Origin of the sequence: Rossellomorea vietnamensis (genome assembly GCF_001305855.1) — a bacterium.
Taxonomy (GTDB): domain Bacteria; phylum Bacillota; class Bacilli; order Bacillales; family Bacillaceae_B; genus Rossellomorea; species Rossellomorea vietnamensis_A.
Window position 1 is genome coordinate 1 of sequence record NZ_LIXZ01000006.1, and the last position, 115,343, is coordinate 115,343.

Sequence of the window (115,343 nt, forward strand, 5' to 3'; positions counted from 1 at the left end):
CCGCACATTCTGGACATTTGTGTGAGATAAGAGGAAGCTCTATATGTAAACAAAGTCGCTCATCCACTTCCTCCATTTTCATGATGTTTACTTCTTCAAAACCAGGCAACATTATGGTAGAATTCATTATGCACGTATCTCCAATCTTTACTTGTTTCTCGACAATTCAAGTATAAAAGACTGGGCGATTACGTGCATTTTTTATGTCTTCTAATTGTGTAAGAACCCCAACAAATATTATAGAACCATATATTTCACCATTATTATAACGTACACATGTAAAAGGTCCATAGGGTACTTTCCGGTGCCTATAGCGGAAGTAGGGAAATTAAAAAGCCTTCCAAAACAAATTGGAAGGCTTTTTAATGTGAAACAATTTTTAATTAATGGCCACCTGGGTATCCAGAGTGAAGGACAGTCATAATTGTAAACCATCCAAAGACACCTAATGTCGCCAGTGAGAAAAGGATTCCCATTGCATTCTTGTTTTTGAACGTGCTTACTACTGCAAATAAAGCTAATAGTGTAATCAGTGAAGTAATAATTACAAGACCCATTTATATGACCCCTTTCATTAAAATGCGTTTTACTGAATCCATTGTAACATTATGTACATAAATGCACTCATTAACATTTTATAGGTTTTTCTCCAGTTTGTCGAGGTCAAAAAGTTTGACACTTCTATGTCGACCGATTTTTATGATAATGGAAGTTCTGATACAATAATAGTATCACAAATGGAGGTGGAAACCTTGCAATGGAAACAAATGCCCTTAGGCCCTCTGCAAACCAACTGTTATATCCTATGGAACACCAACAATGATTGTCTGGTCATTGATCCCGGTGGAGAAGGGGAGAAACTGATTCAATGGTTGGAAAATAAATCATTGACTCCGTTAGCGATTCTGCTTACCCATGCTCATTTTGATCATATTGGAGCGGTTGATCAAATGAGGGCACACTTCAGCATCCCTGTATATGTACATGAAAAAGAGGCTCAGTGGTTATTAGATCCTTCATTGAATGGATCACAGTTATTCATGATGGGCGAGCCCGTCAGACTGAAGCCGGCTGATTACATACTCACAAATGAAAAGAACTTGAAAATTCGTGACTTTCAACTGCAATTATTTGAAACACCTGGTCATTCACCTGGTAGTATTTCTTATTATGTACAAGAATGTGGAATCGTATTAGCAGGAGATACTTTATTCATGGGCAGTATCGGAAGATCTGATTTGCCGGGTGGAAATCAAAAAGAATTATTAGCAAGTATTCATGATAAGCTATTGACCCTGCCTGAAGAAACCACGGTTCTATCAGGTCACGGTCCTGAAACGTCGATTGAAGCAGAAATGGATTCGAATCCATTTTTAAACGGCTTCTAAATAAAAAAATCCCTTCAGCTAACTGCTGAAGGGATTTTTTTTAGTGTCCTCCTGCACCAGGAGTCATCATAAAGGTCGTCCAATAAGTAAAACCTGCAAAGAACACTGTTAAGTAAGCACCGAATACATAAATATACATGCGTTCGGACAGTTTTAAATAGCTAAGCATAATGAAGAATCCGGTTTGGCCTAAAAAGATTAATGATGTCGTGGTCATATCACCAAGATAGAACATAACGGCAAAAATACCAGTCCAAAACCCAAGAACTCTAAACATACGATCCATATGTAACCCTCCTTTGCACCCTAAGTCCATCACTCAATATTATAAATGAATACTACCATAAAAGTAAATAAGTGTTTGAAGTTAGTTTGTGACGAATGTTTGTTAACTAAACATGAAACTTTCATTTACTTTATTTCTTTCATGTTATTTTTTTCCTCAATCAGAGAGGGTCTAAACGTTTACTCTCTTTTCCGTAAAAAAATGTTCACAAATTTCCAAGTGATATTACTGTACAAAAGTTATACAATTAATATACAATATGTTTAACGAATAAGAAACAAGCAAGTTCAATTTGAAGGAGGTCAATAAAGTGAACAACCTGACATTTTTTACTTATCCAAGCTGTACCTCTTGCCGAAAAGCTAAAAAGTGGTTAACCGCACATTCCGTGAATTTTGATGAGAGACACCTATTTAGAGAGACTCCTACACATAAAGAACTGATGGATCTACTATCCTTAACGACAGATGGCCTTGATGAGATCCTTGCCACGAGAAGCCAAACGTTCAAAGACTTGGGGAAAGACGTGAACGATCTGCCATTATCTGAAGTGATCAAACTAATCATCGATGAACCCAAACTTCTTCGCAGGCCCCTTTTGACAGACGGGAAAAAGCTGGTCGTCGGCTACAATCCAGAAGGTCTTCAGAGTTTGGCGAACAAAAACAGATCATTGAAGAAAAGCAGCTAGATGGTTGAATTGAAAAAGGCAGGCACTTGAAATTCAAGTGCCTGCCTTTTTCAATGGTTTATTAAGTGGTGGGGGCTGGGCAAGCCGTCTCCGCTTTTTGAGATGTCCAGCTGCAGGGGCTTGTCGCCCCAGGGCGAGCCCCTTCCGCATTTCTGCGATGTCCAGCTCCGGCGGCTAGTCCCTCGAGGTCACAACTAAAAAATCCCATAAGGCAAAGAACGCCTTTTGGGATTTTCCAGTTGTGCTTGTCGGGGCTGAGCAAGCCGCCTCCGCTTTTCGGCTATCCAGCTACAGGGCTTAGAGGCTCGAGGTCATAAGCTAAGGCACCCAAAAAGTCAAAGAATGCCTTTCCAGGTGCCTCATCTTATGCTTGTCGCCTCTGGGCAAAGCCCTTCCGCTTTTCGAGATGTCTAGCTCCGGCGGCTAGGCCCTCGAGGTCATAAGCTAAATGGACCAAAAAGGCGAAGAACGCCTTTCCGGTCCATTCATCTTATGCTTGTCGGGCCTGACCAAGCCGCCTCCGCTTTTCGTACTGGGCTAGCTGGATTCGAACCAACGCATGTCGCAGTCAAAGTGCGATGCCTTACCGCTTGGCTATAGCCCATTGAATCGTCTTTACAAAATATAGTATGGATGTATTTTGATGATCTATTCATGTGTTGTTAAAAAGTTTTTAAAATGTTTTCGGGATGCATTGCCTGTAGTGGTAAGGGTTTGGCTGGTACTGATAATAGTACGGGGGATAACTGAACTGTGTTTCGCGTGGCGGTGAGTATCTCTCCGGTTCCAGGCAACTGGGACCGATGTACGTGCCCGACTTTACTTTCTCTGTCGTTTTAATCCATGCGTTTTCATTCATGCAATAATTTTTGGACATGACGCTTGAGGGAGTGAGTTTTAAAATATCTGAGCCGAGGACAACTTCAGGAACGGGAGAATTAAATATAGCCAATAGGTGGGTATTATCCTTCGTGGCTTCTTCATAATGCCACCATCCTTGAGGTACATTCGCCACTTGTCCCGGCGAAATCCGGTAATTTAGTATTTCTTTCGTAAATGGATTAAGTATGGAGACGATGGCTGCACCGGAAATGCAATAGACCAGTTCCGCAGCATTTTGGTGGTAATGAGGTTCTACAAAGTGATGTTTACTTAAATAGATATCAAGGAGAGAAGTATTGTCCAGAGTATTAAGCTGATTTACTCCTAATATATTGATCAGGTTTTGATGATCTTTTTTGAATAGGGGACTTTTATTCACATCATAGGAGAACTGTGCTTCCGGAGAAGAATAATCCATATATTTCGTCATGGAATCGTCACCACTTTCGTCTGGCTGATGTTTTTATTTAATATATGGGCGGGCGGTGGATGTGTGCATCGAAGGGAAGGGACTTATAACGAAAAAAACTTCAAAAAAAAGAAGGATTTTGCCAATTAATGTCGTATATTTACTTTAAGAAAACAGAAAGGTGGTGCCAATCCATATTTCACTCAGTCGAATCATTATCGGAAGTGATGATCGGAGAAGCGTACAGCAATGATGCAACAGATGTTCATTTGATTCCCAGAACGAAAGATTACTTGATTCAATTCAGAAAGCTCGGGGTACTGGTTCCTTTCCAGACCATAGACCCGGATCAGGCAGACCGCTTGATTGCCCATCTGAAGTTCATGGCCTCCATGGATATCGGAGAAAAGCGTAAACCCCAAAGCGGCTCCTTCAGCCTTACCGTAAGAAACACACCCCTATCTCTCAGAATTTCCACATTGCCAACCACCCATTTAAAAGAAAGTCTCGTCATTCGGATACTCCCTCAAAAATACCAGATTCCCATTGAAAAAATGTCACTATACCCCTCATCCGCTAAAAAACTCCTTGCACTTCTTATGCATTCCCACGGACTCATCCTGTTTACAGGGCCGACAGGAAGTGGTAAAACGACCACTTTGTATTCCCTTGTGCACCATTGTTCCGTCGCCTTGAACCGGAATGTGATCACCCTTGAGGATCCCGTGGAGAAGCAGCATGATGAAATGGTGCAGATCCAGGTGAATGAAAAAGCTGGGATTACGTATTCAACGGGATTAAAAGCTATTTTGCGGCATGATCCCGACATCATCATGGTGGGGGAAATCAGGGACCGGGAGACGGCGGAGATTGCGATACGGGCGTCCTTAACAGGTCATTTGGTCATCTCCACCTTGCATACAAGGGACGCAAAAGGGGCGGTATATCGTTTGTTGGAACTGGGGATCGAATGGCATGATATTGAGCAGACACTGCTCGCTGTATCTGCCCAGAGGTTATTAAAGCTCCTCTGTCCGATCTGCAAAGCGGAATGTGGCGGTCAATGTCTTAGAGGGAAAAACCGTAACAGGGCATCTGTCTATGAAATCATTACGGGAAGTGCTTTGAAGGAAGTATTAAAGGAGGCGAAGGGTGAGAGGGTAGAGCATCAGTACCGCACATTGCAGGCTTTGATTTGTAAGGGGGTGGCACTCGGATTTGTTTCAGAACATGAATATAGGAAATGGGTTCATGAAGAAATGCGATGATCAAGGTAAATTTCTGAAAAGGCTTGGGGACCTCCTTCAAAAAGGATACTCCTTTACAGAAGCCATCGACTTTCTCTTGCTTCCCAAAGAAAAGAAAACCATCAAATTAAAGAAGAGATTAATCGGTTCCCTCCAAAAAGGAGAGTCCATCTCCTCTGTGATGAATAAACAACTCAACATCCCCGCTCATGTCAGCGCACAGATTTTTTTCGCCGAGCATCATGGACAAATGGGACACACCCTGTCTGAGGCAGGAAGCTATCTCATAAAAAGAAGAAAAAATCAGGAGCAATTGCAAAAGGTCTTTCAATACCCGGTCATGTTAATTTTCATGTCCATCATCATGATGGTCTTACTTCGAAAGGTATTATTTCCAAGATTTCAGTCCCTGTATTCCTCGATGGGCTATGAACCTTCAGCCAAACTTACGTATCTTTTACGCTTCATTGAGAACTTCCCCTTGATTTTCTGTGCAGGTTTATTGTTTCTCCTGCTGCTTACAATCACCTTTTTCGTTTTTAAAAAGAGAATTTCCCCTGTGAGAATCTCGGTTGTCTTATGTCGTATACCATTTATCTCCATTTACTTGAAGCTTGGTCATTCCCACTTTTTTTCAAGGGAATTAAGCTTCCTGCTTTCAAGTGGAGTATCCATCACTGAATCCCTCCTCATCATCGAAAGACAATCATTCCGTCCGACCTTACAATACATTTCCAGCCATTGCATCAAACAACTCAAAGCCGGTCGTCCTTTTCATGAGTGTTTTTCAACTATGCCATTTTTTCAAGAAGAGCTGTCATTCGTTGTCCAGCATGGACAGACGAACGGAAGATTGGAAGAGGAACTTCGTATTTACAGTGATATCTGCTTTCAGGAATTAGAGGAGAAAACCCATGCATGGCTCAAATATATCCAGCCTGCAATCTTTACTACTGTCGGTCTATTCATTATGGCGATCTATTTCTCCATCATGATGCCTCTCTTTCAGATGATGCAGGGAATCTAAAAGAAATCCATACCCAGGAGGAAAAATATGCTCAAAAATGAAAAAGGATTCACATTAATCGAAATGATGATCGTTTTGCTCGTCATTTCCGTTTTGCTTTTTATCACGATCCCGAATGTCACAAACCAGAGTAACTCCATCAATTCAAAGGGCTGTGAAGCGTTCGTTCATATGGTGGAAGGGCAGATTGAAGCATATAAAATGGATGGAAATACAGATCCAGTGACCATTGATACCCTGGTTGCCGATGGTTATCTGAACAAGGACTATAAAGCCTGTCCTGACGGAAGGTCTATCTCCATCGATACTGAGGGGAAGGTGGTGACAGCCGATTAATGGCGGCATAAAAGCTGAAGGGGGGTATACCCTCGTTGAAATGCTCATCGTCTTATTGATCTTTACCATATTATTATCGTGGATTGGTTTTTCCATCGTTCCTTTGAAAGACCATACTGAAAAGGAACTGTTCATTTCTCAGCTCGAATCTGACCTCTACCAGATCCAAAGTTACAGTATCAATCATCAAAGACCACTTTTCCTCACTTTTTACCCTTTTACAAATAAATATGTTGCTAAAACGGACGCAAGACAAACGATTGTTTCGAGAGAGCTTCCTGAGGGCATACAGATCAATTCCTCGAACAGCCTGGAAGAAATCACCTTTTATCCTGATGGAAATACAAATCGATTTGGCAGGGTGAATTTTAAAATGGGAGATGCCACCATGTATCTGATGTTCCAAATTGGTCAAGGGAGATTTTATGTACAGGAATACTAAAGGATTCTCACTGCCGGAAACACTGGTAGCGTTTAGTTGTGTCCTTATGATTTGCGGTTTATTCTTCCCCTTCCTCATTCATTATGCGTCACGGCTTCAACAGCTCCAGCGTGAAGTAGAAGCGTTGAAATTTCTCCGGGAAGGTGTGGAAGAGGCAATCGTTACCCATGAGTTTGTCGACCATTCACGGACCTATAAGGGGGTCAGGTATGAGCTCGTTTGGAAGAGTGAAGGGAGTGGAGAAGCATGTGTGGAATATGACAAAAACACAGGGGACTTCAAAGAAGTTTGTGTCAAGGCAGATGGATGAGAAGGGATTCACGTTGATTGAAGCTCTGTTAAACTTTAGTATAATTTGTATCATTTCCTTCAGTATTCCCTTGATGATGAAAGGTTTTTCGACGATTAAGCATGATTTGGTCCCTCCCCGTTATTATGAGTGGAATTTATTTCATGAAAGTGTCAGAAATGAATTAAGGAAGGCAAATGATGTAAAAGTATTGCCGAATCAGATCTCCTTCGTCGTCGATGGGGAAACGATATTGTATCAAAAATATAATCAGTCCATAAGAAGGAGGGTGAATAATAGGGGGCATGAAGTCGTCCTTCAGTCGGTGGACCAGTTTACGTTTAACGTCATCCATCAGGGGGTGCATTTGAATCTGGAATTCGAAAGTGGGGAAAAAGTGGAGGGGAACTTGTTTTACTTTGCAGCGGTTGAGGGGGGATCCTCTCCTTGACAATAGCGGATTTATTCTCCCGTATACGCTGCTCTTATTAATGGTTGTCCTGGTTTTAGCACTTGCATCAAAAGATTTGTTTATAAGTAAGTATCAATACCTTTCTAATATGAAGAGTATCCAAGAACGAAATGTAAGTGTCTCCCATGCCGTCTTATTGGAAATCGAGAATGGGCCCAACCCTTCAGGGCATGTGAAAACCAAATTTGGTGAGGTGTTGACCACCAGTCAATTGCTAAACCCTCAAGAAGTACAATTGGAAGTGATATTTACTCGGGATGATAAGGTTTTTCTTCCTGCGACGGTTGTGTATAATAGGGAAACAAAACAAATCATACGTTGGGAGTAGAATATGAAACCGATTTTCTTTATAGGCTTTATGGGGGTAGGAAAGACGACGATCGGAAAACGTATAGGAGACGTACTGAATCTTCCGGTTATCGACATGGATCATTACATTGAAAATAAAGAAAGAAAGACGATTAAAGACATCTTTCATCAGCATGGTGAATCGTATTTCAGAGATCTCGAAACCAGGGTGCTCTTGGAATTAGAAAGTGAAGAAGCCATTATCACAACTGGTGGGGGAGTGGTGGAAAGAAAGCGGAACCGGGATATCTTGGGTCAGAACGGCTCTGTGTTTCATTTAACATGCTCTTTTGATGCACTGTGGGAAAGGCTTGAAGGGGATGAGGACCGTCCTTTGGTACAAAAAAATTCCAAGGACAAATTATCGGCACTTTTCGAGCGTCGTTTTCCCCTGTATGAAGAAGGGAGCTCTGTAACCATTCAAACAGATGAAAAATCAGTCGATGAAGTGGTTCAAGCGATATTGCCTTACATTAAGAGTTAGACGGTATAAATTCTGATCTATTGGGGATACTGATAAAAGCGGAAGGTGGTGCTTTTATGTCAGTAAATGATTATGTTAAGTTCATAACACAAACATTTGTCCAGCATTATGAAAAATCACCCCATGAACGTAAAACCTTAAAAAAGCAGAGAAAGAATGAGCGGGAACCATTTCTCTTCAGGTGGTTCGGCATCATTCCATATGCTTTCATGATCCTGTTTAAGAAGAATAAATAGTCAAAGGCTACCCTGGTGGTAGTCTTTTTTTTGATTCCTGATGGGAGGGGGGAAGATGTTTGCCACCTCCCGGAATCCTCACTTTGACTGCTGCAGATAAAAAATCCCGCCGTTTATGACCTCGATGGTGATTTTCGGTTCATACTGTTCTTTTAACGCCTGCTGTTCAAGAAAATAAGATTCAGGCTTTTCTTCCTGATCTCCATAAAAATGATCCAGAAGTTGAAGGTCCTCCTCCCAGGTTTTCCTTGCTTGTTCCGCCCATTCGACGGGCTCCCTTTTGATTTCTTCATAAAGATACGCCTGAATCCGGTTCACTCCGCTTTTCGGTTTGATGATCGGTGTCAAAGTGAATGAAAAGTCAGGAATCTTCGGCGTCAGATTTTTGGATAATAATGACGAGTGAAAGTCCTCTTCAATGACGCCGTTGATCAGATTCAATCCGATACTCTTGATGCTGTCTTTCTTTCGATTGGATTGATAGGATATTTTAATATTCAGTCCCAGCCAGGGGTGCAGAGGGGTCTGTTGTCCGCTTGCCGTGTACCGGTTTTCATACAGTCGTATATAGCCTGCCAAACTACGTGTCGAATGAAAGATCTGATGCAGTCGCGGAGAACCAAAGTGTATCGATTCGCCTTTCATATCTTCCGGTGCCTGGTCAGGATTCGTAATGAGAGATAACGTCATAGGATTTGGTGTACCACCTGTCTTTTCAAGATAATGCCAGTAGAACGGGCGGTTCATAAGCTCTTTATCCAAGTCGATGGAAAGCTGTACAGTCATATATCCATTCCCGTTCGCCACCATGTCACATCCGTTGGCAACGAAGTATCTCTCAAGAAATCGATGAATTTCGTGCTGCTGCATTTGATTTCTCCTCCTTTAATTGTTCTGCGAATTGAATCATACTTGTCAAATTTTCCATTTTGATCTTCATTTCCCCTTCTGTACGGGATGAGGAGAGGATGTCTGTCACATGCTCTTCAAAATCCCTGAAATCCAGACGGGTCAGGATTTCGTCCAATTGACCGATTACCCGCTCAAAAAGATTGATCTTTTCATACAAAAGCTTCAGAATATGTTCTTCAACGGTGTTCTTAGTTGCAAAGTTATAGATATGAACATCTTCTGTCTGGCCGAGTCGGTGCACGCGGCCTATCCGTTGCTCAAGTCTCATTGGATTCCAGGGAAGGTCAAAGTTGATCACGTGATGGCAGAATTGAAGGTTGATTCCTTCTCCGCCGGCTTCGGTGGCGATCAGTACTTGTGCATGCTTCTGGAATAGTTCACGCATCCAGTCTTTTTTCCCACGTTTGAATCCACCCCTGAATGGGACTGAGCTGATTCCATGCTGTTTCAAAAACCATTGAAGATAGAGCTGTGTCGCCCGGTACTCGGTGAAAATGATTACTTTATCATTAATGGATTGTACGATTTCCAATGCTTTCTGAGCCTTTGAGTTCATTGTGACATTTTCTACCTTTTTCATCAGTGCCCCAATTACCTGTTCGAAGGCTGGTGTAGGAGATTCCTTCTTTTCAAGCATATTCTTCAGGGTGTAAAAAACAGCTTCACGAGAGCTGCATGCTTCTCTTTGTAAAGTCAAAAGGGAGAAGGAGCTTGAGTTGGCCCAGTCATCATATCTCCCCCTGAGCATGTCGATACTGTTATACAAATCCCTTTCGGCTTCATTGAAATCGATCAATACCGTCTTCACATGCCGCTTCGTCCATTCGATCCCTGTATCACCACGTCTGTTTCGGATCATCACCTTGTTAATGAGGTTTTTTAAATGTTCATCCTCCTGAAGCGAACGATCCCCTTTTTTATATCTGTCTGTGAATCCCGATTCATTTCCAAGATGCCCCGGTTTCAATAAGGAAACCAGATGAAAGATTTCCTCTACACGATTTTGGATGGGGGTTGCAGTCAGAAGCAGGCAGAACTTTTTCTTTAGATTCTGCACAAATTCATAGTTTTTTGTTTTATGATTTTTCAGTTTGTGAGCTTCATCAATGATCACCAAGTCATAATCCTGCTCATACACTTTTTCCCGGTGAGGACTTCTTTTCGCTGTGTCCATGGATGAAACCACGATGTCACACTGATCCCATACATAACTCTTTCGCTGGGGGACAGCGGGAATGAAGAACTTGCTGTTCAATTCATACGCCCACTGAGAAACAAGGGAAGCAGGTACAAGTATCAATACTTTTTTTACTAATCCCCTAATCATGTACTCTTTTAATATCAACCCTGCCTCGATCGTCTTTCCGAGCCCGACTTCATCTGCAAGGATGGCTTTCCCATTCATCTTTTCCACAACCTGTTTCGCTGCTTCCAGCTGATGAGGGAGCGGAGTGACATTTGCCAAATGTTTTGGAGCCTGCAGGCCTTCAAAGTTCGGAATTGCGAGATGGTGCTCGAATTCGATGGCGAGCTTATAAAGTTCCCAGTTCCCCCATGGTCCATCGTTTTCGATTAAATTTTCGAGACCTTCTCCCCACTCTTCATCAAATATAACTTCAACATTCATCTAAAAAACATCTCCTTAATTCTTATAAAAATGATTGCTCAAAACTCGTATTTAATGGTAGGATGAAAATAGATTTTCAATTGTTTGAAAAACTCGAAAATCCGAACATTCACATTTACAACATTTCTTCTGTATATTTCTAGTATGACCAATTGTTTCAAGGAATATTGGCGAATGATGACAAGGGGAGAGACTGTGCATACAGCGCCGAAGGAGCAAGCACGTTTCCGTGTGAATCTCTCAGGCAAAAAGACTCTTGTTGGACGCAACTCTGGAGAGTGTTTCCGTTACCCGGAAACCACCAAAGGGGAAAGCCGTTCTTCGGTAAACTTTCAGGTGCAAGGACAGAGAAAACTTCTTTATGAAAAGGGGTTTTTCTGTCCTTTTTTCATGGGATAAAACACGGTTAAGGATTATGCATGTAAGGAAGATAAAGGGGGAAAAGTCATGTCAGAGTTAAAACAAACACCTTTATACGAAGTGTACAAAGAGTATGGAGGGAAGACCATCGATTTCGGTGGCTGGGCTTTACCAGTGCAATTCTCAAGTATCAAGGAAGAACATGAAGCGGTACGATCCCGGGCAGGACTATTCGACGTTTCTCATATGGGAGAAATTGAAGTGAAGGGTGAAGGGGCTCTTGACTACTTACAAAAAATGATGACAAATGATGTCTCCAAAGTAAAAGACGGAGGAGCTCAGTATACGGCTATGTGCTACGAAAACGGTGGGACGGTCGATGATTTACTTGTTTATAAGATAAAAGACAATGATTATTTGCTCGTTGTAAATGCAGCAAACATAGATAAAGATTTCAATTGGCTGAAAGAACATCAGACTGAAGAAGTTGAGATTAACAATATCTCTGAACATATGGCGCAATTGGCACTTCAAGGTCCGATCGCAGAAGAGGTTTTACAAACAATCACCAATGAACATGCATTGAGTGACATCGGATTTTTTAAATTTCAGACTGAAGTAAATATAGACGGGAAGCACGCACTCGTTTCCCGAACGGGTTACACAGGGGAAGATGGATTTGAGATTTACTGTGATGCAGGAGATGCGGCTGCGATCTGGAAGGCGATCCTCGCTGCCGGTAAGGAGAAAGGCGTCCTTCCATGCGGACTTGGTGCACGTGACACGTTGCGTTTTGAAGCGAACCTTGCCCTTTACGGACAAGAATTATCTCAATCGATCACACCGATCGAGGCGGGAATCGGATTTGCTGTAAAAGTGAATAAAGAGATTCCGTTCATCGGTCAGGAAGTACTGAAACGACAAAAAGAAGACGGTGCGCCCCGCAAGATTGTCGGTATTGAAATGATCGACCGCGGAATTCCCCGTCATGGTTATAAAGTATTTTCAGGTGAAGAAGAAATAGGGGAAGTCACAACAGGGACACAATCACCTACATTAAAGAAAAATGTAGGATTGGCATTGCTTGATAAAGAATTCACTTCACTGGATACAGAAGTACTGGTTGAAATCAGAGGGAAAAAGCTTAAAGCGAAAGTGGCATCAACACCTTTTTATAAAAGACCAAAGAAATAGGGGAGGAATGACGGGCATGAAGCATCGTTATTTACCGATGACAGAGCAGGATCAAAGGGAAATGTTAGACAGTATAGGAGTAGACAGCGTTAACGATCTATTTGAAGATATTCCCGAACAGGTTCGTTTCAAAGGGGATTACAGAATCAAAGAAGCGAAGTCGGAAACGGAATTGGTAAAAGAACTGACCAAAATGGCGGCGAAAAATGCTGACCTGAAAAGTCATACATCATTTCTCGGGGCAGGGGTCTATGATCACTACATGCCGATCATCGTCGATCACGTATTGTCACGTTCAGAGTTTTATACAGCGTATACGCCGTATCAGCCTGAGATATCCCAGGGAGAGCTTCAAGCCATTTTTGAATTTCAGACGATGATTTGTGAACTGACAGGCATGGATGTAGCGAACTCCTCTATGTATGACGGGGGAACGGCCCTTGCAGAAGCAGCGATGCTGAGTGCAGGCCAGACCCGCCGCAAAAAGGTCCTTGTTTCAAGCACAGTCCATCCCGAATCACGTGATGTCCTGCGCTCATATGCAAAAGGTCAATATATCGAAGTGGTAGAAATCCCGCACAATAACGGTGTTACGGATGTGGAAGAACTTAAGAAATTAATGAGTAATGAGATTGCAGCGGTAGTCGTTCAATATCCTAACTTCTTCGGCCGGGTAGAAGAACTGAAAGCCATCGAAGAAGTGGCACATGCGGAAAAAGCGATGTTCGTGGTTTCTTCAAACCCGCTTGCACTAGGGGCGCTCACTCCTCCTGGACAATTAGGGGCCGATATCGTCATTGGTGATGCACAGCCATTCGGTATTCCGAGCGCATTCGGTGGACCGCACTGTGGATACTTTGCCGTTAACAAAAAGCTTATGCGTAAAGTTCCAGGCCGTCTTGTTGGTCAAACAGTTGATGAAGATGGAATCAGAGGATTTGTTCTGACTCTTCAAGCACGTGAACAGCATATCCGTCGAGATAAAGCCACTTCGAATATTTGTTCAAACCAGGCATTAAATGCACTTGCTGCATCCGTTGCCATGACGGCACTTGGAAAACAAGGTGTTAAAGAGATGGCGCTTCAAAATATCCAAAAAGCACATTATGCAAAAGAAGCCCTTAAAGCAAAAGGATTCTCCATTGCATTTGAAGGACCGTCATTCAATGAGTTTGTCGTAAAGGTGAATATGCCGGTTAAAGAAATCAATCAAAAGCTTTTAGGAAAAGAAATGATTGGTGGATACGATTTAGGACTAGTGGATGACAGCTTATCACAGCACATGCTGGTGGCTGTTACTGAACTTCGCAGCAAAGAAGAAATAGACGCATTCGCAGCAGAATTGGGGGATTGTCATGAATAAGCAAGATCAACCTCTTATTTTTGAATTATCAAAAGAAGGAAGAATTGGTTACAGCTTACCTGAAATGGATGTACCTCAGGTAGATCTATCCGAGCTCATCCCGTCCGATTATATCCGCACAGAAGCACCCGAGCTCCCGGAGGTCTCTGAACTGGATATCATGCGCCATTATACGGCATTATCAAAACGTAATCATGGTGTGGATTCCGGTTTCTATCCATTAGGGTCTTGTACGATGAAGTACAATCCGAAGGTGAATGAAAACGTCGCACGCTTAAATGGATTCGCCCATATCAATCCGCTACAGGAAGCAGAAAGCGTTCAAGGTGCACTTGAGTTGATGTATGACCTGCAGGAGCATCTGAAAGAAATCACCGGCATGGATGAAGTCACGCTTCAACCCGCTGCAGGTGCTCATGGAGAGTGGACTGGTCTTATGATGATCCGTGCTTACCATGAGGCAAATGGCGACACTCACCGTACGAAGGTCATCGTACCGGATTCTGCTCATGGAACAAACCCTGCCAGTGCGACAGTAGCAGGTTTTGAAACGGTAACGGTAAAATCAAACGAGAATGGATTAGTTGATTTGGAAGATCTTAAGCGGGTGGTGGGAGATGATACAGCCGCCCTGATGCTGACAAATCCGAACACCCTGGGACTATTCGAAGAGAATATCATGGAAATGGCTTCCATCATCCATGAAGCTGGCGGAAAGCTGTATTATGACGGTGCCAACCTGAATGCAGTCCTGTCAAAAGCTAGACCGGGGGATATGGGATTTGACGTCGTACATTTAAATCTTCATAAGACATTCACAGGCCCTCACGGAGGCGGTGGTCCTGGAAGCGGTCCTGTCGGCGTGAAGGAAGACTTGATTAAATATCTTCCTAAACCGGTACTTGTGAAAAATGGTGACATCTTCGAATTCGATTACAACAGACCTGATTCCATCGGCCGGGTAAAACCTTACTACGGAAACTTTGGAATCAACGTCCGTGCGTATACGTACATCAGGACGATGGGGCCGGACGGTCTTAGAGCCGTGACGGAAAACGCGGTCCTGAATGCCAATTACATGATGCGCCGACTGGCTCCACACTTTGACCTTCCTTACGATCGTCATTGTAAGCATGAGTTCGTCATCAGCGGGAAACGTCAGAAGAAGCTGGGCGTACGTACATTGGATATAGCGAAGAGACTACTGGACTTCGGATATCATCCACCAACCATCTACTTCCCATTAAACGTGGAAGAGTGCATGATGATCGAACCGACGGAAACAGAGTCCAAAGAAACCCTTGATTCCTTCATTGATGCCATGATCCAAATTGCGAAAGAAGCAGAAGAAACACCGGAAATCGTCCAGGAAGCCCCTCACACAACCATCGTGAAGCGTATGGATGAAACACTGGCAGCAAGAAAACCGGTACTGCGTTATACAAAAGAGAGCTAAACATATTTTTCAAATTAAAAGCCCTGCAGGAAAATCTCTGCAGGGCTTTTAATTGAGGGACGGACCTCTTCTGCATAACCTGGACCCGATCTTCGGAACCGATTCATCCCAGAACGTTCGAGTCCAGACCATCAAAAAAAGATCGCCACTTGGCGATCTTTTTGCATTATTTTTTATGCTTAACTTTCCCTGTCCACTTTTTGAATCCACCCTGTAGCTGGTGAAGATTGCGGTAACCTTTTTTGTGCAGCATTTGGGCTGCTCTTCCGCTGCGGAGTCCGCTTTGGCAATAAAGGTATACAGGTTGATCCGAGCGAATTTCCTTTTGTCTCATTTTGATCTGGGACAATGGAATATTCCGTGCACCGAGGACGTGACCGTTTTCAAATTCATTCGCTTCACGAACATCTATCAGTTGAGCTTTACGATATCCTGCTCGGAATTCTTCCTCATTCAATGTATTCACGATTCTCTTTTGATAGAAGAACGTAAAAAGTGAATAGATGATGATTCCACCAAGTACGACTAAAAGAATATATAATCCTTCCATCATTCATGCTCCTTTCTACAAATGCGCTACCTTCTATTATATTCATGAAGTGCGTAAGAATCAAAACAAATTTATTATTTTAGAGCAAACACTTTCCAATCTGTTTTTCTTTGTTTTTTGGATGGGATTTGATAGACTAGTAACGGACTTGAATGAAGATGAATTTTTACATAACACTATCAAACAGAAGACGTAAATGAGGTATGCTGCATGAAAAAGGAAACGTGGAGATTCATTGACTCGGGGAATTGTTCTCCCTCTTATAATATGGCTCTTGATGAGGCATTGCTTGATTGGCACAGTGAAGGGAAGATCCCTCCTACGATCCGTTTTTACGGGTGGGATCCAGCGACACTTTCCGTCGGTTATTTTCAAAAAGTAGAAAAGGAAATCGATCTGGACGCCGTCAAAGGACACGGACTTGGTTTTGTGAGACGTCCGACGGGAGGCAGAGGGGTTCTTCATGAACATGAATTGACGTACAGCGTCATCGTTTCGGAAGAACATCCGGAAATGCCGAGAACTGTCACAGAAGCGTACCGTGTCATTTCCGAAGGGATCCTTAAGGGATTTCAAGGTCTTGGTCTCGAAGCCTACTTTGCTGTACCAAGAACAGCGGAAGAGCGGGAAGGATTAAAAAATCCGCGTTCAGCGGTTTGCTTTGATGCACCGAGCTGGTATGAGCTTGTCGTTGAAGGAAGAAAAGTGGCAGGCAGTGCACAGACCAGACAAAAAGGTGTCATCCTTCAGCACGGCTCGATTCTATTGGATCTTGACGAGGATAAACTGTTCAGCTTGTTCAAATATCCATCTGACAGGGTGAAAGAGCGTATGCAGCGGGCATTTAAAAGCAAGGCTGTTGCGATGAATGAAATCAGTTCAGTACCGGTCACGATGGATATGGCGAAGGAAGCATTCAAAAAAGGTTTTGAGGAAGGATTGAATATCCATCTCGAGCCTTATGAGCTGTCTGAAGAGGAAACACAATATGTTGTGGATCTTGCCGAATCCCGATACGAATCGGATGAGTGGAATTTTAAACGTTAAAAAATTTTTTGTTGAAAAAAAGCGATGCTTGTCGCTTTTTTCCTATTTTACCAACGATAACGATGCTTTGTTTTATATCAAGTTCTAAATTAATAGAAATGGACGGAGTATTATATGATTTTCTGATTTTTTCTCCCGTTTTCTATTTTTATTGGCATATTAACCGTTTGACAAACAAATGACCTATTGACCTGAAACACAATATATGGTGTGTCGAATAATTTTTCGTACACAATATGTTGTGTTTATTTATTGCTTTTCCAGAATGGCTATGATATCTTAATACTTGATATAAGACATCAGCGAAGAAACATAAATTGAAACATTTGAGATAGAAGGAGTTGTCTTTATGACTGTTGCGTCGAAAAACACGATGAAATTAAACACCGAGAGATTAAATAAGGATATTGGATTGTTTCCTCAGGTACATCCCATAACCCCGGATATGAATACCACACACAAAGGGGTATCCCGTCTTGTCATGATCGATCGTTATTCGTTCAAAGACACGGAGAAGATCACTCTTTCCGAAGGAGATTTCGTTGTCCTCACCATCAAGGAAGATCCGAAGTTCCCTGCAAGGGGATTGGGTTACATCTCAAGCATCGATTGGGAAACGAAAAAAGCATCTGTCTGGATCGAAGAAGAGTACAGGAGTGCCATCGATAAACCGGAGGAAATGGAGACAGGGATTGTCTCGAGGACATTGGATGTCATTGAAAAACCACTTGAAGTCTACTATGAACAAATTGCGAAGCGTAACGCAACAGGCTTGGCAGAAGTGGAAGAAACTCCTGAAAAGAGACAGGTATGGTTCGAAAAATTTTATCATGAGTTAGTGAACCTGCATTTCGTTCCTGCAGGACGAGTGCTCTACGGAGCGGGGGCAGGCACGGACGTAACGTACTTTAACTGTTATGTGATGCCGTTCGTACAGGATTCCCGCGAAGGCATTTCAGAACACCGCAAGCAGGTGATGGAGATCATGAGCCGCGGCGGTGGAGTCGGAACGAACGGATCGACGCTTCGTCCACGTAATACTCTGGCAAAAGGTGTCAACGGTAAATCATCAGGTTCCGTTTCATGGCTGGATGATATTGCGAAATTGACTCACTTGGTTGAGCAGGGCGGATCAAGACGTGGTAAAGCAGCATAAGTGCCTCGTCTATAAACAAACCTCGTGAATTGCTGGAAACTCTTTAAGGTAGTGTGTTGTTTAGCCTCCTGATCAGTATAATGAAGATATACCTATCGTGAGGTGAATAGCATGATACCATATGATGCAAAAAAATCTCAGACGTGTAAGATTTGTGGATTCGAAATATCTCATAACAAACAAGGACGATTTACATCGCATTTAAAAAATAAACATGGACTTTCATTGAAAGATTACTTGGTTAGCTACTATTACACTAGGGATGACCTGGAGTGCTGTAACGAGACGTGCAAAAGTATTGTACAGCTGAGAAGAGGCAAACCCAATAAATACTGTAGTAAGGGATGTGGACGGCGCCAAAGCCGTTTAAGAAAGTGTAAGGTTTGCTTAAAAGATTTTGAAAAAGAAGATCTTAGGGTGAACACCTGCAGTGAGTCTTGCCATAAGCAACTTAAAAAGAGCCTGGCAAAATCTTGGCATGAGTCATTGAAGGAAGAAGAGAAGCTTAAACACTTTCAAAAAATCATATCCAAGACTGCGAAAACTCGAAAAGCAAACAAAACCCCTTCTTGGAATAGTGGCAAGACTGGTATTTACAGTGAAGAAACCATAGAGAAGATTCGACAAGCAACAATAAAACAATTTGAAGACCAGGTATTTCGTAAAACAAATATAGAATTCCTTATGGAGAAATACCTACAAGAATTGAATGTGAAGTATAAGTACTCATTCATGCTTCAAAAAAGGCAATATGACTTTTTGCTTGTTGAATATAAAATTATTATTGAATGCGATGGAGATTATTGGCATGCTAATCCCAAGTTCTATCCAGAACCAAAAGATTGGCAAAAAGAAAGAATAAAAATCGACTTGGAAAAAAATGAGATTGCTCAATGCAATGGATATCACATAACACGTTTTTGGGAAGATGACATACTCAATAATTTTGATTATGTTAAAAACATCATACATGACTTACTGGCTACAACGCAGCCGGAAACGGCAAACGTGAATGCTCAAAAACAGTAAGTGGATAAAGACAATCAGCAGCCAAGCTCCTCTGAAATGGAGAAGGTTCAACGACCATCGAAAGCACGCTGCATCTGGCGGAAGCGAGTAGAGTAGGAGTCGAGTGACTCCGAAGTGCGAGGACACTCAAATGAGTGTAAGATATGGTCTGAACTCTAAGGCGACTTAGAGAGTTGATGTAACGAATCAACGTAACATATTGGCACAAATGATCATGCTTTCAGATTGGCATCCCGATATTATCGAATTCATTATTTCCAAAATGCAGAACCCGCGTATCCTGCGTTATCTTCTTGAAAACACGGAAGATGAAACCATTAAAAAGGCAGCTCAGGAAAAGCTGAAGTTCACCCCTCTTACAGATCAAGAGGAAGCGATGTATCAAGGCATCCTGAACTACAGACAGATCCCCGGCTACGGTGGGTTTGATGCGAAGATCCTTAAAAATGCAGAAGAAAAACTGCACACAGGCGGGACGTACAGCGTCCATAATTCAGAATTCCTGACAGGGGCGAACATCTCCGTCTGCCTGACAAGCGACTTTATGGAAGCCGTTGAAAACGACCGTGAATATGAGCTTCGCTTCCCTGATGTGGAAAGCTATAATGAAGAGCAAATGAAATACTATAATGAAGAATGGCACAACGTAGGGGATGTGCGCGAGTGGGAAAAGCTCGGCTACAAAGTGCGCACCTACCGTAAGATCAAGGCGAAAGAGCTTTGGAACCTCATCAATGTGTGTGCAACGTACTCTGCTGAGCCTGGGATCTTCTTCATCGATAACGCGAATGATATGACGAATGCAAAAGCATATGGGCAGAAGGTAGTCGCTACGAATCCATGTGGTGAACAGCCCCTTGCACCGTATTCGGTGTGTAACCTGGCAGCTGTCAATCTTGCCCGATTTGCGGACAAAGAGACGAAAACCGTTGATTTTGAAAAATTGAAGCAGACGGTTGAAGTTGGCGTGCGAATGCAGGACAACGTCATCGACGCGACACCATACTTCCTGGATGAAAATAAAAAGCAGGCTCTCGGAGAGCGACGCGTAGGCCTTGGTGTCATGGGTCTTGCCGACTTATTGATTTACTGTGAAAAAGAATACGGTTCTGAAGAAGGCAATAAGCTTGTGGATGAAGTATTTGAAGTCATCGCGACCACCGCTTATCGTGCTTCTGTTGAATTATCGAAGGAAAAAGGAAGCTTCCCATTCCTTACTGGAAGCACCGATGAAGAAACGAAGGCACTGCGTAAGGCATTCGTAGAAACTGGCTTTATGAAGAAAATGCCTGAAGACGTACGTCATGACATCGAAGAGTACGGAATCCGGAATTCCCATCTGCTAACGGTGGCCCCAACAGGTTCAACGGGTACGATGGTCGGGGTCTCGACGGGTCTTGAGCCTTATTTCTCCTTCACATATTACAGAAGCGGACGCCTCGGTAAATTCATTGAAGTAAAGGCGGATATTGTAGAAGATTACTTGAAGAGGAATCCCGAAGCCGATGCAGACAATCTTCCGGAATGGTTTGTTTCTTCCATGAGCCTGGCTCCACAAGCACATGCCGACGTTCAATGCGTCATCCAGAACTGGATCGACAGCTCCATTTCGAAAACCGTTAATGCCCCTCGCGGTTATACGGTAGAACAAGTAGAAAAAGTATATGAGCGACTTTATAAAGGTGGAGCAAAAGGCGGTACCGTGTATGTGGACGGAAGCCGTGATTCTCAGGTGCTCACCCTTAAAGCGGAAGAAAACAGCTTTGATGATGAGAATGAACAGGAACAACATGATATTCCGACAGCTAAAAAGCCGATTGTATTATTGGATACGATCCAGGACGTGCGTTCAACGGACGTGACCATCGGTTCTGAAGTGGGGAATACGTGCCCCGTCTGCCGTAAAGGTACGGTGAAAGATATGGGTGGCTGCAATACTTGTACAAACTGCGGCGCTCAGCTGAAGTGTGGACTATAATCATTGAAATCGTCAGGAGGGGACTGGTTCCCTCCTGTTTTTTTTAGTCTAAATTCCTTCCAGGTGAATTAAAGATGTAGTAATACACTTAAGAAGGAGTGGAGCACTTGGACATCGATGGCGTATTTTCCGGTGGAGGTATAAAGGGCCTCGCCATGATTGGGGCATACCAGGCGATTGAAGAGAAAGGATATACATTCAAGAGGCTTGCAGGAACCAGCGCAGGGGCTGTGATCGCTGCATTTATTGCTGCAGGATACTCAAGCCGTGAATTACTCAAAATCATGGACGATGTCGATCTGAAAAATCTGTTGGATTCAAACGCGGTCATTTCCCTGCCGATCCTCAAGTGGTTTCGGATTTACTATCGTTTGGGATTATATAAAGGAGTGGCGCTTGAAAGCTGGGTTGAAGAAAAGCTGAAAGCGAGGGGGATTTATACGTTTGCCGATCTGCCCCCCAGGTCCCTCCGTGTCATAGCATCGGATATATCAAACGGAAGGCTGCTTGTCCTCCCCGATGACCTCGAGAAGTATGGAATAGCGAAAGAAACCTTTCCTGTCGCCCGGGCGATACGGATGAGTGCGAGCCTTCCTTATTTTTTTGAACCCGTGAAGTTACGTTCGCTGGAAGGAATTAGTTTTATGGTGGACGGTGGGGTGCTCAGTAATTTCCCCATGTGGCTCTTTGACAGGGAAAACGTGAAGAAGGTAAGGCCGGTACTCGGAGTGAAGCTTAGTCACGATTTGATAAGCAAGCCGAAAAAACCGATCAAAAATGCCATTGATTTATATACAGCCCTTTTTACAACCATGAAAGACGCTCATGATTCAAGATATATTTCCAGAAAACTTGAAAAGAACATTATCTTTATTCCTACAGAAGGGGTACTCACAACCGAATTCGAACTGACTCAGGAAAGGAAGATTGAACTCGTTCAATACGGGAAATCAAAGGCTGCAGCTTTTTTGCAAACATGGCCCCATTAAAAAAACAATCGAGCTCCTAAAACGAAGCTCGATTGTTTTTTTTATTCTTTTTTCCTTCAATTACGGTTAAATTGGCATTGGATTTTTTTCGTATCGAACGTTTTTTCGAAACATTCGATACTTGAGGCTTACTTGTAGACTTCTTCTTATGCCGCTTCTTTGATTGCTTGGCTGCTTTAACAAACGCTCTCTGTTCATTGCTATTTCCAGTCCGTCTTCCACTGAACCATCTTTTGTAAACGAAATAGATGATCCCGATAACGGCTGCTGTAATCAGCAATTGCCTTGCAAGACCTAAAGGATTTCCGAACAGGGAAGTTCCGAGCCCGATCATAGCCAACAATATAAGTGTGAAAACAAAGATATTACGAGCGTTCAACAAAGCCACCTCCTTACATCACTATCCATCTTAGATATTATCTATACTATTATTCTAGACCATTTCGGTCTTCTTTAACCGTATAAATTGTTTTTTTATAAGGGAATGAATGTGACAGACCCGCTTCTTTTTTCTGAAACTTTAAAAGATATTATCTATTTTACTAAATATTGAAGAAAAGCACTAGAGGTAGCGTTTCCAGAATGTTATTTCTCTAAGATCCTTGTACGTGATCAATGAAATGAAAAAGTAACAATTCCATGCAAATGTTTCATTCTATGGGACATACTACGAATGGAGGTGTTACAGATGGCAGAACAGAAAGGGCAACATGAGAAGATCCAGGACGGGACGGAAGAGAGTAAGGAAAATCCAAGGTTGGAACAGAATCAAAGTGAAAAACCACTTTCCTTCATGGCAATGGTCGTCGTGACGGGCTTTACTGCCGGGATGTTATGGAGCGCGATTGCATACATTTGCTACTTCTTTTCCTTTACGAAAATTGAACCCAATATCATATTCGAACCTTGGGCAGTCGGAAACTGGGTGGACAAATGGATCGGAATCGTTCTATCGATCGTTGCTTATGGTGTCATATCGATCGGAGTGGCTCTCATTTATTATGGTCTGTTACGAAAATTCAAATCCATGTGGGTTGGAGCAGCGTATGGGATCCTTCTGTACCTGGCATTTTTCCTGGTGCTGAATCCACTTTTCCCAAGCATAAAATCCTTTACGGCCATTGACTATCACACATTGATCACGACATTATGTTTGTATATTCTTTACGGTGTATTTATAGGTTACTCGATTTCATATGAAGAAAATGAATTAAGGCATCAGGATGAAAAGGAAAAATCCGGGGAAGTTACTCATTAAATAAGAAATGCTATTTATCAGACAATTAAGTAGGTATAGGTAAAAGGTTTATGTTAGAATGTTCATGATGAACATTCTATTTTTTTAGGAGTTTACATATGGGGAAAATCTTACTGTTAAATGGGCCCAATTTAAACAGATTAGGGAAAAGGGAGCCTGCTATCTACGGTCATGTCACATTGGCTCAACTGGAAGCATCCTTGAAAAGTAAAGCAGAAGAGGACGGTTTTGAACTGCTTGCCGCTCAATCGAATCATGAAGGCGAATTGATTGACATCATCCACAGGTCCGAAGATGAAAGATATGGGGGGATCATCCTGAACCCCGGTGCGTTCACGCATTACAGCTATGCGTTAAGAGATGCGGTGGCGTCTGTATCTGTTCCGGTTGTGGAAGTGCATATATCGAATATTCATGCGCGGGAAGAGTTCAGGCATCAGTCTGTCGTGGCGGCTGAAACGCTTGGGCAGATCGTCGGATTCGGCCTGTTTGGTTACGAGTTGGCCCTCAAAGCCATTATAAAGAACATTAAGGGAGTGGAACATGATGAAACTTGAACGATTACGTGAAACCTTTTCAGAGAATGAACTTGACGGTATTTTATTGACGAGTACGTATAATCGCCGCTATATGACGAACTTTACGGGTTCTTCGGGAGTGGTGTTGATTTCAAGGGAGAAGGCATTATTCATTACTGATTTCAGATACATAGAACAAGCGACGGAACAGGCGGCAGATTATGAAATCGTGCAGCATACCGGTCCGATTCATGAAGAAGTGGCGAAACAGGTAAAGAACCTTGGAATCACGAAACTTGGTTTTGAAAAGAACGACATGACGTACAGTGCATTCGAAAGCTACCGCGATGGGGTGGAAGCGGAAATGGTGCCCGTATCCGGTTTAGTGGAAAAGTTACGCTTGATTAAGACACCTGAAGAGCTTAATATAATTAAGGATGCGGCGGATATTGCCGATGCAGCATTTAAGCATATATTAGATTTCATCAAACCGGGTGTGACAGAGCTGGAGGTTTCAAATGAATTAGAGTTCTTCATGAGAAAAGCAGGAGCCACTTCATCCTCTTTTGATACCATCGTTGCCTCAGGTTATCGTTCTGCACTGCCTCACGGGGTGGCCAGTGATAAAGCCATTGAAAAAGGTGATTTTGTAACCTTGGATTATGGTGCATACTATAAAGGATACTGCTCCGATATGACACGTACTTTATCGGTAGGAGAACCAAGCGGAAAATTGAAAGAGATCTATGATGTGGTCCTTCAATCACAGCTTCTTGCCATGGACCAAATCAAGCCGGGCATGACTGGAAAAGAAGCGGATGCAATCGCTCGTGATTACATAACAGAAAAAGGTTATGGTGAGTATTTCGGACATTCGCTGGGGCACGGGATCGGTCTTGAAGTACATGAAGGACCAGGATTGTCCTCACGTTCCGACGTGGTGCTTGAGCCCGGGATGATCGTAACGGTTGAACCAGGTGTCTATGTACCGGGAGTCGGCGGCGTACGTATCGAAGATGATACACTCATTACGGAAGATTCCAATGAAACACTGACACACTCAACAAAAGATCTAATCATTCTACCATTTTAGTCCTGAAAAAGGCCTACTAGATTATAGGAGGAATAAACATGATTTCAGTAAATGATTTTCGCACAGGTTTAACCGTTGAAGTCGATAACGGAATTTGGCGGGTAATCGATTTCCAACACGTTAAACCGGGTAAGGGAGCCGCGTTCGTCCGCTCTAAACTTCGTAACCTTCGCACAGGAGCCATCCAGGAAAAAACGTTCCGTGCCGGTGAAAAAGTAGGGAAAGCACAGATTGACAACCGTAAAATGCAGTACCTGTATGCAAATGGTGACATGCATGTATTCATGGATAACGAAAGCTACGATCAAATCGAGCTTCCTGCTTCTTCCATCGAATATGAATTGAAATATTTAAAAGAAAACATGGAAGTATCCATCATGATGTACGGAGCCGAAACGCTTGGAGTCGAGCTTCCAAACTCTGTTGAATTAAAAGTGACGGAAACAGAACCGGGAATCAAAGGCGACACGGCTTCCGGTGGATCCAAGCCTGCTACTGTTGAAACAGGTTTAGTGGTGAACGTTCCATTCTTCGTGAACGAAGGGGACACACTCATCATTAATACAACAGATGGATCTTACGTATCACGTGGATAATGAATAAATATGGAAAGCCTGAACGGGATGTATCCCGTTCAGGCTTTTTTTTGGTCTCTCCCCGTTTTCTGCGGCTTCCATTCACAGCTCAGAACGCGCCCCCTCAAATCTTCCAACTCTACTGTCATAATCTCCAATCGCTAGAATACATTGTATTATCGGGAAACATGTACGAAAGGTTCATGTCTTTCAACCCGAAGTGGAACAAGATTAGGAGGTTTCCATATGCAAGAAGTTCTAGCCTTTCTACCCAGCACTATAACTGACAAAGTCCTGTCCCTTCCACAAGATCTGATTGACCGGATAGAAGAAATCAGGGTTCGTACCAGCCGTGTATTAGAGGTGACGGCGCGGGGGAAGCCATACTTTCTTCCCTATACTGTGACAGAAGAAGATAGTGAACAGCTCATTAACAAATTATCCCATCATTCATTTTATACATTGGAAGAAGAGTTGAAGCGAGGCTATATCACGATTGAAGGCGGACATCGGGTGGGGCTTGCCGGGAAGGTGATTCTTGAAGGCGGAGTTGTGAAGGGAATTCGCAATCTCGCTTCCTTTAACATCCGGATTGCAAGGGAAAAGCTTGGCATAGCTCAGTCCATCTTTCCATACGTGTATCATGATGGCTGGAAGCATACGATGCTGATCGGTTCCCCCCAGACCGGCAAAACGACTCTACTGCGGGATCTCGCCAGGATGATTTCGACGGGAATCCCTGAAAGAAATATTCCTCCATTCAAAGTGGGGATCGTCGATGAACGATCCGAGATTGCCGGATGCGTGAACGGCATCCCTCAGCTGATGTTCGGTCCGAGGGTGGACGTGCTGGATGCCTGTCCAAAGGCTGAGGGCATGATGATGCTCATCCGTTCCATGAGTCCGGATGTTCTGGTCGTCGATGAGATCGGACGGGTGGAGGACGGACAAGCGATTCAGGAAGCCGTGAATGCCGGTATCACCCTTATCATGACGACGCATGGGTCTTCTTTAAGCGAAGTAAGGAAGAGACCTGTGATCAAGGATATTGTGAATCTGCAGACGATTGAACGATTCGTGGAACTGAGGAGGGGGGATGAACCGGGTAAGGTCCATGAGGTGTGGGACGAACACGGACAATCTCTTCTGAAAAAAGTGAGTGTGACATAAATGATAAAACTCGTTGGCGCTGTATTTATTCTCCTTTCCACTTCCTGGGCAGGGTTCGAAGCTTCGAAATATTTGACGGAAAGACCAAGGCAGCTTCGGCTTTTGAAGGTGGCACTTCAGTCATTGGAAGCTGAAATCACCTACAGTCATACCCCTTTGCATGAAGCGACCAGGAAGATTTCCAAACAGCTGCAAAAGCCTGTCTCCTGGTTTTTTGAAACCTTCTCGAAGAAATTGACTGAGCAGGAGATCTCAGTGAAGAAAGCATGGGAAGAAAGCCTGAATGATGTCTGGAAATTAACCGCTTTTAAAGCAGGTGAGTATGAAATTCTGAAGCAATTCGGAGAAAACCTTGGCAGACATGACATGCTGACTCAGCAAAAACATATCCAGCTTGCTCTCAAACATCTGGATAGGGAAGAAACAGAAGCGGTTGAAAAGCAGAAGAAATATGAAAAGATGACGAAAAGTTTAGGATTTCTATCAGGACTTTTGTTGATCATCCTATTACTCTGACTTGCAGCCTGATAACGGATGAGGCTTAGAAACCAGGAGGGAAACAAATATGGGAATTGACGTGGATATTATTTTCAAGATTGCCGGAGTAGGGATTGTCGTCGCCTTTTTGCATACGATTTTAGATCAGGTAGGGAAGAAGGAATATGCCCAGTGGGTGACATTATTCGGATTCATCTACATCTTGTTCATGGTGGCTTCGATTGTCGATGATTTGTTCCAGAAGATAAAATCGGTCTTCTTGTATCAAGGATAAGGGGGCGTCCGCGATTGAAATCATCCAAATTGTAGGTATTGCACTGGTTGCGACTTTCCTTGCTTTGATCGTAAAGGAGCAAAAACCTAATTTTGCTTTCCTGCTCATTGTGTTTACAGGGTGTACGATTTTTTTATTTCTTATTGATCAAATTTATTCCATCATTCATATGATTGAGAAATTGGCTGCAAACGCAAACGTGAACATGGTGTATGTGGAAACCATCCTTAAGATCATCGGCATCGCTTACATAGCGGAATTCGCTTCACACATTACGAAAGATGCCGGTCAGGGGGCACTGGCAGCGAAAGTGGAGCTTGCCGGAAAGATATTAATATTGGCAATGGCTGTCCCCATTCTGACAGTCATCATTGAAACGATCATCAATATGATTCCAACTGGATAAGTGAAACGTTAAGAGGTGGAATGAATGTTGCAATTATATCGGATACTCGTCACAGCACTCGTTATCTTTTTCCTCGCAGCCTCAAGTGGACAAGCAGAAGAAGGAGAGGGACAGAGTCCTCCAGACACAACGATTCAGCAGGAAATGATCGATGCGCAGCTGGACCGGTTAGGCGTTGAAGAATTGACGGGATACTGGAATAGTATCGTGGATCAATACGGGGGCTATCTTCCCGAAAGTCAAAAAGGCAGTTTGATCGATTTCATGAAAGGTGAGAAAGAGTTCTCATTTAAGGCATGGTTCAGCGGAATCTTCAAATTTGCCTTTCAGGAGCTTGTGATGAATGGAAAATTATTGGGGACCCTGATCATGCTCACGATCTTCAGCATGTTTCTCCAGTCGCTGCAGAATGCTTTCGAAGGAGGAAGCGTCAGCAAGGTGGCATACAGCATCATTTTCATGGTGCTGATCATCATCGCCCTGAATAGTTTTCATGTAGCAATCGACTACACCCGGGATGCCATCTCAACCATGGTTCATTTCATCATCGCCCTTATCCCACTTCTTCTTGCCCTCATTGCCGCTTCAGGAGGCGTGGTTTCGGCAGCTTTCTTTCATCCCGTCATCATTTTCCTGATGAATACAAGCGGCTTACTCATTCAAAATGTCGTGCTGCCTCTTTTATTCTTATCTGCCCTTCTGAGCATTGTAAGCACCCTTTCCAGTCATTATAAAGTGACTCAGTTGGCTCAGCTATTGAGAACCTGGAGCATCGGTCTGTTAGGGGCGTTCATGACGGTCTTTCTAGGGGTGATATCCGTACAGGGTGCAACAGCCGCCGTGACGGACGGAATCACGATCCGCACGGCGAAATTCGTGACAGGCAACTTTGTTCCGGTCATCGGGAGGATGTTCACGGACGCTACTGATACCGTAATAAGCGCATCGGTCTTACTAAAAAATACAGTGGGAATAGCAGGTGTTGCCATCGTATTGATCATTGCAGCCTTTCCGGCCATCAAGATTTTGATGATTGCATTTATATATAAACTGGCTGCCGCTCTCCTTCAACCTCTCGGGGGAGGACCGGTGATTGAATGCCTGGATACGATCGCAAAGAGTGTGATTTATGTCTTTGCGGCCCTGGCCATCGTGTCCTTTATGTTTTTCTTAAGTCTTACCGTCATCATTGCAGCCGGAAATATTACGATGATGATGCGATAAGGAGGACCCGTCATGTCATTTCTAACCGATTGGATAACAAATATCATTATTTTTGTTCTCTTAGCCACCGTCATTGACATGCTGCTCCCAAGCTCCAACATGCAGAAATATGCCAAAATCGTGACGGGATTATTATTGATCACCATCATCCTCACACCCCTCTTTAAATTGATGTCCACGGATTTTGATGAGGTGATGAATTCAATCGATTTAAATGGTCCTTCTCAGAATAAATCGATGGAAAATGAAATAGAAATGAAGAAAAAAGAAATACAAGCCTCACAACGTGCATATATTTTAGAACAGATGGCTGTCCAAATGAAACAACAAGCAGAAAAGGAGATGATGGATGAACACGGCAAAGTCATTGAGAAGGTGACCATACAAGCTGATGACGTAGAGAATCTTCCAGACAGTATTACAGAAGTGTCAGTGATCGTGAAAGAAAAGGAAAGTGAACAAGACAGCACGATTGAAACAGTCCGAAACGTGGAGATCGATACGGGTTCTGAAGCGAGAAAGAAAACATCCGACGAAGATACGTCCCAACTGGCCTCCTCACTAGCCGAACAATGGAATCTATCACAAGACAAAATAATCATTACAGTTGAAGGGGGGACTGGGGAAGCGAATGAACTTTAATAAAGGTCCGCTGAACATGTTGAAGGAATGGTTATCAAAGGAAGACGCAAACTCTCCGCCCAGTGGAAAAAAAGGCAAAAGGCTGCATTATTTTCTCATAGTGCTCCTCGTAGGAGTGGCATTCATGCTGATCAGCGATCTGTGGGGCGGGGATAAAGGGCTTGAGGTTGCAAAGCAGGTGGATGGAGGAACCCCTGAAGAGGTGGCTGCATTCGGATCCGGTGAAAAGGAGTCGGATGGTTCCATGAGGGGGTATGAAGATCGATACGAGAATCAGTTGAAAGAAGCCCTTGATCAAATCGTAGGGGTCAGCGACGTATATGTCGTGGTCAATGTGGAGGCAACGGAATCAAAAGTATATGAGAAGAATGAATCGACAAAAATACAATCCACTGACGAAGAAGATAAAGAAGGTGGGAAGAGGTCGATAGAAGATAAATCCCGGGAAGAAGAAATCGTCATCGTGAACAACGGTGAGAAAGAAGTTCCCATTGTGAAAGAAATAAAAAAACCTAAAGTCACCGGTGTCCTTGTAGTAGCAAAGGGAGCCGATAACATACAAATCAAAAAATGGATTATAGAGGCTGTCACCCGTGCCCTTGACGTTCCAAGTCACCGGGTATCGGTCCTGCCCAAACAATAAGGGGGAAATGATAGATGTTACTTAAAAAACAAACGGTTTGGTTATTAACGATGTTGAGTCTTGTGATCGTCCTTTCGGTTTACTACATTACGTCACCAACACAACAAGCGACAGATATGGCTTATCAGGAAAAGGATGGGAAAGAGCAGGCAAAAGGTGGAGATAAAGAGACAATGTCAGGCAATGACATGGAAGTCGTGACCGATGCCGCCGGAAACGAAATGTTCGAAGCATTGCGTATCGAAGTGACAGACCAACGTGATCAGCTTCGTGAAGAGCTGGAAGCGAAGGTAGCAAATGCCGATGTTTCAGCAGAAGAAAAGAGCGCAGCCTATGAGCAAATGGAAAACCTTCGTGAGTTAGCCATGACGGAATCCGTCCTGGAAACGATGATTAAAACGATGGGCTATGAGGATGCACTTGTCAGAGCGAACGGAGAGAACATCCGGATCACAGTGAAATCAGACAAAGAGCACTCTAAAGCGGATGCCAATGAAATCATCCGACTGGTGATGAGTGAAGTGGGACAAATGAAGCCGGTTGCAGTGGAATTCCAGCCGGCAAACTAAACGGATCCAGAACCTGGTGCCGCCTAAAGCAGACCCTTTAGGCGGCTTATTTATGTGTCTACCAGGAAATGTCCCTTACAATCCCTTTTCAACATAAAAATGAAAAATCCTTTTCTATTATTTTATTTTTTATCGAAAAAGGTCTAGAATAGAGGTAGAGTTGTATGCGCTTAACAGGATGGTAGGAATCGCATATTGAATTTATATGAGGTATTATCGTATGATGTTAGTAGCTAGTCATAATTTTTTAAACTATAAGAGGGGTGTCAACAGTGTTGAAAATTCAAGAAATTCGCGAAATAATCAAACTCGTAGATCAATCCAGTGTTGAAGAGTTTACATACGAGCATGATGGTTCGAAGATTAACCTAAAGAAAAATAATGGTGTAACGGTTTCTGCCCAACCCGCGGTACAAGCAGTGGAAGAAGTGAAACCTGCAGCCCAGGCGGTACAGCAGGCACCAGTGCAGGATGCTGCCCCTTCTGCAAAAGCAGAGGAAAAGGAAGCTCCTCAAGCACAAGTAGAGGATGCAAACCTACATAAAATCACGTCTCCGATGGTCGGGACGTTCTATGAATCTTCTTCACCTGAATCAGGTCCATATGTAAAAGTCGGAGATAAAGTCGATGAAAGCTCAGTCGTGTGCATCGTAGAAGCGATGAAACTATTTAATGAGATCGAAGCCGAAGCAAAAGGTGAAATCGTAGAAATACTAGTAAAAGACGGTCAATTAGTGGAATATGGTCAGCCGTTATTCTTGGTTAAACCTGAATAAGGAGCGAAAATAGATATGATAAAAAAGGTACTAATCGCCAATCGAGGAGAAATTGCTGTACGTATCATTCGTGCATGCCGAGATTTAGGAATTGAAAGTGTAGCCGTTTATTCTGAAGCAGACAAAGAGGCACTTCATGTTCAATTAGCGGATGAAGCTTATTGCATCGGACCTACTGCATCAAAAGACAGCTACCTGAATTTCACAAACATCATTAGCGTGGCAAAACTGACAGATTGTGATGCCATCCACCCGGGTTACGGATTTCTAGCCGAGAACTCTGATTTTGCAGAGCTGTGCCGTGATTGCAACATCATCTTCATCGGACCTTCACCTGAAGCCATCTCCAAGATGGGGACGAAAGACGTGGCTCGTGAAACAATGAGGGAAGCAGGCGTTCCGATTGTACCTGGTTCAAAAGGCATTGTGAAGGATGCAGATGATGCGGTTCAGCTTGCAGAATCCATGGGTTACCCCGTCATCATCAAAGCCACTGCCGGTGGTGGAGGAAAAGGGATCCGGGTCGCGAAAAGTCAGGAAGAGCTTATCAAAGGGGTGACGATCACCCAGCAGGAAGCCATGACCGCATTCGGAAACCCTGGTGTATATATCGAGAAGTTCATCGAGGACTTCAGGCACGTGGAAATTCAGGTTCTAGCTGATAACTTCGGAAACGTGATCCACCTTGGTGAGCGGGACTGTACGATTCAACGCCGCCTTCAAAAACTGATTGAAGAAACACCGTCACCTGCTTTAACAGAAGAGAATCGTGTTAAGATGGGGGAAGCGGCAGTAAAAGCAGCCAAAGCGGTTGATTATACAGGTGCCGGCACGGTAGAATTTATATATGACTACGTTAATCAATCATTCTATTTTATGGAAATGAATACGCGTATCCAGGTGGAACATCCTGTAACCGAACAAGTAACAGGTGTCGATTTGATTAAGGAACAGATTCTCGTGGCATCAGGAGAAAAGCTTTCTCTTACACAAGAAGAAGTAACATTCACAGGCTGGGCCATCGAATGCCGTATCAATGCAGAGAATCCAGAGAAGAATTTCATGCCTTCAGCGGGCCGGATCGAAATGTATCTTCCACCGGGCGGTATTGGCGTAAGAGTCGACTCAGCCGCATATCCTGGTTATATGATCCCTCCATATTACGATAGCATGATTGCCAAAGTGATAACCTATGGAGCGACACGTGAAGAAGCTATTTCAAGGATGAAACGGGCTCTAAGTGAATTTGTGGTAGAAGGTATACACACGACCATTCCGTTCCATCTGAGATTATTAGATCATGAAATCTTTGTAGGCGGGGAATTCAATACGAAATTCTTAGAAAAATATGAAGTGATGAAATCCTAGTGTGAATTCAGGAGGTGCCTTACATGGCGGAAAATCAAAACCTTTTACAAATGTCTCACGGTAAAGACGGTCTTGGGAAAATTGAAATCGCACCTGAAGTGATTGAAGTAATCGCAAGTATCGCCGCGTCAGAAGTCGAAGGCGTATCCCAAATGCGCGGAAACTTCGCAACAGGTGTCGTCGAACGTCTCGGAAAGAAAAACCACGGTAAGGGTGTCAAAGTGGAACTGGCCGAAGAAGGAATCATCGTGGATGTATACTGCATCATGAAATTCGGTGTAGCCATCCCGACGGTCGCTCAAAAGATCCAGGACAACATCCGTCAAGCATTGCTTAACATGACTGCTCTCGAAGCAGACGAAGTGAATGTTCATATCGTTGGCGTTCAATTTGAAAACCAGAAGTTTGAAGCTGAAATTGAAGACGAAATGTAATGGAGAAGGACGGTCCTTTAGGGGGCCGTTCTTTTTTGTGTCCTCCGTTTTCTTTTCTGAATATTGATTTTTTTAGATACGCGTGCGTAATGCCCTTGGTTTGTGCTATTATCAAAGGTATGAAAATTGATGGAGTTAAAGGAGTAAATATAAGATGAAGAGAAGAGTTGCCCGTGAAAAGGCTTTACAGGCGTTATTTCAAATAGATATGAGTGGGATTGAGCCGGAGGTTGCGCTAAGGAACGTGCTGGAGGAAGAGGAGAAGATGGATGCGTATCTTGAGCAGATTGTTCTCGGCTTCATAGAGAATCAGGAACGGATTGATGGACATATTCGTGAGAACCTGGAGAAATGGTCTTTTGACCGTCTGGCAAAAGTCGATCGCAATATTCTGCGTTTAGGGGTTTACGAGCTTCTGTTTGTAGAAGACGTTCCGAATAAAGTGGTCATTAATGAAGCGGTTGAAATAGCAAAGATCTTTGGTGATGATCAATCAAGTAAATTTATCAATGGTGTCCTTTCAAAGGTAAGTCAATCTTAACAATGTAAGGGGGCGAGAGAATGTCAGCTTCTATAATTGATGGCAAGCTCATTGCAGATCATTATCGGCAGCAATTAAAGAGTCAGATTGAACAGCTGAAGGATCAGGAAGTCATACCGGGCCTCGCTGTCATCCTGGTTGGTGATAACCATGCCTCTCATTCTTATGTAAAAATGAAGAGGAAAGCATGCAGTAATCTTGGGATCCATTCAGAGCTTTATTTATATGAATCCACTCTTACACAGGAAGAGTTGCTTGGGAAAATCAGAGAATTGAATGAACAGGACCACATTCATGGAATTCTCGTTCAACTTCCCCTGCCGGAACATATCAACCCGATTACCGTGATTGAAACGATATCTCCATCGAAGGATGTGGACGGCTTTCATCCAGTTTCCATTGGGAAAATGGTGACGAATCAAGATACTTTCTATTCCTGTACACCACTAGGAATTATGAAGATGCTTGAATATGAAAACATTTCGGTGGAAGGAAAACATGTCGTCATCTTAGGGCGAAGTAACATTGTCGGTAAACCGGCAGGTCACTTATTCCTGAATCGGAATGCAACAGTGACGTTTTGTCACTCGAAAACGGCCAATATGTCTTCCTTCACAAAGCAGGCGGATATTATCGTTTCTGCCGTAGGCAAAGCGAATCTGATTGGTGCTGAAGACATCAAACCCGGAGCTGTGGTTATAGATGTAGGCATGAATCGCAACGAAGATGGAAAGCTGTGCGGTGACGTGAATTTTGCGGAAGTAAAGGAAAAAGCAGGGAAAATCACACCTGTTCCCGGTGGAGTCGGCCCGATGACCATCACCATGCTTCTCTATAATACAGTGAAGTCTGCAGAATGGGCTCTCCGGAATCGCCAAAACGGTTAAAAAATAGTACAATATACGTAACAAAAAAGGAAAGGGACAGCTCATCGCTGGTCCCTTTCCGTATTCCTGCATAGAAAATCCATTCGATGCAAGGGACAAAGGAGTCAGTGAGCATGGAACTTGATCAATCACGTTATTTAACGGTACAAGCTCTGACAAAATACATAAAACGTAAATTCGACAGGGACCCGCATTTGTCCAACTTGTTTGTACGAGGCGAAATTTCCAACTTCAAAAGGCACTCAAGCGGACATATGTACTTTACTCTGAAAGATGAAAGGGCCCGCATATTGTCTGTGATGTTTTCAAGTCATAATCAATCAATGAAATTCAGGCCGGAAAATGGGATGAATGTATTGATCCGCGGAGATATATCCGTGTATGAGTCAGGCGGCCAATATCAGATCTATGTGAAAGAAATGCAGCCCGATGGAATCGGTGAGCTTTATTTAGCGTATGAACAGCTGAAGGAGAAGCTAGAGAAAGCTGGTTTCTTTGAGCAGGACCGCAAACGGATGATACCTAAGTTTCCAAAGCGGATCGCGGTTGTCACCTCGCCGACGGGTGCTGCGATTCGAGACATCATCACAACCATCAAGCGCCGGTATCCCATCGGAGAAATTCTAGTATATCCAGCTCTGGTACAGGGCGATCAAGCAGCAGGATCGATTGCATGCGCGATGAGGAAAGTGAATGATCACGGTGATATTGACGTGTTGATCATCGGCCGGGGCGGCGGTTCGATTGAAGAGTTGTGGGCTTTCAATGAAGAAATCGTGGCAAATGCCATCGTCGAGTCAAAGGTTCCCGTCATTTCTGCCGTGGGACATGAGACGGACTTTACGATCGCAGATTTTGTGGCGGATCTCAGGGCACCCACGCCGACGGCAGCCGGGGAATTAGCTGTTCCCCATATTGAAGATTTATTGGAAAGAATCATGAACCGTAAATTAAGGCTGATTAAATCGTTTAAAACAAAGCTCCAAAGTGAACGAAGCCGCTTAAATGGATTAACCAAATCGTATGCTTTGAGAAATCCCAGAAACCTCTATCAGCAGAAGATCGAAACTGTCGACCGGCTGACGGATCAGCTGCAAAGAAATATAGGTATGCATGTAAAACAAAACCGCGATCGATTATCCGGCCTCCATTCAAGGCTCGAGCGTGTTCACCCATCCCAAATCATCAAGGTGCAGCATGAACGGGTAATATTTATGCAAACAGTGCTTGAAAAGCAGTTTAAACAAGTGTTGAAAGAAAAGAATCATCGTTTCACATCAGCACTCTCCACCTTACATGCCCTCAGTCCCTTAAAAATCATGGACAGGGGATACAGTCTCGTTTACCGGGATGAAGGCAAATTGATAAAATCATCTCAGCAAGTAAAAGCAGGCGACCGCTTAGAGATTAATGTCAGAGATGGAAAAATACATTGTGAAGTTGAATCTGTTGAGGAGCGTGAGCGAAATGGCAAAGTCTAAAGAAGAACTATCATTTGAAACAGCTATGGATCAGTTGGAAGAGATCGTTGAGAAATTGGAAGAAGGGGAAGTTCCCCTCGAGAAGGCACTGGAATTTTATCAAAAGGGGATGGATCTTTCGAAATACTGTCATGATACGTTGCAAAAAGCAGAAAATCAATTAACCAAAATGATGACGGATGAAGGGGAAAAATCCTTTGATCTCGATGAGGAGGAATAATACATGTATCCTCCCATTACACTGAAAAAGTTTCAACAGCAACATGGGGAATCAATCACCAATCACATGGTTGAGACCGTCGAACGCCTTGATATCCCCCTTGTATTAAAGGAGGCGATGATTTATTCCCTCAAGGCAGGCGGGAAAAGGATACGTCCCATCCTCCTGCTGGCTGCAATAAGAACGTTCAAACAAGATCCGATGCTCGGGCTTAATACGGCGTCTGCCCTTGAAATGATTCATACATATTCCTTGATCCATGACGACCTTCCTTCCATGGATGATGACGATTTAAGGAGAGGCAAGCCGACCAATCATAAGATGTTTGGGGAGGCAGCGGCGATTCTGGCCGGCGATGGTCTGCTGACATATAGTTTTCAACTCATTGCAGAAGATAGTGCCTTAACAAATGATCAAAAGGTGAAGTTGATTGCCCTTCTCGCACGGTGTGCCGGTCCGGAGGGCATGGTCGGCGGTCAGGTTGCCGATATCGAAGGGGAGAATAAGCGGTTAACCGTGCAGGAGCTTGAAAACATTCATGTTCATAAGACTGGGAAGCTACTCATATTCAGCGTATTGGCCGGGGGAATCATTTCAGGGGTGTCAGAGAATGAACTCGAGCTGCTTGAACGCTTTTCCTACCATATTGGTCTCGCGTTCCAAATTCAGGATGATATCCTCGATATTGAAGGATCTGAAGAAATGATTGGTAAACCCGTGGGGAGCGACGAATCGAAGCATAAGAGTACATATCCAAGTATTCTGACGATGGAAGGTGCGAAGGAGAAGCTTCAATTTCATCTGGATGAAGCGCTGACGGCCCTTACTAACCTTTCTTTTGATTCCAGCCTGCTGGAAGAAATTGCCCGATTGATCGTTTCCCGGAATCATTGAAACATTCTATATTTGAGCTAGTGTTTTAACATATGTTATAATACGATTAGAATTAATTTTGGGGTGGTGCAGTATTCTAGTCAGTCCACCAATCCTGAAGGTGGGCCTAAAAATCCACTAAAGGGCACATCGATGAAGTTCCTGGAATTGGCTTGAGGCGCCCAGCTTTGGGTCATATCTGGGAGTAAGGCTTGAGGGCGATCCACAATGGCATGTGGGCGTTGACCCGCGAGCCGCGGAGGCTTTGTTTCTTATGCTGGCATTAAGCATATGCAATAAGAACAAAGTATGAACCTGCGATGTGATGATTCACTAGCAGCGTAGCCTGCCTTGAGTGAAGGGTGAGGGGATTATGGTTACAGGGTACACATCAGTTGGCCATTGATATGTGCTTTTTCGCCCATATGAAATCCTCTTTGCAAAAGAGGCTAAGGATTGCGTTAAGGACTGTTGAGGAAAACTCCTAGACTGTTCATATTCGGACATATAAAGAGGATTATAGTGCGGACTAAGTGGTAATCCAGTCTAGCTTGTGGTGACGCGGCTAAGTCGGGTTTAATGGGAAACCGCCGGTATGGCAACATCCGGTACCTGATTGGGAAAACCTACTGGACCTAAGCTGCAATTTTTACTCTTTATATGACCCCCCAATTACATATAACCAAACTATTTACACAGTAGAAACGGTGTGTTTAAACGATAATGAATGAAACAATGAAAAACTCAATAAAGTGGAGTGTCAGCATTGCCGTTATCACATTTGTGTTAGCGGCTATTTTTTCAGTTACATCCAATATGGTTTTAAATGGAGTCGCATGGTTTACGGGGCTCATTGTCGTGTTGATCATCGTCTTCATCGGGATCTTTTTTGATATGCTGGGAATTGCTGCAACGGCGGCTGATGAAACCCCTTTTCATGCCATGGCAGCCAAAAAGGTATACGGAGCTAAATATTCAATTAAAATTGTACGTAACGCAGATCGGTTCGCGAGCTTCTGTAACGACGTGATCGGTGATATTTCAGGGATCATAAGCGGTACGGCATCGGCCATTGTATTGATCCAACTGGCGGTTTCCTTTCACCTTGAAGGCGGGTCCTTGAAGGAGTATATCGTAAGTGTAACCCTGACAAGCATCATCGCTTCCTTGACAGTCGGAGGCAAAGCGCTTGGAAAAACGTTTGCTATCACCTATTCTAAGGATATAATATTTAGAGTTGGTAAAGTTCTACAATTCCTCGAAGATCGATTTCATATCGTTTTGATCAAAGATAAAAAAGACAAAAAAGATAAAAACAAGAAAAAAAGTTTTAAGCGAGAGAAACAAAATATTTAGTGATGAAAGTGAGTGGACCCCATGGATCTATTATCAATAAAGGAGCCTTCTTTTCTAAAGAGCATGTCGAATGAACAATTGGAAGAGCTCAGCCAAGAGATTCGCCAATTCTTGATCAAGAATCTGTCCAAAACCGGCGGTCATATTGGTCCTAACTTAGGGGTGGTTGAATTAACCGTTGCCCTTCATAAGCATTTTTCCAGTCCAAAAGATAAAATCCTTTGGGATGTAGGTCACCAATCGTATGTTCATAAGATTTTAACCGGCAGGGCCTGTCAGTTTGATACCCTCCGTCAGTATAAGGGATTATGCGGTTTTCCAAAACGGAATGAAAGTGAGCATGATGTTTGGGAAACCGGTCACAGTTCTACTTCATTATCGGCAGCCATGGGTATGGCGATTGCGAGAGACGTTAAAAAGGAAGATTCATTCATTATCCCGGTGATCGGCGATGGTGCCTTGACGGGCGGAATGGCACTTGAAGCACTGAATCACATCGGTCATGAAAAGAAAGACATGATCGTTGTACTGAATGACAATGAAATGTCCATCGCTCCAAATGTAGGGGCCCTTCACAATGTACTTGGCCGATTGCGTACAGCCGGGAAATACAACTGGGTGAAGGACGAAATGGAATATATCCTCAAGCGCATCCCCGCTGTCGGCGGCAAATTAGCCAGTACAGCGGAACGCGTAAAGGACAGCTTAAAGTATTTATTCGTTTCAGGAATGTTCTTTGAGGAGCTGGGGTTTACATATCTTGGACCGATTGATGGACATGATTATAATGATCTCGCAGATAATATTCAATATGCCAAGAAAACCAAAGGCCCCGTCCTTTTACACGTGATCACGAAAAAAGGAAAAGGGTTTCATCCCGCAGAGTCAGATAAAAAAGGAACCTGGCATGGCACCGGACCTTACAAGATCGATACCGGGGATCTGATCAAACCTGTGAATGCACCTCCTTCATGGAGTGGACTTGTCAGTGAGACGGTTCGAAGGGTTGCGCGTGAGGATGAACGGATTGTGGCGATTACCCCGGCAATGCCGGTAGGCTCCAAGCTTCTCGGCTTTGCAGAAGAATTCCCTGATCGGATGTTCGACGTGGGGATTGCCGAGCAGCATGCCACCACGGTCGCTGCCGGTCTTGCCACTCAGGATATGAAGCCTTTCTTAGCCATTTACTCTACCTTCCTCCAACGGGCGTACGATCAGGTGGTTCACGATATTTGCCGCCAAAACTTAAACGTCTTCATCGGAATCGACCGGGCAGGATTGGTAGGGGCCGATGGCGAAACCCATCAAGGTGTATTCGATATCGCCTTTTTGAGACATTTACCGAATATGGTCATCATGATGCCGAAAGATGAGAATGAAGGACAGCACCTTGTCAATACGGCACTACAGTATAATGATGGTCCCATCGCTCTCCGTTATCCACGAGGAAACGGGTATGGAGTACCGATGGACGGGGAACTTTCAACGATCCCGATTGGAACATGGGAAGTATTGAAACAGGGAACCGATGCAGCAATCCTGACTTTCGGAACGACTATCCCGATGGCCATGGAAGCGGCAGCAGACCTTGAAAAGCAGGGACTCTCGGTTCGGGTTGTAAACGCTCGTTTCATCAAACCGATGGATGAGAACATGCTGAAAAGGATCCTGGAAGAAGAGATGCCTGTGCTGACGATCGAAGAAGCCGTTCTACAAGGCGGTTTCGGAAGCGGTGTTCTTGAATTTGCACAGGAACAAGGTTTCCATGATGCCGTGATCGACCGCATCGGTATTCCGGATTATTTCATCGAGCATGGAAGCGTGAATGAATTATTGAACGAAATCGGAATGACCAAAGAAAACATAGTGGATCGCATCTTAACGATCACACCAAAAAAACAAAAAAGGGCTTAATGATGAAAGTAAAAAAACAACGTGTAGACGTACTTCTGGTAGAACGAGGATTAATTGAAACAAGAGAAAAGGCGAAACGGGCTGTCATGGCGGGCCTTGTCTATTCCAATGAAATGAGACTGGACAAGCCCGGGGAAAAAGTGAATGAAGATATTCCCCTTACGATGAAGGGGAAAGTGATTCCCTATGTAAGCCGTGGCGGTTTGAAGCTTGAGAAAGCTCTCCAGGTCTTCGATGTGGATGTGGACGGGAAAGTAATGATCGATATCGGTGCTTCCACTGGCGGATTTACGGATTGTGCCCTTCAAAATGGGGCCAATATGTCCTATGCCCTGGATGTAGGATACAACCAATTAGCCTGGAAGCTAAGACAGGATGAGCGTGTCGTGGTCATGGAACGGACCAACTTCCGGTACGTGACCCCGGCGGATCTCGAAGGGGAAATGCCAAGCTTTGCCTCCATCGATGTATCTTTCATTTCCCTTTCATTGATCTTGCCTGTCCTGAAAACCTTATTGGTTCCTGGGGGGGATTGTGTTGCTTTAATCAAGCCGCAATTCGAAGCGGGTAAGGACCAGGTCGGGAAAAAAGGAATCGTAAGAGATCCTGCCGTGCACAAAATGGTCATCGAAAAAATCATGACATTAGCGATTAAAGAAGGCTATCATATAGCAGGATTATCTTATTCCCCCATTACAGGAGGGGATGGCAATATAGAATTCCTCATTCATCTGAAATGGTCGGGTGAAGAGGGTGAAGGTGAGTCGCTTCTTACGAACACACCGGACGACGTGATCGAGGAAGCGCATAGTCAATTTAAGGCGAAAACACAGCAGTAAAGATAGGGCCACTCTTCTTCGGAGAGTGGCTTTTTTTATGGGAAAGACCGAAGAATGTGTTGGAAGGAATCTCGATAATCTCCTCCAAACATAGTAGTCTTATGCTTGTCGCCTCTGCCCAAGCCGCCTCCGCTTTTCATTGTCCAGCTCCAGGGGCTTGGGGCTCGAGGTCATAACCCAAGTCACCCAAAAAGGCAAAAGAGCGCCTTTTAGGGTGACTCGTCTTATGCTTGTCGCCCCAGAACGAGCCCCTTCCGCTTTTCTTTTGTCCAGCTCCGGCGGCTAGTCCCTCGAGGTCATAAGCTAAATCGACCAAAAAGGCCAAGAACGCCTTTCCGGTCGATTCATCTTATGCTTGTCGGGCCTGCCCAAGCCGCCTCCGCTTTTCTTTTTTATTGTACTTCCCAACGAAATAGGCTAACATAAGCGTAGAGGTATATTTATACAGGATTTAATCCAATGTAAGAGGTGTATGTTCTATGATGAACAAAGGGCAAAGACATATTAAAATCAGGGAAATCATTACGAATAGAGATGTGGAAACGCAGGATGAGCTGGTGGAAAGCCTGAAGAATGCAGGGTTTAATGTGACGCAGGCAACCGTATCCAGGGATATCAAGGAGCTTCATCTTGTAAAGGTTCCGCTGATGGATGGCAGATACAAATACAGCTTGCCGGCTGATCAGCGCTTTAATCCACTTCAGAAATTGAAGCGTACACTGACGGATGCGTTCGTGAAGGTGGATCAGGCTGGGCATATGCTGGTGATGAAAACGTTACCCGGTAATGCAAACGCCATTGGGGCTTTAATCGATAATTTGGACTGGGAAGAGATTCTTGGAACCATTTGCGGGGATGACACGTGTTTGATCATTTGCCGGACGGAAGAAGAAACGAAAGTCGTTTCAGAACGATTTTTAGATATGCTGTAAACGATTGACTACTATCATCGGGCTTTTTATTGCCCTTCATACAAAATCCAATAGGAAGCTTTTCTTTTTCATAATTTTGAGGGGAAAGTTCCTTTTTATTTGAGGTGAATGTTTTGCTACAAGAACTATCAATCAAAAATTTCGCCATTATCGATTCCCTTTCCCTTTCGTTTGAAGAAGGATTGACCGTATTATCAGGTGAGACGGGTGCAGGTAAGTCGATCATCATCGACGCCATCCATTTGCTCGTTGGCGGCAGAGGATCCTCTGAGTATGTGCGGCATGGGGAGAAGAAGGCTGAAATTGAAGGGTTATTTATTCTTGATAATGAAACGCATCCCTGCTTTCAGAAAGCGGCAGACTTCGGGATCGACATCGAGGAAGGTATGATCGTCCTTAGAAGGGATATCTCGAGCACGGGGAAAAGTGTTTGCAGAATTAATGGCAAGCTGGTGACGATCGCCATCATGAGGGAAGTCGGGGCATCCCTTATTGATATCCACGGACAGCACGAACATCAGGAACTCATGAATGAAAGCCTTCATCTTTCTTTATTGGATCAATTCGGAGGGAAGGATATCGCATCCGGCTTATCCAGTTATGGACAAGTCTATAAAGAGTATCTATCCATTTATAAGCAGCTGAAAAGATTGAATGAAAATGAACAGGAGATGGCTCATCGTCTGGATCTCATTCAATTTCAGCTGAAAGAAATCCAGGATGCGAATCTGCAGCTTAATGAAGATGAAGAGCTGCTGGATGAGAAACGGAAACTGATGAACTTTGAAAGGCTATTTGAAGCGCTTCAGACCTCGTATGACAGCATACAAGGGGAAAGAAAAGGGATGGACTGGGCAGGACTCGCCATGAGCCATCTTGAAACCGCTGCCGAAGTCGATTCACAGTATGAAAAGACGCTTGAATCCGTATCGAATGCGTATTATATTCTTGAAGATGCCGCCCATCAAGTCAGGGGAGGACTGGATCAGCTTGAATTCGAGCCGAATCGTCTGGACCTGATTGAGGCGAGATTGAATGAAATCAATGGTCTTAAGAGAAAATATGGATCATCGGTGGAAGAGATTCTGACCTATAGCTCCAAGATCGAAGAAGAAATTGAAACAATCATGAATAAAGATTCCCATGTTGAACAATTACAAAGTAAATTGCAGTCACTTGAAAAAGATTTATCCCTCGAGGCGAAAAATCTTTCCGATACGAGAAAACTTTGGGCGAAGAAATTGACCGCAAGCATCCATGAACAATTAAAGCAACTGTACATGGATAAGACGAAATTCGAAGTCCGGTTTGTCAAAAGCGGAGAAAATGAATCCTTCTCTTTTCAACATTTTAAGAAAGACGGTTGGGATACGGTTGAGTTTTATATCTCCACCAATCCTGGAGAGCCGTTGAAGCCACTGTCGAAGGTGGCTTCAGGCGGTGAACTGTCACGGATCATGCTTGCCCTTAAAACCATTTTTTCAAAGCACCAGGGGATTACATCGATCATTTTTGATGAGGTTGATACAGGAGTAAGCGGCAGGGTCGCCCAGGCCATCGCTGAAAAGATCTATCAGGTTGCCGTCCATTCGCAAGTGATGTGCATCTCTCACTTGCCTCAGGTGGCAGCCATGGCCGATTGCCACTTGTTCATTTCGAAAAAAATGTCAGGTGGCAGGACGAGCACAATAGTGAAACGCCTTCAGGAAAAAGATAAGATCAGGGAAATTTCCCGTATGATTTCAGGTGTGGAAATAACCGATCTGACTTTGGAACATGCAAAGGAATTACTTCAATTGGCAGGTTCCATTAAAGAGACATGAAAAGCTATCCAATTCGGGTAGCTTTTTTTTCATGATTACCAGTTATAAATGTAGTCTTTAAAGGCAAAATTAAAACTGTAGCCAATAGTAAGTGTTTGTGGATTAGAAGCGAGGAGAGTGAATATATTGAGTTTAGATTGGTTAAGGAAATGTATAGGTGGAATTCTCCTTGTTTCGCTTTGTCTTATTGGTTTTTACAAACCGGTTCAACAATTTATCAATACTCCGAACTCTGTAAGGATGATGGCAGGGGATCAAGTTGCTCTCCCTAAGGCTGCATCCGTCACGACCATGGGTTCGTCGCATAATGAGCATGTTCAAGTGAAAGAAGGGAAAGGTCAGCTCTCCATCCAGGGGAATTCTGTAGGTAAGGACGAAGTGGTCTTCGAGCTTGCCGGCCTGCCCATTAAAAAGGTCGATGTAGAAGTACTGAAAGATTTCAAAGTGATTCCAGGTGGACAATCCATTGGAGTCAAATTAAATACTGTTGGGGTGTTAGTCGTTGGTCATCATCTAGTGGAAACGGATGGCGGGAAATTGTCACCCGGAGAAAAAGCCGGCATTCAGGTAGGGGACATGATTACTGAAATTAATGGAACGAAAATTGAAGAACTTTCCGATGTTGCTCCTTTTGTTCAGAAGGCAGGAGAAGAAGCAAAATCTCTTGACGTCGTGATCAAGCGCGATCAAAAGACCGTAAAGACACACTTGCTTCCATTGAAAGAAAAAGGGGAGAAAAACTATAAACTGGGCCTGTATATTCGTGATTCAGCAGCAGGTATCGGTACGATGACATTTTATGATCCGAAGTCCAAGAAATACGGAGCCCTCGGTCATGTGATTTCAGATATGGATACAAAAAAACCGATTGTCGTCGAAAACGGGGAAATCGTGAATTCGGAAGTTACTTCGATTCAAAAAGGGACGGATGGTAAACCAGGAGAGAAACTGGCCCGCTTTTCATCCGACCGAAACGTCATCGGTAACATTAAGCGGAACAGTCCTTTTGGAATTTTTGGTGAATTAAATCAGTCCATTGAAAATGAACTGATGGATAAGCCGATGCCCATCGCTCTGTCTCACCAAGTGAAAGAAGGACCGGCACAAATTTTAACGGTTGTGGATGGGAAAGAAGTTGAAATGTACGATATTGAAATCGTCAGTACCATCCCACAGAAATACCCTGCTACAAAAGGGATGGTCTTGAAAGTGACGGATCCCGAGCTGCTCAAGAAAACAGGTGGAATCGTACAGGGGATGAGCGGGAGTCCGATTATCCAAAATGGGAAGGTCATCGGAGCTGTCACCCATGTGTTTGTCAATGACCCGACTAGCGGATACGGGGTACACATTGAATGGATGCTGAGTGAAGCAGGAATCGATATATATAAAAAAGATCATAACCGGGCAAGCTGAAAGTGGAAAACCCTTACGAAAGTACCGAAACCGGGTACTTATAAGGGTTCTTTTTTTTGAAGTACTATGGGATATCTCAGAATTCTCACTCACATCGGTTTGCCAAAGAGAGCTGATCCTTGATAAAATAAAGATTATTCGACAAAATGAATTATGAATATCGAATGGGGTCGAAATATAAAGAAATCGTTAGAAAATCAAAGAAAATATAATAATTTTCAAGTTTTTTTCAAAAATAAAAGGAATTTAGGTTGCATTGTCGAAAAAGTAATTTAGAATAAAATTACAGAGATGAATTAATTAGGATTGAGGAGGAAACCTGTAGTGAAATCGATTAAAGTATGTGTTGTGGATGATAACCGTGAGCTGACGTCTTTATTAGAGGACTACATTGCTTCGCAAAATGATATGGAAGTAGTAGGGATTGCCCATAATGGTCAAGATTGTTTAGATTTATTGGAAGAAGTCGATCCGGATGTCCTGGTCCTCGATATCATCATGCCTCATTTGGACGGGCTGGCAGTACTTGAGCGACTTCGTGAAAAGAAGGGAATTCCCAATGTCATCATGCTTACGGCCTTCGGTCAGGAAGATGTGACGAAGAAAGCTGTCGACCTTGGAGCTTCTTATTTTATTTTAAAACCATTCGATATGGAAAATCTAGTGAGCCATATTAGACAAGTCAGCGGTAAATCAAACTCAATCATCAAAAAATCTTCCTCATCCAGAATGCATACAGAGCAAAAACCTAGAAACCTGGATGCAAGTATCACGAGCATCATCCACGAAATCGGAGTGCCGGCACATATCAAAGGATACTTGTATTTACGTGAAGCGATCTCCATGGTGTATAACGACATCGAATTACTCGGGTCCATCACAAAGGTCCTTTACCCGGATATTGCCAAGAAATACAATACGACTGCATCACGTGTGGAACGGGCGATCCGTCATGCCATTGAAGTGGCCTGGAGCAGAGGGAATATTGATTCCATTTCTTCTTTATTCGGATACACCGTCAGCATGTCAAAGGCAAAGCCGACCAACTCGGAGTTCATTGCCATGGTAGCGGACAAACTTCGCCTGGAGCATATGGCCTCTTGAAAGCGTAAGGAATAGTCCGGGACACACCCAACCTTCAAACTGAATGCATGATCGATCGACCCTGTGAGCCGGATGTTCACGGGGTTTTATTATGCCCACGTCACTACTCCAAGCACGAATCCCCCGGTAACAAACGCCTTTTTTCGAAAAAAATGGTGGTTTGCCCTTACAGCCTGTCCCTTTACACATAAGATAAAGTGTAATGCAAAAACAACAAAGGGGGAGGTGATACCATGGGATATTATCGTAATAACGATAATGTAGGTGGAGCTTCTGACCGTTGCAGAAACAATGATGTAGCAGGTGCTTCCGATAACAACAACGATTTCAGAGTTCCTGTCAGAGCTTATATCAGAGGAGAAGATTTCTGCAGAGCCGTTCGCCGTTGCAGAGAGAACGACGTCCGCGGTGAAATGGACAACCGTCGCAGATGCGGATGCCGCTGGTTCTAATCAAGAGCCAACTTTATGTAAAAAACCCTGAGATCCTCAGGGTTTTTTAAATGATAGGCGTAAAAAGGTTCATTCTTTGAGGAGAGAGTAAATAAGTATATAATGGAGTCAGTCAATGAATTCTATAAGGGAAAGAATATACATATATAGAAAAAATGAAGGAAGTGAACGTATGACGCTGATTTTTGCTCACCGTGGATCTGCAGGTACCCATCCGGAAAACACAATGGAATCTTTTTATGAAGCGGAAAGAGTGAAGGCTGACGGAATCGAATTGGATGTTCAGCTGACAAAAGACGGGGAAGTAGTCGTCATACATGATGAGACCGTCGACCGGACGACAAATGGAAAAGGGTTCGTCAAAGATTATACATTAAAGGAAATTCAAAAACTTCAAGCTAACTTTAAATTCAAGAGTAAACTATTCAAGAAAAACCGTGTCCCTACATTAAGGGAAGTCTTTCTGTGGTTGAAAGGAAATCAACTCATTTGTAACATCGAGTTGAAAAACAGTATCATGGATTATCAAGGCCTGGAAGAAAAGGTGATCGGTCTGATCAGGGAGTTCGGATACGAGGACCGGATCATCATCTCCTCGTTTAATCATTATTCGATTGTGGCATGTTACCGTTTGGAGCCTGCTGTTGAAATCGCGCCGCTCTACTCATCCCGCTTATTCATGCCCTGGATCTATGCCCAATCAATAAGGGCGAAAGCGATACACCCCAACCTGAAAGCGGTCAGGGATGAGATGATCATTGAAGCGATGAACAACGGAATTGGTGTCAGACCTTACACGGTAAATAAGGTGGACCAAATGGAGAGATTATTGAATTTGGGCTGCACTGGATTTGTAACGGATTATCCTGAAAAGGCATGGAAGCTGAGGGAAAGTAAAAAAGGCTAGCGCATATGTAGCGCTAGCCTTTCTTGTTGAATCGGGACTGGACTTTATTGCGTTTTCGATCACGATGCAGTACGAAACCTGCAATGAATCCCAAACCGCAAACAAAGAAAACTAACCCGATAATGAACTGAAGCCAAAGATAAGGGATCGGAGGCTGCAGGATTCCAAACAGCATATCTCTCATCAACTTAATCCCAAGAGCTGCAAATGCACCGGGGATCAACATGATAATCAGGGCAATAAGACGGACCATGAGATGCATAACTCCTTTTCGTTTCCATACTAAAATTCTAACTCCAAGCAGAGAATTGTCAAGTAACGAAAAGTAGTGTAACATTATGGGTGTGAAAAAAATTGCAGGTCTCGGGGTGAAGAAAGTTGCAAGAGGTTCTAATTGTCGGCGGTGGTAAGGGTGGAACAGCTATCCTCCAAATCCTCCACGAAGTTTCCGTCATGAAAGTGATTGCCGTAGTAGATTTAAATGAAAACGCTTCAGGTATTAAGCTCTCAAAAGAACTTGGCATCCCTGTTGGTACAGATTGGAGACCGTTCCTCAGTGACTCTGTAGATATCGTCATTGAGGTGACCGGTGAACAGGAAGTGTTTGAACAGATAAGGGACCATCGTGGAAAAAATACAGTTTTAATCCCTGGCAGTGTGGCTTTCCTTATTTCGAAGCTCCTCGAAGAAAAAGAGGATCTTATCCATCAATTGACGAGCGAGTCCTTTAAAAGGGATCTTATCTTTAATTCAACTGATGATGGCATGGTCGGGATCGATGATCAAGGCATCGTCATGCTATTTAATAAAAGTGCAGAGCGAATGATCGGAAAGAGTCAGGAAGACGTGATGGGCCTTCATATTTCTGAGGTGATCCCTGAGAGTAAGCTGACAAGAACGATCGAAACAAGACGGACAGAAATCAATCAGGAAGTCATCCTTGGGAACGGATTGAAGATCATCTCCAATCGGATTCCGATGATTACAGAGCAGGATGAAATCATTGGTGCCTTTTCTGTGTTTAAAGATATTACCGAAGTGGTGAATCTGGCAGAAGAGATAACCAACCTCAAAGAAATTCAGACGATGCTCGAAGCCATCATCCATTCCAGCGATGATGCGATTTCTGTCGTCGATGAAGAGGGTAAGGGAATCATGATCAACCCGGCTTACACGAGAATCACGGGACTTCCCCGGGAGGAAGTGATCGGGAAGCCTGCGACGGCGGATATTTCGGAAGGCGAGAGTATCCATTTGAAAGTGCTGCAGACACGGAGAGCGATCCGGGGGACGAGAATGCGGGTAGGACCGAACCGTAAAGAAGTCATCGTGAATGTGGCCCCCATCATCGTAAACAACAAGCTTAAGGGGAGCGTCGGTGTCATTCATGACATGTCGGAAATACAATCCCTTACCCAGGAATTGGACCGGGCGAGGAGAATCATCCGAACCCTCGAAGCGAAGTATATGTTCGAGGATATCATTGGTGACTCAGAGGAAATGATGATTGCCATCGAGCAAGCCAAACTGGGTGCCAAAACCCCTGCTACCGTTCTTCTTCGCGGAGAATCAGGGACTGGGAAGGAATTATTTGCCCACGCCATACATAATGCGAGTGACCGTAAATTCAATAAATTCCTCAGGGTCAACTGTGCGGCATTATCGGAGAGCCTTTTGGAAAGCGAATTATTCGGGTATGAAGAAGGTGCCTTCTCCGGTGCAAAGCGCGGTGGAAAGCGCGGCTTGTTCGAAGAGGCGAATAATGGGAGTATCTTCCTTGACGAGATAGGGGAGTTGAGTGTCAATACTCAAGCGAAATTATTGAGGGTCCTGCAGGAAAATGAAATCGTGAGGGTCGGAGGGACGAAATCGATCCAAATCAATGTCCGTGTCATTGCTGCGACCAATGTCAACCTCGAAAAGGGAATGGCCGATGAATCATTCAGGGAAGATCTGTATTATCGCCTCAATCGGATGCCGATTCAAATACCTCCGTTAAGGCAGCGTAAATCCGATATCCCGCTCATTTCCGATGCCCTGATCACAAAGATCAATCAGGACTACGGAAGAAACGTCGAGGGAGTGACGGCTGCAGCCATGAACAAGCTGATGAATTATCATTGGCCGGGGAATGTGCGGGAGCTTGAGAACGTGCTGGGAAGAGCGATCATCTTCATGAACTACAATGAAGTCCAAATCGATGGAAAGCATTTACCACAATTAGAAAATACAGCAAAACCCCTCGTCAACGTAGCTGAACTTCCGTTTCAAGGAGCAGAAGATCTTGCAACCCAAGTTGAAAAGTATGAAAAAAATATAATTCAAAACGTTTTAGAGCAGAATAATGGTAATAAAACGGCAACCGCTAAAGCATTGAATGTGTCAGTGAGAAACTTATATTATAAAATTGAAAAATATAACATTGAAATAAATAGCATGAAATAATTTGCAGAGTGCGAAATAATTTGCAGGGTCTAATATGAATTTATAAAGCGTTTTCAGGATTTTAAAGTTGGCACGCTTCTTGCATGTAGTTAAATGGGAACATAATAACAGAAAAAAGGGGTTGAAACGACATACATGAATCTACAATCTTTAGTGGAAAAAGCAACCCAAATTGAAAACTCCACTGTAGCAGTCGCTGCTGCAGAAGATAAAGAAGTCCTTCTGGCTGTTTCCATGGCAGTTGAAAAAAAGATGGCTGACTTTTTACTGTTCGGGGATAAAGAAGAAATCATCTCCATATTGGAGGAGGTTGCCCCACAGCTGATCTCTCACAGCAGTATAAAAATCAAGAATGCCTTCTCTCCTCAAAAAGCAGCGGAGCTTGCCGTGAAAGCAGTAAAGGAAAATGAAGCAGGTACTCTTATGAAGGGGAACATCCCTACTGCTGTCATCTTGAAAGCCGTCTTGAATAAAGAATGGGGCCTTCGTACAGGGAATGTTCTGTCACATGTTGCAGCATTTGAGGTGGCCGGGTTTGACAGGCTTACTTTCATCACGGATGCAGCAATGAATATCTCTCCTGACCTGCAGCAAAAAGCGCAAATCATTGAAAATGCCGTCGGGGTTGCCCGTTCAATCGGTGTGGATATGCCGAAAGTAGCGCCAATTGCCGCCGTGGAAGTGGTGAATCCGGCGATGCCTGCTACAGTCGATGCGGCTTCACTCACCATGATGAATCAGCGGGGGCAGATTCGAGATTGCACGGTCGATGGCCCACTGGCCCTTGATAATGCCGTTTCCCACCATGCAGCAGAACATAAAGGAATTGAAAGTGAGGTTGCGGGGCAAGCGGATATCCTGCTCGTTCCGACAATCGAAACAGGAAATGCCCTGTACAAATCCTTGATCTATTTTGCCAAGGCAAAAGTAGGGGCAGTCATAGCCGGAGCAAAAGCACCAATCGTTTTAACATCCAGGGCAGACAGTGCAGAAAGTAAATTATATTCCTTGGCACTGGCAATATGCTCTGCTTCTAATAAATAATCATAAAACCTAAAAATATAAACCTACAGGGGGAAATAATAATGAAAATTTTCAGCTATATGGAACAATATGACTATGAACAATTGGTATTCTGTCAAGACGAAGCTTCAGGATTAAAAGCAATCATCGCCATTCATGATACGACACTTGGACCTGCCCTTGGCGGAACCCGTATGTGGACGTACGAATCAGAAGAAGCGGCAATTGAAGATGCACTGCGCCTTGCAAAAGGGATGACATATAAGAATGCAGCTGCCGGTCTGAATCTCGGTGGAGGAAAGACGGTTATCATCGGTGATCCACGTAAAGACAAGAACGAAGAAATGTTCCGTGCGTTCGGCCGTTATATCCAAGGTTTAAATGGACGCTACATTACTGCTGAAGACGTGGGTACAACGGTTGCCGATATGGACTTGATCCACGAAGAAACGGATTATGTAACTGGGATTTCACCAGCTTTCGGTTCATCCGGTAACCCTTCACCTGTGACTGCTTATGGAGTGTATAGAGGAATCAAAGCGGCAGCGAAAGAAGCTTTCGGTACAGATTCACTGGAAGGGAAAACAATCGCTGTCCAGGGGATCGGGAATGTTGCTTACAATATGTGCCGCCACCTGCACGAAGAAGGGGCAAACCTGATCGTGACTGATATCAACAAAGAAGCTGTACAACGTGCGGTTGACGAATTCGGTGCGAAAGCAGTTGACATCAATGATATCTATGGGGTGGATTGTGACATCTTTGCTCCATGTGCACTTGGTGCGATCATCAATGATGAAACGATTCCGCAACTTAAGGCGAAAGTCATTGCTGGAGCTGCAAATAACCAGTTGAAAGAAACTCGTCACGGTGATGCTATCCATGAGATGGGTATCGTTTATGCACCAGACTACGTGATCAACGCAGGTGGAGTCATCAACGTAGCTGACGAATTATACGGCTATAACAGCGAAAGAGCGATGAAGAAAGTGGAGCAGGTATATAACAACGTAGAGCGCGTGATCGAAATCGCTAAACGGGATAATGTCCCAACATACGTTGCTGCTGACCGTATGGCAGAAGAGCGCATCGAAAAAATGCACCGTTCAAGAAGTCAGTTCCTTCAAAATGGACACCATATTCTAAGCAGACGTGGATAAATAGAAGAAAGAACGCTTTGCTTTGTGAAAAAGTGAAGCGTTTCTTCCCTGTAAAGGGAAACATCGAACAGAGTAAGGGGTTATCTATCATAGGGGGAAATTCTTTCGTGCAAACATTACAATACAGCTGCCCAAATGGAGGTAACAACAGTGCAGGAAAACAAACATCGAATACTTGTCATTAATCCTGGATCGACATCAACCAAAATTGGTGTCTTTGATGATGATCGTTCTATATTTGAAAAGACGATCCGTCATGATTCAGAGAAGATCAATGAATTTGCAACGATTATCGATCAATATGAATTCAGGAAGAACACCATTCTTCAGACATTGGATGAAGAAGGGATCAATATTTCAAAGCTGAGTGCCGTATGCGGCCGCGGGGGGCTCCTAAGACCGATAGAAGGTGGCACCTATCTAGTGAATGATGACATGCTGAAGGATCTGAAAGAAGGGTTTTCAGGTCAGCATGCGTCCAATCTTGGGGGGATCCTGGCATTTGAAATTGCCTCGGGCTTAAATATCCCATCTTATATCGTCGATCCCGTGGTCGTGGACGAGCTGCAACCACTTGCCCGCGTTTCAGGATTCTCACTCATTGAAAGAAAGAGTATTTTCCATGCGTTAAATCAGAAAGCAGTGGCAAGAAGAGTAGCGAAGCAAATCGGGAAAAAATATGAAGACCTTAATCTGATCATCACGCATATGGGTGGTGGTATCACGGTAGGGGCACATAGGAACGGGAAAGTGGTGGATGTGAATAACGGGCTGCACGGAGACGGACCATTCAGCCCTGAAAGAGCAGGAACCGTTCCGGCTGGTGATCTGGTTGACCTTTGCTTCTCAGGAGACTATTACCGTGATGAAATTATGAAGAAGCTTGTCGGGCAAGGAGGCCTGGTCGGTTATCTTGATACAAATGATGCAGTGAAAGTAGAGAAAATGATCGAAAATGGCGACGAAAAAGCCAAAGCCGTCTATGATGCCATGGCGTATCAAATCGCGAAAGAAATCGGATCAGCAAGTGCGGTCCTGAATGGGAAAGTCGATGCCATTGTGTTAACAGGCGGACTTGCGTACGGCAAGGACTTTGTCAAAGCGATAAGTGAACGGATCAACTGGATAGCGGATGTCATTATTCAACCAGGAGAAAATGAACTGCAAGCTCTTGCTGAAGGGGCTTTAAGAGTCTTACGGAATGAAGAAGACTATAAAGTATACCCGGGAAATGTAAAAACAGAAGCGAGAGTATAAGAGAGAAGGGGGACTTAAGATTGGCAGAAGAATATGATTTAGTCATTCTCGGGGGAGGTACAGGTGGTTATGTTGCTGCCATCCGTGCTTCTCAACTTGGATTAAAAACAGCAATCGTTGAAAAAGGAAAGCTTGGTGGGACATGCCTGCACAAAGGATGTATTCCAAGTAAAGCCCTTCTTCGCAGTGCTGAAGTATATGCAAGAGCTAAACACAGTGGAAATTTCGGTGTGAAAATCAATGGGGTGGAACTTGATTTCCCTAAGGTTCAGGAAAGAAAAGATGGAATTGTCGAACAGCTTCATAAGGGCGTCCAACATCTCATGAAACAGGGTAAAATCGATGTCTTTGAAGGACTTGGACGGATTCTCGGACCTTCCATCTTCTCTCCGATGCCCGGTACCATTTCCGTGGAAATGAACAACGGGGAAGATAACGCGATGCTTATTCCGAAAAATGTCATCGTGGCAACAGGTTCAAGACCACGTTCACTGCCCGGTCTTGATATTGATGGTGAATATGTTTTATCTTCTGATGAAGCGCTTTCACTTGAAGCACTTCCGAAATCGATCATCATCGTTGGCGGTGGGGTCATCGGTATCGAATGGGCATCCATGCTTTCAGACTTTGATGTCGATGTGACCGTTGTTGAATACGCTGATAAGATCGTACCGACAGAAGATCATGAAATTTCTAAAGAAATGCAGCGCCTGATGAAGAAAAAAGGCGTCAAAATCGTAACAGGTGCAAAGGTGCTTCCAGAATCCTTAAAAAAAGGGGACGGAGAAGTTACAATCAATGCAGAGCATAAAGGAGAAGAAAAATCCTTTACTGCAGAGAAGATTCTTGTATCTGTAGGCAGACAAGCGAATGTTGAAGGTATTGGCTTAGAGAACACAGATATTAAAGTGGAAAAAGGCTTTATTGAAGTGAATGATTTCTTCCAAACAAAGGAATCACATATTTACGCGATCGGCGATGTCATCGGTGGACTTCAATTGGCCCATGTTGCATCTCACGAAGGGATCACAGCCGTGGAACATATGGCAAACGAAAAGCCTCATCCGATTGACTATTCATTGATTTCAAAATGCATCTACAGTAACCCTGAGATTGCTAGCGTAGGGATTACCGAGCAGGAAGCGAAGGAAAAGGGATACAATCTTAAGGTCGGTAAGTTCAGCTTCAGAGCTATCGGAAAGGCACTTGTTTACGGTGAATCTGATGGTTTTGTGAAGATCATTGCCGACAAAGATACAGAAGATATCCTGGGGGTTCATATGATTGGTCCCCACGTAACGGACATGATCTCTGAAGCAGGACTCGCTAAAGTATTAGATGCAACACCGTGGGAAATCGCCCACACCATTCACCCTCATCCATCCCTCTCCGAAGCAATCGGAGAAGCAGCACTGGCTGTAGATGGAAAAGCAATTCATTCATAATAAGACAATTTGGGAAAGGTAGGAGTCTAACTACCTTTCCAACATTAGATTGTGTAGGAGGTTAACAAAATGGCAGAAAATCGTCATGAAGCATTAGGACTTTCCAATGAGAAAGTATTAGAAATGTATGAAACCATGCTGCTTGCCAGAAAAATCGATGAGCGCATGTGGTTACTGAATCGTTCGGGTAAAATTCCATTTGTCATTTCATGTCAGGGTCAGGAAGCGGCTCAAGTTGGTGCTGCATTTGCCCTGGACCGTGAAAAGGATTATGTGCTGCCGTACTATCGTGACATGGGTGTTGTATTGACATTCGGAATGACGGCCCAGGAATTGATGCTGTCAGGTTTTGCGAAAGCAGAAGACCCGAACTCAGGCGGTCGTCAAATGCCTGGTCACTTTGGACAAAAGAAGAATAATATCGTAACGGGTTCATCTCCTGTAACGACTCAAGTGCCCCATGCCGTTGGTATCGCGCTTGCAGGCAAAATGGAGAAGAAAGATGTTGTGACGTTTGTGACGTTCGGAGAAGGGTCTTCCAACCAGGGAGATTTCCATGAAGGGGCAAACTTTGCAGGTGTACATAAACTTCCTGTTATTTTCATGTGTGAAAACAATAAATATGCGATCTCGGTTCCGATTGAAAAGCAATTGGCCTGTGAGAAAGTATCAGACCGCGCCATCGGGTACGGAATGCCTGGAATCACAGTTGATGGAAATGATCCGATCGAAGTATACAAAGCTGTGAAGGAAGCCGCTGATCGTGGACGTCGCGGAGAAGGACCAACGCTTGTCGAGACGGTTTCTTATCGTTTGACTCCCCACTCCTCTGATGATGATGACAGAAGCTACCGCTCACCGGATGAAGTGGCAAAAGCGAAAACGAACGATCCGATCATCACATTTGGTGCTTATCTGAAAGAGACAGGCGTCATGAATGATGACATTGAGAAGGAAATCAATGATCGTATTATGAAGCTTGTAAACGAGGCAACGGATTATGCAGAAAACGCTCCATATGCTGAAGCAGAATCAGCGATGAAGTACGTTTACGCAGAAGAGAAGTAAGGGGGAATTCAATCATGCCAGTAATTTCATACATTGATGCCGTAACCATGGCAATAAGAGAAGAAATGGAACGAGATGAGAAAGTCTTCGTTCTTGGTGAAGACGTAGGGAAAAAAGGTGGAGTATTTAAAGCGACTCACGGCCTGTATGACCAATTTGGTGAGGACCGTGTCATCGATACGCCACTTGCGGAATCGGCCATTGCAGGAGTTGGGATCGGAGCTGCCATGTATGGTATGAGACCGATCGCAGAAATGCAGTTTGCTGATTTTATCATGCCTGCCGTAAACCAAATCGTCTCTGAAGCGGCAAAAATCCGCTACCGTTCAAATAATGATTGGAGCTGTCCGATGGTCATTCGTGCACCTTATGGCGGTGGAGTGCACGGAGCACTTTATCACTCGCAATCCGTTGAAGCCGTCTTTGCCAACCAACCGGGATTGAAAATCGTGATGCCTTCCACTCCATATGATGTGAAAGGCTTATTGAAAGCGGCCATCCGTGACGAAGATCCGGTATTATTCTTTGAACATAAACGAGCTTATCGTCTGATCAAGGGTGAAGTGCCTGAGGATGATTATACGCTACCGATCGGAAAAGCCGACGTGAAGCGTGAAGGAGAAGACATCACAGTTATCACTTACGGCTTATGTGTTCACTTTGCCCTTCAAGCGGCTGAAAAACTTGCCCAGGACGGAATTGAAGCACATATCCTGGATTTACGTACCATCTACCCGTTAGATAAAGAGGCAATCATTGAAGCAGCGTCTAAAACAGGTAAAGTCCTTCTTGTGACAGAAGACAATAAAGAAGGAAGCATCATGGGTGAAGTTTCTGCGATTATCGCTGAAAATTGCTTATTCGAGCTTGATGCCCCGGTAAAACGCCTTGCAGGTCCCGACGTACCAGCTATGCCGTACGCACCGACAATGGAAAAATACTTCATGATTAACCCGGACAAAGTCGAAAAAGCAATGCGTGAACTTGCAGAATTTTAATCACAGTCAACACCAATTAAACGAAAGCAGTAGGGAGGGTTCCTCATTGGGTATTGAAAATATGAAAATGCCTCAGCTAGGGGAAAGTGTTACAGAAGGTACAATTAGTAAATGGTTGGTGTCACCTGGTGATACCGTTAATAAATACGATCCGATTGCAGAAGTTCAAACCGATAAAGTAAATGCAGAAGTGCCATCTTCCTTCTCGGGTACCATTAAAGAATTAATTGCCGAAGAAGGAGACACACTTGAAGTCGGGGAAATCATTTGCTCCATCGAGATTGAAGGTGGAGGCGCTGCTCCTGCTGAAGAAGCTCCGAAAGAGGAGCCTAATGAAGAAGCTAAAGGATCTGCTCCAGCTAAACCGAAAGCTCCAACGAAAGATAGTGGAAATAAGGCCAGGTATTCGCCAGCCGTATTAAAACTGTCCCAAGAACATGACATTGACCTGAATCAGGTTGAGGGGACCGGTAACGGCGGCCGGATTACTCGTAAAGATTTAAAGAAAATCATCGAATCAGGCTCAATCCCTAAAGCGGGAGATGCCCCAGCACCGAAGACTGAAGCTCAGGCTCCACAACAAGCGCCGGTAAAAGAATCAGCACCAGTGCAACCGGCTAAACAACAAGCATCTGCAGCGAATGTCCCTGTCGTCCCTGGCGATATTGAGATCCCGGTTTCAGGCATCCGCAAAGCGATTGCCTCCAACATGGTACGCAGTAAACATGAAGCGCCCCATGCCTGGACGATGATGGAAGTGGATGTAACGAACCTGGTTGACTACAGAAATTCACTTAAGACAGAATTCAAGCAGCGTGAAGGATTCAATCTGACATTTTTCGCATTTTTCGTGAAAGCTGTCGCACAGGCTCTTAAAGAATACCCACAAATCAATTCCATGTGGGCAGGGGACAAGATCGTTCAGAAGAAGGACGTCAATCTATCCATTGCAGTAGCTACGGATGATGCACTTTATGTTCCTGTGATCAAGAATGCTGACGAAAAAACAATCAAAGGAATCGCAAGGGAAATCACCGAGCTTGCAGGAAAAGTCCGAAGCGGTAAATTGACCTCTCAAGATATGCAGGGCGGAACATTTACGGTGAATAATACAGGGTCATTTGGCTCGGTACAATCGATGGGTATTATCAATTATCCACAGGCCGCGATCCTTCAAGTGGAATCGATCGTAAAACGTCCTGTTGTCATGAATAATGGGATGATTGCCGTCCGTGATATGGTTAACCTATGTATGTCACTCGATCACCGCGTACTTGACGGATTGGTATGTGGAAGATTCCTGCAACGCGTAAAAGAAATCTTGGAAAATACGTCGAAAGAAAACACATCTGTCTATTAATAGTGATAAGGACCGACCCTGGTAGGTTGGTCCTTATTTTTTTGTGTGTATGGATAAATGGACTTATAAAACCAACATTTATTATGGTAATATTCGGGAAAAACGAGAAAATTATAACTGGAAGAATATTCTAGTCAGCCTTTCGTATTTCTATTTAGGTCGTATTTCTAGTTTCTCATTCAAGTATTTTTGCCTCTCGAACTTCTCGCTCATTTTTTCTTTTCATCATTTATCAATAGATGCATAACCTCCACTTTTAGCCTATTAAACCTGGCGATTACACAGAATTATTCCTGTAGTTATATTATGGGTGTGACTTTATCCTTATGAAAATAAGGGTATTCGTGACTTTTCAACTAATTACTGAATATTCAGATTTATTTCGACAGCAACTTACAACATTTTACAGTGACTCTTGGTTATCTTTGGTTTAACACCTACTATTTTCCATTAGAGGTGTTCAAGGAGGTGTCAGGTTTACCGAGTTGATCCGAAAAAGACTGGGAGGGAATTAGATGTCAGGTAGAAAGCGTAAGGCAAGATGGTTATCCATTGTACTCACCTTAGTCATGTTTGTCCCCTTGATGTTTCCATTCAACGCAGGGGCGGCGAATACCTCACAAGCGGCTCTATCGAAAGAAAAGCCATCCACATCAGCAAATGAGTCAGCAAAAGTAAGTCCACAATCAAAAATCACAACAACTTTACAGGAACAATTTAAGAAAGAGAAACAGGTCACATACTTAGTGAAATTCAAGGATCAGGTAGATACGGAGGCTGTAGCTAAAAAGGCGGCTGAAACAGCGAAAAAGCAGAAACTGTCTGCTAATAGTAAGAAATTATTGAAACGGAATATGGTCGTCTCTGAGCTTCGCGCTAAAGCCCTTGAATCTCAAGCAGAAGTGAAAGAATACTTAGCGAAAGAGAAAAAATCAGGTGAAGTGAAGGAAATCAAAGACTTTTATGTTGTAAACGGAATGGCCGTTACAAGTACCAAAAAAGTCATGGAGAAGATTTCAACCTTTGCCCAAGTGGAAAAAATCCTGCCGAATGAAACGAGACAAATTATCCAGCCGGCCAAGGCAAAGGCCTCTTCATCAGCAGTGTTGGATAAGGAATCTCCAAAAAGTCCGGCATCGATCGAGTGGAATATCGATCGGGTGGGGGCACCCGCGGTCTGGGAAATGGGAATCGATGGAGCAGGAACCGTCATCGCCTCCATTGACACCGGGGTACAATGGAACCACCCGGCATTAAAAGAAAAATATAGAGGGTACGACCCTCAGAATCCTGATTCACCCGACAACGAATTCAACTGGTTTGATGCTACCGCAGGACAGAGTTCGCCATATGACGACCAGGGTCATGGAACACACACTGTCGGTACAATGGTCGGGTCTGAGCCAGATGGCAGCAATCAAATCGGTGTAGCACCGGGTGCCAAGTGGATCGCGGTAAAAGCGTTCACGGCCGATGGTGGAACGGACGTTGATTTACTGGAAGCGGGAGAATGGATCCTGGCACCGAAAGATGCTGAAGGAAATCCACATCCTGAAATGGCTCCTGATGTTGTCAATAACTCATGGGGAGGTGGAGCCGGCCTCGATGAATGGTATCGGGATATGGTAAGTGCGTGGAGAGCGGCAGAAATATTCCCTGAGTTCTCTGCAGGAAATACGACGTTATTCAATCCGGGAGGACCGGGGTCGATTGCGAATCCGGCTAACTACCCTGAGTCATTCGCAACAGGTGCAACGGATATTAACGATCGATTGGGAAGCTTCTCATTACAGGGGCCTTCTCCTTATGAAGAAATTAAGCCTGAGATTGCCGCACCGGGAGTGAATATCCGATCTTCCGTTCCAGGTGGCAATTATGAGGGAGGCTGGAATGGGACATCAATGGCTGGTCCACACGTAACGGCAGTCGCTGCCCTGTTACGACAAGTGGATGCAAGCTTGACAGTGGATGAAATCGAAGAAATCCTTATGTCGACCGCTGTACCATTAACAGACGGAACATTCCCGGAGTCTCCAAATAACGGGTATGGACACGGGTTGGTCAATGCATTTGATGCAGTATCATCCGTTATGAGCGGAATCGGTAAAGTAAAAGGACAGGTTTCAAAAGAAGGTGATGACACGGAAGCTCCTGTCATCAGTCATGACGCACCACAAGAAGCATTTAAAGAAATGAATCTGCCATTACAGGCAGAAGCAAGGGATAATGTCAGTGTGACGAATGTAACCCTGAATTATCAAAATCAGGACGGCGAATGGGTAGAAGTCGAAGCCGGCAGAACATCAGGGGACTACACATCAGGAACATATGAAGCGGTCATCCCGGGTGAGGACCTTATAGAAGATCAGGTCACGTACAAGTGGGTTGCGACGGACTTCGGTGGAAATGAAGTCGAATCTGATACTTATACTGTAAATCTGTTACCGGGTATCACAGTTGGATATGAGCAGGACTTTGAAGCAGATCCGACTGGTTGGACATCGTACGGTCCAGGAAACAGCTGGGAGTGGGGCGTTCCGGCAAATGGTCCTGGAAATGCTTCTTCAGGGGAAAAAGTATATGCCACCAACTTAGACGGAACGTATGACAATAGTGCGAATATGTCACTTCAGATGCCTCCTATCGATTTACCTGAAGGAGAGAGCTTCCTGCAATTTAAACAGTGGCATGAACTGGAACGCAACTATGACTACGGCCATGTGTTTGTATCCACTGATGGTGAAGAATGGACACAGGCACTGCGTGTAAACGGAAATACTGAAGGATGGATAGACGGAGAAGTGGATCTGAGTCAGTATGCAGGTCAACGTGTATACATTGCGTTCAACGTTACCACCGATGGAAGTGTCACGAAGCAAGGCTGGTACCTTGATGATGTGAAGCTTAGCTCGGAATCAAACCTTCCAGCCAAGAAAATGAATCTTGGCCTGAAATCCAAGGATGAAAAATCATCCTCTGTATCGAAAAAGCCAAGTGTAAATCCGGCTAAGATTACAGTGGAAAATGAAGTGAAGAAAGATGATAAGACGGATGCATCAGTTCCGGCTCCTGTACTTCTTCCCCTGCAAGCAGAGGTAAGTGTATTGGAAACGGGTCGTTCCGTTTATACAAATCCGGCGAATGGATCGTATGAAATGACTCATGCAGCAGGTGAATTCACATTGCAGGCATCCACATACGGTTACAGATCCGAAACACAAAGTGTGACGATTGAAGCCGATCAAACATCTACGGCCAATTTCACCCTTGAAGAAATCCCTCAAGGGAATATTACCGGAACCGTCACGAACGAAGTTACTGGAGAACCGGTTGAAGGAGCAACGGTCTTCGTTCTCGAAGATGCCGTAGTAGAGCCGGTTGAAACAAATGCAAATGGAGAATATGAATTAGAAGCTTACGAAGGGGACTACACCCTTAAAGTGGTTGCGCCTTACTATTACAGTAAGGAATTGAGCGTCACAGTGGAAGGCGGGGAAGTCACAACCGCCGATGTATCCTTAGAACCATTCATCGGCTATCCAGGAGAAATCGGGTATGATGATGGAACAGCAGAAAATGCACGGGCATTCTATGATGCAGGTAACGGCTGGGCAGTGAAAATGTCCCTTGAAGAAGGCAATGACACGGCACTTGTGACAGGCGGACTATTCCGCTTCTGGGACACTGAATGGCCTGTACCAGGAGGAACAGAATTCCAGGTTGCCGTCTATGACGCTTCTGGACCAGACGGGGCACCAGGTAAGAAAATCGCCGGTCCATTTGATGGAACTGCATTGCGTAATGGTGAATGGACGCATGTGGATCTCAGCGAGCACGGCATCATGGTCGAAGGTGATTTCTATATGGTGTACATCCAATCTGCACCAAATCCGAATGCACCAGGCCTTGGAACGGATGAAGATGGAGAATATGCGGCAAGGAGCTGGCAGTTCGTCGGTGGCGCCTGGTCACTGACACCGGAAGATGAGGGGAACTACATGATTCGCGCAACTGTGAATTATGAAGTGACGTCACCAGTCATAACTTCACCGAAGGATGGATCTTTCACGAATAAGGATTCCGTTACGGTTGAAGGGACTTCTGCACCGACTACGACCGTTCATCTCTTTAATGGAGAAGAGGAAGTAGCAACAGCCGACACAGGTGAGGATGGAACATTCTCTGCTGATGTCTCCCTCCATGATGGTGAGAATGTATTAACCGCAAAGGCAGCGACTGAACAGGGCATGACGGGGCCATCGGAAGCAGTGACGGTAACACTTGATCAAGTGAAGCCGGAACTCGCCATCACATCACCGGAAGATGACATGAAAACAAATCGTGAAGCTATCACGGTTAAAGGAACCATCGCGGATGAAAATCTTGCATGGGTGAAAGTGAATGGTGAGAAAGCTACAGTTAAGGACGGAGAGTTCAGTCATCGAATTCTGCTGAATGAAGGAGAAAATGTCATTGAGGTACTCGCGAAAGATAAAGCAGGAAACAAAAAGAAACAAAGAGTGACAGTACTAGCGAAATTCGGTGACATTGAAATTGACAATCTTCTTCCCGCAGAAGATAAAGAACTGAAGAAGGGCGAATCCGTCAAGATCGAATTTGACAGTGAGCCGGGATTGGACGCGTCATTTGTCATTCAAATGCCTCTGACAAATGCACGATCCCAAGTGACAAATGCCACTGAACTTCCAATGATGGAAACGTCAGAAGGTCATTATGAAGGTTACTATACGGCGACCTCGAATGTAAAGACGCCGGGAGCCGTGATTGAAGTGAAGATTTCCGATGATTATGGAAATGTAACGACTCAGCGTGCTGAAGGTAAATTGTATATCAATTCAAAAAAATAAGCATTTTGGGGAGAAGAGTTGGAACGTCCAACTCTTCTTCTTTTTTATACTCATTTTTCTGAGAGATTGAAGAAAGCCGTTTTTTTTTATATACTAAAATAGTATTAGTATAAACATTTTGAATTTTCAAAGGGGACGCTTGCTTATTTAGAAGAATCTTTATAAAAAGTTATGTAAACGATTACAAAAATGGTTTGCGGAAGAGGGGTATTATGAAGCTTAGTGATATGAAAAGTCAATCATTCAGTCGTCATACACTGTCAGAATGGCAGGAAGCTGCTGAAAAAGCGTTAAAGGGGAAGGGAATAAGTTCCTTACATACAAGCACATATGAAAATATTGATCTTAAACCATTATTTTTAGCGGAAGACGCACCTCAAATTGATAGGGTGAAAGATTATATCCCGAATATTGATGACAAATTGGAACGAACTCATAAATGGTACATTGCCCAGCCAATCAAAAGGGAATCCTGGGGAGAACTCTCAGCAGCCGTGAGGGATGCGTTGTCCCGGGGGCAAAACTGTCTGTCGTTTTCCATTGGGGACCTGGACAAGGCTCAGGACCTCGTGCCATTCATGAACGATATGGGAGAATTTGATGCTCCTGTTTTTTCGATAGATCAGGCTACATCAATAGCCATCCATGGTGTGAGGGACATTCCGGAGAGGATGGAGATGACAGGCGTTATTGGATACGACCCCATCTCAGAGGAAGGATGGACCTATGAAAGCAGATTGGAACGGTGGCTGAATGTTGTCGAAGGATCGACTATGGATCTGTCAGGGGTTAAAGCCCTGATTGTGAATTCAGCTCCCTATCATAATAAAGGCGCAAGTGCTACACAGGAGCTTGCTTATGCACTGAGTGAAGGTGTCGCTTATTTGGAGGCTGTTCAGGATAGAGGGTGGGAAATCGAGAAGGCTGCCCAAACCTTACACTTCCATTTTTCAATAGGAAGTCATTTCTTTATGGAAATCGCGAAAATCAGGGCATTTAAGAAACTGTGGCAGGGAGTCTTAACTTCTTACGGCTTGAATGAACAAAGTATCGTAAAATCCATCAGCATCAGTGCAGAGACCTCCCGATTCAACAAATCGACCTTGGATTCCTATGTCAACATTTTACGCGGGGGTGGGGAAGCATTCTCTGCGATCCTCGCAGGGGTCGATTATCTTGTCGTAGCCCCGTTCAATGAGGTGAGCGGCGAAGTGACTCCCCTCGCTGAAAGGATTGCCAGAAACACTCAACTTGTCCTGGGGGAAGAAGCCCATTTGAATAAGGTCCTGGACCCTGGTGGCGGTTCTTATTATGTAGAATGGCTTTCAGATGAAGTAGGAAAGCGTGCATGGAAGGAATTCCAGCAGGTTGATAAAGAGGGTGGGATCCTTGCCCTCCTTGCTAATGGATCGATAGAAGAGAAGATAAGAGTAGTAAGGGACGCCCGCATCAAGGACCTGGCCACCCGGAAGAACTCCATGATCGGGACGAACATCTATGCAAATCTGGAAGAGACCCTTCCGATTTCTCCAGCAGCGGGAGAACGGCTCTCTCTTCCTTTTGAAAGAGTAAGAGAGCGGGCACAGAAGCTCGGAGATATTCCCACTGCAGGCCTGATCGGGTTAGGCGAACTGAAAACGTATAAGCCCCGTGCCGACTTTGTAAAAGGATTTTTAGCGACGGGAGGCATTCAGACGCATCAAAGTACGGATTGCTTCTCCAAGGAAGATATCCTGCAATTCGTGGAAGAAACCCGGTATCCGTACTATGTGGTGTGCGGAAAGGACGAAGAATATCTTGATAAACTTTCAATGATCACTGAAGCCGTCCATCTCGTTGATTCTTCCATTGTGGTTGACCTGGCGGGCAGAATTCCTGAGGAAAATAGAAGTGAATGGATCCTTAAGGGATTGAACGGTTCCATCTACAACAAACAAAACATACTTGAAAAACTTGATGCACTATTAACGATTTGGGAGGAGGGGAAAGAAAATGAGGAAGCCTGATTGGCAACAAATTAACCCGTATTCGAATGTGGGGGCAGCGGGGGACCTTCCCCTTACCGGCACTCCCTACGAAACGAATGAAAAAATCGATATAAAAGCTTTATATACAGAAAGAGACTCGGAAAATATTTCGCATGGAGAAGATTTACCCGGCCTCGCTCCGTACACTAGGGGGCCGTATCCGACGATGTATGTGAATCGTCCATGGACGGTCAGGCAGTATGCGGGATTTTCAACCGCTGAAGAAAGCAATGCTTTTTATAGAAGAAATTTAAGTATGGGGCAGAAAGGGTTGTCGGTGGCATTTGATTTGGCGACTCACCGCGGATATGACTCGGATCATCCAAGGGTTGTAGGGGATGTAGGTAAAGCGGGCGTCGCCATCGATTCCATCCTGGACATGAAGATATTGTTCGACGGGATCCCCCTTGATCAAATGTCCGTTTCCATGACGATGAATGGGGCTGTTCTGCCCATCCTTGCTTTTTATATCGTGACGGCAGAAGAGCAGGGTGTGTCGAAGGAGAAGCTTTCCGGTACGATCCAGAACGATATCTTAAAGGAATACATGGTCAGGAATACGTACATCTATCCACCTGAAACGTCCATGAACATCATCGCGGATATTTTCGAGTATACATCCAAACATATGCCGAAATTCAACAGCATCAGCATTTCCGGGTATCATATGCAAGAAGCCGGGGCACCTGCTGATATTGAGCTTGCTTATACGCTGGCGGATGGTCTCGAGTATGTCAGGACCGGACTTCAGGCAGGGATCGACATCGATTCCTTTGCACCGAGACTTTCATTCTTTTGGGCCATCGGCATGAACTATTTCATGGAAGTGGCCAAGATGAGGGCGGCCAGGAGGATTTGGGCGAAGATGATGAAGACATTCACCCCCCGGAATCCTAAATCGATGGCGCTCAGGACCCATTCCCAAACATCCGGATGGAGCTTGACGGAACAGGATCCTTATAATAATGTCATCCGTACGTTACTCGAAGCCCATGCAGCTGCGATGGGTCATACGCAGTCGCTCCATACGAATGCCCTTGACGAAGCGATCGCCCTGCCGACAGACTTTTCGGCGCGTATCGCGCGCAATACCCAGCTGTATCTACAAGAAGAAACAGGCATAACGAAAGTGATCGACCCATGGGCCGGTTCCCACTATGTCGAAACACTGACTCATCAACTGATGGAAAAGGCATGGGAGCATATTGAAGAAATCGAAGAACTCGGAGGCATGACGAAAGCAATCGAAACGGGCTTGCCGAAGATGCGCATCGAGGAAGCTGCTGCCAGAAGACAAGCAATGATCGATTCAGGGGACGAGTCCATCATCGGAGTGAATAAATACCGTCTGGATAAAGAAGATCCGATTGAAACACTCGACATCGATAATACAGTGGTCAGACAGAAGCAGATCGAACGGATCCAGAAGTTGAAAGAAGAACGAAATGAAGAGAAAGTCACTGAAACCCTGGAAGCTTTGACGCGAACTGCAGAAACAGGCGAAGGGAACCTCCTTGAAAAAGCCGTAGATGCGGCAAGGGCACGTGCCACCTTAGGAGAAATCTCCGATGCAATAGAAAAAGTTTCCGGAAGGCATAAAGCGACGATCCGGAGTATAAGCGGGGTGTATAGTTCGAATTTCTCGAATGAACAGGAAATCAACATCGTGAAAGAGATGACGGAAGAATTTCTGGAGAACGAAGGAAGAAGACCCCGTATCCTCATTGCCAAGATGGGACAGGACGGCCATGACAGGGGCGCGAAAGTAATCAGCACTGCATTTGCCGATCTTGGATTTGACGTTGATATCGGACCATTGTTTCAAACACCCGAAGAAACAGCTCTTCAGGCCGTTGAAAACGATGTACACGTCATCGGGGTAAGCTCATTGGCCGCCGGTCATAAAACGCTTCTGCCTCAATTAGTGGCGGAACTGAAGAAACTTGGAAGGGAAGACATCCTTGTCGTCATCGGCGGAGTGATTCCAGCGAAAGACTATGATTTTCTTTTAACCAATGGGGCATCTGCCGTCTTTGGCCCTGGAACGATCATTCCTGTAGCCGCACAAAAAGTGATCAAAGAAATATATGAAGTGCTCGGCTATGAGGAAGTGGCTGAATAATGACAGAGCATCAGTCGGGACGAAAGAAGAGGTTTGTGAAAAAGAAAAAGGATCCCGTTTCGATCAGTGACTTAAAGAGTGGGGTCCTGAACGGTGACCGCAGTCACTTAGCGAAAGCCATCACGTTGATAGAGAGCAACGCGGAAGAGCATTATGCGTTGGGACAGGAGCTACTGCAAGAACTCCTCCCCCATACCGGTAAAAGCTTCCGGATCGGGATCACTGGTGTGCCTGGAGCCGGGAAAAGCACGTTTATCGAACAATTCGGGGAGATGTTGTGTAACGATGGTCATCGTGTTGCCGTTCTCGCCATCGATCCAAGCTCCTCTATTTCAGGTGGCAGCATTTTAGGCGATAAAACGAGGATGGAGCAGTTATCGAAGAATCCCCGTGCCTTTGTCAGGCCCTCCCCAACGGCAGGGACGCTTGGAGGAGTCCACCGGAAAACCAATGAAACCCTCCTCTTATGCGAGGCCGCAGGGTATGACCTCATCATCATAGAGACCGTTGGGGTCGGTCAGAGTGAAGTCATGGTCAGACAGATGGTTGATTTCTTCCTGCTGCTCGTCATTACGGGAGCGGGAGACGAGCTTCAGGGAATGAAAAAAGGAATCATGGAGCTTGCCGACGTGTTGCTCGTCAACAAAGCAGATGGAGAGAATAAGCCTCTCGCGGAAAAGACGAGGAGGGAGCTCAATCAAATCCTTCACTTCCTGATTCCTGCCACAAAAGGCTGGAGTTCAAAGGCTTATACCTGTTCGGCAATGAAAAATGAGGGATTGAAGGAACTATGGGATGTGGTCCAACAATTCGAAGATCAGACAAAAGAACAGGGTGTATTCCAGGAAAGAAGGCTTCTCCAGAAACAGGAATGGTTCCATACGATGTTGAAAGAAAGAATACTGTCAGACTTCTTCTTCCATCCGCACATCAAGTCATCCCTTCCCCGCCTGGAAGACAGGGTGAGAACCGGGGATTTTACCACTTCCCAGGCGGTGGAAGAATTGTTGACACTATATAAACAAGCTATACTCGATGGGAATCGTTCATTTTGATTGAAAGATAGGGTTTGAAATTGTTATGATAGGGGTATATCAGATCCTCTTGTTTTTTGTGAGATATGATTAAGTCAGCGATTAAAGGAGAGTTCAAGCATGGATATAGATTTCAATTTATTTATGAACGACGTTGTCCGCCAGGCCCGTCAAGAAATCGAGACGGCAGGGTATACGCAATTGACAACAGAAGAAGAAGTAGACCAGGCTTTTTCTAAAGAAGGTACAACACTGGTCATGGTCAATTCTGTTTGTGGGTGCGCAGGAGGAATCGCCCGTCCCGCAGCCGCTCATTCCATTCACTTCGATAAGCGTCCGGATCAATTGGTCACGGTTTTCGCCGGACAGGATAAAGAAGCGACTGCGAAAGCACGCAGCTATTTCACAGGTTATCCGCCATCCTCACCGTCATTCGCCCTTTTGAAAGACGGAAAGCTCCTGACGATGGTTGAAAGACACGAGATAGAAGGACATGATCCAATGTCTGTCGTGAACAAACTTCAATCGTATTTTGATGAGTATTGTGAAGAGGTATAAAAATATTGTCAAGTTTCTCACTGATGAAGTGAGAGGCTTGACGTTTTTTTTATTTTTGAAGGAATTTTTTATTATGTCAGGAGCGATTCCTTATTTTGTAAAAAGACGCAATTCATAATGAGAATGACGCAATAAATAGAATAAAGACGCAATTAATCTCAAAACGACGCAATCACCTCCAGGAATGACGCAATGACGGGGGATCGATATGGTATTCAAACCTACTCATACCTGAAAGCTTCGTACTGACTTCCAAAGCCCGCATTGAAATACTCCCTATCTATTAATATTACCCGAGAAACCAATCTAAGGATGAACTAAACCATTTTTAAGCAGTTTCCAATAGCCTTGGATTCAAGCAACAACGCTATTCGTGCATATAAAATGAATAAAACATATCAACTACTAAGGTTAATGCATTGGAAAACAGTAGGAATCGGCCTATAATTTTCAGAATATATAATCATTTATCGATATTTATAAAGAGTATTGCATAAATATTGAACTCTGCTACAATACGAATATAGTAATTAATATACATTATATATTATATTTATACATTCTAACTCAGGAGGAATCACAATGAAAAAGCTATTATCTCTCGTATTAGTATTAATCCTTTCTACTACACTGGCAGCATGCGGCGCAGGAGAAGACAAGCCTGCTTCCGGGGAATCAAAGAAATTGATCATGGGGACGTCGGCAGACTATAAACCGTTTGAATATGTCGACACGGCCAACAGCGACAAAATCATTGGGTATGATATTGATCTTGCCAATATGCTCGCAGATGAAATGGGATACGAAATCGAAATCAAGGATATGGAATTCAGCGGATTGATTTCCGCCTTGAAAACGGGGCAGGTGGATTTTGTCCTTTCAGCCATGACGCCAACGCCGGAACGACAAAAGAATGTTGACTTCAGTGATGTCTACTACACGGCTAAAGATATGATCATCTCGACAAAGGAAAGCGGCATTCAAAGTGAGAAAGATCTGGATGGGAAAACGGTAGGAGTTCAATTAGGCTCGATTCAACAGGATGCTGCAGAAGAACTTTCAAAATCCATCAAGCTGAAAGTGGACACTCGTGATCGTATTCCTGAACTGATCCAGGATCTCCAAAATGGACGCTTCGACGCCATCATCATCGAAAATACAGTGGCAAACGGTTATTTGGACAAGAGTGACGAGCTTCAAGGAAATACGATGAATGTAAATGAAGAAGAGGCAGGTTCTGCGGTTGCCCTTCCAAAGGACAGCGAGCTGACTGGTAAATTCAATGACGCATTGAAGAAGCTTAAAGACAGTGGAGAATTGGATAAACTCGCTGAAAAATGGTTTGACGGAGAACAGTAGATCGATGAAGGGCTAACCTCTAATCCGGTTAGCCCTTCCTATTACATGACATTACAACTTTGGAGGGGATCATTATGCCATTAGATTTTGAACAACTGATTCCTTCGATCCCCTTTATTTTGGAAGGATTGAAGGTCACACTTAAAATTGTCGCGTTAGCAGGGGTGCTCGGGTTCGTATTCGGTATTCTTCTTGCCCTTTGTAAAATTAGTTCCATCAAACCTTTAACCCTGCTTGCGGATCTTTATACATCGATATTCAGGGGAACTCCGCTGGTCCTTCAGCTGATGATTATCTTTTACGGATCTCCTCAGCTTTTCGGGACACAGATTGAACCGTATTACGCAGCGATCCTCGCTTTTTCCCTTAATTCGGCTGCCTATATTTCCGAAATCATCCGTGCAGGGATCAATGCAGTGGATAAAGGGCAAACGGAAGCTACGATGGCTCTTGGGGTGCCTTACCGATTGATGATGAAAGACGTGATCCTGCCTCAGGCGATCAAAAATATCCTCCCTGCGTTGATGAACGAATTCATCACGCTCACCAAGGAATCCGCCATCGTCACGGTTATCGGGGCTGCAGATGTGATGAGACGTTCATACATGGTTGGAAGTGACTTGTATTCATTCTTTGAACCGCTTTTATTCGCAGGACTGATTTATTATGTGCTTGTTATGATTCTGACTTTACTCGGAAAAGTGTTGGAAGGGAGACTGCGTGGAAATGATTAAAGGTGAACAGATAACCAAGTCGTTTGGAAAGCTTCAGGTATTAAAGGGAATCGATTTCTTTGTTGAGAAAGGGGAAGTCGTCGCATTGATCGGGCCATCGGGTTCAGGGAAATCCACTTTATTGCGGTGTTTGAATCACCTGGAAGAACCTACATCGGGATCGATTTACTTCGAAGGATCCCTTGTGAAGGGGAAAGCGATCAACAAGGTAAGGCAGGACGTCGGCATGGTGTTTCAACATTTTCACCTCTTTCCTCATATGACCGCCTTGGAAAATGTCATTTACGCCCCAATGAAAGTGAAGGGGCTGACCAAAGAGGAAGCTGCGAAATTAGGGACGGACCTCCTGACGAAAGTCGGTCTGAAAGAAAAGAGCGATGAATACCCGAATCGTTTATCAGGAGGGCAGAAGCAGCGTGTGGCGATTGCGAGGGCACTTGCCATGGAACCGAAAGTCATGTTATTCGATGAACCGACGTCGGCCCTTGATCCCGAGATGGTGAAAGAGGTCCTGGATGTGATGAAGTCACTTGCTCACACAGGGATGACGATGATCATCGTGACCCATGAAATGGGCTTCGCTAGAGAGGTGGCGGACAGGATCCTTTTCATGGATGATGGGAAAATCATTGAAGAAGGAGAACCGCAAGCCTTTTTCTCCAACCCCCAAAGTGACAGAGGAAAAGGATTCCTTGAGAAAATATTATAATTAGGAGGGGTTAACGGCAGAAATCGTTACCCCTTCTTTTTATGTTCAATCCTGTTTGTGGTATTCTAGAGTAGCTAAAAAATGAAGTAGTTAGGAGAAAGTTGAATGTTTCGAATCGGATATCGGACACTTAAGACAGGAATCGGCACCGCGGCTGCCATCAGCATCGCCCAGTGGTTCCACCTGGATAATTTCGTATCAGCCGGGATATTGACGATCCTGTGCATTCAGAATACGAAGAAGAAATCGGTGAACGCATCATGGAGCCGTTTTTTGGCGTGTGTGATTGCCATGGTTTTTTCTGCCGCCTTTTTCGAGTTCCTTGCCTATCACCCGGCGGTCATCGGATTACTTCTTCTTGTGTTCATTCCAATCACCGTTAGCTTGAATATCAAAGAAGGGATCGTCACCAGTTCTGTCATCATCCTTCATGTATACTCAGCGGGACATGTCACCCTTGGCCTTTTTGAAAATGAGCTCGGGATCATCGTCATCGGGATCGGGATTGCCCTCTTGATGAATCTGTATATGCCGAGCGTCGATAAAAAGATGATTCAATATCAGGAGAAAATTGAAGCGAACTTTTATAAGATTTTTTGTGAAATGATCAACTATTTAAAGACAAGTGACAGCAATTGGGACGGCAAGGAAATCACGGAAACGGAGCAATTACTCAAAGAGGCGAAGACGATTGCCTTTAAAGATGTGGAAAACCATTTTTTAAGGGATGAGAACTTATACTATTTATATTTCAAAATGAGGGAGAAACAGTTTGAAATCCTTCAGCGCATCCTGCCGATTGCGACAAATATATCGTTAACCGTCGAGCAGGGCCATCGCATCGCAGATTTCCTGGAAGAACTGAGCGATCATATCCATCCAGGGAATACAGCGCTCTTTTACTTGAAAAAACTGTACGATATGAAAGTGGAATTCGAGCAGATGGAGCTGCCGAAAACGAGGGAAGAGTTTGAAACACGTGCCGCCCTTTATCAATTTGTTCAGGAAATGGAACAGTACCTCCTCCTGAAAAGCTCGTTCAAAGGAATAAAAAAGGAGGAAAGTGAAGCAAACTACACCTAAAACATGAAAAAGGTGATAGGATGCGTTTACTTCTTGCCATCATATTGTTTGCTTCACCACTATGGCCACTCGGGAGAAACCCGATCCCGGGAGATCCGTTTATCATCGTCAACAAGGAAACGAATCAATTGGCGTATGTTGACAATGGGAAGGTACAGGCTACCTTTCCCGTCGCAACAGGTAAAACGACTGCGCTCACTCCGGAAGGGTTGTTTAATGTTACGGTGAAAGCCAAGAACCCCTACTACCGTAAAAAGAACATCCCAGGGGGGGACCCGAGAAATCCTCTCGGAACCAGGTGGATCGGTTTCGATGCAGAAGGGACAGATGGCAGGATCTATGGAATCCATGGGACGAACCAGCCTTCGAGCATAGGGAAATATATTTCCAATGGATGCATCCGGATGCACAGTAGGAATGTTGAATATCTGTTTGACAAAGCACCCCTCGGCACCAAGGTACTCATTGTGAAATCGAAGAAAAGCTTCAATCAGTTGGGGAAAGAATATGGGGCACTAAAATAAAAAGAGGAGCTGCTGATCGATGGATTCGAAAAGCAGCTCCTTTTTCATTACTATTTTTATAATAAGAATGACAGCCCTGCCATGATCGTTGTTGCAATCATCGCAAACAGCATCACAAATACAATGATCTTTTGCATTTTTTTATTACTCATCGTATCGCTCCATTCTCCCACATGAGCGTGAGATAATTTTCAACTCTATTTTAACGTGAATAATGAGAGAAGACAACCATCGGAATAAAAGAAAACGCTTTAATTATTCGTCTCTATAGGAGGAAATTCGACAACAAGTATGGAATACTATATGGGTGGAGCATGCAAACAACAGGGGGATGATAGGGATGAAAAAGGTAGATCATATCGGAATAGCAGTTTCATCAATAGACAATGTTCTCGCATTTTATGAAGATACTCTCGGTCTTTCATTACTGAAGATGGAAGAGGTAGAGAGTCAAGGTGTCAAGGTGGCATTCATGGATGGCGGAAATCTTAAGCTCGAGTTACTTGAGCCACTACATAAAGAAAGCCCGATTGCAACATTCATAGAAAAAAAGGGTGAAGGGATTCACCATATAGCCTTCGGTGTAGAAGGAATCGAGGAGCGCATCAAAGAGCTCCAGACCAAAGGGGTTAGGATGATCAACGAAACGCCAAAGCCTGGTGCCGGCGGGGCATCTGTCGCTTTCATGCATCCGAAATCGGCCCACGGCGTTTTATACGAGCTTTGTGATAAATCCAACATCAAAGGGGAGTAATCATAATGGATATTTATGAAAAAATCAATGAATTATACGACCGCAGAAGAGAAGTGGAGCTTGGCGGCGGAGATGAAAAAATAGACAAGCAGCACGACAAAGGAAAGCTGACAGCGAGGGAACGGATCGATATCCTGGTTGATCCGGGGAGCTTTGTGGAGCTGAACCCATTCATCGAGCACAGATGCTCGGACTTTGGACTTGAAGGGGTACAGGGCCCCGGTGACGGGGTCGTGACAGGGTACGGCAAAGTAAACGGGAAACCAATATACTTATTCTCACAGGATTTCACTGTGTTCGGCGGTGCACTTGGAGAAATGCACGCGAAGAAGATTTCCCATGTAATGGATCTTGCCGTCAAGAATGGTGCTCCGTTCATCGGATTGAATGATTCTGGCGGGGCCAGGATTCAAGAAGGTGTCGTTTCTTTAGATGGCTATGGACATATCTTCTATCGAAACGCCGTCTATTCAGGTGTAATTCCGCAAATATCCGTCATCATGGGCCCTTGTGCCGGTGGAGCGGTTTACTCCCCCGCCATCACAGATTTTGTCTTTATGGTGGATGAGACGAGCCAAATGTTCATCACCGGACCTAAAGTCATTGAAACCGTAACAGGGGAAAAAATCAGCTCGGAGGATCTCGGTGGGGCAAAGGTTCATAACTCCATTAGCGGAAATGCCCATTTCAGGGGGGAAACCGAAGAAGAGGTGTTACAAGAGGTTCGAAGACTATTAGCTTACCTCCCTCAAAATAATGAAGAGAAGCCTCTGCGTTTAGAAGTGGATGAAGAAGATGATTACCGTGCCAACTTAACGGACCTGATCCCATTTGATGCGATTCGTCCCTATGACGTCCGTACCGTCATCAGTGAGATCGTCGATGAAGGAAGCTTCATGGAGGTTCAGAAGGAATTCGCCAAAAACATCGTTGTGGGGTTGGCGCGCATTAAAGGCGAAGTTGTCGGACTTGTATGCAACCAGCCGAAGTTCATGGCGGGAGGTCTTGATATCGACTCTTCCGACAAAGCATCCCGTTTCATCAGGTTCTGTGATTCCTTCAATATTCCTCTCATTACGTTTGAGGATGTTACGGGATTCTTCCCCGGAATCAAGCAGGAACATGGAGGGATCATCCGTCATGGTGCCAAGATTTTATACGCATATTCAGAAGCGACAGTCCCTAAAATGACCGTGATCCTAAGGAAAGCGTATGGCGGGGCGTATGTGGCACTGAATAGTAAATCGATCGGTGCGGATCTGGTCTTTGCCTGGCCGAATGCGGAAATCGCCGTCATGGGGCCTCAAGGAGCAGCCAATATCATTTTTGCCAGGGAAATTGCAAACAGTGATCATCCTGAAGAGCTTCGCGAACAAAAAATCGAAGAGTACCGTGAGAAATTCGCGAATCCATATGTCGCCGCGTCACGTGGAATGGTGGATGATGTCATCGATCCCCGTGAAACCCGGATCAAATTGATTCAAGGGTTGGAAATGATGAGAAACAAACGGGAAGAACGACCGAAGAAGAAGCACGGCAATATCCCATTGTAAAAGGTGTACCATTTGTTGAACGGAGTTATTCACGCTATACTATAGGAGTGAATACATATTTGTGGAGGTCTACTAATGATTAATGAAGAGCGTTTATTAAATGAGTTCCTGGAATTGGTGCAGATCGATTCTGAAACGAAAGAAGAAGCGGAAATCGCGAAAGTATTGACTAAGAAATTCTCCGATCTTGGAGTAGAGGTATTCGAAGACGACACGATGGGTGAAACGGGCCATGGTGCAGGTAACCTGATCTGTACATTGAAAGGAAATAAAGAGGGCGTAGATACCATTTATTTCACTTCCCATATGGATACAGTGGTCCCTGCCAAAGGGGTAAAGCCTACTCTTAAAGAAGATGGCTACATCTATTCCGATGGAACAACCATACTCGGAGCAGATGATAAAGCGGGTCTTGCCACTATGCTTGAATCCGTGCGTGTCCTTAAGGAAAACAATATTTCACATGGCGATATCCAGTTCATCATCACAGTTGGGGAAGAATCCGGTCTCGTTGGAGCAAAAGCCCTTGATTCCTCACTAGTTAAAGCGAAATACGGTTTCGCCCTCGATAGTGACGGCAAAGTCGGAAACATCATCGTAGCAGCACCGACACAGGCTAAAGTGAAGGCGACGATCTTCGGAAAAACGGCACACGCAGGCGTAGCACCTGAAAAAGGCGTTTCTGCCATCACGATTGCAGCGAAAGCCATTTCTAAAATGCCACTTGGACGCATCGATAAAGAAACAACGGCGAACATCGGCCGTTTTGAAGGCGGAAAAGCAACGAATATTGTATGCGAACAAGCCGATATCCTTGCTGAAGCCCGTTCACTGGTTCCTGAAAAAATGGAAGCACAGGTAGAAAAAATGAAAGCTGCCTTCACTTCCGTTGCTGAAGAAATGGGCGGGAAAGCGGAAGTCGAAGTTCAAGTCATGTACCCGGGCTTTAAGTTCAAAGACGGTGACGAAGTAGTGGAAGTGGCAAAACGCGCGGCGAAGAAAATCGGTCGCCCAAGCGAGCTGCTGACAAGCGGGGGCGGAAGCGACGCCAACGTCATCGCCGGATTAGGAGTACCGACCGTCAACCTTGCAGTAGGCTACGAAGAAATCCACACCAAAAGCGAAAGAATGCCAGTAGAAGAACTAAACAAACTCTCTGAAATGGTCGTCGCAATCATTCAAGAAGTCGCTGGGGAATAGAAAAACGGAAGTGGCTTGCTCTGGGGCGACAAGCATAAGACGAGTAACCCGGAAAGGCGCCCTTTGCCTTTTGGGGTTACTTGGCTTATGACCTCGAGCCCCAAGCCCCTGCAGCTGGACAAAGAAAAGCGGAGCCGGCTCGTTCAGGCCCGACAAGCATAAGATGTCCACGTATAAAGGTTAACCCCTTTGTGCGTGGACATTTTCTTCTTTCATATCAGCACCCAACCTTTCTGAAATATGGTACATTAGTAGTATACATATCAGAAATGCGAGAGGGGACGTTATACATTGCCGAAAGTAGTGGTATTTCATGCTGGAAAAGAAGAATATGCTCTGCCGATTGAGAACGTAGTATCGATTGAAAAGGTGGAGGAGATCAGGTCGATCCCTCACTTACCCCCATTTGTCCTGGGACTTGTAAAGGTCAGGGGAGAGCTGATTCCGGTCCTTGATTTAGGGAACATCCTTTATAACACCCCTGCAATTGCTGAAAAAGGAATGTTTCTCCTGGTCGTCCAGACGAAAACGATGCAGGTCGGTTTGGTCGTGATGGAAGCAAAGGAAATCCTTGAAGTTCCAGATGAATCGATTACAAACGTCGGTTTGCTAGCTTATTCGAAAACAACCTATTTTTCAGGAGTCATCAATCTTGAAGATTCCCTTTTAACCCAGATCGATCCCGATGTTTTAGTAGAGAGCTTAGAAGGTATAAAAGAAATAAAGGATTATGTGAACGAGCAAAAAACACATCAAAACTAGACAAAGAAAGCCGCGATTGAAATGAACTCACACTATCCCAAAAACGGACGAGTGATCCTTCATGTTGATATGAACAGTTTTTATGCCTCTGTAGAGATGGCCTATGATCCCACTCTTCGGGGGAAACCCCTGGCTATTGCCGGGAACCCCCAGGAAAGACGGGGCATCATCGTGACATGCAGCTACGAAGCCAGGGGCTTTGGAGTGAAAACGACGATGCCTCTTTGGGAGGCGAAAAAATTATGTCCGGAACTGGTCATCATGACACCCAACTTCGACCGTTACCGTGCCGCCTCAACGGGAATATTCGATATCCTCAGACAATATTCAGAATTAGTGGAACCCGTTTCGATTGATGAAGGGTATCTGGATATAACGGATTCCTTCGAGAAAGGGACTCCATTACAAATTGCCTCAGACATTCAGGCCCAGATCAAGGGTCAGTTAGACCTTCCTTGCAGCATCGGTGTAGCTCCCAATAAATTCCTCGCCAAAACGGCCTCGGATATGAAGAAGCCTATGGGAATCACGGTTTTGCGTAAGCGTGATATCCCGAACAAGCTGTGGCCGCTTCCCGTCATTGAAATGCACGGGATTGGTCAGAAGACTGCCGAGAAGCTGAATTCAATCGGAATCCATACGTGCAGCGATCTTGCCCATGCCAATGATATCCAGTTGAAGTCACTGTTAGGTATCAACGGACTCCGTCTTAAAGAGCGAGCCAATGGAATCGACAGAAGGAATGTGGACCCCGAATCGATTTATGATTACAAGAGCGTGGGGAATTCCACTACCTTACCGAAGGATATAACGAATCAGCATGAGCTTTTACTTGTTGTAGAAAAGCTCTGTGCGAAGGTATCGTCGCGACTTCAACAAAAAGATGTCCTTGGGACGACGATCCAGCTGATGATCCGGGATAAATTCAGGAAGACCATCACAAGAAGCAAAAAGGTTGCAAACCCCATTTATAAAAAAGAAGACTTATATCATCATGCGAAAGACTTATTCTTGAAGCACTGGGATGGGGATCCCGTCCGGCTCCTTGGGGTCACGGCACAGGATGTTGTGGAGAAAAGCGAGGCCACGGAACAGCTGGACTTATTTTCTTATAAGAAAGTCGCAGAAAAGGAACCACTCTACAACGTATTATCCAAGCTTCAAGACAAGTTTGGGAAAGATTCCATTTCTCAAGGGGTAAAAGCGAAGAACAAGAAAAAGTCTTATGACCCTAAACAGGATACAAGCTTCAACAAAGACTTTTTAAGGGAATGACAGCTGTAAAAGGGGACATCTTATAACAGATAACGTACTTCTCAATCGGATTATTTGCACCAGTGACCCTTTCTTGTTAGATTGAAATAGAATCCGGTCATTGATTTAATGAAACGGAAGAAGTAACAAAATCATGATTCTATAGATGAAAGGATGTTGATGTTATGGCTCAGGAAATTGGTGTTATCGGATTAGCCGTTATGGGAAAAAACTTGGCATGGAATATTGAAAGCAGGGGGTACTCTGTTTCTGTTTACAATCGTTCGAGTGAGAAAACGGATGAAATGATGAGCGAATCGAAGGGCAAGAATGTCAATCCTACATATACAATCGAGGAATTCGTCAACTCATTGGAAAAGCCCCGGAAGATTCTTCTGATGGTCAAGGCGGGAAATCCGACTGATGCGACCATCGAACAATTAAAACCTTTCCTTGAAAAGGGGGACATCCTGATAGATGGGGGAAATACATTCTTCGAGGATACCCGTCGACGCAATCAGGAACTAAGCGAACTTGGCATCCATTTTATCGGGACGGGTGTGTCCGGTGGGGAGGAAGGTGCCCTGACAGGTCCATCCATCATGCCTGGAGGGCAGAAGGAAGCATATGATCTCGTGGCCCCTATCCTGAAAGATATCGCAGCGAAGGTCGACGGAGATCCTTGTACAACGTATATCGGTCCCGATGGTGCAGGTCACTACGTGAAAATGGTGCACAACGGCATTGAATATGGAGATATGCAGCTGATCGCGGAATCCTACTTCCTGATGAAAAATGTCCTTGGCTTAAGTGCGGAAGAACTTCATGAAGTGTTTTCCGACTGGAATGAAGGTGAGCTTGACAGCTATCTCATCGAAATCACAGCAGATATCTTCACGAAGAAAGATGATGAAACCGGCAAGCCGATGGTGGATGTCATCCTTGATAAAGCAGGTCAAAAGGGGACGGGGAAATGGACGAGCCAAAGTGCATTGGATCTCGGTGTTTCCTTACCGATCATCACCGAGTCAGTCTTCGCCCGTTTCATTTCAGCGATTAAAGATGAACGTGTGAAAGCGAGTAAGATGCTGAAAGGTCCTGATACGAAACCATTCGATGGCGATAAGAAAGCATTGGTCGAATCGATCCGTAAAGCCCTTTATATGAGTAAGATCTGTTCGTATGCTCAAGGCTTCGCCCAAATGCGCTCTGCGTCTGATGAGTACAAATGGGATCTGGAGTACGGAGATATCGCCATGATCTTCCGCGGAGGATGCATCATCCGTGCGCAGTTCCTGCAGAAGATTAAAGAAGCATATGACCGTGAATCCAATCTCACTAACCTTTTACTCGATCCTTACTTCAAAGAGATCGTCGAAAGCTATCAATACGCACTCCGCGAAGTCATCAGTGTAGCCGTCCAGAATGGTGTACCGGTTCCCGGCTTCTCGGCAGCCCTGTCTTATTATGACAGCTACCGTACAGAAACGCTTCCTGCGAATTTGATCCAGGCTCAGCGGGACTACTTCGGTGCACATACCTACGAACGTGTGGACAAAGAAGGCATTTTCCATACGGAGTGGATGAAATAATAGAATGATGCAAGCCCCTTTCTGGTGAAGAGAGGGGCTTTTAATAATATCATGGTGAATGATCGTAAGGTAGTGATCAGTGGATTTTGCAGTAGAATGATACAAACAAAACAATAATCATGGAATTGAAAATGGAGGACGCATGAAACAAATCACATTATCAAACGGAAAAAGAGTGGAAGTGGACTGTCTGAGCTGTGCATTGACGAGCGGGATGATCGAACCGGATGGTGGGGTGGTGCTCGAAACGGAGTATTTTCATGCCCATCAGGATGTGGCGTATCCAATCAAGGGTTTGATCATACTGGCCTCCAAAAGGCATATCACATGCTTTGATGAATTGACTGAAGCGGAGAAAATGGATTATATCAACTGCTTGACCAGAATTCGAAAAGCTCAGAGAGAAGTATTGGGAATTGAATACGTTTATTACTTTTATAATGAAGACACCACGCATCATTTCCATACGTGGATGGTTCCGCGATACGAATGGATGTATGAATTCGGTCGGTCTGTCGAGTCTGTCAGGCCAGTACTGCTTCACGCGAGAAATGAGATGAACGATGAACAAAATGTAAGAGAAGTGATGGCAGCGATCCATGCACTATCGAGAGAATTACATAGGGGGTGAATGGGCCGGTTCGAAACAGATTTCTTTGATTTTCTGCAAGGGTTTGAAATAATGAACTTGCATCAAAGAAAGAGGAGGCATTTCAATGAGTGAAACCAAAACTTCGACAGAACCATTATTTAGACCTTTCCATAGTGAGAAGTTACAATTATCCAACCGCACAGTGATGGCACCAATGACACGGGGGTTTTCTCCAAATGGGGTTCCCGGTGAAGATGTTGCCGCTTACTATCGCCGCAGAGCTGAAAACGGTGTAGGATTGATCGTCACGGAAGGAACGGGAATCAATCATCCCTCTTCTGTTTCAGGAGCGAGCATCCCTCTGTTCCATGGTGAAGAATCACTGAATGGCTGGGCAGAAGTCGTGAAGGAAGTCCATCAAGCAGGAGGAAAGATTGTTCCACAGCTTTGGCATGTGGGGATGACCCGTAAAAAAGGAGAGCTTCCAAATGAAGAAGCGTTTCCTGTTGGACCCTCAGGACTAAGCCTTTCAGGTAAAGAAATCAACGAGCCTATGTCGGAAGAGGAAGTCGTCCAGATGGTGGAAGCGTATGCCAAGGCTGCTGCAGATGCGAAACGCATAGGCTTCGACGGCATAGAACTGCACGGGGCACATGGATATTTGATCGATCAGTTTTTCTGGGAGAATACAAACCGTCGTACTGATCGTTATGGAGGAGACCTTGTAGGCAGAACCCGGTTTGCCGTTGAGGTAATTGAAGCCTGCAGACGGGAAGTGGGCCCTGATTTCCCGATCATCTTCCGTTTTTCACAATGGAAAATGAATGATTTCAATGCAAAGCTTGCAACGACACCGGATGAACTCGAGCGTTTCCTGGAGCCTCTTGTGAAAGCAGGCGTGGATATTTTCCATTGCTCGACACGCCGTTTCTGGGAGCCGGAATTTGAAGGATCTGATTTGAACCTTGCAGGCTGGACGAAAAAGCTGACCGGTAAACCGGTTATATCCGTGGGATCGGTTGGTCTGGATGGGGAATTCACCAGCTTCTCAGGTGCGGGTACGACTAGCCTTGATGGTCTGATCGAGAGACTGGACCATGGAGAATTCGACCTGGTCGCAATCGGACGCTCACTCCTTCAGGACCCTGAATGGGTAAGGAAAGTGGAGGATGGCAGAGCGGATGATCTGCTTCCGTTTGATAAGGAAGCCCTGAAAAAGTTGTATTAAGGTAGTACCGGGTGTCTCTAATGAGGCACCTGTTTTTTTGTATACAATAAAAAAAACTCCCCGGCAATTAGCCAGGGAGTTCTATATCTACCTTTTATCCGATCATTTCATCAAACAACAGTACGCGTGCCGGTGATGCATCGGTGTTTTGAATTTTCAGTGGGGCTGCCACCATGAAATATTGGCCGGCTTTGATGTCTTTCAATTGTAGGCCTTCCATGATGATGACGCCGCTTCCCATCAGGCTGCGGTGAGTCGGGTGACCATCCTGGGCCCGCTCGATCCCGAGGGCATCAATCCCAACGCCTGCAATCTTTTTCTCAGCAAGGTATGCAGCAGCATCTTCTGCTACATAGATGAAGTCAAAGTTGAATTCAGTATCCCATGAATTCTTCGTTTTGAAGAGGATGAAGTCATTCTCTTCAATCTCCAATCCTTCAATATCCTTCAGGCTGATTTTTTCCTCGGCTTCCGTTACATCAAATACTTTAACAGGGCGAACGAGCTTCTCAATCTCGATGGTTTCAATCGTCTCGCCGTCGTTGATCATGTGAAGGGGAGCATCGACATGAGTTCCTGTATGAACATCCATTGAGAGTCTTGACTCCGTCACATGGCCGTTCGTATTTGTTTCAATACTCGGTTGTTTTTCAGGTTTGTTCTTGTACACGGGCATCCCGTTAAAGATCGGGGCTGTTACGTCATAAATTTTCATTGGTTCCACACCTTTCTTAGCATTGGTCTACATCGAGGTTGGCAATCGGCCACCAGGAGAAGCCGTCTTTTGCAAGCAGATTGTCAGCGGCTTTCGGTCCCATCGAACCTGCTTCATAGTTAGGGAATTCTCCGTCACGTGTATGTTCCCATACTTCAGAGATTTTGTCGACGAATGCCCATGATAATTTCACTTCATCCCAATGCGTGAAGTTCGTGGCATCTCCACGAAGACAATCGAATAGAAGCTTTTCGTATGCCTCAGGTGTGTTCATTCCATCCACGCTGTTGTTGGCAAAGTTCAGTTTAACTGGAGTCGTTTCGATATTCTGTCCGGATTTTTTCACATTCAGGTGAAGGGTGATCCCTTCTTCCGGCTGGATGTGAATGACCAGCAGGTTAGGAGCCAAAGGCTTGTCCGGGTTGTAATACAGGTTCATTGGAATGTCTTTGAACTGGATGACGATTTTCGTTGACTTTGTTTCCATTCTTTTTCCTGTACGGATATAGAACGGGACACCTGCCCAACGGAAGTTATCAATCATCAATTTACCTGCAACATAGGTTTCAGTATTAGACTGATCATCGACGTTTTCAGCTTCGCGGTAACCAGGAAGTTCTTCATTTCCTGTTTTTCCGGGACCATATTGTCCCCTGACGAAGTAATCTTTGACTTCTTCCTGTTGGAATGGACGAAGAGATCGCAGCACACGTACTTTTTCACTGCGGATTTCATCCGTCGTCAATTTGATCGGAGGCTCCATGGCAAGTAATGCAACCATTTGAAGCAGATGGTTCTGGACCATATCGCGAAGGGCCCCGCTTTTTTCATAATAGCGGCCGCGGTCTTCCACACCGAGCTCTTCGGATGAAGTGACCTGGATATTCGAGATATATCGGTTATTCCATAATGGTTCAAACATCGCATTGGAGAAACGGATGACTTCAATGTTTTGTACCATTTCTTTACCAAGGTAGTGATCGATACGATAAATCTGATCTTCTGAAAATGATTCGCGGATCTGACTGTTCAATTTTTCGGCTGAAGGCAGGTCGTGCCCGAATGGTTTCTCGATCACAAGTCGCTGGAAGCCTTTTGTGTCGGTCAAGCCTTGATTTTTTAACTGCTCCGTAATCGTCCCGAAGAATTCAGGGGCCATCGCTAAGTAGAAAATGCGATTGCCTTCTAATTCATATGTTTCATCCAGCTCATCGGATAAGTTCTTCAATGCTTTGTAGGAATCACTGTTAGACACATCATTCGGCTGATAATAGAAATGTGACACAAATTCATCGATATTTTCATCGCTGCCTAACGCTTTATGTACCGATGTCTTTACGTGCTCCTGGAATTCTTCATTTGACCATTCGCGTCGTGCCACACCTACAACGGCAAAACGCTTTGAGATTTTTCCTTTACGGAACAAATGATAAAGAGACGGATATAGTTTTCTTTTCGCTAGATCACCTGTCGCTCCAAAAATCGTAATCAGAGATGTTGGTGTTGTTGAATTATTCAATGTCATGACCTCACTTTATCTTGATGTAACCCTTATTTATGCGTTTCTTCTTATTTAATATCCTATACAATTACTTAATTTTAAAGACTTCTGTTTCATTTAGCAAATTATATGCTGAGGACTTTTACCGCCGGGAATCATGAAAACGTTTTATGTTTTGGGTTAAGTTCTTCGTCTTTATGTTGGCTTTAATTTTCATTCTTATGACTGCATTTCCGGGAAAGGGTAAAAAGACGGTGAATATGCTAAAATAGAGGCAGTATAGCTCAATTGAGGAGTGATTGAAGTGGAATTGTTATTTTTAGGTACGGGTGCAGGGGTGCCGGCCAAGCTCCGCAATGTGACCAGTGTCGCTTTGAAATTACTAGAAGAACGTGGTGCGGTTTGGCTTTTTGATTGTGGGGAAGCGACCCAGCATCAAATTTTACATACAAGCTTGAAACCAAGAAGGATCGAAAAGATTTTCATTACCCACCTGCATGGTGATCACATATACGGGCTGCCGGGATTATTGGGTAGCCGTTCCTTCCAGGGAGGGGAAACAAAACTGACGGTATATGGTCCTAAGGGGATCAAAGAATTTATCGAGGTTTCACTCTCAGTCAGCAGGACCCATCTTCAATATCCCCTTGAAGTGGTGGAAATCGAGGAAGGGGTCATCTTTCAAGATGAAGGGTTCAGTGTAGAAGCAAAGGGACTCGACCATGCTCTTCCTACTTTCGGTTATCGTGTGATTGAAAAAGATAAGCCTGGTGTTCTGCAAGTGGATCAATTACGTGATAGGGGCGTTCAACCGGGCCCCCTCTATAAGAAATTAAAATTAGGTGAAATGGTTCGGCTGGAAGACGGGAGGGAAATTGATGGAAAGGATTTTCTCGGACCTTCGATTCCTGGACGGGTCGTCACCATCCTTGGAGATACAAGGGTTTGTTCCAATGCGGTGGAACTTTCTAAGTCCGCAGATGTCCTCGTTCATGAAGCGACCTTCAACCGGGATCAAGAAGAGATGGCCCGGGAGTATTACCATTCCACGACAAAACAAGCAGGAGAGACGGCTCTCCTAGCCGGGGCTCGTCGTCTCTTTCTGACGCATATTTCTTCCCGTTATGCAAAGGAATCATGGGAAGAACTGGAGAAGGAAGCAAGGGAGGTCTTCGCGGAAAGCTATATTGCAAGGGATTTCATGGAATACGACATCCCTTTAAAGAAATAGGGGGGAGTGGGATGAAGGAGATCTATATCGTACGACATGCGAAAGCGGATGGTCAGCCTTTTCATGCACCGTTAACGGAGGAGGGCGAACGTCAGGCACGTCAATTAGCGTCCTTTTTAGAAAACCGCTCCATTCAAGCGATTTATTCAAGTCCCTTCATAAGGGCACTGGACACCATCCGTCCTTTTGCTGACCGTTCAGGCCTCCGAATCCAAGAGGACGACAGACTGGGAGAAAGGGTGCTGAGCGATGAGGATCTTCCTGATTGGATGGAAAAGTTGAAGATGAGTTTTGAGGATTTTTCTCTCTCATTGCCTGGTGGGGAGTCCAATCAAATGGCGATGGAGCGGGCAAGGTCCTTCGTGGATGAAGTAATGGGAAATGTTGAGGATCACGTTGTCTGTGTGAGTCATGGTAATTTAACGACGCTCTTTCTCAGATTATTTGACGAAGACTATGGATACAATGAGCTGTTCGCTTTATCCAATCCGGACGTCTACATCGTCAGGCTGGAAGGAGACCGCGCTTCTGTACAGCGCATTTGGGAGTAGGAAAGATCGTCTAAACAGAAAAAGGGGAATCGAGATGAATTCATTTACATTTGAACATATTTATAATCCGGGTCATATTATTGCCGAAAACGCTCTTTATCGACATATTCATTATCCGGAAATGCTGACGAGGTATGATAGTAACTTTCTTGCATTTAAGAAGGAGCCGACTCTTGAAGAATTTATACAAGCTGCCCGTTTTTTACGGGAATTCCATCACGCAAAAGGGCAGAAGCATGTAAAGTTTCTTTTTCCTCAAGATCACAAACCTTCGGAAGAACTGATGGATTATTTTAAACAAGAGGGATATGACGTCGGATTCAATGAGCTTTATTCGATTGATCCCGATCAATTCCCATCGCCTGAAGTGAATGCTGACATAGAAGTCAAGGAAGTGGGAAAGGAAGAACTCCAGGATTATCTTTCTTTTCAGTACGAGCAGGATTTGGACTATGGTCCGGTTTTTGCCGACCAAAAGGTGGATATGCATAAGCGGAATTTTGAAAATCCCCGTATCATGCAGCTTCTGGCTTTCTATAAAGGGACCCCATCCGGATCCGTGGATGTGATCATCGAGGAAGATTCAGCGGAAATAGACGGATTGATGGTTCACGAATCGTTTCAAAAGAAAGGGATCGGAAGCAGGCTGCAGCGGTATGTCATGGAACGGTTCCCTGACAAGTTAATCATTCTGGTGGCGGATGGGGAAGATACGCCAAGGTTGATGTATCAAAAACAGAATTATGCTTGTTTAGGTTTCAGGTACGAAGTGCAGAAAGTGTATAAATAAAAGAGAGCGCAGAACCTGGGGGGTTCCGCGCTCTTCTCATTTACCAGCCGCGTTCATACTGCTTAGGTGCTTCGATTTCGACACCCAACTCTTTCGCTGCCGTTCTCGGCCAGTATGGATCCCGCAGAAGTTCACGTGCAAGCAGGATCAGGTCGGCCCGTTCGTTTTGGAGGATTTCTTCCGCCTGGATGCCTGTTGTAATCAGTCCAACGGCTCCTGTGTCAATGTCTGCCCCGTTCTTGATCGTCTCGGCAAGCTTCACCTGATAGCCGGGGAATACCGGGATGCGTGCAGGTACAAGGGCGCCGGAGCTGACATCGATCAAATCGACACCTTGTTCTTTCATCCATTTTGCAAATACAACATAGTCTTCAACGTCGAGGCCTTCTTCGTTGTAATCTTTGGCAGAAACCCTCACAAGGAGTGGTCCGTCCCATACTTGTTGAATCCCTTCAATGATTTCACGGAGGAACCGGTAGCGGTTTTCTGCCGATCCACTATATTCATCGGTTCGTTTATTGGACAGTGGGGAGAGGAACTCATTGATGAGATATCCGTGGGCTCCGTGAACCTCGATCACATCAAAGCCTGCTTTCTTCGCTCTTTCAGCCCCCTTGATGAATGCGGTGATGGTTTCTTTTATATCATCCGCTGTCATTTCAACAGGTGTTTTCATTTCATTATTAAATGGAATGGCGGATGGAGCCAGGATGTCTCCTTCAAGGACCGCTTTTCTTCCGGCATGGGCCAGCTGGATTCCTGTTTTAGCTCCCTGCTCTTTCATCAGATCCACTAACTCTTTTAAGCCTTCAATATGTTCGTCATCCCAAATCCCTAAATCCTGTGGTGAGATTCTTCCCTGGGGCGTAACCGCCGTCGCTTCTTGAATGATGAGTCCGACTCCGCCGACAGCACGGCTCGTATAGTGGGTGCGATGCCAGTTTTCGACTTTACCATCTTCATTGTGAGAAGAGTACATGCACATGGGTGCCATGACGATTCGGTTCTTCAGTTCAACATTTTTAAGCGTGTATGGTTCGAATAGCTTTGCGTTCATTTCCAATCACCTTTCCATGAGGAATTTATTTCGGGTTTCTAAACAGTTATACATCAAGAGTATAACAACAAGCCTTTTGCCGGAAAAGGAATGTGCTCTACTTCCTTTTCTCTCTTAGCTCTTTCAATGGATAAATCGTCCCGCGCCATTCGATCCCGCCTCTTTTAAACGTAAGGAACGTCGCCCGGGCTATGGAATAGATGAATAACAAGGCAGTGACGGGCAGGGAGAGGATGAGGAGGGGAGACTCATTCGTCATCTCCTTTATGACTTTGAAATAGGTGATGAAAATCAGTAGAATGATCGACATGCTCACGGTCCGGATCAAGGCGTCTCCTGTGAAGATCGTCAAGAATGGAAGGACCGTGGAGCAGAACACGCCTGTCATGGCAAATACTACAAGAAGGATGGAGTAATGGAGCCCGGCAAATGTATTCTTCTCAAGGCCCTGGAAGGCCCCTTTCAAGGAGTGATACCACTCCACCTCCAGGGATTGAAGGGCAGTGAGTAACCCTTGGCTTTTCCCGGCTTTTTTGATATGGATGCCAAGCTGCAGGTCGTCATCGGGCATGTTCTTGATCTTTTCGTGTGTACCGATTGACTCATAAGCAGAACGTGTGATCAGATTGAAGGCACCGATCCCCACCCCTATCCCCGAGGAAGGGTCATTCGCCTTCCATGGCCGCTTATAAAAAGAGAAACCGAATAAAAAGAAGGCGACAAAGTTTTTTAACCAGAATGTCTTTGATTTAATATTGGGGGCAAGGGTGAGATGATCGAGCTTCTGAGATTGAAAGACTCCGACAGCCCTGGACAGGATGGAAGGGTCTTTATACAGGACATCTGCATCGGTGAACAGGATGAGTGACCCATTTGAGATGAGGTACCCTTTATATAATGCCTGATTCTTTCCGAGCCACCCTTGTTCCAGTGTATCGATATGGAGGACGCGGATCCGCTTGTCCATTTTTCCTAATCTTTCAAGTTTATCTGGGGTGCGGTCCGTTGAACGGTCATTGACAAGAATCCATTCAATCCGTTCATAGTCCTGCTTGAGTTGGGATAGAATGCTGTCTGTGATCGCTTCTTCTTCATTCCTCGCAGGGACGATGATGGAGAGAAGGGGGCCGCTCGCCGTGCCCGGCAATCCTTCAAGGGAAGAAAGTTTACCCAACCCTCTCCACACCAGGGTGGCGAGAACGATCCAGACTACTAGGACTGCTATAAGTAAAATGAGGAGTAGATCCATCTGTGTCGACCTTCTTTTTTGCTTTGATTGTATCACTGAAACGGGATCTCTCGCGAATCATGATCGGCTGTAGGTTTATTTTTTCAAAGAATTCTCCTTTAATTCATGCCCGAGTATTTGAGAGCGGTTATTTGCGGATGAAATGCACTGGAAAAATGCATCCCTTACTTGATGGTCTTCTAACGCAGCGATTCCCGCTTCGGTCGTTCCACCTGCACTGGTAACATTCCTTCTTAATTCCCGGGCTTCTAATCCGGATTCTGAAAGCATGGCGCTTGCTCCAGCAATCGTCTGGGTAACAAGGCTTTCAGCCAGGTCCTCTTCCAGCCCCAATTCTACTGCAGCATGTTTCAAAATTTCGGCTACGTAATAGATATAAGCCGGCCCGCTTCCTGATAGAGCCGTGATAAGGTCCAATTTCTCTTCTTCTACCACCGCTGCTATTCCGACAGACTGAAAGAGTGTTTTCGTCCATTCCTTCTGGGAGGGTGAGAGATATTGATTGAAAGCGACCGCCGTTGCTGACTTCCCCATGGCTGCACTTGTATTCGGCATGGCTCTTGCGATGGCGCCTTTAAATTCGAGTCTGTCGCTTATATGTTCCATGGTGATGCCTGCCAGTACAGAGATGATCAGCGTATTCTCAGAAAGGTAGGATCTGATGGAATCTGCTGCTTCATGAAAGTCCTTTGGTTTCATGGCGAGGATGATGACATCATATCGTGACGCCCGGTTTACCTTCCGGATACAGAATTCATGCATGATTTCATTCAAACGCTCCTGATTGGCACGATTGGTCACATATACTTCTTCATTATTCAATACTCCCGCTTTCAATGCGCCGCTCATTAAAGCATGAGCCATCGACCCTGCTCCGATAAATAATGTCTTCATTCGCTCATTCCTCCTTTTGTTTTTGAAAAAAAACAGACCCTTTCATCCATAAAGGACGAAAGGGTCTCGCTTCCGTGGTACCACCTTGTTTTGTCCATTTTCCACGAAGAAGATGAACACACTCCAATTCCATTAACGCTGGACGACGTTCTGCTTTAAGACGCTCAAAAGGCAGGTTCACAAATAGAGAGGACGACGGTGCCTTTCAGCCGGTGGGCCCCGATCTCTGACATCATCTATTCATTACTAGTCTTTCTCATCGCTTTATCGTATATCATTATGTAATATGTGATGAATGGATTAAATCTATATTATAGGTGATTATCGTAGAAATACAGCTTATCTGTCAAGGGTTTATTTTTAGTATATTCACACTTTTTAAAAATGACATCATGCTGAAAAAAATGTACACTAGGTAATGAAGGGTCATTCATTTTTTTTGGAAATGAATGACAGAACGGGAAGGTGCCGTGCTCTCTGTACCTTTTTATTATGAAGAATGTGGTGAAAATATGACAACTTTAGTGAATGATATCGCAAAAATCACACTATCCACCCCTTTTGCCGTGGGAGATGTGAATGTTTATTTAGTCAAGGGGGATGCCTTGACATTGGTGGATGCAGGCCCTCTTACAGATACGGCCTGGATGCAGCTCTCTGATCAATTGTCCCTTCTAGGGTACACACCTCAGGATATCGAACAAATCGTCCTGACCCATCATCATCCCGATCATGCAGGCCTGCTTGATCGTTTCTCATCCGGCGTCACGATATATGGTCACAACTATAACCGGTTCTGGCTTCAGCGGGACGACCATTTTCATGAAGTGTATGACCGTTTTTTCACGGAGCTTGCCATTGAGTCAGGGCTGCCCGAAGAGTTTCTGCCGGCCATCCAGAAGTTCAAGAATCCATTGAAATTCATGGGCAACCGAAAGCTGGATGCGGCGATAGGGGAAGGGGACAGGGTTCCCGGAATGGAAGGGTGGCAGGTCATTGAAACCCTTGGTCACGCCCAGAGTCACTTATCCTTTTACAGGGAAAGTGATGGTGTTCTGATCGCGGGCGACCACATACTTGCCACCATCTCTCCCAATCCCCTCATTGAACCGCCATTTGAAGGGGAGAGTGAGCGTTCAAAGCCGTTGCTGCAGTATAATGCTTCATTGAAAAAACTTTCCGATTTTCCGATTTCCCTTGCTTATACCGGACATGGAGACAACGTTACGGATGTTCATGGATTGATTCCGAAGAGATTAGGGAAACAGGATGAGAGAGCAAGAGGTGTATTCGACATGATCAAAGGAAACCGCGTGACTGTATTTGAGATATGCAGGAAGCTATTTCCCTCCGTGTATCGGAAGGAGCTCGGTTTGACGTTGTCAGAGACCATCGGGCAATTGGATTATTTGGAAGCTAATCACGATATACAGAAAGAAAAGCATGAAGGAATCTATTATTATTTTGCTTAGGAAGATGTGACTTACATGAACAGAAGAATCAAAGGAAAAACGATTATCATTACCGGAGCCTCGGGAGGAATAGGGGAGCAAATGGCCATAAAGGTTGCGGAGAATGGCGGGAATCTTGCGTTGATTGCACGCCGTGTCCATCTGCTCCAAGCATTGAAGGAAAAGCTGACGAAAGAATTCAACTGTAAGGTGGAAGTATATCCTTTAAACGTAACCGATTATGATCAAATCCCCCGGGTGTTCACTAGCATCAGGAAGGATTTTGGATCGATCCATGCCCTGATCAATAACGCAGGTTATGGAATCTTCCAGGAAGCACACGAAACCTCCTTTCAAGATGTAAAAGGGATGATGGATGTGAATGTTCTTGGACTGATGGCATGTACAGGGGAAGTCCTTCCTTATATGCGTGAACAAGGATTCGGACACATCATCAATATCGCATCTCAGGCAGGGAAGTTTGCCACTCCAAAATCAAGTGCCTATTCCGCTTCCAAGCATGCTGTCCTCGGGTATACGAACAGTGTAAGGATGGAAGCGAAACGATATGGGGTGAAGGTGACGGCGGTGAATCCCGGACCAATCGCCACAGACTTCTTCTCCATTGCCGATGAAACCGGCACGTATGTGAAGAATGTGGAGAAGTTCATGCTTGATCCTGCATTCGTCGCAGAGACCGTGGTGGATTCACTCTTTACCAATAAAAGAGAAATCAACCTGCCCCGTTGGATGAATATAGGAAGTAAGTTCTATCAATTATTCCCATCTTTTGTCGAAAAAGTAGGAAATAACCTTTTCTTCAAAAAATAATGAAACCAAATAGTACCATCAATCGTCTAATCTAATAAGGGGGGAGTCTATGAAGAAATGTTTGACTGTTATGATACTTTGTTCCTGTATACTATTCAGCGGCTGCGGGCCGACCACATTGGTTAAATCATCTCAGGGCAGCACAGATTTCATAGGCTTTGTCACCCAATTGGAAAACAACCAGGTGCTGATCAATGATGTTTGGTTTTCTTTCAATCAACAAACCGTCATGTTGACAGATCGAGATAAAAAACTTCATAAAGAAGATATAGAGATGGGTAAAAAAGTGAATGTGACCTTTAATGGGGAGATGCAGGAATCCTTTCCCAGGAGAGCTTCTGCTGACCAACTGGTATTTCTGACAGACAAAGAAAGCAAAATCGAAGAGACTGTCGTGAAATTAGTCATGAGCGATCCCCGGTTTTCACAGGTGGTCGTCCAATCCATCGAAAAAAATCCCACCGGCCTCTATTCATTACGATTCAAAGATCTTTCCCTCGACCGTGATGTCCATGTGATGGTGAATGTTGAGAATGAAAGAGTCATTGTTCCGATACATACTTCTACCAAATAACAAGGAAGAAAGCGTTGATTACACATCGACGCTTTCTTTTCTTTTTTTTGAGATTATGCGGGACGGAAGAAGGGTAAGCATCAGAGAGTGGGAAATATTTTACGTAGACGAAACGGGTAGAATTTCTGTTTCAGAGGAAAACTATGATTATTGTCGGAAAAAGGATGTGGATGTATGATAGGGATTCTTTTAGCCCTGATCCCCGCGGTCGCGTGGGGAAGTCTTGTGTTTGTAAGTGTAAAACTTGGAGGGAATGCTTACAGTCAAACGGTTGGGATCACGGTTGGTTCACTGCTGTTTGCGATTGGCGTCTTCTTCATCAAGTCCCCTGAGTTAACGTTATTTGTCTGGGGAATCGGGTTTATTTCCGGCGTCTTTTGGGCTGTCGGGCAAGTGAACCAGCTGGCAAGTGTAAAATTCATCGGCGTTTCGAAAACCGTCCCGATTTCAACGGGAATGCAGCTGATCGGAACGACGCTCTTTGGTGTTCTAGTATTTAAAGAATGGAAGACGACTGAAACGATCCTTCTTGGAAGCGGGGCGGTTCTAGCTCTTATCATCGGTGTTGTCCTCACCTCATTCACACAGAAGTCCGAAGGGGATGAAGACTCTCAACTGAAAAAGGGTTTGTTGACGCTGCTCCTTTCCAGTTGTGGATACATAGCCTATGTCGTCATATTAAGATGGTTTAATATTGACGGATGGGAAGCGATTTTGCCACAGGCAATCGGTATGTTCATCGGAGCCGTTGTCATCACATTCAGGCATAAGCCATTTAACAAATATACGGTTCGCAACATTTTAACGGGGCTTATGTGGGCATCCGGGAATCTCGGATTGCTCCTTGCCCTGCCCCGGATCGGTGTGGCGACAAGCTTTTCCCTGTCCCAAACGGGAATCGTCATATCCACTCTCGGTGGTTTGTTCTTCTTAGGGGAAAAGAAATCGAAAAAGCAGATCCTTCTCGTCATTGCAGGATGTGTCCTGATCATCATCGGCGGGGTTCTATTGGGCTTTACGAAAGATTAAGGAGGAATTGGACATGTATACAGATTTAACGGATAAGGTTGTCATCATCACGGGTGCCGCGACGGGTATCGGAAAGGCGATTGCCAAACGGTTTGCGTCTGAAGGCTGTAAGGTGGTCATTAATTATTTCAAAGATGAAGAAAACCCTGAAGGACTGGTAAAGGAAATCGAAGAAGCAGGCGGGACAGCCTCCATCATCCAGGGAGATGTGTCAAAGGAAGAGGATGTCCAGGGGTTTGTCCGATTTGCTCATGAGACATATGGCCGCCTGGATATCTACGTGAACAATGCGGGAATCGAAAATGAAGTTCCGTCTGAAAACCTGCCGATTGAAGATTGGCAAAGGGTCATCAACACCAATCTGACAGGTACATTCCTTGGGTGCCGTGAAGCGGCAAAATACATGCTTGAGCATGGCATCAAGGGATCGATCATAAATGTATCGTCTGTCCATGAAATCATTCCGTGGCCTCACTTCGCTCATTATGCAGCCAGTAAAGGTGGGGTGAAGCTGCTGATGGAAAGCCTGGCGCTGGAATTTGCACCAGATGGGATACGGGTGAACAATATTGCTCCCGGGGCCATTGATACACCCATCAATGCCGAGAAATTTTCCGATCCGGAAAAGAAAAAGGGAGTGGAGAAACTCATTCCCCTCGGCTACATCGGAGAACCTGAACAGGTCGCTTCCTGCGCCGTTTTTCTAGCCTCCGATCAGGCAAGCTACGTCACGGGTACGACGCTCATCGCCGATGGGGGCATGACGAAATACCCGGGATTCCAAGCTGGAAAAGGTTGATGTATGTAAGTGTAGGTCCAAAATCACAAAGATGATTTTGGACTTATTTTTTTGCTCTGATTCTGCTGTACGCCAGCCTTTGTGTGAATTATCTTATGCTTGTCGCCCCTGCCCAAGCCGCCTCTGCTTTTCATTGTCCAGCTGCAGGGGCTTGGGGCTCGAGGTCATAAGCCAAGTCACCCAAAAAGGCAAAGAACGCCTTTCCGGGTGACTCGTCTTATGCTTGTCGCCCCAAAGCAAGCCCCTTTCGCTTTTCTTGTTATTCTCTCCATTACCATTTATTTAAGTTGAAAGGGAACGTATATTCGGTTAGAATCATAGATATACTATATAAGAACGTTTGTTCTATTTTAGGTAAGATGGAGGATGAGGATATGACTGTCGATTACAGTGTGCTGCCACACCACAAGATTTTGTGCATCGATATGAAGAGCTTTTATGCTAGCTGTTCGGCTGTCATGGAGGGGCTGGATCCCCTTGAATGTCACCTGGCTGTAGTGGGGGATAAAAGCCGGCAGGGAAGCATCGTACTGGCGGCCTCGCCCAGGATGAAGAAGGACTTTGGAATCAAAACGGGTTCGAGAATGTTTGAAATTCCAAACGACCCGCGAATCCAGCTTGTAGAGCCAAAAATGGCGACGTATGTCCGGATCTCCACGGAGCTGACCCGCCTGTTTCATCGGTATGTGCCAAAGGATGCCATCCACACGTACAGCGTGGACGAAAGCTTCATCAAGATTGATGGAGCGACGGGTCTCTGGGGGGACGCGGCCACCATCGCCGGGAAAATCAAAGACGATATGGAAAGGGAGTTCCAGCTTCCCTGCGCCATCGGGATCGGCCCCAATATGCTCTTGTCCAAGCTGTGCCTGGATCTTGACGCTAAGAAAAAGGGAATCGCCGAGTGGACCTATGAAGACGTCCCGGAAAAGCTGTGGCCTCTCTCTCCGCTCCGCGAAATGTGGGGGATTGGAGGACGCCTTGAGAAGACCCTCAATCGCATGGGCATCTTCTCCATCGGGCAATTGGCGAAGTATGACCTGGAAAAGCTTGAGGCAAAGTTCGGTGTGATGGGGAACCAGCTTTATTACCATGCATGGGGGGTGGACCTCTCCGAAATAGGGGCACCGATCATGGATGGGCAGGTCAGCTTCGGCAAGGGTCAGATCCTGCTCAGGGATTATAAGGAGAGAAAGGAAATCAAACGCGTCATTTTAGAAATGTGCGAAGAGGTCGCGAGGCGTGCCCGGACCCATCGCAAGGCCGGGCGGACCGTGAGCTTCGGAATCGGCTACAGTCACGAAGAATTCGGAGGGGGATTCCACCGGTCGCGAACGATAGAGGAACCGACCAATATCACCATGGATCTGTACCGGGTGTGCCTGGAACTATTCGAAGAGAACTACAATGGGAAAACCGTACGGAAAATCAATATCGCCCTTTCAAATATTGTAGAGGATGGAGCGCTGCAGGTTTCCCTGTTCGAACCTGACCGCTGGGAGAAACGGGAACTTGGGTATGTAGTGGACCACATCCGGAATAAATATGGTTCAGGCGCCCTTCTCCGCGCCGTCTCCTACACTGAAGCGGGAACAGCAAGGCACCGTGCCCGTCTGCTCGGCGGACACAAATCATAACGAATGACAGGAGGTGAAGAGAATTGATCCGGGATCGAGGAAGAATCAAGTGGACATCCATGATGCTCCCCGAGCACGTGAAGCTCCTGAGGGATTGGGCAAAGGAAGATACACACGAAAAGAGGATCGAACTGGATGAGCAGGAGCTTGACAGGATGAATGAAGTCGTGGCAGAGGCGATGGAGTTTGGCAGAATGGTATCGATCACCCATTATGTGAAGCACCGTCATCAATTATCAATCGGAACCGTCCATCATGTCGACCCATTGGACGGGAAACTGCACGTCGTAGACAGGTTCGAAGACATACACTATATTCCACTGGCAAGCGTTGTGGACATTCGTTTTTTCGACTGACCTAATGAAAAGAGAGACTTCGGGTGAAGTCTCTCTTTTCATTCCATTTACTCTTCGTCCAATACCTTTTCTGCACGCACACATGATTCAAATTTCCCTTTGTGAGAAGCGTCGCAAAACGGCATGTTGGTTGATAGACCGCAGCGGCAAAGCGTGAACACTTGTTTCGTTGGAAATACATTTCCGTCAGCATCAATCAGTTCCACATCACCGCTTACGCGAAAAGAACCGTTATCATTCACTTTAATTTGAGCTTTTGTCATGAAAACCCACCCTTTCTAGAAAATACAAAAGAATCCCCACTATCGATAGTAAGATGAAAAGAGTAAAAAAGCAATATTCTAAAAGGAACAAATGAAATGTGATAGGATAAAGGACAGAGGAGGTCATCGAATGAAAATCCAACTAACGAACGAAGCAACCCAAAAGATCGAGAATAAAATAGAAAACAAACAAGGTCACCTGAAACTAAAATATGATACAGAAGGCTGCGGCTGTGTGGTAAGCGGCATTCCTACCCTGTGGTTTGTCCATCACCCTGTGGAAGGGGAAGATATCAAGATCGACACGAACAGTTATCCAATACTCGTAGAAAAATCAAAGATGGTCTTTCTTGATGAAGAGCTGAAAATCGATTTTTCTTCCCAAAGCAATACATTCCAATTAAAAAGCCCCGCTCAGATCATCAATGGGAGAATGAACTTTTTGATGTACCCTGAGGAATAGAACACAAAAGCTCCGGTCACATGCCGGAGCTTTTGTAATCTTAAAACCAAAAATACGTACAAAATAAAACAATGAAACCGAAAACCGAAAAGAGGAGAGTCCCTGTAAAAAACGGGGAGCGGACCGGCTTGAAAATCCTTATAGGAGAAGAGAGCCCGAATTTTTTCAAAAATAACAAGTCTGTATTCATATTGAAGTGAGCATGGTAGGGGATCACCCAGATGAAAAATAGGAAGGCGGTGCAAGAGATGAACAGGGCATCCAAAAAAGCCAGGTTGAAAAAGAAATAGACAGTAAGAAGAAAAAGAATTTCAATGAAAAAGGTAAGGAAGAAGAGAAAGAGCTGCTGACGAAAGGCGGTTAATTTGACAATGAAATAGTCCTCAAATCTTCCCCACAAAGAAGCGAAGATGGCGATAAGCGCGATCCCTCCAAAGATATTCCCGAAGGCCAATGCAATCTCTCTCATAAAATCCACCCCATGTAAAAAACGATTTAAATTAATATTAACATATAATTCCAATTTATGAGTGATTAGTGAAGATTGTCCATTACTCCGCCAACAGCTCTTCAAACATCCCCGCCAAAGAGACCCCGGTTTTCCATCCATCATGTCCATCCCCTACAGACCAGCACGCAGACAGAATGGAATGACAAAATCCATATTGAAGCAGCCGCTCATAAGAGAGGGAAAGGAGGGAAGCGATAGTCTCTGTCCTATATCGGAGCAGCTTTAACGGGGCATCCCATTTCTCCCATTCATTCAACATAAACTGAATGCAGTCATACTCCCTTTCGCCGATCAATCCTTTGGGATCGATGGATGTCCAACCGGAAGAAGCGGAGTAGAGTATGTTTCCGTGATGAAGATCACCGTGAAGAAGATAGAGATCTGTGGACGTATTCAGCAACTCCGGATAAAGCGCTTCAGCTTTCACGACGAGATGCGGAGGAATGGGACCGGTTCCTCCGTTAAAACGTTCCCGTAACCTCCCGATGCCCTTTGACCAGGATTGAACCGTGGGATAGGGGTGGCGGCTGACAGGTTTATGCCAAAGTCCCTTGGCAGTATGGGTGAAGATAGAGAGGACCTCTTCTTCATCATCAATAGAGTGAAGGGAAGGTCCCGGCATGAGTCGATCTAAAAGGATCCAGCCTTCTTCCTTACTGTAGTCGAGCATCTCCACCATCCCTTTTCCTTGAAAATCCTGTAGGGCATGAAACTCATTGGAAAAATCATTGTTCGGATACCCGATCTTTAAAACGGCATCCCGCTCACGTCCGATCTGGACAGGCACTACAAAGTTATAGCTTAATGAAAAGGGTTCACTGTAGGTTAAATCGAATCGCTTTTTTAATGTGTCCAACAGACCCTCCAAGTGGGATATCCACTCTGGACCTGAATCTCCATACATCGTTTGCATTTTTAACTTGAAATCGGTTGGAATCATGAGACATCTCCCTTGTCGGTTGGTACAAACTGCTCCAGAAATCGTTGGATCACTTCCTCATATTGCTCAGGGTTGTCATTATATGACTGGGCATGGGTCCCGCTGAAGTCGAGGAACAGCTCCTTTGGTCCCTGCTTTTTTTCGAAAAGATCCTTTGTCATTTGAGGCAGGATGAAGTCATCATTTTGGCTATGGATAAATAACACAGGTTTCCGGATGTTTTGAACAACCGAAATAGGAGATAAATCCTTCAGTGTGTATCCCTGTCGCAGCTTCAGCGTACCATCCACGAGGGGAAGGAGGAACTTTGCCGGCATCTTCACTTCAGCATTCATCCGGTAGGCGAGCTGTTCACCGAAGTCGGAGAAGGGACAATCGGCAATATAAAAATCAGCCCGGTCCTCCACACTTCCGGCATAGAGGATCAAAGTCGCAGCTCCCATCGATTCCCCGTGGATCCCGAAGAATACATCGTCCCCTTCCCGGCGGATCAGTTCATCCACAACAGACTTCAGATCGAATTTTTCAAAATAACCGTAGCTTGTTGTCTTGCCGCCGGAGTCCCCGTGACGCCTGTGGTCGTATATCACGGCATTGAACCCCTGTTTGATGAAAAGGTTCATATATTTAATGGAATTCAACTTATTCTCCGTCACCCCATGGGAAAAAATCATGAATTTTTTATGAGGGTGAGGGTTCACGAAAACCGCCTTTATGTCGTATCCATACCGGGAAGGGATCACTACCTCTTCTTTAGGGAGGGAATCATATTCCTCTTCGATCAGCCGGGTCGATTCCGTTTCACGTGCCCGGATGAAGTCATCCCCTTTTTTCGGTAAATACATAAATCGATTGGTTATATAAACTCCAAGCAGACCGATGAAAGAAAGGGTCCCGCCCAGAATCGCAAGTTTTTTTCGCATGTCGTCACCTCAAGGAACATCGTTTACTATTATTGTAGCAAAAGAAGGAAAAAAGAGGAATTTTGAAGACGTAAAAAAAGTGCCTCAGAGAGAGACACTTCATGGTGAATGAGATCTGACATTACGATTTTGCATTTTGTCCTTTAGCAGGATGAATGGCTTTATCCAATTCTTCTTTCGCCATGGTGTTAGAAACCGTATCTGCATTCGGTTTGCCTTTTTGACTGAATCCTTTATCGCGTTTTTGGCTCATGTGACTCATCTCCTTAAAGGTTATCCTCTTTAGAATGCTCGGAGGAGAGAGGACATATGCACTACTGATTCAATTCATAAAGGCGGTAATAACCGCTTTCCACAGGACGGCTGATATGAGGTTTCACGACGTCGATGGCAAGGGCGAGTTTCTCAAGGTCAACCCCTGTGGAAACCCCCATTTCCTCAAGCATAAATACGACATCCTCCGTCGCGACATTCCCTGTTGCACCGGGGGCGAAAGGGCAGCCTCCGAGTCCGCCTGCACTTGTGTCAAAGCGGTCGACTCCCGCTTCAAGCGACGCAAGGATATTCGCGAGCGCCATCTTACGGGTGTCATGGAAATGTGCCGTAAGCAGTGTGTCGGGTAATTCTTGTTTCAGTAATGAAAAGAGATGATAGGCTTCAGACGGATTGGCCCGTCCCACCGTATCGGCGACACTCAATTCATCCACACCTAATGAAACGAATTCCTTACAAAGGGAAAGAGTATCTTCCGGTAAGATCTTCCCTTCGTATGGACAGTAGAAAGCGGTCGAAATGCAGGCTCTCACGAAATAGCCCTTTTCTTTCAGCTCCGCAATGAGAGGAGCCAGTCCTATCATGGCTTCCTCAGTCGTTTTATTAATGTTTTTTTGATTGAAGGAATTGCTGACACCGACAAAGACGGCTACAGAACGGCATCCCGTTTCATATACACGCTCAATCCCTCTTTTATTTGGTGCAAGAACGATATCACGTGAATCCATGGTCATGCAGGCATCGACAATCTCACCTGCATCCTGCATTTGTGGAACCCATTTAGGGGAAACAAACGAAGTCAGCTCCATTTCGTTCACACCTGATTGTTTCAACCGAAGAATAAATTCTTTTTTAACGTCCGTCGGGACAAAGTTCTTTTCATTTTGCAAGCCGTCTCTCGGACCTACTTCAATGATTGTGGCTTTTTTAGGTAAGTTCATCATTTCACTCCTCCCCCTCTATTTTAAGAAAATTTCGACATATAAATCAATATAAAAATTTTTTGGCGAATTTAGAGGAATTTAACCGCTTACATAGAATGAGTTAAAGTGGAACTGTTTTATAGGTAATGAATAGGCAAGCACATCAGTCAGAAGAGAAAGGGAGGAAGAACGATGTCGAATGAAGTTGTCATTGTGAGTGCAGTACGCACGGCCATCGGAAGTTTTAACGGATCTTTAAAAGGTATTTCCGCTCCGGAACTTGGAGCGATTGTCATTAAAGATGCCCTGGAGAAGGCTGGTTTAAGTGGTAATGATGTTGATGAAGTGATCATGGGGAATGTGTTGCAGGCAGGGTTGGGACAGAACCCGGCTCGTCAAGCATCCAGCAAAGCGGGACTGCCTGAACAGGTACCTGCCATGACGATTAATAAAGTGTGTGGATCAGGATTAAAAACGGTTCATCTCGCAACACAGGCAATCCTTTCTGGGGATGCAGATATCATCGTTGCAGGTGGAATGGAAAATATGAGTCAGGCTCCATATCTATTAAAAGGAGCTAGAGAAGGATATAAGATGGGGGATCAGAAAGTCGTCGACAGCATGATATCAGACGGTTTATGGTGTGCCTTTAATGATTACCATATGGGTGTGACGGCAGAAAATCTATGTGACCGTTACTCTCTCTCAAGAGAAGAACAGGACGAATTCGCTGCATGGAGTCAGCAAAAAGCTGCTGCGGCCATTGAATCCGGCCGATTTGATGATGAAATCGTTCCGGTTTCCATCCCGCAGCGAAAAGGGGATCCGGTTGTGTTCAAGCAGGATGAGTTCCCACGTAAAGGGTCAACGGCCGAGAAATTATCAGGTTTGCGGGCTGCATTCAAAAAGGATGGATCGGTGACAGCAGGTAATGCATCGGGCATCAATGATGGGGCCGCTGCTGTTGTCGTCATGTCCAGGAAGAAAGCAGACGAACTTGGCATCACCCCTCTCGTGACGATTAAAGGGAACGCCAATGCCGGTGTAGATCCGAGCGTCATGGGTATCGGACCGGTTGCCGCCGTTAAAAAAGTATTGGAAAAAACAAAGATGACAATTGAGGATATGGAATTAATTGAAGCAAATGAAGCATTTGCCGCTCAATCATTGGCGGTGGATAAAGAGCTTCAATTCAAAAAGGATGCCCTTAATGTGAACGGGGGAGCCATAGCACTTGGTCACCCGATTGGAGCCAGCGGAACACGAATCCTCGTGACGCTGATCCATGAGATGAAGAAAAGAGGCGTCCAAAACGGACTCGCTACCCTTTGCATCGGTGGAGGACAGGGAGTAGCAACCGTTGTTGAACTTAATAAATAAGGAATGGGAAAATCCATAATCAAGGAGGGAATACAATGAAAGAAGTATACACTTCATATGATGAAGCGGTGGCAGATATTCACGATGGAGCAACATTGATGGTTGGAGGATTCGGCCTGTGCGGGATCCCTGAAAAGCTCATTCTTGCCCTTGTGGAAAAAGGAGTGAAAAACCTGACCGTCATTTCCAATAACTGTGGGGTAGACGATTGGGGCCTGGGTTTATTACTGAAAAATAAGCAGATTGATAAGATGATAGGTTCTTATGTCGGCGAAAACAAAGAATTTGAAAGACAGGTATTATCAGGTGAGCTTGAAGTGGAATTGGTTCCCCAGGGGACGCTTGCCGAGAAGATCCGCGCAGGTGGGGCAGGGATCCCTGCATTCTATACGCCTGCAGGAGTCGGGACACCGGTAGCGGAAGGGAAAGAAACACGCACATTTAATGGAAAAGAATATCTGCTGGAAGAAGCCTATACAGCCGACTTCTCACTTGTACGTGCGTGGAAAGCCGATAAGATGGGGAATCTGATCTACAACAAAACGGCTCAGAACTTTAATCCGATGATTGCAGCTGCGGGGAAAGTGACGATTGCCGAAGTGGAAGAACTGGTTGAAATCGGGGACATCAACCCGAATGAAGTGCACACACCGAGCATCTACGTGCAGCGTCTGATACAGGCCGAGCAGGAAAAACGGATTGAAAGAAGAACAGTGAGACAAGCATAGAAGGGAGAGTGGAACGGGATGGATCGTGCCAAAATGCGTGAAAGAATTGCAAGAAGAGCGGAAAAGGAAATAGAAGATGGTTTCTATGTCAACTTAGGAATCGGGATGCCTACACTGGTTGCCAACTACATTACAGAAAACAAACAGGTTGTCCTTCAATCTGAAAATGGATTACTCGGAATCGGACCATATCCGGGTGAAGATGAAGTCGATGCCGACCTCATCAATGCCGGAAAAGAGACTGTTACGGCGATTCCGGGCTCCTCTTACTTTGATAGCTCGGAGTCATTCGGAATGATTCGCGGCGGGCATATCAATATCGCCATCCTTGGTGGAATGGAAGTAGCCGAAAACGGGGACCTTGCCAACTGGATGATCCCGGGGAAAATGATCAAAGGGATGGGCGGAGCGATGGATCTTGTTCACGGAGCCCAGCGCATCATCGTCATCATGGAGCATGTCAATAAGGTCGGTGAAAGCAAGATCCTGAAAGAATGCACCCTGCCTCTGACAGGAAAAGGCGTCGTTGACCGCATCATCACGGATCGCGCCGTAATGGACGTCACGGATGAAGGACTGCTCCTTCGCGAAGTAGCCAACGGCTTCTCTGTGGAGGATATCCAATCATCCACGGATGCGACGTTGATTGTCGGGGATGATGTAGCACTCGAAGCGTATTGATGGAGAGCCGGTTAGAAGGGGAAACCCTTTTACCGGCTTTTTATTATTTTTGGAAAAGCAGTATAGTAAGTCTGTCAGGTAATAACCGGAATTACTCCGTTAATCTTCACCTTTGACTAAATTCCAAAAAAGATTTATAACTATGACAGATAGGGGGAATCAGCACATGTCCAAGAAAAAGAAACAGGAAGCAGAAATGACGTTAAAGAATTCCATCAACGGGGACCTCTTCGAACAACTGAAGCAGAAGAAGGCTGAGCTTGAAAAAGTGGAATCTGTGAAGAAGGAAGAGGAGCGCCTTAAAAAAATAGAAGAGAAAAAGCAACGTGAGAAAAACAAGAGTTTTGAAGAGTTGTTGAATGAAAGCAACATGGATTGGAAGAGTTACAAGGATTGATGCGGGATGTGAAAGTTGTGCCTCATCAAGCAGACTGGCAAGAGAAATTTGAAGAAGAAAAACGTGAACTGACAAATCTATTGCCTGACGTAGCCATCCATCATATCGGTTCAACTTCCGTACCGGGCTTAGCCGCTAAACCGATTATAGACATAATGATAGAAGTCCCAAGCTTAGAGAGGGTTGATGAACTTAGAGAACAATTCAATCAACTGGGGTTTGTCGGAAAAGGTGAGAATGGTATCCCGAACCGCCGCTACTTCTATAAAGGAGAAGGAAATGAGCGAGCCGTCCATCTTCATATTTTTCCTTATGGAATCGACCATGTGACCAGGCACTTGGCGTTTCGTGATTATTTAAGGGAATTTGACGGGGAAGCAAAACGGTATGGTGACCTGAAATCAATGCTTGCAAAGAAGTTCCCACACGATATGGAAGGCTACATTCAAGGGAAAGATCAATTTGTGAAGAACCTTGAGAAAAAGGCGTTAAGCTGGAATGAAAAAAATAAGCGGGCAGGGAACCAATAAACCCTGACCCGCTTATTTTTTTCTCAGTCCCTATGTTGCTCATATCGTGATATTTTTGTTAATTGTTTTAGCATCTCAAGCTCATTTGAAGATAGAGGTTCTGATTTGACAGCCTCGATGTTTTCCTGAAGCTGTTGGACAGAACTCGCTCCCGGGATGACAGCGCCCACCGACTCATGAGCGAGAATATATTGAAGGGCAAGCTCGTTCATTGAACGGTTGTCCCCCATTTTCCCATTGATGGACTTCAGTGTTTCTTCAAGCTCTTGATAAGAATAATCCAGATAGCCATCTTCCTTCATTTTCGCAGAAGCTTTGGATAACATCTTTTCGGAAAGAAGTCCTTTTGCCAAAGGACCCCGCGCTACGATACTCACCTTATTCTCATCGAGCAGTTCCATCCATTCTTCCGGTCGGCGGTCCAGTAAGCTGTACTGCATCATGACGCTATCAATGGAAGAAGAACGTAAGAATCGCTTGATGACATTCGGCCGGATGGAAGAGATGCCGTAATAGCGAATCAGCCCTTCTTTCTTCAATTCTTCAAATGCCTCGATCGTTTCTTCAAAATCGTCTTCGATCGTGCCTCCATGAAGCTGATAAAGGTCGATATAGTCCACTTTCAAGCGGGAAAGGCTGTCCTTCACGGCAGACTTGATATAGGATTTGGAAGGGTCCCAGCGCCAGCCATCCTCGACATCATTCCAGCGGTTTCCACCTTTTGTGGCCAGGATGATGTCGTCCCGGACACCGCGAATGGCATTGCCGACGATTTCTTCATTTTGGCCAAAGTCATATAAATCAGCAGTATCAAGATAATTGATTCCATTTTCTAAAGCGTGCTGCACAATTTCCTTCGCGGCGCTCTCTTCGGTTCCAAGAGACATACATCCGAGCCCCATCTTAGATACAAATAAATCGGAGTTTCCTATTTTTCTTTTTTCCATGGTATCCGTCCTTTCGACATTAGCACTCTCTATTATATTAACGAAAGTGAGGTCGAATAAACAAAGAAAACGGTCGGATTCAACGATTTGCGTCGATCCATTCCTTCACAGTGGAGTAGGTATGATTATATTCCTTCAGCTTCGCCTTGATTTCCCATGCCTTCCCTACCAGAATGATCCGGTCCTTCTCAGCAATCACCTTCAAGGGTTTTCACCTCGATCCTCGAATGGGATATGGTAAAATGTATGAGGACAAGGTCAATGACAGAACAAGGAGAGTTGAACGATGAAAAAATTTGAAGAAAAAACGATTACAACAGAAACGATCTATCAAGGGAAAATCATTGATCTTCAAGTGGATGAAGTCGAGCTTCCAAACGGCAAGACATCCAAGCGGGAACTGATCAAGCACCCTGGAGCTGTTGCCGTTATTGCTTTAACACCAGAAGGGAAACTTGTCATGGTGGAGCAATATCGTAAAGCGCTGGAGAAATCCATCATCGAAATTCCAGCCGGGAAGCTTGAACCGGGGGAAGAGCCGGATAAAACCGCCCTGCGTGAATTGGAAGAAGAAACGGGTTATGGATGTGGGCATCTGGAACATTTGATTTCATTTTATACGTCGCCTGGATTTGCAGACGAGCTTGTTCACTTGTATATAGCTCATGATATTTATCCTATTCACGAATCAAAAGAAGCGGATGAAGATGAATTTGTCGAGTTGATTGAAGTGACAGTAGAAGATGCACTGCAGCTCATCAAAGAACAGAAGATTTATGATGCGAAAACGGCGTATGCGGTTCAATATTTGCAGCTGCAGAAGCTTGGGAAATAAGAGGAAATGGTGAAGGAAAGCTGGACTCCTGTCGAAATGGGGTCCAGCTTTTTGGCAGGTATTGGTAAAAAAACGCAAATAATGAATAAATGACGCAATAAAGATGGAATTTGACGCAATAAATAAAAAAATGACGCACTCACCCTCGATTTTGACGCAATTATCCCCGTGGAGGTGCAAACGGACCTTCAAATTACTTTCCTCAAAGCCACAAACACCCCCTGAAAGTATCTTTCTTCTAAAAGATTGATATTATTAGTTGAAAAATCTCTTAAAGCTACTATTTTTTCTCTAAAAGAGGAAAGGAAGAACTGATTTAAATAGTACTAGTCTTCAAAATGATGGTATGTATATTCACCAACAGGTACACCGCCGTAAATTTACAAATGAGACCCAAAAGAGGCTAACCTTATTCCATACAGGAATCAACTTTTAATCATATCTCCTGGAATCAGGGAATACACACACGTATCATGTGCATCAATACCGTTCTCATCAAGGTGATCATGCCTTAAAATCCCCTCCAGCTTGAACCCGAGTCTCTCAGGGACCTTCCGTGAAGCCGCATTTCTCTCATCACAACGAATCTCAACCCGCTTACAGGAGAGGTCGTTTAGTGCGAAACGGGTCAGCTCCTTCACTGCCTCAACAATATACCCTTTTTTCGTGTACCTTGTATGAAGCCAATACCCGATTTCCACTTTAGGAACGTCCCAGTCAATACGGTGAAGTCCTGTAGATCCGATGAATTCGTCCGTTTCTTTCAAATAAATATGTAATCTGATGTCGGTCTTTTGAAGGAATTCTGCATAGGAATCCCGTACCCCGGCTTCCACTTCTTCAAGGGTTTGTTCTTTACGGGCAAAGGGAAGCCATGGTTTTAATTCCTCCCTGGATTCAGATACCGCTTTAAACACGGCAGGTCCGTCCCCGGGCATGCACGGTCTAATAGATAAGCGGGGAGTTTCGATACGTTCAGGGAACTCGATTAGGCTGGGGTTCTTCATAGTATGTTCCTCCACTTCCACAATAGGTTTCTATGATTATACGTTTATCCCTATGGAAGTTCAATAGAATAGAATAAACGTGGCGGGCCTGACATATAGATTAGTAATCGATATCTAGGAGGAGCACTGTGATGCGCAAAAAAATGTCAAATTCAAATCCACTCGTTCAACATGTACAAGCACATTCCTCAATCTATTTATTTATCATTACATTGTTTTTAATGGGGATCATTTTTGGTGCGATTGTCGTGAATTCATTATCATTTGCCCAAAAGGAAGACCTTTATTTCTATTTAAGTAAGTTCTTTAGTGAGATGGAGGATGGAAGTATGACGTCAGCGGAAGAGCTCTTCCGTCAGAGTTTCCTCCATAATGTGAAGTATCTCGGGTTGATGTGGCTCCTCGGGATCTCGATCATCGGATTGCCCCTCATCTTCGTCCTATTATTTATGAAGGGTGTCGTCGTTGGCTTTTCCGTCGGGTTCCTCGTGAATCAAATGGGCTGGAGCGGATTTTTATTGTCTTTTGTGAGCGTGCTGCCACAAAATATTATCATCATTCCGGCATTCATCTTCATCGGGGCGATCAGCGCGAACTTCTCCCTGACATTGATACGGAAGATCTTTATGAGGCACACGTCGTCCCTGCAGTTCCAGATGATCCCGTTTCTGTCCAGGTACGTCATCTTCATGGTGGTGGCCATCGGTATTGTCACCATTGCCGCAAGTATTGAAGCCTATCTTTCACCTACTTTAATGGAAGCGGTCATAGGGAAAATTAAATAAAACGATTCTTATATAAGAATCGTTTTATTTGTTTGATTATAATTATTTTATTTTGCTTATTCCTCCCTTTTTGATATAATAGTAAAGAAATTGACGAGGGAGGAGAGGACTATGGAAAGCCGCATTGAACGAATAAAAAAACTGCTTCATTCTGCCAGCTACAAGCTTACGCCACAGCGCGAAGCTACGGTACGCGTGTTATTGGAACATGAAGAAGATCACCTCAGCGCCGAAGATGTATACCTCCTCGTTAAGGAAAAATCTCCGGAAATTGGACTGGCGACCGTATATCGTACATTGGAATTGCTGTCTGAACTGAAAATTGTAGATAAAATCAATTTTGGCGATGGTGTATCGCGTTATGACCTGAGGCAAGAAGGGGCAGCCCACTTCCATCACCATTTAGTATGCATTGAATGTGGAGCTGTTGATGAAATTCAAGATGATCTCTTAGAAGACGTGGAAACGATTGTCGAACGAGACTGGAAGTTTAAAATAAAAGACCACCGCCTCACCTTTCATGGCATTTGTTCCAGATGTCAGGATAAAGAAGAGGATCCAGAAGAATAAGATGATGCCGAAAAGCCTTAAAGACCCCTGTGTTGTTTCTGAAATCGGAAACCTCCCATACATACTCTTTAAGGCTTTTTTCATACTCTCCCGGAATTTTTCACGGTTTCTGACTCCATAAGGTATAAAACGGTTTAAAATCGTCATAGCTTGTATTAATAAGCAAGCGAATATGGAGGACGACAGGATGATAAAAGGGGTTCAAATGGTATGGCAGACCATTAAGGTGTTTATTTTATTTACGGGTTCAACGATTTTGTTCTACTATGGTATCATGTGGATAAGCGAAGAATACGAAGGTTATCACAAATATGATGAGCCAGAGGGAGCAGCGGTAAAGGTTTATTCTTCCGTGACAGAGGAAGAAAGCCATTGGTATGACCGATTATTATTTTTTTATATGAACGGGGAGTAATGCAGTGTGGAAGACCATATTCAAGATTTCATGCACTTTTTAATAGTAGAAAAAGGGCTTGCAAAAAATACGATCGAGTCGTATCAACGCGATTTAAAGAATTATGCCTTATATTTATCGAAGGTTGAGGAAGTTGCGGAATTAAATGCCGTTTCACGGGTCAATATTCTTCAATTCCTCGGCCATTTGAAAAATCAGGGGAAATCTTCAAAGACCGTTGCCCGTCACGTGGCATCGATCCGGTCCTTTCATCAATTCCTATTGAGGGAAAAGACGACGGAACAAGATCCGACTGTTCATATCGAGACACCGAAGACTGAGAGGACACTCCCGAGGATCTTGAGCATAGCTGAAGTGGAGGCTTTACTCGAAGCCCCTGAAGAATCGACACCTTTAGGGATGAGGGACAAGGCAATGCTTGAGCTTCTTTATGCGACGGGGATACGGGTAAGCGAGCTCATCCAGCTTCAATTGGAAGACGTCCATTTGACCATGGGATTTGTCCGGTGCATAGGAAAAGGGAACAAAGAGCGGATTATCCCGATTGGGCAGACGGCCATGGATGTCCTCGAGAAATACTTAGGTGATGCACGATTGAAATTACGGAGCAAGAAGCATCGTGATGATCATTTATTTTTGAATCACCATGGAAAAGGACTGACAAGACAAGGCTTCTGGAAGAATTTAAAGGCCCTTGCCAAGAAAGCCAATATTGAGAAGGATTTGACGCCTCATACGCTTCGCCATTCATTTGCCACTCATTTGTTGGAGAATGGGGCGGATCTCAGGGCAGTTCAGGAAATGCTTGGTCATGCAGACATTTCCACGACCCAAATCTATACACATGTCACGAAAACACGCTTAAAGGATGTCTATTCGCAATTCCATCCAAGAGCTTAATAGAATGAAGAGGGATTCCATAAAGAAATTACGCTTCTTTAAGGGATCTCTCTTGTTTTTTTTGAAAGGGAAAAGTAGAATATAGATGTCAGACTTCTGACGTTAAATCCTGTCGATTGCTTCAAAGCAGATAAGGGTAAGATACGTTTGAAGGTCGAAAATGTAACCGCTTTTTTTAAAAGGATTAATATTTAGGAGGCTTACTATAATGAGTAACTATACATACAAACGGGTTCACTTGATCGTAATGGATTCTGTCGGTATCGGCGAAGCGCCTGATGCAGAACTGTTTAACGACAAGGGAACGGATACGCTCGGTCATATTGCTGAACACATGAATGGACTGAAGATGCCGAATATCGGGAAGCTCGGTCTTTCCAATATTAAAGAAGTAAAGGGCATTGAAAAGGCCGACAAACCTCTTGCATACTACACAAAAATGCAGGAAGCGTCAGTCGGGAAGGACACGATGACCGGCCATTGGGAAATCATGGGCCTGAATATCGATAAGCCGTTCAAGACATACCCGGATGGTTTTCCGGAAAAATTGATTCAAAGACTTGAAGCCGAAACAGGCAGGACGATCATCGGAAACAAGCCTGCGAGTGGCACTGAAATCATTGAAGAACTGGGAAAAGAGCATATGGAAACAGGAGCTCTCATTGTGTATACATCTGCAGACCCCGTTCTTCAAATCGCAGCTCATGAAGACATCATTCCGATAGAAGAGCAGTACAAAATCTGTGAGATTGCCCGTGAAATCACGAAAGAAGAGGAATACCTCGTCGGACGTGTGATTGCCCGTCCGTTCGTGGGTGAACCAGGAGAGTTCAAACGGACATCCAATCGTCACGACTATGCGTTGAAGCCGTTTGATCGTACGGTCATGAATGAAATGAAAGATTCAGGCCTGGACGTGATCGCCATCGGAAAGATTTCTGATATCTACAATGGTGAAGGTGTGACCGATTCGATCCGTACGAAGCATAATATGGACGGAATGGACGGTTTCATCAAAACATTCGATCAGTCCTTCACGGGTCTAAGCTTCCTGAATCTTGTGGACTTTGATGCGTTATACGGACATCGTCGTGATCCCAAAGGCTACGGGGAAGCATTGGAAGAGTTTGATGCGCGACTGCCGGAAGTGTTTGATAAAATGACGGAAGATGATCTTCTCATCATCACGGCCGATCATGGAAATGACCCTACTGCACCGGGGACAGATCATACGAGGGAGTATGTTCCACTTCTTGTATATTCCAAACGATTCAAAGAAGGGAAGGAGCTGCCGATTTCCGAGACATTCGCAGATATCGGAGCAACGGTTGCTGATAACTTTAATGTGAAAATGCCGAAGTTCGGACAAAGCTTCCTGACTCAATTGAAATAAGGGAAAGAAAAAATACTAGTGGGAGAGAGGAATGAAGCGGAAAGCTCATCTCCTCCTCTTTACGTTTGAAAAGGAGTAATAAGATGAATTACGAAAACATCCAAAATGCAGCAAATCATTTGAAAAATCAATATACAGGACAGCCTAAGGTCGGATTGATCCTTGGATCCGGACTTGGTGTACTGGCAGATGAAATCCAGAACTCTGTGAAAATCCCTTATAAGGAAATTCCTGATTTCCCTGTTTCAACAGTGGCAGGACATGCGGGACAGCTTGTGTTCGGACAATTAGCCGGACAGGAAGTTGTCGCTATGCAGGGGCGTTTCCATTACTATGAAGGGTATGGATTCGATAAAGTGACATTCCCCGTACGCGTCATGAAAGAGTTGGGCGTGGAAGTGCTGATTGTGACAAATGCAGCCGGGGGCGTGAACGAAAGCTTCCAGGCAGGGGATTTGATGCTGATTTCCGATCATATCAACAATATGGGTGGCAATCCCCTCATTGGAGCGAATGATTCCCGCTTAGGGCCGAGATTCCCGGATATGTCAGAGGCTTATTGTAAAGAACTTCGTCAAAAAGCGAAAGAAATCGCCGGGAAATTATCCATTGAAGTGCAGGAAGGTGTTTATGTAGGAAATACCGGTCCCACGTATGAAACGCCAGCTGAAGTCCGCCTTGCCCGTACCCTGGGTGGAGATGCAGTCGGAATGTCAACGGTACCTGAAGTCATCGTGGCCCGCCATGCAGGAATCAAGGTATTGGGGATTTCATGCATTTCAAACATGGCTGCAGGGATTCTGGACCAGCCTCTTTCCCATGATGAAGTCATGGAAACGACGGAAATGGTGCGTGCCAATTTCCTTTCATATGTAAAAGAGATTGTGAAATCATTATAAACGCTGATTAATACTAGAAGAATGGGTGAATACAATGAGAATGGTTGACTTAATAGAGAAGAAACGCGAAGGAAAAGAATTATCTACGGAAGAAATCAAATTCATCGTGGAAGGGTATACAGACGGCACCATCCCCGATTATCAGGTGAGCGCCCTGACGATGGCGATTTTCTTTAAAGATATGAGCGATAGAGAAAGAGCGGACCTGACGATGGCAATGGTGGAATCCGGAGATCAAATTGATCTGTCCGCCATTGAAGGGATCAAAGTGGATAAGCACTCTACAGGAGGAGTCGGTGATACAACGACACTTGTTCTTGGACCACTTGTGGCATCTGTCGGTGTCCCTGTAGCGAAGATGAGCGGAAGGGGTCTTGGTCACACCGGGGGAACCATCGATAAGCTTGAATCCGTAGAAGGATTCCATGTGGAAATCGAAAACGAGGAATTCATCCGCCTTGTGAATAAGAATAAACTTGCCGTCATCGGTCAAAGCGGTAACTTGACACCTGCCGATAAAAAGCTGTATTCCCTGCGTGATGTGACGGCAACGGTCAACAGTATCCCTCTGATTGCAAGCTCGATCATGAGTAAAAAGATTGCAGCGGGTGCCGATGCAATCGTCCTTGACGTGAAGACAGGTGCCGGTGCCTTCATGAAGACGCTTGACGATTCAAAGGACCTTGCCAAAGCAATGGTGAACATCGGGAATAACGTCGGAAGAAAAACGATGGCGGTCATCTCAGACATGAGCCAGCCTCTTGGATATGCGATTGGGAATGCCTTGGAAGTGAAAGAAGCGATCGATACGTTAAAAGGGGAAGGACCTGAGGACTTATCGGAACTGTGCCTGACCCTTGGAAGCCACATGGTATTCCTTGCGGAGAAAGCTTCAACGTTGGAAGAAGCGAGGGCGTTACTACAAAAAGCCATTGAAGACGGTTCAGCTCTTGAGAATTTCAAAATTTTCCTTGAGTCTCAAGGAGGAGATCCATCCGTTGTGGATGAACCATCCAAGCTTCCTCAGGCGGAGTACAAGATCGAGCTTGAAGCGAAACAGGATGGCTATGTATCTGAAATTGTGGCCGATGCAGTCGGAACGGCCGCCATGTGGCTTGGGGCAGGACGCGCAACAAAGGATTCTGTCATCGACCTGGCGGTTGGTCTTGAGCTTCGCAAAAAGATCGGGGATGCGGTCAAAGCCGGGGAATCACTTGCTACTATTTACAGCAACGATGAAAACATCGACAACGTAAAAGAAAAGTTATATGAAAGCATCAAAGTGACATCTGAACATGTGGATGCGCCTACGTTGATTCACACTGAAATCACGGGCTGATTCATTATTTAATCAGGGCCTTTGCCGAGAGGAATATTTCTCTTCGGCAGAGGCTTTTTTTGCGTGAAGAATTTCCGTTTTTTACTATGAAACGCAATCCACCGATAAAATGACAACAGGCATCACTTTTTTACCAATGTTTGTATAAAAATGATGCAGTTGGAAAAAATGGATCTATGAGTATTGAATAATAACGAGATTTTGATTGGAGGACAGTTGGATGAAACGTTTTGCGTATATAGTGGTGACATTTGTGTTAATGGCTTTTCTATTTCCTTCTATGGGATTTGCTCAAGAGAAGAAATCGGAGCTCGCCGACGTGGCGAAATCAGCCATATTGATTGAGCGTGATACTGGAGCGGTGCTTTATGAGAAAAACAGTCATGAAAAGCTGGCACCTGCGTCCATGACCAAGATCATGACCATGACCCTCATCATGGAAGCCCTCGAAAAAGGTCAAATCAAGTGGGATGACA

General features: G+C 44.7%; 119 protein-coding genes, 1 tRNA gene, 2 pseudogenes and 2 riboswitches (1 of these 124 running past the window's edge). Of the genes and pseudogenes, 98 read left to right on the forward strand and 24 right to left on the reverse strand.

What is annotated here, in order from left to right:
- Positions 1-383 precede the first annotated feature (383 nt).
- Complete coding sequence (locus tag AM506_RS22060; RefSeq protein ID WP_082386296.1) at positions 384-557, reverse strand: DUF2759 domain-containing protein; 174 nt, start codon at positions 555-557, stop codon at positions 384-386.
- Positions 558-752: 195 nt separating this feature from the next.
- On the opposite strand from AM506_RS22060, the gene AM506_RS09025 reads away from it, so the two are divergent.
- The gene (locus AM506_RS09025) at positions 753-1,388 is read left to right on the forward strand and encodes an MBL fold metallo-hydrolase (RefSeq protein ID WP_060672181.1); all 636 of its coding nucleotides are present in this window, start codon (positions 753-755) and stop codon (positions 1,386-1,388) included.
- A 40-nt stretch (positions 1,389-1,428) separates the two neighbouring features.
- Here the strand turns inward: AM506_RS09025 and AM506_RS09030 are convergent, their stop codons facing one another.
- Positions 1,429-1,674, reverse strand: coding sequence for a DUF2626 domain-containing protein (locus tag AM506_RS09030; protein ID WP_034757675.1), 246 nt, complete (start codon positions 1,672-1,674; stop codon positions 1,429-1,431).
- A 310-nt stretch (positions 1,675-1,984) separates the two neighbouring features.
- Here AM506_RS09030 and AM506_RS09035 point away from each other — a divergent pair, with 310 nt between their 5' ends.
- On the forward strand, positions 1,985-2,365 hold the full coding sequence (locus AM506_RS09035; RefSeq protein ID WP_082386297.1) for a Spx/MgsR family RNA polymerase-binding regulatory protein: 381 nt from the start codon (positions 1,985-1,987) through the stop codon (positions 2,363-2,365).
- Positions 2,366-2,897: 532 nt separating this feature from the next.
- On the opposite strand, the gene AM506_RS09040 is transcribed toward AM506_RS09035, so the two are convergent.
- Both AM506_RS09040 and AM506_RS09045 read right to left on the reverse strand, forming a co-directional pair.
- Positions 2,898-2,969: transfer RNA gene (locus AM506_RS09040), tRNA-Gln, on the reverse strand.
- Positions 2,970-3,038: 69 nt separating this feature from the next.
- Positions 3,039-3,677 carry a cupin domain-containing protein gene (locus AM506_RS09045; protein ID WP_060672182.1) on the reverse strand — a complete coding sequence of 213 codons (639 nt, stop codon included), beginning with the start codon at positions 3,675-3,677 and terminating at the stop codon, positions 3,039-3,041.
- A 128-nt stretch (positions 3,678-3,805) separates the two neighbouring features.
- Here AM506_RS09045 and comGA point away from each other — a divergent pair, with 128 nt between their 5' ends.
- The 8 genes from comGA to AM506_RS09090 all read left to right on the forward strand — a co-directional run bounded on the left by comGA (position 3,806) and on the right by AM506_RS09090 (position 8,537).
- Entirely contained in the window at positions 3,806-4,924 is a 1,119-nt protein-coding gene (gene comGA / locus AM506_RS09050; protein WP_060672183.1) for a competence type IV pilus ATPase ComGA, read from the forward strand.
- Positions 4,908-5,930 carry a competence type IV pilus assembly protein ComGB gene (comGB, locus tag AM506_RS09055; RefSeq protein ID WP_160316864.1) on the forward strand — a complete coding sequence of 341 codons (1,023 nt, stop codon included), beginning with the start codon at positions 4,908-4,910 and terminating at the stop codon, positions 5,928-5,930. The genes comGA and comGB overlap by 17 nt, the downstream gene beginning before the upstream one ends.
- Positions 5,931-5,939: 9 nt before the next feature.
- Positions 5,940-6,266, forward strand: a complete 327-nt coding sequence (gene comGC / locus AM506_RS09060; RefSeq protein ID WP_082386298.1) for a competence type IV pilus major pilin ComGC — start codon at positions 5,940-5,942, stop codon at positions 6,264-6,266.
- Positions 6,267-6,273: 7 nt separating this feature from the next.
- Complete coding sequence (gene comGD, locus AM506_RS09065) at positions 6,274-6,708, forward strand: competence type IV pilus minor pilin ComGD (protein ID WP_268788387.1); 435 nt, start codon at positions 6,274-6,276, stop codon at positions 6,706-6,708.
- Entirely contained in the window at positions 6,692-7,018 is a 327-nt protein-coding gene (locus AM506_RS22740) for a type II secretion system protein (protein WP_060672187.1), read from the forward strand. The genes comGD and AM506_RS22740 overlap by 17 nt, the downstream gene beginning before the upstream one ends.
- Positions 6,918-7,448 carry a competence type IV pilus minor pilin ComGF gene (gene comGF / locus AM506_RS09075; protein WP_160316865.1) on the forward strand — a complete coding sequence of 177 codons (531 nt, stop codon included), beginning with the start codon at positions 6,918-6,920 and terminating at the stop codon, positions 7,446-7,448. The genes AM506_RS22740 and comGF overlap by 101 nt, the downstream gene beginning before the upstream one ends.
- A 352-nt stretch (positions 7,449-7,800) precedes the next feature.
- On the forward strand, positions 7,801-8,301 hold the full coding sequence (locus AM506_RS09085; protein ID WP_060672190.1) for a shikimate kinase: 501 nt from the start codon (positions 7,801-7,803) through the stop codon (positions 8,299-8,301).
- A 56-nt stretch (positions 8,302-8,357) separates the two neighbouring features.
- Positions 8,358-8,537: a YqzE family protein gene (locus tag AM506_RS09090; RefSeq protein WP_060672191.1), complete on the forward strand. Its 180-nt coding sequence runs from the start codon at positions 8,358-8,360 to the stop codon at positions 8,535-8,537.
- Between the two features lie 78 nt (positions 8,538-8,615).
- Here AM506_RS09090 and AM506_RS09095 read toward each other — a convergent pair whose 3' ends face one another.
- The gene (locus AM506_RS09095; RefSeq protein WP_060672192.1) at positions 8,616-9,407 is read right to left on the reverse strand and encodes a YqhG family protein; all 792 of its coding nucleotides are present in this window, start codon (positions 9,405-9,407) and stop codon (positions 8,616-8,618) included.
- Positions 9,376-11,076 carry a DEAD/DEAH box helicase gene (locus AM506_RS09100; protein ID WP_060672193.1) on the reverse strand — a complete coding sequence of 567 codons (1,701 nt, stop codon included), beginning with the start codon at positions 11,074-11,076 and terminating at the stop codon, positions 9,376-9,378. The genes AM506_RS09095 and AM506_RS09100 overlap by 32 nt, the downstream gene beginning before the upstream one ends.
- A gap of 174 nt (positions 11,077-11,250) precedes the next feature.
- Positions 11,251-11,342: riboswitch (glycine riboswitch) on the forward strand.
- Positions 11,343-11,345: 3 nt separating this feature from the next.
- Positions 11,346-11,426: riboswitch (glycine riboswitch) on the forward strand.
- A gap of 97 nt (positions 11,427-11,523) precedes the next feature.
- Here AM506_RS09100 and gcvT point away from each other — a divergent pair.
- Genes gcvT through gcvPB form a run of 3 tightly spaced genes read left to right on the forward strand, consistent with a single transcriptional unit; the run spans position 11,524 to position 15,449 of the window.
- Positions 11,524-12,630, forward strand: a complete 1,107-nt coding sequence (gene gcvT / locus AM506_RS09105; RefSeq protein ID WP_060672194.1) for a glycine cleavage system aminomethyltransferase GcvT — start codon at positions 11,524-11,526, stop codon at positions 12,628-12,630.
- 16 nt (positions 12,631-12,646) lie between these two features.
- Positions 12,647-13,993, forward strand: a complete 1,347-nt coding sequence (gcvPA, locus tag AM506_RS09110) for an aminomethyl-transferring glycine dehydrogenase subunit GcvPA (RefSeq protein ID WP_060672195.1) — start codon at positions 12,647-12,649, stop codon at positions 13,991-13,993.
- Positions 13,986-15,449, forward strand: coding sequence for an aminomethyl-transferring glycine dehydrogenase subunit GcvPB (gene gcvPB / locus AM506_RS09115; RefSeq protein WP_060672196.1), 1,464 nt, complete (start codon positions 13,986-13,988; stop codon positions 15,447-15,449). The genes gcvPA and gcvPB overlap by 8 nt, the downstream gene beginning before the upstream one ends.
- A 166-nt stretch (positions 15,450-15,615) precedes the next feature.
- Here gcvPB and AM506_RS09120 read toward each other — a convergent pair whose 3' ends face one another.
- Positions 15,616-15,999 carry a rhodanese-like domain-containing protein gene (locus tag AM506_RS09120; protein WP_034757979.1) on the reverse strand — a complete coding sequence of 128 codons (384 nt, stop codon included), beginning with the start codon at positions 15,997-15,999 and terminating at the stop codon, positions 15,616-15,618.
- 210 nt (positions 16,000-16,209) lie between these two features.
- Here AM506_RS09120 and AM506_RS09125 point away from each other — a divergent pair, with 210 nt between their 5' ends.
- From AM506_RS09125 to AM506_RS09145, 5 genes and pseudogenes are all read left to right on the forward strand, one after another.
- Entirely contained in the window at positions 16,210-17,046 is an 837-nt protein-coding gene (locus AM506_RS09125) for a lipoate--protein ligase family protein (RefSeq protein ID WP_060672197.1), read from the forward strand.
- A gap of 349 nt (positions 17,047-17,395) precedes the next feature.
- Positions 17,396-18,190 (forward strand): annotated as a pseudogene (locus AM506_RS09130) (ribonucleotide reductase N-terminal alpha domain-containing protein); the annotation flags it as partial.
- Positions 18,191-18,619: 429 nt separating this feature from the next.
- Entirely contained in the window at positions 18,620-19,231 is a 612-nt protein-coding gene (locus tag AM506_RS09135; protein ID WP_160316866.1) for an endonuclease domain-containing protein, read from the forward strand.
- 202 nt (positions 19,232-19,433) lie between these two features.
- Positions 19,434-21,209, forward strand: a pseudogene (locus AM506_RS09140) (vitamin B12-dependent ribonucleotide reductase); the annotation flags it as partial.
- 107 nt (positions 21,210-21,316) lie between these two features.
- Positions 21,317-22,198 (forward strand): patatin-like phospholipase family protein, encoded by an 882-nt coding sequence (locus AM506_RS09145; RefSeq protein WP_060672199.1) that lies wholly within the window; start codon positions 21,317-21,319, stop codon positions 22,196-22,198.
- A 16-nt stretch (positions 22,199-22,214) separates the two neighbouring features.
- Here AM506_RS09145 and AM506_RS09150 read toward each other — a convergent pair whose 3' ends face one another.
- Positions 22,215-22,577, reverse strand: coding sequence for an SA1362 family protein (locus AM506_RS09150; protein WP_060672200.1), 363 nt, complete (start codon positions 22,575-22,577; stop codon positions 22,215-22,217).
- Between the two features lie 309 nt (positions 22,578-22,886).
- Here AM506_RS09150 and AM506_RS09155 point away from each other — a divergent pair, with 309 nt between their 5' ends.
- The 29 genes from AM506_RS09155 (at position 22,887) to AM506_RS09300 (ending at position 48,391) form a co-directional block, all read left to right on the forward strand.
- Complete coding sequence (locus AM506_RS09155) at positions 22,887-23,456, forward strand: YqhR family membrane protein (RefSeq protein ID WP_060672201.1); 570 nt, start codon at positions 22,887-22,889, stop codon at positions 23,454-23,456.
- 98 nt (positions 23,457-23,554) lie between these two features.
- On the forward strand, positions 23,555-24,013 hold the full coding sequence (gene aroQ / locus AM506_RS09160) for a type II 3-dehydroquinate dehydratase (protein WP_060672202.1): 459 nt from the start codon (positions 23,555-23,557) through the stop codon (positions 24,011-24,013).
- Positions 24,000-25,067 (forward strand): M24 family metallopeptidase, encoded by a 1,068-nt coding sequence (locus AM506_RS09165; protein ID WP_060672203.1) that lies wholly within the window; start codon positions 24,000-24,002, stop codon positions 25,065-25,067. Before aroQ ends, AM506_RS09165 begins: the two co-directional genes overlap by 14 nt.
- A gap of 38 nt (positions 25,068-25,105) precedes the next feature.
- The gene (gene efp / locus AM506_RS09170; RefSeq protein ID WP_060672204.1) at positions 25,106-25,663 is read left to right on the forward strand and encodes an elongation factor P; all 558 of its coding nucleotides are present in this window, start codon (positions 25,106-25,108) and stop codon (positions 25,661-25,663) included.
- Between the two features lie 225 nt (positions 25,664-25,888).
- Positions 25,889-26,812, forward strand: coding sequence for a stage III sporulation protein AA (gene spoIIIAA / locus AM506_RS09175; RefSeq protein ID WP_060672205.1), 924 nt, complete (start codon positions 25,889-25,891; stop codon positions 26,810-26,812).
- Positions 26,813-27,328: a stage III sporulation protein SpoIIIAB gene (gene spoIIIAB, locus AM506_RS09180; protein ID WP_060672206.1), complete on the forward strand. Its 516-nt coding sequence runs from the start codon at positions 26,813-26,815 to the stop codon at positions 27,326-27,328. It begins immediately after the preceding gene.
- Positions 27,329-27,377: 49 nt separating this feature from the next.
- Positions 27,378-27,584, forward strand: coding sequence for a stage III sporulation protein AC (spoIIIAC, locus tag AM506_RS09185; RefSeq protein ID WP_034758004.1), 207 nt, complete (start codon positions 27,378-27,380; stop codon positions 27,582-27,584).
- Between the two features lie 13 nt (positions 27,585-27,597).
- Positions 27,598-27,990 carry a stage III sporulation protein AD gene (gene spoIIIAD, locus AM506_RS09190; RefSeq protein WP_094075148.1) on the forward strand — a complete coding sequence of 131 codons (393 nt, stop codon included), beginning with the start codon at positions 27,598-27,600 and terminating at the stop codon, positions 27,988-27,990.
- A gap of 24 nt (positions 27,991-28,014) precedes the next feature.
- Positions 28,015-29,214, forward strand: a complete 1,200-nt coding sequence (gene spoIIIAE / locus AM506_RS09195; RefSeq protein ID WP_060672207.1) for a stage III sporulation protein AE — start codon at positions 28,015-28,017, stop codon at positions 29,212-29,214.
- Between the two features lie 12 nt (positions 29,215-29,226).
- Positions 29,227-29,856 (forward strand): stage III sporulation protein AF, encoded by a 630-nt coding sequence (gene spoIIIAF, locus AM506_RS09200; protein WP_060672208.1) that lies wholly within the window; start codon positions 29,227-29,229, stop codon positions 29,854-29,856.
- Positions 29,846-30,499, forward strand: a complete 654-nt coding sequence (spoIIIAG, locus tag AM506_RS09205) for a stage III sporulation protein AG (protein ID WP_060672209.1) — start codon at positions 29,846-29,848, stop codon at positions 30,497-30,499. The genes spoIIIAF and spoIIIAG overlap by 11 nt, the downstream gene beginning before the upstream one ends.
- Before the next feature lie 14 nt (positions 30,500-30,513).
- Positions 30,514-31,068, forward strand: a complete 555-nt coding sequence (locus AM506_RS09210) for a SpoIIIAH-like family protein (RefSeq protein ID WP_060672210.1) — start codon at positions 30,514-30,516, stop codon at positions 31,066-31,068.
- Positions 31,069-31,340: 272 nt separating this feature from the next.
- The gene (gene accB / locus AM506_RS09215; RefSeq protein ID WP_060672211.1) at positions 31,341-31,844 is read left to right on the forward strand and encodes an acetyl-CoA carboxylase biotin carboxyl carrier protein; all 504 of its coding nucleotides are present in this window, start codon (positions 31,341-31,343) and stop codon (positions 31,842-31,844) included.
- Positions 31,845-31,859: 15 nt separating this feature from the next.
- Positions 31,860-33,212, forward strand: a complete 1,353-nt coding sequence (accC, locus tag AM506_RS09220; RefSeq protein WP_060672212.1) for an acetyl-CoA carboxylase biotin carboxylase subunit — start codon at positions 31,860-31,862, stop codon at positions 33,210-33,212.
- A gap of 23 nt (positions 33,213-33,235) precedes the next feature.
- Positions 33,236-33,646, forward strand: a complete 411-nt coding sequence (locus AM506_RS09225) for an Asp23/Gls24 family envelope stress response protein (RefSeq protein WP_060672213.1) — start codon at positions 33,236-33,238, stop codon at positions 33,644-33,646.
- A gap of 154 nt (positions 33,647-33,800) precedes the next feature.
- Positions 33,801-34,187, forward strand: a complete 387-nt coding sequence (nusB, locus tag AM506_RS09230) for a transcription antitermination factor NusB (RefSeq protein WP_060672214.1) — start codon at positions 33,801-33,803, stop codon at positions 34,185-34,187.
- A 20-nt stretch (positions 34,188-34,207) separates the two neighbouring features.
- Entirely contained in the window at positions 34,208-35,074 is an 867-nt protein-coding gene (gene folD / locus AM506_RS09235) for a bifunctional methylenetetrahydrofolate dehydrogenase/methenyltetrahydrofolate cyclohydrolase FolD (protein WP_060672215.1), read from the forward strand.
- A gap of 113 nt (positions 35,075-35,187) precedes the next feature.
- Positions 35,188-36,555 carry an exodeoxyribonuclease VII large subunit gene (gene xseA / locus AM506_RS09240; protein ID WP_060672216.1) on the forward strand — a complete coding sequence of 456 codons (1,368 nt, stop codon included), beginning with the start codon at positions 35,188-35,190 and terminating at the stop codon, positions 36,553-36,555.
- On the forward strand, positions 36,542-36,775 hold the full coding sequence (gene xseB / locus AM506_RS09245; protein ID WP_060672217.1) for an exodeoxyribonuclease VII small subunit: 234 nt from the start codon (positions 36,542-36,544) through the stop codon (positions 36,773-36,775). The genes xseA and xseB overlap by 14 nt, the downstream gene beginning before the upstream one ends.
- A 3-nt stretch (positions 36,776-36,778) precedes the next feature.
- Positions 36,779-37,669 (forward strand): polyprenyl synthetase family protein, encoded by an 891-nt coding sequence (locus AM506_RS09250; protein ID WP_060672218.1) that lies wholly within the window; start codon positions 36,779-36,781, stop codon positions 37,667-37,669.
- 702 nt (positions 37,670-38,371) lie between these two features.
- Complete coding sequence (locus AM506_RS09255) at positions 38,372-39,004, forward strand: hypothetical protein (RefSeq protein ID WP_060672219.1); 633 nt, start codon at positions 38,372-38,374, stop codon at positions 39,002-39,004.
- A gap of 21 nt (positions 39,005-39,025) precedes the next feature.
- Entirely contained in the window at positions 39,026-40,918 is a 1,893-nt protein-coding gene (dxs, locus tag AM506_RS09260; RefSeq protein WP_060672220.1) for a 1-deoxy-D-xylulose-5-phosphate synthase, read from the forward strand.
- A gap of 2 nt (positions 40,919-40,920) precedes the next feature.
- Positions 40,921-41,757, forward strand: coding sequence for a TlyA family RNA methyltransferase (locus AM506_RS09265; protein WP_060672221.1), 837 nt, complete (start codon positions 40,921-40,923; stop codon positions 41,755-41,757).
- A 482-nt stretch (positions 41,758-42,239) separates the two neighbouring features.
- A complete protein-coding gene (ahrC, locus tag AM506_RS09275) occupies positions 42,240-42,689 on the forward strand; it encodes a transcriptional regulator AhrC/ArgR (RefSeq protein ID WP_060672439.1) in 450 nt (149 codons plus the stop codon).
- Positions 42,690-42,802: 113 nt separating this feature from the next.
- The gene (gene recN / locus AM506_RS09280) at positions 42,803-44,512 is read left to right on the forward strand and encodes a DNA repair protein RecN (RefSeq protein WP_060672223.1); all 1,710 of its coding nucleotides are present in this window, start codon (positions 42,803-42,805) and stop codon (positions 44,510-44,512) included.
- 126 nt (positions 44,513-44,638) lie between these two features.
- Positions 44,639-45,928, forward strand: a complete 1,290-nt coding sequence (spoIVB, locus tag AM506_RS09285; RefSeq protein WP_060672224.1) for a SpoIVB peptidase — start codon at positions 44,639-44,641, stop codon at positions 45,926-45,928.
- A gap of 324 nt (positions 45,929-46,252) precedes the next feature.
- The gene (spo0A, locus tag AM506_RS09290; RefSeq protein ID WP_060672225.1) at positions 46,253-47,032 is read left to right on the forward strand and encodes a sporulation transcription factor Spo0A; all 780 of its coding nucleotides are present in this window, start codon (positions 46,253-46,255) and stop codon (positions 47,030-47,032) included.
- Between the two features lie 233 nt (positions 47,033-47,265).
- Positions 47,266-47,484, forward strand: a complete 219-nt coding sequence (locus AM506_RS09295) for a hypothetical protein (RefSeq protein ID WP_082386302.1) — start codon at positions 47,266-47,268, stop codon at positions 47,482-47,484.
- 172 nt (positions 47,485-47,656) lie between these two features.
- Complete coding sequence (locus AM506_RS09300; protein WP_060672227.1) at positions 47,657-48,391, forward strand: glycerophosphodiester phosphodiesterase; 735 nt, start codon at positions 47,657-47,659, stop codon at positions 48,389-48,391.
- 13 nt (positions 48,392-48,404) lie between these two features.
- Here AM506_RS09300 and AM506_RS09305 read toward each other — a convergent pair whose 3' ends face one another.
- Positions 48,405-48,644, reverse strand: a complete 240-nt coding sequence (locus AM506_RS09305) for a DUF2627 domain-containing protein (RefSeq protein WP_060672228.1) — start codon at positions 48,642-48,644, stop codon at positions 48,405-48,407.
- A 125-nt stretch (positions 48,645-48,769) separates the two neighbouring features.
- Between AM506_RS09305 and AM506_RS09310 the strand changes: the two genes are divergently transcribed.
- From AM506_RS09310 to AM506_RS09395, 18 genes are all read left to right on the forward strand, one after another.
- Positions 48,770-50,836 carry a sigma 54-interacting transcriptional regulator gene (locus AM506_RS09310; protein WP_060672229.1) on the forward strand — a complete coding sequence of 689 codons (2,067 nt, stop codon included), beginning with the start codon at positions 48,770-48,772 and terminating at the stop codon, positions 50,834-50,836.
- 135 nt (positions 50,837-50,971) lie between these two features.
- Entirely contained in the window at positions 50,972-51,880 is a 909-nt protein-coding gene (gene yqiS, locus AM506_RS09315) for a phosphate butyryltransferase (RefSeq protein WP_060672230.1), read from the forward strand.
- Between the two features lie 41 nt (positions 51,881-51,921).
- Positions 51,922-53,019, forward strand: a complete 1,098-nt coding sequence (bcd, locus tag AM506_RS09320) for a branched-chain amino acid dehydrogenase (RefSeq protein WP_060672231.1) — start codon at positions 51,922-51,924, stop codon at positions 53,017-53,019.
- 135 nt (positions 53,020-53,154) lie between these two features.
- Complete coding sequence (gene buk / locus AM506_RS09325) at positions 53,155-54,276, forward strand: butyrate kinase (RefSeq protein WP_200908433.1); 1,122 nt, start codon at positions 53,155-53,157, stop codon at positions 54,274-54,276.
- 20 nt (positions 54,277-54,296) lie between these two features.
- On the forward strand, positions 54,297-55,721 hold the full coding sequence (gene lpdA / locus AM506_RS09330; protein ID WP_060672233.1) for a dihydrolipoyl dehydrogenase: 1,425 nt from the start codon (positions 54,297-54,299) through the stop codon (positions 55,719-55,721).
- A 69-nt stretch (positions 55,722-55,790) separates the two neighbouring features.
- A complete protein-coding gene (locus AM506_RS09335) occupies positions 55,791-56,789 on the forward strand; it encodes a thiamine pyrophosphate-dependent dehydrogenase E1 component subunit alpha (protein ID WP_034758074.1) in 999 nt (332 codons plus the stop codon).
- 14 nt (positions 56,790-56,803) lie between these two features.
- A complete protein-coding gene (locus AM506_RS09340; RefSeq protein WP_060672234.1) occupies positions 56,804-57,787 on the forward strand; it encodes an alpha-ketoacid dehydrogenase subunit beta in 984 nt (327 codons plus the stop codon).
- 46 nt (positions 57,788-57,833) lie between these two features.
- Entirely contained in the window at positions 57,834-59,147 is a 1,314-nt protein-coding gene (locus tag AM506_RS09345; RefSeq protein WP_060672235.1) for a dihydrolipoamide acetyltransferase family protein, read from the forward strand.
- Positions 59,148-59,662: 515 nt separating this feature from the next.
- A complete protein-coding gene (locus AM506_RS09350; RefSeq protein WP_060672236.1) occupies positions 59,663-64,015 on the forward strand; it encodes a S8 family serine peptidase in 4,353 nt (1,450 codons plus the stop codon).
- Positions 64,016-64,227: 212 nt separating this feature from the next.
- Positions 64,228-66,021 carry a methylmalonyl-CoA mutase family protein gene (locus AM506_RS09355; RefSeq protein WP_060672237.1) on the forward strand — a complete coding sequence of 598 codons (1,794 nt, stop codon included), beginning with the start codon at positions 64,228-64,230 and terminating at the stop codon, positions 66,019-66,021.
- Complete coding sequence (scpA, locus tag AM506_RS09360) at positions 66,008-68,164, forward strand: methylmalonyl-CoA mutase (protein ID WP_060672238.1); 2,157 nt, start codon at positions 66,008-66,010, stop codon at positions 68,162-68,164. Before AM506_RS09355 ends, scpA begins: the two co-directional genes overlap by 14 nt.
- A complete protein-coding gene (gene meaB, locus AM506_RS09365; RefSeq protein ID WP_060672239.1) occupies positions 68,164-69,219 on the forward strand; it encodes a methylmalonyl Co-A mutase-associated GTPase MeaB in 1,056 nt (351 codons plus the stop codon). Before scpA ends, meaB begins: the two co-directional genes overlap by 1 nt.
- 99 nt (positions 69,220-69,318) lie before the next feature.
- A complete protein-coding gene (locus AM506_RS09370; protein ID WP_034758093.1) occupies positions 69,319-69,756 on the forward strand; it encodes a BrxA/BrxB family bacilliredoxin in 438 nt (145 codons plus the stop codon).
- 582 nt (positions 69,757-70,338) lie between these two features.
- A complete protein-coding gene (locus AM506_RS09375) occupies positions 70,339-71,115 on the forward strand; it encodes a transporter substrate-binding domain-containing protein (RefSeq protein WP_060672240.1) in 777 nt (258 codons plus the stop codon).
- 74 nt (positions 71,116-71,189) lie between these two features.
- A complete protein-coding gene (locus AM506_RS09380) occupies positions 71,190-71,849 on the forward strand; it encodes an amino acid ABC transporter permease (RefSeq protein ID WP_060672241.1) in 660 nt (219 codons plus the stop codon).
- Positions 71,842-72,558: an amino acid ABC transporter ATP-binding protein gene (locus AM506_RS09385; protein ID WP_060672242.1), complete on the forward strand. Its 717-nt coding sequence runs from the start codon at positions 71,842-71,844 to the stop codon at positions 72,556-72,558. Before AM506_RS09380 ends, AM506_RS09385 begins: the two co-directional genes overlap by 8 nt.
- Positions 72,559-72,663: 105 nt before the next feature.
- Positions 72,664-73,641: an aromatic acid exporter family protein gene (locus tag AM506_RS09390; RefSeq protein ID WP_060672243.1), complete on the forward strand. Its 978-nt coding sequence runs from the start codon at positions 72,664-72,666 to the stop codon at positions 73,639-73,641.
- A 20-nt stretch (positions 73,642-73,661) separates the two neighbouring features.
- Positions 73,662-74,165 carry a L,D-transpeptidase gene (locus AM506_RS09395; RefSeq protein WP_060672244.1) on the forward strand — a complete coding sequence of 168 codons (504 nt, stop codon included), beginning with the start codon at positions 73,662-73,664 and terminating at the stop codon, positions 74,163-74,165.
- Positions 74,166-74,221: 56 nt separating this feature from the next.
- Here the strand turns inward: AM506_RS09395 and prli42 are convergent, their stop codons facing one another.
- Positions 74,222-74,317, reverse strand: coding sequence for a stressosome-associated protein Prli42 (gene prli42, locus AM506_RS22490; protein ID WP_152968565.1), 96 nt, complete (start codon positions 74,315-74,317; stop codon positions 74,222-74,224).
- A gap of 188 nt (positions 74,318-74,505) precedes the next feature.
- Between prli42 and mce the strand changes: the two genes are divergently transcribed.
- The 8 genes from mce to AM506_RS09435 all read left to right on the forward strand — a co-directional run bounded on the left by mce (position 74,506) and on the right by AM506_RS09435 (position 83,100).
- A complete protein-coding gene (gene mce / locus AM506_RS09400) occupies positions 74,506-74,919 on the forward strand; it encodes a methylmalonyl-CoA epimerase (RefSeq protein WP_060672245.1) in 414 nt (137 codons plus the stop codon).
- Positions 74,920-74,924: 5 nt separating this feature from the next.
- Complete coding sequence (locus AM506_RS09405; RefSeq protein WP_060672246.1) at positions 74,925-76,472, forward strand: acyl-CoA carboxylase subunit beta; 1,548 nt, start codon at positions 74,925-74,927, stop codon at positions 76,470-76,472.
- Between the two features lie 75 nt (positions 76,473-76,547).
- Positions 76,548-77,672: a tripeptidase T gene (locus tag AM506_RS09410; protein ID WP_060672247.1), complete on the forward strand. Its 1,125-nt coding sequence runs from the start codon at positions 76,548-76,550 to the stop codon at positions 77,670-77,672.
- A 291-nt stretch (positions 77,673-77,963) separates the two neighbouring features.
- Positions 77,964-78,434, forward strand: a complete 471-nt coding sequence (locus tag AM506_RS09415; RefSeq protein WP_060672248.1) for a chemotaxis protein CheW — start codon at positions 77,964-77,966, stop codon at positions 78,432-78,434.
- 21 nt (positions 78,435-78,455) lie between these two features.
- Positions 78,456-79,709: a DNA polymerase IV gene (locus AM506_RS09420; protein WP_060672249.1), complete on the forward strand. Its 1,254-nt coding sequence runs from the start codon at positions 78,456-78,458 to the stop codon at positions 79,707-79,709.
- 164 nt (positions 79,710-79,873) lie between these two features.
- Positions 79,874-81,280: an NADP-dependent phosphogluconate dehydrogenase gene (gene gndA, locus AM506_RS09425; RefSeq protein WP_060672250.1), complete on the forward strand. Its 1,407-nt coding sequence runs from the start codon at positions 79,874-79,876 to the stop codon at positions 81,278-81,280.
- Between the two features lie 142 nt (positions 81,281-81,422).
- A complete protein-coding gene (locus tag AM506_RS09430; RefSeq protein ID WP_060672251.1) occupies positions 81,423-81,911 on the forward strand; it encodes an HIT family protein in 489 nt (162 codons plus the stop codon).
- Between the two features lie 85 nt (positions 81,912-81,996).
- Complete coding sequence (locus AM506_RS09435) at positions 81,997-83,100, forward strand: NADH:flavin oxidoreductase (protein WP_060672252.1); 1,104 nt, start codon at positions 81,997-81,999, stop codon at positions 83,098-83,100.
- Between the two features lie 94 nt (positions 83,101-83,194).
- Here the strand turns inward: AM506_RS09435 and AM506_RS09440 are convergent, their stop codons facing one another.
- Entirely contained in the window at positions 83,195-83,815 is a 621-nt protein-coding gene (locus tag AM506_RS09440) for a cyclase family protein (protein WP_060672253.1), read from the reverse strand.
- 16 nt (positions 83,816-83,831) lie between these two features.
- Positions 83,832-85,334 (reverse strand): glucose-6-phosphate dehydrogenase, encoded by a 1,503-nt coding sequence (gene zwf / locus AM506_RS09445; RefSeq protein ID WP_440480349.1) that lies wholly within the window; start codon positions 85,332-85,334, stop codon positions 83,832-83,834.
- 286 nt (positions 85,335-85,620) lie between these two features.
- Here zwf and rnz point away from each other — a divergent pair, with 286 nt between their 5' ends.
- From rnz to AM506_RS09460, 3 genes are read left to right on the forward strand one after another with little or no spacing between them, the layout of a single operon-like run.
- Complete coding sequence (gene rnz / locus AM506_RS09450) at positions 85,621-86,547, forward strand: ribonuclease Z (protein WP_060672255.1); 927 nt, start codon at positions 85,621-85,623, stop codon at positions 86,545-86,547.
- Positions 86,548-86,558: 11 nt separating this feature from the next.
- A complete protein-coding gene (locus AM506_RS09455) occupies positions 86,559-87,098 on the forward strand; it encodes a histidine phosphatase family protein (protein WP_060672256.1) in 540 nt (179 codons plus the stop codon).
- Between the two features lie 34 nt (positions 87,099-87,132).
- Positions 87,133-87,888, forward strand: coding sequence for a GNAT family N-acetyltransferase (locus AM506_RS09460; RefSeq protein ID WP_060672257.1), 756 nt, complete (start codon positions 87,133-87,135; stop codon positions 87,886-87,888).
- Positions 87,889-87,928: 40 nt separating this feature from the next.
- On the opposite strand, the gene namA is transcribed toward AM506_RS09460, so the two are convergent.
- From namA to proC, 3 genes are all read right to left on the reverse strand, one after another.
- Positions 87,929-88,945, reverse strand: coding sequence for an NADPH dehydrogenase NamA (gene namA, locus AM506_RS09465; RefSeq protein ID WP_060672258.1), 1,017 nt, complete (start codon positions 88,943-88,945; stop codon positions 87,929-87,931).
- A 97-nt stretch (positions 88,946-89,042) separates the two neighbouring features.
- The gene (locus tag AM506_RS09470) at positions 89,043-90,194 is read right to left on the reverse strand and encodes a glycosyltransferase (RefSeq protein WP_060672259.1); all 1,152 of its coding nucleotides are present in this window, start codon (positions 90,192-90,194) and stop codon (positions 89,043-89,045) included.
- Between the two features lie 75 nt (positions 90,195-90,269).
- Entirely contained in the window at positions 90,270-91,088 is an 819-nt protein-coding gene (proC, locus tag AM506_RS09475) for a pyrroline-5-carboxylate reductase (protein WP_060672260.1), read from the reverse strand.
- 512 nt (positions 91,089-91,600) lie between these two features.
- Here proC and AM506_RS09480 point away from each other — a divergent pair.
- From AM506_RS09480 to AM506_RS09510, 7 genes are all read left to right on the forward strand, one after another.
- On the forward strand, positions 91,601-92,560 hold the full coding sequence (locus tag AM506_RS09480; RefSeq protein ID WP_060672440.1) for an MBL fold metallo-hydrolase: 960 nt from the start codon (positions 91,601-91,603) through the stop codon (positions 92,558-92,560).
- Between the two features lie 15 nt (positions 92,561-92,575).
- Positions 92,576-93,370, forward strand: a complete 795-nt coding sequence (locus AM506_RS09485) for an SDR family NAD(P)-dependent oxidoreductase (RefSeq protein ID WP_060672261.1) — start codon at positions 92,576-92,578, stop codon at positions 93,368-93,370.
- Between the two features lie 49 nt (positions 93,371-93,419).
- On the forward strand, positions 93,420-93,944 hold the full coding sequence (locus AM506_RS09490; protein WP_060672262.1) for a DUF3221 domain-containing protein: 525 nt from the start codon (positions 93,420-93,422) through the stop codon (positions 93,942-93,944).
- 177 nt (positions 93,945-94,121) lie between these two features.
- Entirely contained in the window at positions 94,122-94,973 is an 852-nt protein-coding gene (locus AM506_RS09495) for a GRP family sugar transporter (protein ID WP_060672441.1), read from the forward strand.
- Positions 94,974-94,986: 13 nt separating this feature from the next.
- Positions 94,987-95,772 (forward strand): glucose-1-dehydrogenase, encoded by a 786-nt coding sequence (locus AM506_RS09500; RefSeq protein WP_060672263.1) that lies wholly within the window; start codon positions 94,987-94,989, stop codon positions 95,770-95,772.
- 374 nt (positions 95,773-96,146) lie between these two features.
- Entirely contained in the window at positions 96,147-97,409 is a 1,263-nt protein-coding gene (locus AM506_RS09505) for a Y-family DNA polymerase (RefSeq protein ID WP_060672264.1), read from the forward strand.
- 23 nt (positions 97,410-97,432) lie between these two features.
- Positions 97,433-97,765: a YolD-like family protein gene (locus tag AM506_RS09510; protein WP_060672265.1), complete on the forward strand. Its 333-nt coding sequence runs from the start codon at positions 97,433-97,435 to the stop codon at positions 97,763-97,765.
- Between the two features lie 47 nt (positions 97,766-97,812).
- Here AM506_RS09510 and AM506_RS09515 read toward each other — a convergent pair whose 3' ends face one another.
- Positions 97,813-98,028, reverse strand: coding sequence for a CDGSH iron-sulfur domain-containing protein (locus tag AM506_RS09515; protein ID WP_034758155.1), 216 nt, complete (start codon positions 98,026-98,028; stop codon positions 97,813-97,815).
- Between the two features lie 130 nt (positions 98,029-98,158).
- Between AM506_RS09515 and AM506_RS09520 the strand changes: the two genes are divergently transcribed.
- Positions 98,159-98,491 carry an iron-sulfur cluster biosynthesis family protein gene (locus AM506_RS09520; protein ID WP_060672266.1) on the forward strand — a complete coding sequence of 111 codons (333 nt, stop codon included), beginning with the start codon at positions 98,159-98,161 and terminating at the stop codon, positions 98,489-98,491.
- 40 nt (positions 98,492-98,531) lie between these two features.
- On the opposite strand, the gene AM506_RS09525 is transcribed toward AM506_RS09520, so the two are convergent.
- From AM506_RS09525 to AM506_RS09540, 5 genes are all read right to left on the reverse strand, one after another.
- Positions 98,532-98,960: a hypothetical protein gene (locus AM506_RS09525; protein ID WP_060672267.1), complete on the reverse strand. Its 429-nt coding sequence runs from the start codon at positions 98,958-98,960 to the stop codon at positions 98,532-98,534.
- A gap of 82 nt (positions 98,961-99,042) precedes the next feature.
- Entirely contained in the window at positions 99,043-99,942 is a 900-nt protein-coding gene (locus AM506_RS09530; RefSeq protein ID WP_060672268.1) for an aminoglycoside phosphotransferase family protein, read from the reverse strand.
- Entirely contained in the window at positions 99,939-100,865 is a 927-nt protein-coding gene (locus AM506_RS09535; protein WP_060672269.1) for an alpha/beta hydrolase, read from the reverse strand. Before AM506_RS09535 ends, AM506_RS09530 begins: the two co-directional genes overlap by 4 nt.
- A gap of 121 nt (positions 100,866-100,986) precedes the next feature.
- A complete protein-coding gene (locus tag AM506_RS23315; RefSeq protein ID WP_258261711.1) occupies positions 100,987-101,118 on the reverse strand; it encodes a hypothetical protein in 132 nt (43 codons plus the stop codon).
- Positions 101,119-101,179: 61 nt separating this feature from the next.
- On the reverse strand, positions 101,180-102,079 hold the full coding sequence (locus AM506_RS09540) for a hydroxymethylglutaryl-CoA lyase (RefSeq protein WP_060672442.1): 900 nt from the start codon (positions 102,077-102,079) through the stop codon (positions 101,180-101,182).
- 174 nt (positions 102,080-102,253) lie between these two features.
- Between AM506_RS09540 and AM506_RS09545 the strand changes: the two genes are divergently transcribed.
- From AM506_RS09545 to AM506_RS09565, 5 genes are all read left to right on the forward strand, one after another.
- Entirely contained in the window at positions 102,254-103,441 is a 1,188-nt protein-coding gene (locus tag AM506_RS09545; RefSeq protein WP_060672270.1) for an acetyl-CoA C-acetyltransferase, read from the forward strand.
- A 35-nt stretch (positions 103,442-103,476) separates the two neighbouring features.
- A complete protein-coding gene (locus tag AM506_RS09550) occupies positions 103,477-104,169 on the forward strand; it encodes a CoA transferase subunit A (protein ID WP_034758170.1) in 693 nt (230 codons plus the stop codon).
- 18 nt (positions 104,170-104,187) lie between these two features.
- Positions 104,188-104,850: a CoA transferase subunit B gene (locus tag AM506_RS09555; protein WP_060672271.1), complete on the forward strand. Its 663-nt coding sequence runs from the start codon at positions 104,188-104,190 to the stop codon at positions 104,848-104,850.
- Positions 104,851-105,016: 166 nt separating this feature from the next.
- Positions 105,017-105,247, forward strand: coding sequence for a YqkE family protein (locus AM506_RS09560; protein ID WP_082386303.1), 231 nt, complete (start codon positions 105,017-105,019; stop codon positions 105,245-105,247).
- Positions 105,247-105,777 carry a GrpB family protein gene (locus tag AM506_RS09565; protein ID WP_060672273.1) on the forward strand — a complete coding sequence of 177 codons (531 nt, stop codon included), beginning with the start codon at positions 105,247-105,249 and terminating at the stop codon, positions 105,775-105,777. Before AM506_RS09560 ends, AM506_RS09565 begins: the two co-directional genes overlap by 1 nt.
- A gap of 23 nt (positions 105,778-105,800) precedes the next feature.
- Here AM506_RS09565 and AM506_RS09570 read toward each other — a convergent pair whose 3' ends face one another.
- Positions 105,801-106,724 carry an aldo/keto reductase gene (locus AM506_RS09570; RefSeq protein WP_060672274.1) on the reverse strand — a complete coding sequence of 308 codons (924 nt, stop codon included), beginning with the start codon at positions 106,722-106,724 and terminating at the stop codon, positions 105,801-105,803.
- Positions 106,725-106,803: 79 nt separating this feature from the next.
- The gene (gene mciZ, locus AM506_RS09575; protein ID WP_060672275.1) at positions 106,804-106,929 is read right to left on the reverse strand and encodes a Z-ring formation inhibitor MciZ; all 126 of its coding nucleotides are present in this window, start codon (positions 106,927-106,929) and stop codon (positions 106,804-106,806) included.
- Positions 106,930-107,010: 81 nt separating this feature from the next.
- Between mciZ and AM506_RS09580 the strand changes: the two genes are divergently transcribed.
- Entirely contained in the window at positions 107,011-107,559 is a 549-nt protein-coding gene (locus tag AM506_RS09580) for an NUDIX hydrolase (protein ID WP_060672276.1), read from the forward strand.
- A 425-nt stretch (positions 107,560-107,984) separates the two neighbouring features.
- On the opposite strand, the gene AM506_RS09585 is transcribed toward AM506_RS09580, so the two are convergent.
- Entirely contained in the window at positions 107,985-108,566 is a 582-nt protein-coding gene (locus AM506_RS09585) for a GNAT family N-acetyltransferase (protein WP_060672277.1), read from the reverse strand.
- 131 nt (positions 108,567-108,697) lie between these two features.
- On the opposite strand from AM506_RS09585, the gene spoIIM reads away from it, so the two are divergent.
- The 8 genes from spoIIM to AM506_RS09625 form a co-directional block, all read left to right on the forward strand.
- A complete protein-coding gene (gene spoIIM, locus AM506_RS09590) occupies positions 108,698-109,351 on the forward strand; it encodes a stage II sporulation protein M (protein WP_060672278.1) in 654 nt (217 codons plus the stop codon).
- A gap of 111 nt (positions 109,352-109,462) precedes the next feature.
- The gene (gene fur, locus AM506_RS09595) at positions 109,463-109,921 is read left to right on the forward strand and encodes a ferric iron uptake transcriptional regulator (protein ID WP_060672279.1); all 459 of its coding nucleotides are present in this window, start codon (positions 109,463-109,465) and stop codon (positions 109,919-109,921) included.
- Positions 109,922-110,108: 187 nt separating this feature from the next.
- Positions 110,109-110,336, forward strand: a complete 228-nt coding sequence (locus tag AM506_RS09600) for a YqzK family protein (RefSeq protein WP_060672280.1) — start codon at positions 110,109-110,111, stop codon at positions 110,334-110,336.
- A gap of 6 nt (positions 110,337-110,342) precedes the next feature.
- Positions 110,343-111,236 (forward strand): site-specific tyrosine recombinase XerD, encoded by an 894-nt coding sequence (xerD, locus tag AM506_RS09605; protein ID WP_060672281.1) that lies wholly within the window; start codon positions 110,343-110,345, stop codon positions 111,234-111,236.
- A 208-nt stretch (positions 111,237-111,444) separates the two neighbouring features.
- The gene (deoB, locus tag AM506_RS09610; protein ID WP_060672282.1) at positions 111,445-112,629 is read left to right on the forward strand and encodes a phosphopentomutase; all 1,185 of its coding nucleotides are present in this window, start codon (positions 111,445-111,447) and stop codon (positions 112,627-112,629) included.
- An 83-nt stretch (positions 112,630-112,712) separates the two neighbouring features.
- Positions 112,713-113,528: a purine-nucleoside phosphorylase gene (locus AM506_RS09615; RefSeq protein ID WP_060672283.1), complete on the forward strand. Its 816-nt coding sequence runs from the start codon at positions 112,713-112,715 to the stop codon at positions 113,526-113,528.
- Between the two features lie 34 nt (positions 113,529-113,562).
- Complete coding sequence (locus AM506_RS09620) at positions 113,563-114,867, forward strand: pyrimidine-nucleoside phosphorylase (RefSeq protein WP_060672284.1); 1,305 nt, start codon at positions 113,563-113,565, stop codon at positions 114,865-114,867.
- Between the two features lie 220 nt (positions 114,868-115,087).
- A protein-coding gene (locus tag AM506_RS09625) for a D-alanyl-D-alanine carboxypeptidase family protein (RefSeq protein WP_060672285.1) crosses the window boundary here: on the forward strand, positions 115,088-115,343 show its start. It continues 911 nt past the right edge of the window; the window shows 256 of its 1,167 coding nt (coding positions 1-256); the start codon lies at positions 115,088-115,090; its stop codon lies beyond the right edge, outside the window.

What these genes read in the sequence shown, in the direction of transcription:
- AM506_RS22060 (WP_082386296.1), bottom strand. Translation starts at nt 557, where the DNA reads ATGGGTCTTGTAATTATTACTTCACTGATTACACTATTAGCTTTATTT.
- AM506_RS09030 (WP_034757675.1), bottom strand. Translation starts at nt 1,674, where the DNA reads ATGGATCGTATGTTTAGAGTTCTTGGGTTTTGGACTGGTATTTTTGCC.
- AM506_RS09045 (WP_060672182.1), bottom strand. Translation starts at nt 3,677, where the DNA reads ATGACGAAATATATGGATTATTCTTCTCCGGAAGCACAGTTCTCCTAT.
- comGA (WP_060672183.1), top strand. Translation starts at nt 3,806, where the DNA reads ATGTCGTATATTTACTTTAAGAAAACAGAAAGGTGGTGCCAATCCATA.
- comGB (WP_160316864.1), top strand. Translation starts at nt 4,908, where the DNA reads ATGAAGAAATGCGATGATCAAGGTAAATTTCTGAAAAGGCTTGGGGAC.
- AM506_RS22740 (WP_060672187.1), top strand. Translation starts at nt 6,692, where the DNA reads ATGTACAGGAATACTAAAGGATTCTCACTGCCGGAAACACTGGTAGCG.
- comGF (WP_160316865.1), top strand. Translation starts at nt 6,918, where the DNA reads ATGAGCTCGTTTGGAAGAGTGAAGGGAGTGGAGAAGCATGTGTGGAAT.
- AM506_RS09085 (WP_060672190.1), top strand. Translation starts at nt 7,801, where the DNA reads ATGAAACCGATTTTCTTTATAGGCTTTATGGGGGTAGGAAAGACGACG.
- AM506_RS09090 (WP_060672191.1), top strand. Translation starts at nt 8,358, where the DNA reads ATGTCAGTAAATGATTATGTTAAGTTCATAACACAAACATTTGTCCAG.
- AM506_RS09095 (WP_060672192.1), bottom strand. Translation starts at nt 9,407, where the DNA reads ATGCAGCAGCACGAAATTCATCGATTTCTTGAGAGATACTTCGTTGCC.
- AM506_RS09100 (WP_060672193.1), bottom strand. Translation starts at nt 11,076, where the DNA reads ATGAATGTTGAAGTTATATTTGATGAAGAGTGGGGAGAAGGTCTCGAA.
- gcvT (WP_060672194.1), top strand. Translation starts at nt 11,524, where the DNA reads ATGTCAGAGTTAAAACAAACACCTTTATACGAAGTGTACAAAGAGTAT.
- gcvPA (WP_060672195.1), top strand. Translation starts at nt 12,647, where the DNA reads ATGAAGCATCGTTATTTACCGATGACAGAGCAGGATCAAAGGGAAATG.
- gcvPB (WP_060672196.1), top strand. Translation starts at nt 13,986, where the DNA reads ATGAATAAGCAAGATCAACCTCTTATTTTTGAATTATCAAAAGAAGGA.
- AM506_RS09120 (WP_034757979.1), bottom strand. Translation starts at nt 15,999, where the DNA reads ATGGAAGGATTATATATTCTTTTAGTCGTACTTGGTGGAATCATCATC.
- AM506_RS09125 (WP_060672197.1), top strand. Translation starts at nt 16,210, where the DNA reads ATGAAAAAGGAAACGTGGAGATTCATTGACTCGGGGAATTGTTCTCCC.
- AM506_RS09155 (WP_060672201.1), top strand. Translation starts at nt 22,887, where the DNA reads ATGGCAGAACAGAAAGGGCAACATGAGAAGATCCAGGACGGGACGGAA.
- aroQ (WP_060672202.1), top strand. Translation starts at nt 23,555, where the DNA reads ATGGGGAAAATCTTACTGTTAAATGGGCCCAATTTAAACAGATTAGGG.
- AM506_RS09165 (WP_060672203.1), top strand. Translation starts at nt 24,000, where the DNA reads ATGATGAAACTTGAACGATTACGTGAAACCTTTTCAGAGAATGAACTT.
- efp (WP_060672204.1), top strand. Translation starts at nt 25,106, where the DNA reads ATGATTTCAGTAAATGATTTTCGCACAGGTTTAACCGTTGAAGTCGAT.
- spoIIIAA (WP_060672205.1), top strand. Translation starts at nt 25,889, where the DNA reads ATGCAAGAAGTTCTAGCCTTTCTACCCAGCACTATAACTGACAAAGTC.
- spoIIIAB (WP_060672206.1), top strand. Translation starts at nt 26,813, where the DNA reads ATGATAAAACTCGTTGGCGCTGTATTTATTCTCCTTTCCACTTCCTGG.
- spoIIIAC (WP_034758004.1), top strand. Translation starts at nt 27,378, where the DNA reads ATGGGAATTGACGTGGATATTATTTTCAAGATTGCCGGAGTAGGGATT.
- spoIIIAE (WP_060672207.1), top strand. Translation starts at nt 28,015, where the DNA reads ATGTTGCAATTATATCGGATACTCGTCACAGCACTCGTTATCTTTTTC.
- spoIIIAF (WP_060672208.1), top strand. Translation starts at nt 29,227, where the DNA reads ATGTCATTTCTAACCGATTGGATAACAAATATCATTATTTTTGTTCTC.
- spoIIIAG (WP_060672209.1), top strand. Translation starts at nt 29,846, where the DNA reads ATGAACTTTAATAAAGGTCCGCTGAACATGTTGAAGGAATGGTTATCA.
- AM506_RS09210 (WP_060672210.1), top strand. Translation starts at nt 30,514, where the DNA reads ATGTTACTTAAAAAACAAACGGTTTGGTTATTAACGATGTTGAGTCTT.
- accC (WP_060672212.1), top strand. Translation starts at nt 31,860, where the DNA reads ATGATAAAAAAGGTACTAATCGCCAATCGAGGAGAAATTGCTGTACGT.
- AM506_RS09225 (WP_060672213.1), top strand. Translation starts at nt 33,236, where the DNA reads ATGGCGGAAAATCAAAACCTTTTACAAATGTCTCACGGTAAAGACGGT.
- nusB (WP_060672214.1), top strand. Translation starts at nt 33,801, where the DNA reads ATGAAGAGAAGAGTTGCCCGTGAAAAGGCTTTACAGGCGTTATTTCAA.
- folD (WP_060672215.1), top strand. Translation starts at nt 34,208, where the DNA reads ATGTCAGCTTCTATAATTGATGGCAAGCTCATTGCAGATCATTATCGG.
- xseA (WP_060672216.1), top strand. Translation starts at nt 35,188, where the DNA reads ATGGAACTTGATCAATCACGTTATTTAACGGTACAAGCTCTGACAAAA.
- xseB (WP_060672217.1), top strand. Translation starts at nt 36,542, where the DNA reads ATGGCAAAGTCTAAAGAAGAACTATCATTTGAAACAGCTATGGATCAG.
- AM506_RS09250 (WP_060672218.1), top strand. Translation starts at nt 36,779, where the DNA reads ATGTATCCTCCCATTACACTGAAAAAGTTTCAACAGCAACATGGGGAA.
- AM506_RS09255 (WP_060672219.1), top strand. Translation starts at nt 38,372, where the DNA reads ATGAATGAAACAATGAAAAACTCAATAAAGTGGAGTGTCAGCATTGCC.
- dxs (WP_060672220.1), top strand. Translation starts at nt 39,026, where the DNA reads ATGGATCTATTATCAATAAAGGAGCCTTCTTTTCTAAAGAGCATGTCG.
- AM506_RS09265 (WP_060672221.1), top strand. Translation starts at nt 40,921, where the DNA reads ATGAAAGTAAAAAAACAACGTGTAGACGTACTTCTGGTAGAACGAGGA.
- ahrC (WP_060672439.1), top strand. Translation starts at nt 42,240, where the DNA reads ATGAACAAAGGGCAAAGACATATTAAAATCAGGGAAATCATTACGAAT.
- AM506_RS09295 (WP_082386302.1), top strand. Translation starts at nt 47,266, where the DNA reads ATGGGATATTATCGTAATAACGATAATGTAGGTGGAGCTTCTGACCGT.
- AM506_RS09300 (WP_060672227.1), top strand. Translation starts at nt 47,657, where the DNA reads ATGACGCTGATTTTTGCTCACCGTGGATCTGCAGGTACCCATCCGGAA.
- AM506_RS09305 (WP_060672228.1), bottom strand. Translation starts at nt 48,644, where the DNA reads ATGGTCCGTCTTATTGCCCTGATTATCATGTTGATCCCCGGTGCATTT.
- yqiS (WP_060672230.1), top strand. Translation starts at nt 50,972, where the DNA reads ATGAATCTACAATCTTTAGTGGAAAAAGCAACCCAAATTGAAAACTCC.
- bcd (WP_060672231.1), top strand. Translation starts at nt 51,922, where the DNA reads ATGAAAATTTTCAGCTATATGGAACAATATGACTATGAACAATTGGTA.
- buk (WP_200908433.1), top strand. Translation starts at nt 53,155, where the DNA reads ATGGAGGTAACAACAGTGCAGGAAAACAAACATCGAATACTTGTCATT.
- AM506_RS09335 (WP_034758074.1), top strand. Translation starts at nt 55,791, where the DNA reads ATGGCAGAAAATCGTCATGAAGCATTAGGACTTTCCAATGAGAAAGTA.
- AM506_RS09340 (WP_060672234.1), top strand. Translation starts at nt 56,804, where the DNA reads ATGCCAGTAATTTCATACATTGATGCCGTAACCATGGCAATAAGAGAA.
- AM506_RS09350 (WP_060672236.1), top strand. Translation starts at nt 59,663, where the DNA reads ATGTCAGGTAGAAAGCGTAAGGCAAGATGGTTATCCATTGTACTCACC.
- AM506_RS09355 (WP_060672237.1), top strand. Translation starts at nt 64,228, where the DNA reads ATGAAGCTTAGTGATATGAAAAGTCAATCATTCAGTCGTCATACACTG.
- scpA (WP_060672238.1), top strand. Translation starts at nt 66,008, where the DNA reads ATGAGGAAGCCTGATTGGCAACAAATTAACCCGTATTCGAATGTGGGG.
- meaB (WP_060672239.1), top strand. Translation starts at nt 68,164, where the DNA reads ATGACAGAGCATCAGTCGGGACGAAAGAAGAGGTTTGTGAAAAAGAAA.
- AM506_RS09370 (WP_034758093.1), top strand. Translation starts at nt 69,319, where the DNA reads ATGGATATAGATTTCAATTTATTTATGAACGACGTTGTCCGCCAGGCC.
- AM506_RS09375 (WP_060672240.1), top strand. Translation starts at nt 70,339, where the DNA reads ATGAAAAAGCTATTATCTCTCGTATTAGTATTAATCCTTTCTACTACA.
- AM506_RS09380 (WP_060672241.1), top strand. Translation starts at nt 71,190, where the DNA reads ATGCCATTAGATTTTGAACAACTGATTCCTTCGATCCCCTTTATTTTG.
- AM506_RS09385 (WP_060672242.1), top strand. Translation starts at nt 71,842, where the DNA reads ATGATTAAAGGTGAACAGATAACCAAGTCGTTTGGAAAGCTTCAGGTA.
- AM506_RS09390 (WP_060672243.1), top strand. Translation starts at nt 72,664, where the DNA reads ATGTTTCGAATCGGATATCGGACACTTAAGACAGGAATCGGCACCGCG.
- AM506_RS09395 (WP_060672244.1), top strand. Translation starts at nt 73,662, where the DNA reads ATGCGTTTACTTCTTGCCATCATATTGTTTGCTTCACCACTATGGCCA.
- prli42 (WP_152968565.1), bottom strand. Translation starts at nt 74,317, where the DNA reads ATGAGTAATAAAAAAATGCAAAAGATCATTGTATTTGTGATGCTGTTT.
- mce (WP_060672245.1), top strand. Translation starts at nt 74,506, where the DNA reads ATGAAAAAGGTAGATCATATCGGAATAGCAGTTTCATCAATAGACAAT.
- AM506_RS09405 (WP_060672246.1), top strand. Translation starts at nt 74,925, where the DNA reads ATGGATATTTATGAAAAAATCAATGAATTATACGACCGCAGAAGAGAA.
- AM506_RS09410 (WP_060672247.1), top strand. Translation starts at nt 76,548, where the DNA reads ATGATTAATGAAGAGCGTTTATTAAATGAGTTCCTGGAATTGGTGCAG.
- AM506_RS09420 (WP_060672249.1), top strand. Translation starts at nt 78,456, where the DNA reads ATGAACTCACACTATCCCAAAAACGGACGAGTGATCCTTCATGTTGAT.
- gndA (WP_060672250.1), top strand. Translation starts at nt 79,874, where the DNA reads ATGGCTCAGGAAATTGGTGTTATCGGATTAGCCGTTATGGGAAAAAAC.
- AM506_RS09430 (WP_060672251.1), top strand. Translation starts at nt 81,423, where the DNA reads ATGAAACAAATCACATTATCAAACGGAAAAAGAGTGGAAGTGGACTGT.
- AM506_RS09435 (WP_060672252.1), top strand. Translation starts at nt 81,997, where the DNA reads ATGAGTGAAACCAAAACTTCGACAGAACCATTATTTAGACCTTTCCAT.
- AM506_RS09440 (WP_060672253.1), bottom strand. Translation starts at nt 83,815, where the DNA reads ATGAAAATTTATGACGTAACAGCCCCGATCTTTAACGGGATGCCCGTG.
- AM506_RS09455 (WP_060672256.1), top strand. Translation starts at nt 86,559, where the DNA reads ATGAAGGAGATCTATATCGTACGACATGCGAAAGCGGATGGTCAGCCT.
- AM506_RS09460 (WP_060672257.1), top strand. Translation starts at nt 87,133, where the DNA reads ATGAATTCATTTACATTTGAACATATTTATAATCCGGGTCATATTATT.
- namA (WP_060672258.1), bottom strand. Translation starts at nt 88,945, where the DNA reads ATGAACGCAAAGCTATTCGAACCATACACGCTTAAAAATGTTGAACTG.
- AM506_RS09470 (WP_060672259.1), bottom strand. Translation starts at nt 90,194, where the DNA reads ATGGATCTACTCCTCATTTTACTTATAGCAGTCCTAGTAGTCTGGATC.
- proC (WP_060672260.1), bottom strand. Translation starts at nt 91,088, where the DNA reads ATGAAGACATTATTTATCGGAGCAGGGTCGATGGCTCATGCTTTAATG.
- AM506_RS09480 (WP_060672440.1), top strand. Translation starts at nt 91,601, where the DNA reads ATGACAACTTTAGTGAATGATATCGCAAAAATCACACTATCCACCCCT.
- AM506_RS09485 (WP_060672261.1), top strand. Translation starts at nt 92,576, where the DNA reads ATGAACAGAAGAATCAAAGGAAAAACGATTATCATTACCGGAGCCTCG.
- AM506_RS09490 (WP_060672262.1), top strand. Translation starts at nt 93,420, where the DNA reads ATGAAGAAATGTTTGACTGTTATGATACTTTGTTCCTGTATACTATTC.
- AM506_RS09500 (WP_060672263.1), top strand. Translation starts at nt 94,987, where the DNA reads ATGTATACAGATTTAACGGATAAGGTTGTCATCATCACGGGTGCCGCG.
- AM506_RS09505 (WP_060672264.1), top strand. Translation starts at nt 96,147, where the DNA reads ATGACTGTCGATTACAGTGTGCTGCCACACCACAAGATTTTGTGCATC.
- AM506_RS09515 (WP_034758155.1), bottom strand. Translation starts at nt 98,028, where the DNA reads ATGACAAAAGCTCAAATTAAAGTGAATGATAACGGTTCTTTTCGCGTA.
- AM506_RS09520 (WP_060672266.1), top strand. Translation starts at nt 98,159, where the DNA reads ATGAAAATCCAACTAACGAACGAAGCAACCCAAAAGATCGAGAATAAA.
- AM506_RS09525 (WP_060672267.1), bottom strand. Translation starts at nt 98,960, where the DNA reads ATGAGAGAGATTGCATTGGCCTTCGGGAATATCTTTGGAGGGATCGCG.
- AM506_RS09530 (WP_060672268.1), bottom strand. Translation starts at nt 99,942, where the DNA reads ATGATTCCAACCGATTTCAAGTTAAAAATGCAAACGATGTATGGAGAT.
- AM506_RS09535 (WP_060672269.1), bottom strand. Translation starts at nt 100,865, where the DNA reads ATGCGAAAAAAACTTGCGATTCTGGGCGGGACCCTTTCTTTCATCGGT.
- AM506_RS23315 (WP_258261711.1), bottom strand. Translation starts at nt 101,118, where the DNA reads ATGAGCCAAAAACGCGATAAAGGATTCAGTCAAAAAGGCAAACCGAAT.
- AM506_RS09540 (WP_060672442.1), bottom strand. Translation starts at nt 102,079, where the DNA reads ATGAACTTACCTAAAAAAGCCACAATCATTGAAGTAGGTCCGAGAGAC.
- AM506_RS09545 (WP_060672270.1), top strand. Translation starts at nt 102,254, where the DNA reads ATGTCGAATGAAGTTGTCATTGTGAGTGCAGTACGCACGGCCATCGGA.
- AM506_RS09550 (WP_034758170.1), top strand. Translation starts at nt 103,477, where the DNA reads ATGAAAGAAGTATACACTTCATATGATGAAGCGGTGGCAGATATTCAC.
- AM506_RS09555 (WP_060672271.1), top strand. Translation starts at nt 104,188, where the DNA reads ATGGATCGTGCCAAAATGCGTGAAAGAATTGCAAGAAGAGCGGAAAAG.
- AM506_RS09560 (WP_082386303.1), top strand. Translation starts at nt 105,017, where the DNA reads ATGTCCAAGAAAAAGAAACAGGAAGCAGAAATGACGTTAAAGAATTCC.
- AM506_RS09565 (WP_060672273.1), top strand. Translation starts at nt 105,247, where the DNA reads ATGCGGGATGTGAAAGTTGTGCCTCATCAAGCAGACTGGCAAGAGAAA.
- AM506_RS09570 (WP_060672274.1), bottom strand. Translation starts at nt 106,724, where the DNA reads ATGGAAAAAAGAAAAATAGGAAACTCCGATTTATTTGTATCTAAGATG.
- AM506_RS09580 (WP_060672276.1), top strand. Translation starts at nt 107,011, where the DNA reads ATGAAAAAATTTGAAGAAAAAACGATTACAACAGAAACGATCTATCAA.
- AM506_RS09585 (WP_060672277.1), bottom strand. Translation starts at nt 108,566, where the DNA reads ATGAAGAACCCCAGCCTAATCGAGTTCCCTGAACGTATCGAAACTCCC.
- spoIIM (WP_060672278.1), top strand. Translation starts at nt 108,698, where the DNA reads ATGCGCAAAAAAATGTCAAATTCAAATCCACTCGTTCAACATGTACAA.
- fur (WP_060672279.1), top strand. Translation starts at nt 109,463, where the DNA reads ATGGAAAGCCGCATTGAACGAATAAAAAAACTGCTTCATTCTGCCAGC.
- AM506_RS09600 (WP_060672280.1), top strand. Translation starts at nt 110,109, where the DNA reads ATGATAAAAGGGGTTCAAATGGTATGGCAGACCATTAAGGTGTTTATT.
- deoB (WP_060672282.1), top strand. Translation starts at nt 111,445, where the DNA reads ATGAGTAACTATACATACAAACGGGTTCACTTGATCGTAATGGATTCT.
- AM506_RS09615 (WP_060672283.1), top strand. Translation starts at nt 112,713, where the DNA reads ATGAATTACGAAAACATCCAAAATGCAGCAAATCATTTGAAAAATCAA.
- AM506_RS09620 (WP_060672284.1), top strand. Translation starts at nt 113,563, where the DNA reads ATGAGAATGGTTGACTTAATAGAGAAGAAACGCGAAGGAAAAGAATTA.